A 115,343-nucleotide genomic window follows, 5' to 3' on the forward strand; every position below is an offset into this window, starting at 1 on the left:
ATAATTTCTACTTCCGCTTATTCACAATTTCGGTTTCCTCAAAGAACTTATTTCTCAATTGGAGGTGGGTCTTCCGCCTATTTTGGTGACCTTTCTCCTTATAGAAGTCCTTTGAGAGGAATTGCTAAAACATTAGATAGGAATATCCAGATTGAGTTTGGACAAGATATAGTGGAACGTTGGTCTCACTCTTACAGGCTTTCTTTTATTCAATTAAGAGGGGATGATTTTTCTTATGGTAAAAATCAGCAGAACCTTGTTCGAAACTTACATTTTAAAAATAATATAATTGAGGCTTCATTTTTACAAAATTTAATGCTATCTCCATATTATGATCTCTACAACAGAGAAAGGCCAAATTTCATTCCTTATCTATCAATTGGTGTTGGTTTAATATATCATTCTCCAAAAGCAAAAACACCAGTAAACAATGGGAATGATATAAATCAAGAATGGGTTAGTCTATCTAAATTAGGTGTTGCTGGCAAAAAATATTTTCCTATAATGCCAGTTTTACCTTTAGCAATTGGCTTTAGAAAGAAGCTATCACACAATATTGATTTTAAATTTGATTTAAATTTCCGAATTACTTCAACAGATTATTTAGATGATGTCTCTGACGAGCCATATTTAAGTCGAAATAGTTTTAATTCTGATTTAGCATATCAATTGCATAATCGATCTAATGAGGAAACTGAAGCTCTAAATTTAAATTCAAGAACTGAAATTTTAACTGAAAATAAATCGAGTATTCCAGTCAAAGGTAGCAGAGGGACAAAGGGAGTTGTTTCATTTATGGATAGTTACTTAACCTCTAGTTTTAGTTTTCAATTTTGGCTAGACCGTAGAATACGTTAATTGTAAAAAAACAAGATTGTTTTCGGCTCTGACTCACATACTTTTTTGTTTTTTGCTGCCTTATTTCCTTTTTTCTCAGTTACATATAAGTTTTTTTTATTAAAGCCGTCTAATAAAAAAAAACTAATCTACTTGGATTTTTACAAGGTTAATTACTATATTGTATTAAAATTTAAGCTATGAAAAAAATATTTACCTTCGGATTAGTTTCCATATTGTTTGGGTGTCAAAACCTCCCTACTTTGACATTTGACATGTCTAATGAAGTTATTTTTGATTTAAATAAAACTGGTTTTGTTTATTCAGGTTTTAAGACAATGGATCCTACATCAAATGATGATTTTGAAAAAAATATTAATAAAATTAACAGCATTGAAGTGACTCGACTCACGTATACAATTACGGACTTCGCTGGAAAAGATACTCAAATTGCAAATGCCAATTTTAATGTAACAAATAGCCAAGGTAATAATAGTGTAAATTTTGGGTCATTTTCAAATTTAAATATAAAAGAGAAACAAAATGTTGAAATGGACCTGCCATTTGAAGCCAGTGCCTCACAGCTAATATCGAAAGTTTTAAGTTAGTTGCACCCAATACAGTTATCATAAATTATATTGGTAGTACCAATGAGTCTCCAGTAAACTTTAAAGTTAAACTAAAAGTCTACTTTAAAATCAAAGCGAGAATAATAGGTAAAACTGAAGATATTTAAGATCTCTTTTGGTTAAGTAAAAAGAGTAAATACAGAGATGTATTATTTATGGGGAAAGCAAAAAAAACGGAGACTTTGTCCCCGTTTTTTTTTTGTGAATCAGGCATGACTATAATGGGCCCCAAAATTTAGACAGGTACAATAATTGAAATCACCTTTTAAATTTAGGAATATGAGCAAGCAAAACAAACGAAGAAATTTTGATGGCAACTTTAAAGCGAATGTTGCACTAGAAGCCATCGAGGAGAAAATGACTTTGTCAGACCTGGCCGTAAAGCATGATATTTTTACCACCCAGATTACTGATTGGAAGAAAGAATTTCTTGCTAATGCCGGAAGTAAATTGTTTCCCCCCGACCAACCCCATCTTGTATAGTAACTAAACCTGCCAGAGCTTTGTCTTTAAATCAATATTATGGAAAATTGGAAGCAAATATTAAAGGATTTAAAACGGAGTGGGCAGAGTATTGCGGACTATTGTCGTGAGCACGGACATCGAACACATATAATTCTCTACTGGAAACAAAAACAAGGACAATTTCAGGGAAAGCAATCAGGATTTATTGAAGTCAAAAGTCAGACAGATTCGCCTATTGAAATAGTTTATCCAAACGGCGTTCGAATACGACTTGGAGCTGGTTGTAAAGTTACTGATATCAAAGCTTTACTTGATGTTTAGTCTTGGGTATGAGCATAGGTGTTTTCTATCCAAATGAGCTTGCGACATGCGAAAAGGTTTTGATGGTTTGGCTGGATTTGGTCAGTAATGAACTTGGTCGCAGCCTTACAGTCGGTTCTGTGTTTATTAATCATCCCAAGACTCAGATGAAGCTTCTTTATTAGGAATCTTGCGGACTTATGCTTTACCAGAAACGCCTTGAATCAGGAAAGTTTAATCTACTAAAAAATACGGAAATGGAAGGGCAGTTGAGTTGGCCTATGTTGTTCAAGAGGATGGAAGGATTCCAATATTTCGGTATCAAAAAACACCGAAGATTTCCTTTGAAAAATGCCTAATTAAAGTGTTCTTTTTTATAGTCAAATGGGACCTTTTTTGTTTTTTTATTTACTTAAAAAACAGCAAAAAAAGTGCTTTCTGAAAAGGATTAACAAGCAATTTTAGAAGAGAATATTAAGCAAAAAAAGCTTGTAGAAAAGCAGGAGATGGCCATATCGGAAAACATGGCAATTCTTTCAGAAAAAGATGCAATTCTTATCAAACAAGAAGCAGAGTTTTCCAAGCAAGAAGTAGAGATAACTCAACTAAAATCTTTGATTTAGCGACTACAAAGTATGGTTTAAAGGCAAAAGAAAGAACGCTTTTTGAATGGTGAGAATCAGTTCAATCTTTTCGAACTCATTCATGAATAAAAACGAGAAGAGTATGAAGAAAAGACGGTAGAGCAAATAAAAATTACCAATACGAAGGAGAAAAAGGCACAGCCTGGAAGAACCAAATTGGCTGAAAACTTTGAAGTGGTAAAGATTACTTTGGAGCTAGAAGGAGATTTAAGTGAAATGAAATTCTTCGGTGACAAAGTGTGCGAAGAGTTGGGCTACCAACCAGAAAAGTTTTTCCTTCATCGCATCATCCTCAAAAAATACGCACCGGAATCAAGTGAATGCAGCATCATGATTGCTAAACTTCCGAATCGAATCATTTACTAGGGAATTCCTTCAGATACATTATTGATTCAAATACTAATCAAATACATCGTCCACCTGCCATTATACCGTATCCTTCAGCGTTTTGCAAGAAGTGGCATCTTTACACTGGAAGTTACTCTAGATGTTTACGTGAAAACTTGTATGGAACGATTTTAAATCCTGTTCGATTATCAAGCCTCACTTCTCAAACAGAGCCATTACTTTCATATCGATGAAACCATGCTGAAAATTGAAGATCCCACACTTAAGGGAAAAACACACCTGGGTTATTATTGGGTCTATCATTTGCGGATAGACCACCAAGTCCTCTTTGAATACCAACCAAGCTGAGGAGGTAAATACGTATGGCAAAGCCTAAAAGATTTTTAGGGCTACCTTCAAACCTATGGCTACGCAGGTTATACTGCCATTGCTTCTCGTAAAGATATCATCGTGTGTGTGTTAGGCACATATTCGCCGGAAGTTTATGGAGGCTGAAAGTAATGATTCGAAAAGTGTATAAAAAGCCTTGCTCTATACGCTAGCTTTGTACTTATTAGAAAGACAATTCAAAGAAGAATACCTTTTGGCTGAACGAATCAAGGAAAAACGCTTGGAGAAATCCCTGCCCATTCTCAATGAAATAGGTAAGTGGTTCGCAGAAGAAAATAAAAAGTTGCTGCCCAAAAGTACCAAAGACAAAGCCTTAAATTACGTCATCCAACGATGGGACAAAATGTACAATTACCTACGCGATGGGAATATTCAAATCAACAATAACCTGATCGATAAGGCCATCAGGCCCATCGCCATTGGTCGTAAGAATTATCTCTTTGCTGGGAGTTATGAATCCACTGGCAGATCAGCAATGATTTACACCTTCTTTGCAAATTGCAAAAGGCACAATGTCGACTCAGCACAATGGTTTAAAAAAGTACTACCCAATATCCTAGATATTAAAGTAAGCCGGGTCAAAACACTTCTCCCTTCAAACTTCAATACAAACCAATAGTGCGGTTGCTTGGGGGGATACGATTAATAGGGGGTCAAATCACACAAGTATTGACGATTTTAGACATATATTCAAGATGGCAATTAGGACAACAAATAGTAAATTCAATTAAATCAGAAGGTGTAATTAACCTATTCGTACAAGTCTTTAATACTTATCCTAAGCCTCAAAAATTTGTAATCAGAAATGACGACGTATCGCACGGTGGCGACTTTTCACATTGAAGTAAAAGTTGTACAAGAGTACTTAAGAAAAAAGTGGGTAATTCAGCAGTTTACCAAACCTGCAACACCAGAACAAAATGCTCATATTGAGTCTTATTATTCAATTATGGAAATTGGACCGCTAATGCGTAGCTGTTTGTCAGAGATTTGATTTTGAAAATTTAGGAGATTTTAAACAAGCAATGAGAATACGGAAGAAATATATAATTTCGAAAGAATTCATGGCGGAATAGGCTTAAAAAACAAGTAAATTACCAATCAATTTGAGTCAAAAATTACCCAATACAGGAAAAATAAATTAATTATCGTGTACAAATAATTGTGGTTAAGACAGCTAATCGTTTAACAAATCACATGTACTAAAAGTTTTGTGTCGTGAAAGTTCGACAAAATTAGTCTTAATATAGAAATTGTATAATATTGTATTGAATTCGATTTGTTCTTAACTCGAAATTTCATTTACTATTTACTTGCAGCTATAAAATCCATATACAAACTGGGATTCTTTTCCAAAATATTTCCAACTACGCAAACGTCTGCACCAGCTTCATAAAGATTAAATAATGTTTCTGGTGTACGTATGCCACCACCTACTATAATAGGAATTTCTAAGTGATCTTTAAGTAGCTTTATCATTTCTGGATTTACGTGTTTGGGGGCACCACTTCCACAGTCGAGGTATATATATTTCATGCCCAACATTTGAGCTGCTAAAGCAGTTGCCAAGGCAATATCTGATTTCTGATAAGGAATAGGGTTTGAATTACTTATGTATGATGCAGAAGTTGCCTCACCACCATCTATTAGCATATAGGCGGTTGGAAGTATTTTAAGTTTTGATTTTCTTAACATAGGTGCCGCTATTACGTGTTTTCCTATTAAATATTCAGGGTTCCTACCTGATACCAATGATAAAAATAAAAGAGCATCAGCGTTTTCTGTAAGATGTGATGGATCAGCGGGGAAAAGTACGAGGGGTACAGAACACTGTTTTTTTATTGAGATACAAATTTGGCTTTGACGATGCATACTTACAAAACTACCTCCAATGAAGAAATAATCTGGAAGTGCTTTTTCTAAAAGAAAATTACTTGGCTCCGCTTTATCGGGATCAAGAAGTATGGCTAGGTGGCGTTTATTTTTGACAAACATATTTTTAATAAGCGTTTTCTTCTCCTTTTATGGCATTATAAACTGTTATTATAACTATTTTGATATCTAACCAAAATGTCCAATTTTCAATATACCAAATATCTAAATCTACTCTTTTTTGCATCATGTCATTAGTTTTAGTTTCTCCCCTAAACCCATTCACTTGAGCCCAACCTGTAATTCCTGGTTTGACCCAGTGACGAATCATGTATTTATCTATAACATTAAATGTTCTTAAATTGTGCTCATGTGCATGTGGTCTTGGCCCCACAACTGACATATTATTTAATAATACGTTTATAAATTGCGGAAGTTCGTCTATACTTGATTTTCTTAGAAATGCTCCTAGTTTTGTTATCCTTGGATCATTTTCTTTCGCTTGATTAAATTTTCCATTTTCAGTTACGTCTTTACTTTCCATTTTCATAGATCTGAATTTTATGCACTTAAATTTTCTTCCATTTTGCCCCCACCTATCTTGCTTAAAAAAAACGGGTCCTTTAGAATCAAATTTTATTAATAATGCTATAATAGGAAATAGCCATGAAAAAAGAATTATACACAATATAATGGAAAATGTAATATCAAAAAATCGTTTTAAATACCTCCAATGTAATTCTTGTAAAGGTTCACCCCTTACTGCTATCAATGGGTACCCCGCAAATGTTTGGAGCTCAAATCTATTTTGATATAATTTGTGAAAATTTGGAACAACTTTGGTTCTAATTGCTTTTTGATCTGCATATAATATTATTTCTTTCAACATATCGTGTGAAAGCCTATCAGAGGTAATAATGAAATCGTCGATCCTTCTACGTTTGTATTTATCAAAAAAAACGTCTAATGTTCCTAAATAAGGCATGTCATTTACTTCTGTAAGATCTCGAGTTACTATGCCTTCAAGTTTATATCCGTAGTGTGGGTTGTTTAAAATTTGCTCTACTATTTTTTTTGTAATATCGTTATACCCAATAATTATTACATTTCTTGTATTACCTCCTTTGATCCTATACCAGAGCAGAGCTTTTTTTAGAATGTAACTTTTACATAATATAGAAATTGAGAAAATAGAAATATAATAGGCCAAGAATGTACGTGCAAATTCATGAGAGTTAAATAAAAAATATAATTGGCCGGCTATTATTATTTGCACTAGAACGTTCTCTAGAAGCACTAGCATTTCACCTACAAATGTTTCAGTTCTAAACTCATCGTAAGCATTACTAATTTTTGTTGATAAATACCAACCGATAATAAAGCCAGTAAAAATGAATCTATCTTGGTAGTGTATGCCTCTCTTACTTGCAATTGATGCAACTAGAAATGAAATAGTTAACAGTACTAAATCTGTAAAGAATCGTAAGTAACCAATTTTATTAAAATGCTTGAACATATATGACTTTTATTATTTGCAGTAGCCGTCAGCATTTACATCTAGCGACCAAGTTTGTTCTTTAATTTTATAATTGTTTTGTTTGTACGGCCATGTGTTTCCTCCATCAGTACTTATTCTAAAATCGTAAACATTACCTTTTTGAAGTTTGTAAGTTTTTATTTTTGGATTTTCAAATGTAAAAGTTAATAAATCCCTCCATTGGTTTTTTTCAGGTATACTTATTTGGGTTTTTATTTGGGTTTTTAATAAAGATGGGCTTATGCTTGTTCCATTCGGACATTGTAATTTTAATTCAACTTCAACTGGATTGGGAGCTGGATTTAATTTAATGTTTATTGTTTCTTTGTTTACACTGCATGCATCTTTCTGATTTGATGTAAAAATAGCTTTTTCTAAATTCCCTTGCCTAAAGTCGCTATAGTCAAATATCTGAAGTTTTATATTACCTGTGTCATCTCCGAAATAGTTTAAATTTAGAGTACTGCCATTATTTAAACCTACATATCCTGTCCGTATAATTTTATTTTCAGAATTTAATACTCTATAAAAATATGCAATATCTAAATCTGTGTAAGTTGTGTTAAATGTGAATATGGGTCCTTCATTACATATTTTTCTGGATCCACCAAAAATCCAATAACCGCTTTTATAAATGAATTTATTTACCCACCAACTCCCATCTTTTTTAAAAACAGGTACTTTTTTATTTAAATACCATTGGTTATTAGTTTCATTTAAATTAAAAACCTCTAAGCTGTCGCCTATTTTCCAAGGCAAATTATTTGTATTATTTGAATTTTCTAATAGGGCCATTTCTAATAAAAATGGCTTTACACTTTCTGATTTTATTTCCCAGTTTTGATCAATCACTTGTATATAGACCATACCAGCAAAATCTTTTACTTCTAAACTATTTTCTGTAGAAATATTTTCAGTATTATACGGTTTGATAATTCTCCCCCCTCCAGGCACAAAGCCCCTGCCGTTTCTATTAAACTGTACAACATTTAATTCAAAATTGGTGGATTGACTATTTTTCCATGTTGTTTCTTTTTGAAAAATTAATCGTGTAACAATTTGGTCTTTCTCATTTCTTTTTTCCCATATCAATGGTTTTGAATCTACAAGTAAACTATCGCCAATTGCACCATTTTGAGTTGTTTTTTTTGAAGCTATTCTAAAGGAAAAGACTAAATTATTTTTCCCAATTGCCTCAATGTTAAAGTACTTACTTGTATAAATATCCCCTCCAATTCGGCAATTAAATTTAAATGGTGAACTTTTTGATACATTAATATTTTCAGGTATGGCTAAAGTGAATTTTCCATCTTCAGATTGAATTATTTTTGGATCTCCCAAAATATTAACAATTTTTTGTTTATCTGGTCCAATTACATCAAGGTTAATGTTTGTAGGGATATTACTTAAATAATCATAGGCAAGGAATGAAAATAAACCCTCCGCAATTGGGATTTTAAAAGTTAGCGTAAAGTTTTCTAGGGGATTTTGGCAGGATAGTGTCAATGTTAAAAATATCAAGTATATGTATTGTTTGAATCTCATATTTTTTAAAGATATTTTTCGCATTTAAAATTAAATTATAAATCAATTTGAACCAAAATTAAGTTCAATGCCCACTTGAGGATAAAAACTATAATTTCTCATATTTTTTTCAATAGTTTTTATATCAGTCTTTAAATTTGTCGTTTCTAAAAAACCGGTATAATTTACATGTAAGCTTGGATGACCCATATATGTTAAACCAAGTATTCCTCTTGTATTTATTTTGCGTATTTCTTTAATTTTACCTAAATATACTCTAAAAAAAGGTTGGATGTCACTCCAATTAATTTCTAAATTAATTGGTCCAAAATCCTTTGGTTGAATTTGTAGTCCCTCAGTGATAATTCCAGTTGTACTTTCAATTCTAATCTCATTTTTATTCCAAGCTAAAAACGTAAAACCACATTCTAATTCCAACCATTTTTTCCAATTTTTGTGAGATATGCCAAAGTCTAATCCTGTTCGTTTTATTTTCGGAAAAATACTCACATAGGTATTCTTTTCTAAATCAACTCTTTTGGGTCTATTGTATCCAATATGACTAAACTGTGAATTGAAAGTAAAATTATTTTTTAATTTTATTTTTAAAGATCCAAAAATACCTACTGATGATATACCCAAACCGTATGATTTATTTATTGAGCTCCAAGTTACTTTATCTTGAGCTAAAGTTTTAATTGGTATTAACAGGAGGTAAAATAGTATGATTTTAATATTGAAATTATGCATCATATACCGATAAATAAATTGGCTTTTTTTTTCTTGTCAATGTGAAAAAGTTTAGTAAGATTTGAGTGTTCTAATTATTTACTTATTACTAAAACTTGATACCCATGGAAGATAAATCAAACTATCTGGAAACTTTATTAGTAAGAGTATTTGTAATATTATCGCTATCCATTGTAGCATATTATTCATTTATCTAAACTGTCGGATTAAATTCCACCGAGAGCGAGTATTTAGGTTTGCATGTTGTTCTGCTTCTTTTCCGAGCACTTCTTGCATCATCTCAAATACTCGCTCTTTTAATTTTGATACATCAGCAATAGACATTCCACGGGTAGATAATGCGGGCAGTACAGTAACTTCACACGTATGTCGATAGATATATTTTTGTGGGAATTCTGGCAATATTCTGTGGTTTGTTTCCAATAAAAAAGGTACAATTGGTACTTGTTTTTTTATTGCCAATATAAATGCTCCATCTTCAAATGGTGCCATTAGGGGAGGACTTAAAGATCGAATGCCACCTTCTGGAGCAATAACAATAGACTGCCCATTATCTAAACATTTCATGGCTTCTAAAAGGCCTTTCTGTTTCGAAGTGTTGCTGTTACGATTTATTAAAATATGCATTTTAGTAAATATTCTACCATACAATGGAAGTTTGCCAATTTCTTCTAAACCAATGGTTTTAAATTGGTTTGGTATTATATTGTACATAGAAAAATTATCAAATGATGAAAAATGATTACCACAATATACATACCCTTTGTTTGGTTGTGGTTCAAAATACCAATCTATCCTCATTTTTATTCCAGATGCCTTAAGAAAAATTTTAACCCAAGTTCTGTGTAATTGCAAAAGTCTTTTTTGAGGATTAGTTCTAAAGGTAACAGAAAGCATAACTGGATATAAGCATAAAAAAACTATTACTGCGATACATACACACCAAGCCGTGAAAATTGCATGATTTAGATTTTTCAAAATTGAAATCTGTATTGAAAAAAACGACCTATAATATAGCCAACAAATGCTCCAATTAATGCAACAATTATATCGTAAATATCAAAATGACGTTGTGGTAAAAAAAACTGAACAAATTCTGCAGCAAAAACTAATACCAAAGAAAACCTTAGAAAAGGAAGAATTCCTGCAAAAATATTTGGAAGCAAAGGTGCTATTATCCCTAAAAGTAGGAAAGGAATTGAAGTTCTCCATATGCCGTGTTGATTAGTCCAAACGGATAACCAGTCAGGCAAAAACGCAGCTTGACTTAAATCAGGACTTGGTAGCCAACTAAAATAAAATACAGAGGTGATAAGGAGCAGGAAGACTGCAGTAGTTAAATTTTTCATGTTTAATTATAATTTTCATGTAATTTCCAAAAAGATTTTTTCGGAAATTTTAATCACTCTAGTTTAAGTATTATTCTTTGCAAAGTTTATTGGTTTTAATTTTAACCAATATTTCTAGAATTGATTTAAAGTGAAATTCAAAAAAAAGCACAAAACAGGTCTAATTTTAAAAACATCTAATTTTTACCTGTTTTGTATCTGTTTTTATTATTGTTTTATTTGAAATTATTTGCAATTGGCTACTTTATAAATGGCCTTGTATGTAATAATATCTTTACTTGCATTAAAAGAGGTAGTTGCCTCTATTCCATCAGATCCATATGGTATTGCTACTGATCCATTTCTGTTAAATTTTACATTTCCTCCTAATAGTTTATTGTCATAATACATGTATACTATGTAATTTAGGTCTTCTGTTACTTTAATATTTGCTTTACCTGCACTCATATAAAAGTATTGAGAAGTAGAGCCAGTAGGGTCAAGTAGGTATATCCATGCTGATGGTTTTAAAACTATGCTTTGATTTTGGCAAATTGCAGAAAAGTTTATTTCAGTTTCTACACTTTTTAATGGGGAACTAACAGTAATATCAATTGGTACATTTTTTACAGCACATGGATCGAATACTGCGGTACTTCCAATAGTTTTTCCCGTTTTGTCTTTTACCACCATTTTCATGTTTGTTCTTCTTGGATTTATTATAGTAGATTTACTTTTATTTCTGACATCAAAAAATGTGGATGAGATAAATATACCTTTTGAGTCATACAATTCACCCTTATATCCAGATTGGTATGTGTCTGTGTTAGAATTTGTGATGATATCCACATAATAGTTTGAACATTTTGGACCTAATCTATAAAAAAAATCTAAATTCCAGTAGCTAAGATGGCTGGCATAAAATGTAGCTATTAAATTCCCATTCAAATCCTTTGAAACTACGGCTTCTCCCTCTTGCTTCCATTTGCCTGTTTCAGTTTCATAGCTCCATGTTGGAATTCGTGTTCCTTCTTTTAAGTTTTCTCCGGTTTCGGGGTTAACGATAGAAGGTGATACTGCAACCTTAACCTCCAAAGGTTTTGAGAAGTTTTTTATTTCTTTTCCGTTGGCTTCCATATTCACAGCTACAAAGCCAGCTGTTACAAAATTAACAGCCTGCTCGTTTCCATTTGATAAAGTAACGTTTTCTTGGATAAAACCTCCAGGAAATGCTGCCATTGATTCAGGCTCAGAAGCATTAAAAACGACCACCTCTGCATTCAAATTTTTGGAATCTATAGCTTTGCCCGATGCATCACTTACTATTGTTCCCGTTTCCAATTTTAACTCTGCAACTTTAAGCTTTTCTGACTCTACAGTAATTTGACCACCACTAACCGGTACCACCACCTCTTTACAGGCTACACCTTTAGGTGGTTCAGTCAAATTTACAAGTTTAACTTCAAATTTTTTAGGCTCTGTATCTACAATTGTAAATGTTTGGGCTGTTTCTAAAAAACCAGGAGCACTTACAGATAGTGTAAAAACTACGGGGTTATTTTCAGAAGGGGTGGAACCATTTGTTAGAACTAAAGAAAGAGCATTACCTATAATTTTATAATTTTTTCCGCCAATGTCGTCAAGTAATAAGTCTTTTCCAGGTCCCGATAATTTGAAAATTACATTTGATGGTAGAATAATACTGTTAGCATTGGCATTTGTTAATTCTATTAATATCGGTGATTTGAAAAATTCATTGTTAACTACCAAATTTACGCCTTCAAATGGGTTTAACTTTTTACATGAATTTATTGTGACAATAAAAAGAAGGGATATATATAATAATATTTTATTTTTCATTTGAGTATGTTTATTTAGTTAATACTTTTTATTTTAAGTAAAGGCTAATTAAAGCTTTACCCTAACTTTTAAATTTAAAATAGGCCAATATCTCCAATCTCTAGTATTTTCTTCAATTTTTGTAAGTTCCTCAGACATATCTTTTAGCCTTTTTGAGCCTTCTAAAGTTATTTTAGGTTGAGATAAATAAATTGATCCAATATCAACTCCAAATCCTATACGTTTTTTCGGTATTGACCTTCCGATGCTTAGCATTCCGAAAGGAGCGAATGACTTACTATAGTCCATTTCAAATAGAACATCGCCAATTTCTTCACCTGTAAATGTATTTCCATTTACTTCATACGAACCTTTTGGCCCAAATCTCATAGAAAACTTATTGTCAAGTAAATAAGTAAAGCCACCTACTAAATTAATTAGTCCGTTTTCTTTAGGAGAATACGCTAATGATAAACTTGGTAAAGACATGTTTAATTTGCCTTTTAAACCAAGATCCTCTCCTCCCAGATTAAGTGTTTGATTTAAATTGTAAGCAAAAAACGCATAGGAAATACTTGCAGTCAATTTTGGTTTAAATTGATAAGTAAATCCAATTCCAGGGGTAGAACCGAGATTTAAAACTAGGGCAGATTTTGATTGATTTACTGGATTTTGTGCTTGTGTGAGAAATACACAAAATATTAAGCCAGATAGTAGGTATAATTTCATTTTCATAAGCTTTTTTTTATGAAAGTTATTACTAAATCTTTTTGATTTATTAAAACTTTGGTGACTTTTATTAAGCGGTAAACTTTATGTGAATTTTCTCTGAAAAAAAAATATTTTTTTTAGTAAATCTCTTTTTTAACATTAAAAAATTACTGTCAAACGGGTAAATAAAATAGAAAATAAATCATTAGATCGCCCTGCACTGTTTGAGCACTGTTAAAATTCTTTTGGGAAGTATATTTTTATTAGAACCTTGACAATAAGAATTTTAATTGTGCGAGTTTGCAGGACGATCGGCCGCTGCCGTGCAGTTTTTTTTTGGTGGTTCGCCACTCCGATTCGTTTTTTTTTGAAGGGTCCGGCCTACCGGAAAAATGGAGGCCCCGCTGGCAGGCGACCCAGTTAATGAAAGGGGGTGTTTTTCAAAATGTTAAAAAAATGGCTTCAATGGTAGGTTTAAGCTATGTTTTCTTTAAAAATAAAATTTGCCCGTTTGACAGTATTAAAAAATAAGATTGTTTTAATTAAAAAAAGAAGTTTATTTAACTTTTTAAAGAAATTTTTAGACTCTCTCTCCAATAAGGAATCTCTAAGTTAAATTTTGTTTTGATTTTGCTTTTATCCATGGCACTAAATGCTGGTCTTTTTGCTTTTGTTATGTATTCGGATGTTTTAATAGGATTTAGTTTTATAGATATGTTTGATATTTCAAATATTGCACTTGCGAAATCAAACCATGAGATTGCTCCTTCGTTGCTGTAATGGTAGAGTCCGTATTCGGTTTTGTTTGAAGTTATTATTACAAAAATAGCTCTCGCCAAATCTACACCATAAGTCGGAGTACCAATTTGATCAACTATTACACTTAATTCAGTTCGGTCATTTGCCAAGCGAAGCATGGTTTTCATAAAATTTCCGGCAAATTCAGAATACAGCCAACTCGTACGCAAAATATAATAGTTGTCTAATACTTCAGCTACCCGATGTTCACCTTCTAGTTTTGTGCTTCCATACACACTAATAGGACAGGCTATATTTTCTTCGTCTAAAAGTGCTGGAATATTCCCTTCAAAAACGAAATCAGTGGAAATGTGAATTAAAGTAGCCCCAAACGCTTTACAAACTTCGGCTACATTTTTAGCCCCAGTCTCATTTATTGCTTTGGCAAGTTCTATTTCGTCTTCTGCTTTGTCTACAGCCGTATAAGCGGCACAGTTGATTACGAAGTCAGGCTCTTCATTCGTAAATAGCGTATTTAGTATATTTTGGTCTAATATATTTCCAATGATTTCGTCAGCAAAGAAAACATGGCTTATTGTATATTCTGCCGATACTTTTGCTAAACATTGTCCGAGCTGTCCGTTTCCTCCTAGTACTAATACTCGCATTATTTTATTAAATTTAATAAGTAAGTTCCATAACCAGACTTTACCAGTGGCTTGGCTATTTCAGCCAATTCTGATTTAGATATAAACCCCATTCTATAAGCTACTTCTTCTATACAGCCTATTTTAAGCCCTTGCCTTTCTTCTATCACTTGTACAAATTGCCCTGCCTGCATCAGCGAGTTAAATGTTCCGGTATCTAGCCAAGCGGTGCCTCTGTCCATTACACCCACTTTTAATGTGCCATTTTCTAGATACACTTTGTTTATATCCGTTATTTCTAATTCTCCTCTAGGCGATGGTTTTATGTTTTTGGCTATTTCTACCACGCTATTGTCATAAAAATATAAGCCCGGTACAGCATAATTACTTTTTGGACTTTCTGGTTTTTCTTCGATAGAAATCGCCGTATTTTCAGCGTCGAATTCTACTACGCCATATCGCTCTGGGTCTTGTACGGGATATGCAAAAACTATTCCTCCTACAGGATTAGCACAAGACTGTAGCAATTTGCTTAAACCTGAACCATAAAATATATTATCGCCAAGTACCAATGCCACACTGTCAGAACCAATAAAATCAGCACCTATTATAAAGGCTTGAGCCAGGCCATCTGGGCTTGGCTGCTCTGCATACGAGAGTTTACAACCAATTTGAGAGCCATCGCCCAATAGTTTTTCAAAATGCGGTAAATCATGCGGTGTAGAAATTATCAAAATCTCGTTTATGCCTGATAGCATCAAAATAGACAAAGGATAATAAATCATCGGTTTGTCATAGACTGGCATCAACTGTTTGCTTACAGCAAGTGTTAAGGGGTGCAAGCGTGTTCCTGATCCGCCAGCTAGTATTATTCCTTTCATTTTTTTTTCGTTTTACAATGATTTATTGAGAGAATGCCTGAATGCTTGAATGCTTGAATAAAATAGCCCTCAAAAACATTCAAACCTCTCTAGCTATACATTTTTTCGTAATAAGCTTTGTAATTTCCTGAGGTAATATTTTCAAGCCAATCTTGGTTATTTAAAAACCAATCCACTGTTTTTTCTAAGCCTTCTTCAAACTGTAGCGAAGGTTCCCAGCCCAATTCATTCATGATTTTGTGTGCATCTATGGCGTACCTAAGGTCATGGCCTGCTCTGTCGTTTACATAGGTTATTAGCTGCTCCGATGTTCCTGCTGTTCTCCCTAGTTTGGTATCCATAGTCTTGCAAAGAAGCTTTACGATGTCAATATTTTTCCATTCGTTAAAACCGCCAATATTATAAGTCTCACCTAATGTACCTTTGTGAAAAACGGTATCAATGGCTCGTGCATGATCTTCTACAAATAACCAATCTCTTACGTTTTCACCTTTTCCATATACAGGTAGTGGTTTATTGTGTAAGATATTATTAATCATTAAAGGCAAAAGCTTTTCGGGGAAATGGTTTGGGCCGTAGTTATTTGAACAGTTTGTAATAACCACAGGCATTTTATACGTATTTCCGTAGGCTCTAACAAAATGGTCAGATGACGCCTTTGATGCTGAATATGGTGACCTTGGGTCATAAGGAGTAGTTTCAGTAAAAAAATCTTCGGGATTGTGTAGTTCACCGTAAACTTCATCTGTAGAAACATGATAAAAACGTTTGCCTGCGTAGCCATTCGCTTGCCAAATGCTCTTTGCTGCATTAAGCAAGTTGCAAGTGCCCACCACATTGGTATATACAAATGCCATAGGGTCTGTGATAGAGCGGTCTACATGTGACTCTGCCGCTAAGTGAATGACACCATCAAATTGATGTTCCTCAAAAAGAGCATTGATAAATTCAGCATCTACAATATCACCTTTTATGAATGTGTAGTTACTAGCTTGCTCCACATCCTTTAAGTTATCCAAATTACCCGCATACGTAAGTTTGTCTAAGTTAATTATCTGATAAGTAGGGTAGGAGTTTACAAACAAACGGACTACATGAGAGCCAATAAAACCAGCTCCACCTGTGATTAAAATTTTCATAGTATAAATTTATTTAGAAAGGAAAATCGAAATTATTTTGTAGGCAAAATTCTTTAAAAGAAGGAAGTTCAAGATCTTTTTCAGAAACTAATGGTTCAAAATCTAACGGCCATTGAATGTTTAAACTTGGGTCATTCCAAATTATTCCTCCTTCAGATTCTTTGTGGTAAGGTGCAGTACATTTATAAGCAAAAATACTATCTTCTAATGCTAAAAAACCATGAGCAAATCCTTCTGGAATATAAACCATTTTGTTTGATAAACCATCTAAGTCAAAAAACTCATATTTACCAAAAGTTTCGGATTCAGGCCGTAAATCAACGGCAATGTCTAGGACTCTGCCTGATATCACACGAACAAACTTTCCTTGAGCATAAGCACCGGTCTGAAAATGTAAACCTCTTAATACTCCTTTTTGAGAAAAGGATTGATTGTCTTGAACAAAGGAATTTGGAATGCCTATTTTCTGAAAAGTAGAAGAACTATATGTTTCAAAAAAGTATCCTCTTTCATCTTTGAAAATTTTGGGTTCAAATTTCTTTATATCTCTTAAGTTTATTGTTTCCATTATCTTCCTTTTCTTACACCTTTAGCATAAGCTGTTTTTAAATGTTCTAAATATTGACTATTAATTATTTCCCAATTGTAAAGGTTGGTGATTTTATTATTGTTGTTTTCAATTTTGATGTTCTGACTATTCTTTTCAACAGTATCAATTATTTTTTGAATGTCATCGGCATTTTTGAAATAAAACGCATCCGACCCCAAGATAGATTTATTAAAAATATTATCGTTTGCACATATTAAGCCTTGAGATCCCATCGCTTCTAGTAAAGATGGATTTGTTCCGCCAACCGAATGACCATGGAAATAGAGATTAGAATAATGGCGAATATTGTTTAGTACATTAATGTCAAATATTCCTCCTCTAAATTCTATATTATTATTTGCTTTAAATTTATCAACTAGATAGCTTCCAAATGGCGTATTTGTTCTTCCAATAATAATAAATTTCCTCTTTTGGTTTGACTTTGCATATCCATCTAAAATAGTTTCGATATTATTTTCAGGCTCCATCCTCGCTATTATCAAATCATAAGAATATGGAACTAAATCGTATTGATTTAAAATATCCAAATCTGGATTTTGAAAAAGTAAAGATCCATATGCTATGTAAGTTGACGGTATATTATAGGTTTCAGTTAAATATTGTGTTATGCCAACAGAATCTGATATCCAATGATCGCTGTACCTAACCCCCCATTTTTCCGCATATTTCAAGAAAAATCTTACCTTTTTTGAGTATTTACTTCTTTTCCATTCTAAACCATCCATATTAGTAGTAACTACGGATTTTTTTGGTAAAAGCCATCCCCACACAGTGCTACTAGTGTAACCAAGTTGTAGTACAATATCAAAGTTGTTTTTTCTTATATGTCTTATGCAATTTAAATCATAAATGAACTGTCCAACAGTTCCCCATTTGTCTTCTGGATCCCAACAATGTACTATTTTAACCCCGTTCCATTCTTTTTTTTGATAGGGATGGTTGTGTGAGTTATAAACTGTAACATCAATTTTTTTTTTCACTAAGAATACAGAAAGATATTCTGCTAACTGTTCAAACCCTCCATAATTGTTTGGTATTCCTCGGGTTCCTAAAATTACTAGTTTCATTTTATTTCGCGAATTGCATTATATAAAATTTTAATACCACTATCCCAATTATATTTACTTCTTACAGTTTGTTTTCTTTGGCTAAGAACATGCGATAAATTAGAATTGGCAAGGTTGTTTTTTAGAACATTTCTGAATTCTAAATAATCCAACGGATTAAATAAATTCCCTTCTAAAAAAGAAAAATCTGACATAGCTGTGAGGTTCGAACAAATGGTATTTACACCTAGTGAAACAGCCTCAATGGGAGGAATACCAAAGCCCTCAGCTAAACTGGGGTAGACAAATAGTTCTGCCGCATTGTAAACATGCAGTATCTCCTTATCGTCAATTGTGTCTAACCAATAAAAATGAGAGCGAGCTTCTTCATCTAATTGAGAGATATAATCAGATAAACCTTTAACTTCAATATCATTTTTTCCAACAAAAAGTAGTTGATACCCCTTTTTGCCTAAACCAAGGTCGTAAAAAACTTTCATTAATTCTAAATGATTTTTTCGAGGTTCAATTCGTGAAACATAAAGTATATATTTCGTCAGCCCGTATTTATTTCTTACATAATTCGCAGATTCTATTTTGTTTATTTCTGATAAAAAATCAGAATTTATTGCATTTGGTGTAATAAAAACTTCTTTAATTCCATAGTACTGAATAATTGAATTTAAAGAATAATGAGAAACTGTAAGTTTTATGTCACTTTTTCTAAGAGCTCTTTCAAAAAGGAAATTTCGTGATAATCGGTAAAAAAATGAAAATTTGTCTGGTAAATCTTTAAATAGTAGGTCATGAATTGTTACTATAAAAATACAATTTTTAACAAAAGGAACAATTTGCTGAAAATGTGCGAAATCAATTTTATGCTTCCTTATTACATAAGGTATTTCGAAAACCAACCTTATTGCAGAGGAGCGAAATTTTAATTTTATAAAATATTTTGGGTCAATATCGGGGAAATGAAATGCTAAATTGTCAATATCCATCGCACAGAAGAATACTTCAAATTCACCATCAAATTGCTTACAAAAAGCCGTATAGAATCCTTTAATATAAGTAGTTGTTCCCTGACGCTCTTTATCAAAAATGTGAGCATCTACAATAATTCTTTTCTTTCTCATAAGTGTAATAGAATACGTTCGACAAATTTTTTAGTTGTATACTTATCCTGATAAACATTCTTACATTGAAACTCTAACTTGTACCTAAATTCGGAATTTTCAACATCTAAATTCATCTTATTAACAACATATTCTGTATTAGTTATATTTTCAGTATCCAATTTAATAACTATTTCATCTTCCAAATAATCTTTTATTCCAGGAACATTTGAAACCAAGACAGGAATACCATTTGCCATACATTCCAATAAAACCATATGTCCTGATGAAACTTTTGAATTTGAAAGAGGCAAAATGAAAAACTTTGATTCCTGTATAAACCTTCCAAAATGAGTAGGTGTTACTGCGTAATCAATTTCTACATTAATTGGTATATATTTATTACCAATAATATAAGGCCTAGTCGCAATCTTAAACTTTAGTGAAGGAAAAGAATTAATAAGTCTAAATAAAAAATCATAATCCCTATTGCTTGCTCCACCAGATCCTATATAACCTTTTAAGGGATTTTTCTTCAACATTTCTCTTGTATTATATTGAAGAAAATCCTTGCCAAATAATATGAATGTAAATTTATTTTTTAAGTATGGAAATTCCTCACTGTAGTATAGGATTTCACTACTGCTGTAAACAACTATTTTATCAACATGGCCAAATGAAAAATTGACAAATAATTTCCGAAGCTTATAATAAACTTGATTTGACTTTGGTTCGAATAGAAAACCGCATACTATAATCCTTCTTCTATTTCGATTTAGTTTATTTATCATTCCAAGAAAAATGCCAATAATTGGATTAATACAAATTATTTCTGTTCTATTGTTTCCTTTAAACCAAATTTCAATGGCACTATTTAACGATTTAAGCCATAACCAAACATGTGAAGCTTGATTTCCAAAATATTTCCATTTGTGAAAACGAATAATTAAATTGTCTTCATATCCTTTGTTAAAAAACTGAGTTCTTTCATATTTATCACGAACAGAATTTATAACAAAGTCTTCTAATCTAGAATAACTGTCAGAATCATATATAAATTGTAAATTTTTTAATTTCACTTTAAGATAATTATTAAATTTTCAGTTATTTTTTTTGTATTTCATAGAAATCATAAGTCCATCTTTGAAGCCTCTTATGATAGAAAAAGTAGATTTATAATCCTTAATTCGCAAAAGTTTAAAACTTAGATACAATACCCATCTAGGAATAAAATAAATTATAAAAAAAGGGAAAAGTAAATTATTAAGATGTTTACGTTGTAAATAAATAATGTTTCTAGTACTTAAATAAAAGGCAAAACTTTTCCCCTTATTGGCTCGGAAAGTCTGATGAGATTTATGAAAAACAACTGAATCAGGACAGAAAATAATGTCATGACCACTCTTTATAATTCTTAAAGAGTAATCGGTATCTTCGCAGTTTGCAAAAAAGAACTCATCAAATAAACCAATTCTATTTATTGAATCTCTTGTAATTAGACAAGAACAACCGAACATAAAACCAGTTTGACTAACTATTTTGAATCTTGTTTGATCAACTTTTCCATCCCCAAAATGTTTAGCTATTCCAGAGAAAAAAGAAACATTACCTCCTGCATAATTTAAGATTTCAGGTTGATCGTAATAAAAAACTTTAGAGGTAAATGCATATGCATTAGGAAACAATTCTAATTGATTATAAAATCCATTTAGGAAATCTTCAGAAACTATTGTATCATTATTTAATAGAACAAAATATTGTGGATTATACTTCTCTTTAACATAATCAATAGCAAGATTATTACCTCTTGCAAAACCTTCATTTTTCTCAAATTTCAATAATTCTATTTCATCATTGAATAACAAATAGTCTTCTAATTGATTTATACATTCTAATCCTGAACCATTATCAACTAACAAAATTTTAAAATCTTTATTTTTTAATTTTTTAATAGAGTTAATACACTCGATTGATAAATCTGCACCGTTCCAATTTAGGATAATAATTACCGTTTTATACATAAGTTTTACTTAAATTTCTTTGACCAAACTGTGAACCCAATGTGATTATTGATAGACTAAATGCTGGATTAAAAAATCCTCCGCTCGATATTGTTGCAAAAAGAATGGCTATTGTCATTCCTAGAAAAAATCGATGTGTATTAATATTATTTTTCAATTTCTTATTATTGATTAATTTCTGAATGAATAATATAAAAAGGAATAGTCCTAAAACTCCAAATTTTAATAGAACATAGATAAATCCGTTGTGAAAAGTTGGGATAGATTGATATTCAAACTGGCCTAATTGAATTGATGTATCAAGTCTTAATCTATAACCTAGGCCATGACCTAAAAATTTCTCGATCCAGGATGAATTAGAAAAAAGTTCTAATGCTTTAAATGTTTCATAACTTCTCCATTTAGTATTAATATCGCGAAAATCAAATTGATGAACTTTATAGGAAAATAGTTCGCTGTATATTTTGGTGAATTTTGTTAAAAGTTCATTTTTGAAATTGAAAGAGTTTACTTCCTCGATTATGTTGTAAAAAATCAGCAATAAACTGAAAAATATTAAAACACTTTTAAGATTTATTTTTAAAATTCCGAAAGAGAATAAAGTCATAACTATAATAGAGATATACATTGTTCGAGAAAAATAAAATACAATCGAAATTGTTAAGAAGAAAATAGCAATGTATAAATATATATTCTTAAAATCTTGACCAAAAATAGGCCTACGTAAGATTATAATCAACATCAAACAGAATCCGAAAACTTCTATTAAAGAAGATCTACCTAATTCAAATCTGAAATCATCAATTGATACAAACGAAATTGAGGCATTGAAAATATTATATAAATGGAAGATTACAGAATAGAATGATAACAATAAAATAAGGTGATAATTACTTAGATTACGTTTGTTTAAACTTTGTAAAAGAGAACCAAAAAAAAAGAAAATGGGAACACTACTTAGTAAAAAGATATCTCTCAAGATGTCATTTAATTTTGGAGATTGCGAAATGTTAAATAATGAAAAACTTATATAGATAATCCACACCCCAATGCCAATGCCCATACTGCTATTCAAAACTTTGATAGGCTTTGTTAAGTAGACGAAAATTATATAAAGCAAGGCAACTGCCCAAATAATTTCAGCGGGCAAAAATTTATAGGTGATAAAAAGAAATAGACTAAATAGAATTTCGAATTTTCTAAACTTCATATAGACATGTATAAACGTTCATTTACTATAATTCAATAGTTTTTGGGAAAATGCTGATAAATAAACCCGTTTAAATGGACTACTCTCTCATTTTATAATTACCAATGAGAAAATCTTCTTTATAAACAAGATTTATTATGTTTATCATTTCAGTTGTGTAGATTTTCTCCACCTTTTTACCAGTTTTATTATCAAAAGGAAGAATCTCATTATTAAGAATCCCGAGTTTATTCTTAATGAAATTAAAATCATTTTGAAGGTTTTCATATTTCCCTATAAAATCCAATTCAGATTTTCCATTTAAGCTTTTGAACCAGGAAAACTGAGTTTGAAAATGTTCAAAATCTTGTAAATCATAGTCATTGAAAAAATTTAAAACAAAATCACTGTAGTCTGAATATTTTGTTAAAATATTTTGATATTTAAGGTCATTTTTGGCTTTCCTACCCCCCGTTTTCAAATAGTCATATGCGGATTCTAACCTTGTATAGGGATTACGCATTATGGTGAATTTGAATAATTTTTCCATTCTATCAGAACCTAATTTTGTTTCATATTTGGAATATTTCACATGTCCAAACTCAGTACTTTTAAAAATTCCTTTCTGAAATGATATACCTGCAGCCTTAGGGATGTGAATAAAAATTGCTCCTTTTGGTAAGAACATTTTAAGATTTTTTCTTAGAGCTATATCCTCATTTGAAGACGTCCAAACCCCAAATTTTAATAGATTGTATATATTCTTTAAAAAACTCATATTCTATATTTAATGATTTTTGCTGGAACACCTCCCACTATTGCATAAGGTGGTACGTCCTTAGTTACAACGGCATTAGCTCCGACTATCGCCCCTTTCCCTATATTTACTCCTTTTGTTATAACGGCTCCATAGCCTATCCATACATCCTCTTCTATTGTGATTGGGGAGGTAGTTATGCCCTGCTGTATCATTGGTGTGTTACAGTTTTTGAAAACATGATCGGTATCTCTTATAGACACTGTTTGAGAAATCATTACATTTTTACCTATTGTAATTCTCTCATTAATTCCAAGTACAGTAAAACTGCCTATAAAGCTATTCTCACCAATTTCAAGAGTGCCAGAACCTTGAATTATAACATTTGGAAATATTGAAGTCCTGTCTTTTAAATTTATTAATAGATTACCATACTTCTTGAATAAATTTATCCTGATAAACCCTCTAATTCTAGCATTTGGATGTATATTTAGCGTTTTGAACCAAAATATTTTATAATAATATGTCCAAAAAAAAGTAATTATTTTATTTATCATAAAAATGGAATTGTTGAAAAATTAAGTTTCTTTTTAACAAAGAACCAACTGTAAGTCATGTTTAAAAAAATGGTTATTGTTGTAGCAATTGCCGCTCCTAGAGAACCGTATAATTGTATAAAGAGGTAGTTGAGAATAATATTGAGTACCAATGTTATTAGGGTTATTCTTTGTAAAGTTTTGTCATGGTTTGTCATTATTAGTAAGTTTCCAACAGGCCCGGAGGCAATATTGAAAAATTGACCTACCGAAAGAATAACTAAAGTTGGATATGCTTCAATGAACTCTGCTCCGAATAGTGATAGAATAGACTTTCCCAGTATGATAAAAAGTATTAGACATGCAGCACCAATTATTATTAAAGTTCCAGTGATTTTTTGAATCAAACTTTTTAGTCTTAGCTCTTCCCCTTTTTGATATAATTCAACTATTTTAGGAGAAAGAGCAGAAATTGCGGCTTGCAAGAAAAAAATACTTAGCAAAGTTATTTTAGCTGCGGCATTATATAAACCGACTTCTTTGGAATTCGAAAGAATGCCAAGCATTATGGAATCTATGCTAGAAGAAATTATTAGAGAAACTGAGACAAGAAGCAGAGGGTATGAGGTTTTTGTTAAAAATTTAAGACTACCTAGATCAATTTTAGCGATTTTGAAATAGTTTTTGGATAAATAGGAAATAAAGATAGTGACGACAATTCGTCCAATGGCGTAAAAATAAACGGCGTGTAATGCAGTCATTGAAATTTCAAGAAATTCGAAAGAAATGATTAGAATAGCTACTATTGCCATACTAAGTACTTGATCGACTAAATTACTTTGCCAGATTTTTTCATTCGCAATTAGAATTGCTTGCATTATTCTTGAGACACCTTGAAAGAAAATGGCAACTACCGAAACTGTAATAAGGTTATGAAATGAGCTTTTATGATAGAAGAGATTAGATATTGTTTCTTTAATGGAATAATTAATAATAATAAAAAATGCAACAGACATGCAGACCAAAGCAAAGGATGTCATTATTAATTTATCACTTTCAAATGAATTAGATTTCACTCGAATTTGTGCTATCTGACGTGTTAAGACATTTGGTATTCCTAGAAGAGCAATAATTAAAAGAACATTTGCATATTGGAGAGCTAGGTTTATGTTCCCAAAGCCAATCGGTCCTAATAGTTGGCCCAGCTTCATATTCACAAAAAGACCTATTAGTACACCAACAATCTTCAAAAACAAAGATCTGGATGAGTGCTTGAGTACAAAGAATAAATCTTTGTTAGCCTTAATTGTGAAAACGAGTGATTTGATTTTCTCCATTAAATAAGCTGATATTTGGTGGAAAGGTAGGTATATATATGCATTTTGGATAAACTTTATTGGCCTCTTTTAATTTACTAAAAACCAGTTATTTAGAAGGTTCTCCCTATTGTAAAGTATTAAATCTTTAGTCTGCCAGTCTAAAACTTGTCTACCCGCATATAGGCAAATCCCTTGACCCGCTGCGGTATCCCATTCCATGGTGGGAGCAAATCTTGGGTAGCAGTCTGCCAATCCTTCAGCCACCATACAAAGTTTTAACGAGCTTCCTCTGGAGATAACTTCTATTTCTCCATGTTCCTTTTTCAAGTCAGCTATATAGTCTTCGGTTTCAATAGAAAGATGAGACTTGCTAGCAACCACGGTGTAGTTTTTACGTCCTGCGTCTATGGGTAATTTTTGACCTTTATCTTTAATGTCTAACAGGGAATCTTCGCCGTCAATAATTAGTGTTTTAAAAGAGCCGATACTTTTTTCTGCATAATATAATTCTCCTGTGGCGGGTGCAAAAACCACACTCAATATTGGAATTTGATTTTCAATCAAAGCAATATTAACCGTAAACTCTCCATTTTTTTTAATGAACTCTTTCGTACCATCTATTGGATCAACTATCCATAATTTTTCCCAATTTTTTCTTTCTTCATAAGGAATGTTTTTACCCTCTTCAGAGAGTACAGGAATATTTGTAATCCCTAGCTGTGCCACTATTTCTTTATGAGCGACAAGATCTGCCTTGGTTAAAGGAGAATTATCTCCTTTGGTTTCAATTCCGAAATCATCGGAATTATAAATGGTCATAATGGCGTCTCCTGCATCCATGGATGCTTTAATGGCTATGTCTAAAAGTTCTGTATTAGTCATTAAGTATTAGTTTAAAGGATAAAGCCTAAGCCAGATGTATTGTTTGTCATTGGGTCTATGAGGATAAATGCTCCATTAGCAGGGTTATCTACATATTTGTCTGCGAAAATTTCCCCAGCAAGTTTGATTTTCACTTCCCCTATTTCATTTAGTTGAATGTCGTTTCTTTCTGGAGCCTCTTCTAAAATAGTAATATCTAACACACTTTCTATAGAAAGGATCTTTGCCTTTTGTTTATTAACTCCGTGCTGAAGCAGCATGGTTTTTCCGGCGGTTAAGGAGGTGGTGTCCATCCAGCATATTCTAGCCGTTATCTCTTTCACACTATCGGGGATGTTGGTAATTTTGGCTAGCATGTTACCTCTGCTAATGTCAATATCATCTTCTAATGTAATATTAACCGAAAAACCAGCTTGAGCGGTCTCTAATTTTTCTTCAAAGCGTTCAATAGTCTTTATTTTAGAGGTTTTCCTACTTGGTAAGACAATTATTTCGTCGCCTACTTTGAATTCTCCACTGCTAATTCTACCCGAATACCCTCTAAAATCATGATAAGCTTCTGTTTTTGGTCTTATGACATACTGCACGCCAAGTCTTGCAGGAATGTTTTCCGCACTAAATCTAGCTACTTTAGATTCTATGTTCTCTAAAATTCCAAGTAGAGCATCGCCTTCATACCAGGGTGTTTTATCGGATTTTATCGTCATATTATCACCATATAACGAAGATAAAGGAATAAAGGTAATTTTCTGACCTTCAAATCCTGCCTTTCCTACTGTATTTTCAAATTCCGTTTTAATGGCATTGTACTTTTCTTCGGAGTAATCTACCAAATCCATTTTATTTACCGCCACTATTACATTCTCTATACGTAGCAGCTGGCTGATATAGTAATGTCTTTTGGTTTGTTCAGAAATACCATTTCTAGAATCGATCAAAATAATAGAAACAGACGCATTACTAGCTCCAGTAATCATGTTTCTTGTATACTCCAAATGACCAGGCGTATCCGCAATAATATATTTTCTAGTTGGTGTGTTGAAATAGATATGAGCCACATCTATAGTAATTCCTTGCTCACGCTCAGCTATTAAGCCATCAGTAAGGAGAGAGAGATCAGTAAAATCTAAACCTTTTCTTTTAGAAGCCATTTCTAGTGCTTCTATTTTGTCTTTTGTGATAGACTTGGTTTCATATAGTAACCGTCCTATTAAAGTACTTTTACCATCATCTACCGAACCTGCTGTTGCTATCTTTAAAATATCCATTTGTTTCTTCTTAGTGATCTAAAATATGTTTTAATGTCGAAAGAAGCGTCAACCTTCTTTCTCTTTAAGTCAGTTCAAGATAGTCGAGAACTTTATTTTATTAAGTGCCTTTTGCTACAAATAATACTGTTCTCCTCAGGAACGCCCGTCGCTTCGATTAGACTGATGATATTTCTCTTTTGCACAGACAATAGGTTTTATTAGAAATACCCTTGCTGTTTACGTTTTTCCATGGCTGCTTCAGAACGTTTATCATCAATTCTGGCTCCTCTTTCAGAGATTTCAGCACTTAATATTTCATCAATAATGGTATCAATATTATCCGCTGTAGATTTAACCGCAGCGGTACAAGACATATCTCCTAAAGTTCTAAATCTAACTGTTTCCTCAAAGACCTTTTCATCCTCCATTCTATTGACAAATTCAGATTCAGACCATAACATCCCATCCCTTTCAAACACCTTCCTTTTGTGTGCAAAATATACAGATGGGATTTCTATTTTCTCTTCTTTGATATAATTCCATACATCAAGTTCAGTCCAGTTAGAAATTGGGAATACTCTTACATTCTCCCCTATTTCTATATCTCCGTTTAGCATATCAAACATTTCTGGTCTTTGCTTTTTAGCATCCCACTGTCCAAAGTCATCTCTCACACTAAAAATTCTTTCTTTGGCTCTTGCCTTTTCTTCGTCTCTTCTTGCTCCACCCAAACAGGCATCAAATTTATTAGTTTCCACCGCCTCTAAAAGAGTTACGGTTTGTAAAGCATTTCTACTGGCATATTTCCCAGTCTCCTCTTTTACTTTCCCTTCTTTGATAGATTGTTCTACACTACCTATCAAAAGATCTAAATTTAACTCTTTTACTAATTTATCTCTAAATTCGATAGTTTCTGGAAAGTTATGTCCAGTATCTACATGTAAAAGAGGAAAAGGAATTTTCCCTGGATGAAAAGCTTTTTGTGCTAACCTAACAAGTGTAATTGAATCTTTCCCACATGAAAAAAGTAAAGCTGGTTTTTCAAACTGGGCAGCCACTTCTCGCATGATATATATTGCCTCGTCTTCTAACTGTCTTGGAAAACTTCTATTCGTATCTAGCATATATTTAACCTAGTTATACCACAAATAAATCATACCTGTGGAAATGAATAATGATATTAAATTTAAAGGAATTCCGATTTTTAAATAATCTATAAATCGATAGCTACCTGGACCTTGTACCATCATGTTTGTTTGATAACCTATGGGCGTGGAAAAAGATGATGTAGCTCCAAATAACAAAGCCAAGGCAAAAGCGTGTATGGGATAACCAGTGGAAGCAGCCAAATAGGACACAACTGGAAATAAAACAGCAGCCGCAGCAGCATTGTTAAGAATTTCACTTAAAAACATTGTCATAGCAATTAAAGAAAAAATAACCCCTACAAAACCAAGATTACCCGATATTGCTATTAATGAATTACTTAAAAATAGAGGGATGCCAACCTTATCTACCGCTTTAGATATCCCCAAAGATGCTGATATGACAACCAATACCTTCCAATTAATGGCCTTCAATGATTCAGATATATTGATGATTTTAGATATAAATAAAATCCCTACACCCAAAGCTGCTGATAAGAACATAGGTAATATACCAAATACTGCTAAAAGTATCACTCCTAATAATACCGTTAAAATAATATAAATATCTCTGCTTCCTTTTTGCTCAAAATCTTCCGATTCCGTAACTAATAGAAAATCTTTGGTATGATACCATTTACGAACAAAATCTGGAGGAGAAAGTAATAATAAGGTATCCCCTTCTGTCAATAATACCTCCCCAATTTTCTGATTTAGTCTGTGACCATGTCTATGAATAGCTAAAATTACAGAGCCATAAATTTCTCTAAAATTACTATTTTTAACAAGTTTGTTTATTAGAGGTGAACCATTTGAAATAACAGCTTCAAAACACTTATATCCATTCTTACTAAACACCTCTTGATCTTTAATTAATTCCAACCCCTCATTTTTTTGTAATTCTATTATGGTAGATGGAACTCCCGTAAAGAACAAACGATCTCTTAAGCATATTTTCTCCTGAGGAGTCACTGCATTAATTATTCTACCATTGCGTTCAATTTGAAATAGATATAATCCTGTTAACTTTCTTAAACCTGCTTCTTCAATACTTTTATTTAAATTTTTAAAATTAGAATTTACTTTTAAGGCAACTACAAAATCACGAGTATTATTATCAAGCTCGATTTCCTTATCCTTAGATATTGGTAAAAATCGATACCCTAAAAATGCAATATATAATCCTCCAACTAGAACAATGACGCCTCCAATCTTAAGGGGTTCAAAAAAAGTAAAACCAATATCCCCAATATCTAATAACATACCGTGAACTATTAACACAGTAGAAGTTCCTATCAGTGTACAAGTACCACCAAGAATAGTAAAGTAAGACAAGGGTAAAAGGAATTTTGATACCGGAATATGATGACTTCTGGTCCATGTTTTAATAACTGGTATCAATAAAGCCACTACAGGCGTATTATTGATAAAAGCAGAAATAGTAGTAACAGGAATTCCCATCCTCAAAAGTGCTCTGGTGTAATTACCATTAAAGTTACCTAACAAGTGATATGAAATCTTGTCTAGTACATTTGTCTGCTTAACCGACTGAGCTATTATATACAAAAGAGCTATGGTTAACATACCTTGGTTTGAAAAGCCAAGAAGTCCCTCTTCAATACTAATTACGTGAGCTAACATTAAAATCAATAATGCAGCCACAATAGTAATAGCGGTATCAAACAGATTGAATATTAAAATAGTAATTATTCCGAGAAGGACTAAACAAACCAAAATAAGTGAAAAATCAACCAAGGTATCCATCTTTTTTTAAGAATTCAATAACTCTTTTTATTGAAAATTCAAGTTCTTCCTCATCAGTATTAATAGTTATTTTAGCAGATTTCGGTTCTTCATAAGGTTGAGAAATACCAGTGAAATTTTTGATTTCACCTTTAATTGCTTTTTCATATAGGCCTTTCACATCTCGTTTAATACATACTTCTAATGGAGTAGATACATGAACTTCAATAAAATTATCTTCTCCTATGACATCTTTTGCATTAATTCTATCTTGTCGAAAAGGCGAAATAAAGGCCGTAACTATAATGGCTCCGTGGTCTGTAAATAATTTACATACTTCACTAACTCTTCGAATATTTTCGTTTCTATCCGTCTCCGAAAAGCTTAAATTTTTATTTAATCCATGTCTGATATTATCTCCATCTAAAACCACAGCATACTTTTTCAATTCAAAAAGAGCTTTTTGCATTGCTTTGGCCAAAGTTGATTTACCAGAACCACTTAAACCTGTAAACCATAATACACATCCTTTTTGACCTAAAAGAGTATTAAAATCATTTTTATCTAGGTAATCTTCCTCCCATTTTAAGTTATTTTCGCTCATTTTAACCTATTTTTTATTTTCAATAGATAACTTGTTTTCTGTTCAGTATCCTTATTCCCATATCCATATCCATATCCATATCCATATCCATATCCATATCCATATCCATATCCAGCTGAATTTTTATAGTCTACGGCATTGAAGATTACGTGTATACTTTTGAATATCTTTTTGTTTTTAATATCTTTTACATTATTTAATAAAACTTTCGGTGATTTGTTTTGACGGATTACATAAAAACATACGTCAGCTATAGGAGCCATTATGAGTGCATCAGATACTAAAGAGGTTGGGGGAGTATCTAGTAAGATGTAATCATATTTTTTACTTAGTTCATCTATTAATTGCTTGAATTTTGGTTTATTTAATAGTTCAGAAGGGTTTGGAGGTATATTACCGGAAGTAATCATGCTCAGATTTTGGTATTGAGTGTTTTGTATTACGTCTTCCAGACTTGATTTTCCAATTAAATAATTACTCACGCCTTTATTATTATTTAAGCCTATATAATCATGGATGGTAGGTTTTCGTAGATCCAGTCCCAATAAAATAACTCTTTTATCCAATAATCCCAAAGATGCTGCAAGGTTTGCCGTTACAAAAGATTTTCCTTCGCCTGGGGCCGAGCTTGTTACTAAAATGATTTTTGCTTTTTTTTCATCTTCATTTACATTATCAAATAAGTAAGCCAAATTAGATCTAATCATTCGAAACTGTTCGGAGACAAATGATCGGCTATTTAAATTTAAAATTTCTCCTTCCTCATCTTTAGGTTTAAATGCAATTTCTCCAAAAACAGAAAGTCCAGTTTTTTCTTCAATATCCTTTTTGGTTTGGACGGTATAGGTAAGTAATTCTTTTATGTTTATTGCAGCTGCTGGTATTACTAATCCTAATAACAAACCCAAAATAAGTACTATTTTTTTCTTTGGTTTCACAGGTTCGTCTGAGGTATAAGGCTTATCTACAATACGACTATCTGTAACGGTACTAGCATAAGAAAGTGCTGTTTCTTCGCGTTTTTTTAATAGTAAAAGATATAAGTTTTCTTTAATACTCGCTTGACGTTTAATTTCGACATATTGCCTTTCTTTTTTTGGTATAGTACTGATAGCTCCCTCTAGGCGTGCATTTAAATTTTGTAGGCTATTTTGGGTGACTTGTAGACCAGACTTTTGGTTTCTTAAATTTTCTTTAATGGCCTGCTTTAAATTGCCCATTTGCGTATTAACTGTTTCGAGAAACGGGTTATTGCCCGTAGAGCTTCGGCTCAAGCGTTCTCTTTCAAGTTCCAGGGTTGAGAGCTGACCCAAATAAGCGGTTAGCACTGGGTCATTGACGCTCATGGCTGCTGGTGAAACGTTTCCAAGTTGATTTGAGGAAAGATATCGATCCACTCCGTCTAATACTTTTAGCTGTATATTTACTTCGTTAAGTTTGGTATCGTTGTCTTTTACTTTTTCTAAAAATAAGTTTGCCTCTGTACTTAGGTCAGTTATACCCGCTGAGCGGCGGTATTGCTCCACATCTTGTTCTACATCCCCAAGTTCAGATGTTATCAATTTTAATCGGTCTTCAATAAAACGAAGGGTATTGGTAGCTTCTCGGTTCTTATCTTGCAAAGATGCAAAAGCATATTCCTCTAACAAAACTGACATTACATCTTTTCCTTTTTCAGGTAAGGAATTTTCAGAACTAAGTTTTATTACTGTACTTTTTTGATTCACCAATTCCGTATTTAAAGCCTCTATCATTTCAGATACTAATGCGTCCTTTTGGTGAAAGATAACTTTTACAGGTTCGCCATCTTTTAAAGCAGATGACTCTGGAAGAGAGTCGGAAGCAAATACGCGGAATGATCCATATTTGCTTTTAATTTTATCAGAATACATAAACTCGCCCAGGCTGTTTTTATCTTCATCCAGGAGTCGGTATTTTGATGCCCCTAATAGCTCTATATAAAGTGGATTATTATATGCATAAGAATTTAAGTCAGTTGCATTTATTTTAATAGGAGAGTCTGTAAAAAGCTCAACATCTCTGATGCGACCGTCGTGCCAATAAGTAACTGTTAAGTTCAATTTATCTACTACTTTCTCAATAAGTGTTCTTGATCGTAAAACTTCAATTTCATTTTCTACCAATTTACTGCCACCCATGATGTCTAGCTCTTCTAGCATGTCGTTTCCAGCTGTGAGTCCCTTTTCCTCGTCTTTAACCAACATAGTAGCAGAAACTTCGTATATAGGGGTACTGTATCGTAAATACAAAAATGCTAATGTTATGCAAAGGAATGTAGATGCTAAAAACCAAGGCCACATACGGAGGTATTTAAACAAAAAATTACGCAAGTCGAAGTTATCTTCTTCGTTTTCTTGCCATATATCACGGTCGCTCATAGTTTTTTAAAGTTTTTTGTATTTGTGTTTGAGTAGGCTTTATTGTTAATGCTAAATGTATTGTTAATGCTAGAATGTTTTAATGCTTAAATGCTAGAATGTTTGAATGTTTGAATGCTATATTGTTTGAATGCTATAATGTTTGAATGCTAGAATGTTTTAATGTTATAATATTTGAATGCTTTAATGTTTTATACACAATAACAAAATATATGAATTTTATTTATGTTTTTGGAATGTTTATTAGTGGGTTGTAATTTCACCAATAAACAATTATTTAAATACATTGAATACAACAGTCATTAATACCGTAAGGGCTGATAGTGCACTAAGGTATAATGGAGCTAGTTGTACCTTCTGGTCCGTATATGTTGCCCTAGCTTTTACGGGTTCTACGTAAATCATATCACCGTCTTTCAAATAGTAATAGGGTGATTCAAAGATTTCTTTACTTCTAAGGTTAATTTTGACCATTTCACGTTTTCCGTAAAAATCTCTGACTACCGTTACATTTTGTCTATTCCCGAAAGGGGTTAAGTCGCCTGCCAAGGCTAAGGCTTCTGGTAGGGTAGTTTTATCATCTAATAAATTATATACGGCAGGTCGGTTTACTTCTCCTAATACCGAAAATTTATGGTTCAAGAATCTCACATTAATAGAGGGGTCTCTTAAAAGTTTTGCTACTTGGTTTCTAAGGGTATCTGCAGCATCAGACAGTAATAGGCCTTCTACTTTTACTCTTCCAATCATCGGTAATTCTACTTTTCCCTCTGCATCTACAAGGAATCCTAAAGGTTGTCCACGCTGTCCTGAATTTTGACCGGGGAAACTAGTAGTAAATAAGGGGTTAATGTTGTTAAAATTCAAAATTTCATTACTTTCCTGACTTAAGCTTCCTACGGTTATAGCTAATATATCATTTTTTCGAATGATTGAACTTGGTGCTATGTTTTCTGGCAAGAGTTGAAGTTTGGTAGAGTCTGCACTATCAAAATAAGTAATTACGGGTGTATTTACACAGCTTATTTGCATAGATGCTAAAATTATGAAGCAAATGAAAATTAGAGGCTTTGTCATGGTTTTAATCAAGTTTTTCTAGTCTGTTGGTATCTTGGTCAATTGTAATTTTCAAATCTAACTCTTCTATGTAAAGTATCACGTTTTTTCCAGAAACATTTAACACTTTGCCTTCTTTTTCAATAAAAGCTCCGGAACGAATAACCATTCTGTCTTCTAATTGAATACTTTCAACTCTAAGTTTTTCGTGATCAAAATCGTTCAGCATGGCTTTAATACGCTCTATATCGGTTTCCCTTACATCTGCCATTTCGCCTTTAAAGTTAACGAATTTAACAACTCCAGGATCCTGCAATATGTCAAATTTAAACTTAGGGTCTGTTTTTACAAAAACATAAGATTTAAATAAAGGTTCTACTACATTTTTATAGCGGTCGCTCCATTTTTTTCTTCGAGTTATTTTTGGGCAGTAAGCCTCAAAATTTCGTTCTAAAAGTGTGGCTTCAACTTTTTTTTCGAAGCGTGATCGGGTGTAGACTACATACCATTTCATATGCCGTAAGAGAGGTTAATTATCCAAGATTTACTATTTGCTGAGTATCTATATCTTTGTTGGTTTTGGAAATCTACGCGTGCCCTTAAAAATAAATCATGGGTTATTTCAAAGTCTAGTTTTCCTGAAAATGTATTAAATATATTTTGTGTGCCATATAAAAATTTTGTACCTCGCTCTGATTGTTGTAAATAGCCATCGCCCACATCACCTTTTCTTACAATTGAAAAGTCGCCGCTAATTTTTAGACCGCGTATAATTCTGTACTGCATACTTGATATCCACTGGTCAGCGTTAGGGCCAATCCAGCTTCCTAATAAATAGCCACCTGATGCATAAGTTTGTGCAGGTATAAAGTGTACATAAGCTAATGGGCGAATACGAGTGTAATCAGTTAATAAAGTTAGGTTTCTAATAGGGAAATTATAAATGTTAAATCCTACTTGATAGCCAGTTTGATTTCGCATGAGGTCTTTGTTGAAAAACTTGGAGAAACTCATTTCATCTACAAAAAACTGAAAGAACAGTTGTGTCCTAGGAATAAGATTTCGGCTGTTTAATAATAGGAAAAATTGTGAATTAGAAACAGTATTGGTTTTACCTAACTCACCGTCGTAATGGCTTTGTGCTCTAAAAAAAGACAATGGTAATAAGTACCCTAACTTAAGTCGGTTATTATATATAATTGATTCGCCAAAAGCAAAATTTAATCCACGAGTTACTTTAATATTGAATGAGTGAGTAGATAAATATTTTGGAACAAAGTCTATTTGATTTGTATTTGTGCTTGTTGGTCTAACTTGGCTGGAATCTATGACGAATGAACTAAGCCACATGTTTGTCATGTTAAAACTTATATTCTCATTTATCTTCAAATCAAGTCTCATAAATGGATAATTTGGGGCTTTGTCAGACAGAACTAATTTTCCTCTATATCCATATCCCCACTGTACTTGATCTTGTCCGACTGTAAATTGCCCCCAATTCCAATTATAGGTTGTATTGGTTTTCACCTCCGAATATTGAATTGACTTTGCACTTTTAGTACCTAAAAATCCTGTTTCTGGAGAAAATGCCCTGGTTTTATCTATTGTTTGTCCATTTTCGTTGTTTTCTGTAAAAGAAAATCCAAAACCTACTCGCTTGTGCAAATATCCATACATCGCAAAACCAGTAGTTCTTTTAAAATTCGTGCTCCCCGCAGTGTTTTGAAATCTACCACCAAGAATTGGTTGGATATTTAATGCGTAGTTTTTCTTAATAGATGCAAAAGGTCTTAATCGGTCATCTATTTTCCATTTTAAAAATCGTAGTCCGTATTTTTCTTGTTTTGTAGTGTCAATGAAGTTTCTATCAAAATAAAAATCTTTAAGGTAAAATTGCAGTTCGTTCCATTCTAATGGGGTAAGTTTATCACGTTGAATATACAGCAATGTAAGCTTTTGATAAACTACATATCTAGACAGTGGAAGCACGACATCATCAAGTTCAATTAAGCCCCTTTGACTCATTCGCGTTAAATATTCATATGAGGTTTTGTATGTGGGCTCATAAGCAACTTGTGCAATCGAGTTATTATTACATAAACTCAATGATATTATAAATATCAAGAAAGTATATTTAGAGTTTATTAATTTCAATTTATGTTTAATTATAAGGCTTCGCCCTTTCAGTCACATTCGAATGTGGCTTCCTAAGTTTATGTATCATGACCTTTATTTCAAAAATGAACCAAAATCACTTCTCGAAATAATTATATTTAAAGAAAATAAAATTTTCTAAATATTACCAATACTAAAAGAGTGATTCTTAGAAAAATCAAAACTTTAAGCTTGAAAATTATATATAAAAAATATTTCCTTTTGAATAAGTTTGTATCTATACAATATTATATGTTTACAACTTAGACTTCTTTCAGTCACAAATGTAAGCTATGTGATTGACAGAATCTAAAAAATTTATTATTCGGTAAATTTTAATAACCGTAAAGTTAGAATATGAGTCTTAAGTTTTTAGTAATGAAATAGTTACAAGTAATATTTTTTTTTTGTTAAGTCAAATTTTGTAACTGTATTAATATATTATAGCCATAAATTTATATTTTTTTGGATTAAAATAAGAATATTAAATTCTTTTTTGTGCTTAAAGTATTGATTTTGAACAAGTTGTGTGTTTTTGTCAATTTCGTTTGAAAAGTACAATGTTTCAAATTCTATAAACTGGGTGCTAATTTTTTGGAATGAATGAAAGAAATAATGAATGAATGATTGAATGAATGATTGATTGAATGAATGATTGATTGAATGTTTGAATATTTGAATGTTTTGATGTTTGAAAGCTTTATAGCTTTAATGTTTGAATGCTTTGATGGGTGAATGATTGAATGCTTTAATGTAAGAATGTTTGGATGCTTTGATGTTTGGAGGTTTGATTGATCGCAAGTCAAATCGAGCGTAGTCGCCTTTTCAAATCAAGCGTAATCGCCTTTGTCAAATTTAAAGGCGTAGTCGAGATTCAAAGGCGTTTCAAGTACCGCGGCTCTCGACTACCGCTCAAGCGGATACTTAATTCCTTTCCCCCCAACTTTTTTGCTTGATCCAAAATAGCCATCAAATTTATCCATGACTTTTTTTGTCGGGGTGGCAAGATTCGAACCGGGAGGCGTCCCTGTTGCGGCCTTCTGCTACCAATGTGAATAATGGTCTATAATTTTCTATAAAAAAAAAGTCGCCTTTTTCAAGGCAACTTTTTAAAGTTTAGTCGGGGTGGCAATATTCGAACCGGCATGCGTTCCTGTTGTGGCCTTCTGCTACCAATGTTTAGAATGAAATCAATTTTTTGAACATAAAAAAAGCCACCAAATTTATTGATGACTTTCTGTCGGGGTGGCAATATTCGAACCGGCAGGCGTCCCTGTTGTGACCTTCTGCTATTCAAATATGCCTCAAAATGAAAAATAGCAGACAAGCTGCTTTTTTGTCGGGGTGGCAAGATTCGAACCGGGAGGCGTCCCTGTTGCGGCCTTCTGCTACCAATGTGAATAATGATCTATAATTTGCTATAAAAAAAAAGTCGCCTTTTCCAAGGCAACTTTTTAAAGTTTAGTCGGGGTGGCAATATTCGAACCGGCATGCGTTCCTGTTGTGGCCTTCTGCTACCAATGTTTAGAATGAAATCAATTTTTTGAACATAAAAAAAGCCACCAAATTTATTGATGACTTTCTGTCGGGGTGGCAATATTCGAACCGGCAGGCGTCCCTTTTGCGGCTTTCTGCTACCAATGTGTATAATGCTCTATAATTTGGTATAAAAAAAAAGTTACCTTTTTCAAGGCAACTTTTTAAAGTTTAGTCAGGGTGGCAATATTCGAACCGGCAGGCGTCCCTGTTGCGGCTTTCTGCTACCAAAGTTTATAATGAAATCAATTTTTTGAACATAAAAAAAGCCACCAAATTTATTGATGACTTTCAGTCGGGGTGGCAAGATTCGAACCGGCAGGCGTCCCTTTTGCGGCTTTCTGCTACCAATGTGTATAATGCTCTATAATTTGGTATAAAAAAAAAGTTACCTTTTTCAAGGCAACTTTTTAAAGTTTAGTCAGGGTGGCAATATTCGAACCGGCAGGCGTTCCTTTTGCGGCTTTCTGCTACCAATGTGTATAATGCTCTATAATTTGGAATAAAAAAAAGTTACCTTTTTCAAGGCAACTTTTTAAAGTTTAGTCGGGGTGGCAATATTCGAACCGGAAGGCGTTCCTGTTGCGGCCTTCTGCTACCAATGTTTATAATGAAATCAATTTTTTGAACATAAAAAAAGCCACCAAATTTATTGATGACTTTCTGTCGGGGTGGCAATATTCGAACCGGCAGGCGTCCCTGTTGCGGCTTTCTGCTACCAATGTGTATAATGCTCTATAATTTGGCATAAAAAAAAAGTTACCTTTTTCAAGGCAACTTTTTAAAGTTTAGTCAGGGTGGCAATATTCGAACCGGCAGGCGTCCCTGTTGCGGCTTTCTGCTACCAAAGTTTATAATGAAATCAATTTTTTGAACATAAAAAAAGCCACCAAATTTATTGATGACTTTCAGTCGGGGTGGCAAGATTCGAACCGGCAGGCGTCCCTGTTGTGGCCTTCTGCTACCAAAGTTTATAATGAAATCAATTTTTTGAACATAAAAAAAGCCACCAAATTTATTGATGACTTTCTGTCGGTGTGGCAAGATTCGAACCGGCAGGCGTTCCTGTTGTGGCCTTCTGCAACCAATGTGTATAATGCTCTAAAATTTGGCATAAAAAAAAAGTCGCCTTTTTCAAGGCAACTTTTTAAAGTTCAGTCGGGGTGGCAATATTCGAACCGGCAGGCGTTCCTGTTGCGTCCTTCTGCTACCAATGTGTATAATGCTCTAAAATTTGGTATAAAAAAAAAGTCGCCTTTTTCAAGAGAAATTTTTAAAGTTTAGTCGGGGTAGCAAAATTCGAACCGGCAGCCGTTCCTGTTGCGGCCTTCAGCTACCAATGTGTAAAATGCTCTAAAATTTGGTATAAAAAAAAGTCGCCTTTTTCAAGGAAACTTTTTAAAATTTTGTCGGGGTGGCAAGATTCGAACCGGCAGGCGTTCCTGTTGCGGCCTTCTGCTACTCAAATATACCTTAAAATGAAAAAAAAGCAGACAAGCTGCTTCTTATGTCGGGGTGGCAAGATTCGAACTTGCGACCTTCTGCTCCCAAAGCAGACGCGATGACCGGGCTACGCTACACCCCGTGGTGTATTTTTTTGAGTGTTGTTTGTAAAAAAAAGCTCAGCTTTTCGCTGAGCTCTATTCTTGTGATCGCGATAGGATTCGAATCGGGATGCCGCACCACTATGCACCGCTGATTTTAAATCTTTCTATCTCTTGTGATCGCGATAGGATTCGAACCTATGACCCACAGATTAGAAATCTGTTGCTCTATCCAGCTGAGCTACGCAACCATTCGAAGTATTTTGATCGCTCAAATTCTTCTAATTTAAAAAAGCAGCTAGGCTGCTCTTTAGTCGGGGTGGCAAGATTCGAACTTGCGACCTTCTGCTCCCAAAGCAGACGCGATGACCGGGCTACGCTACACCCCGAGGTGCCTATCAGAATTCAGCGGAGAGAGCGGGATTCGAACCCGCGGTACCGTTACCAGTACGTCAGTTTAGCAAACTGGTGGTTTCAGCCACTCACCCATCTCTCCGTCTCTCCGAAAAGGTTTGCAAATATAGGCCTATCTTTTGAAATAGCAATAGCTTGACTTAAAATAATCTGGAAATAAATGAATGTTTTTTTTCTTTGGAATAATAAAATCTTGAATCTTAGGGTGTTAATCCATTATTGAGTTTAAGAAAAGTTTTCCACAATTTGACTGTTGCTGGTGTTTCTCTAATATTCCTAAAAAGTCTGCTTATTTTAGATGCCGAGTTTTATGAAAAAAAAGAACTTTAACTCTCTTGTGTTAAAGTTATATTGTGAATTTAAAAATAATTCGACCCAAGGTAAACGGTTTGAATTATTAATTTCTTCATGTTAAAAACGAAATGATTGCCTATATCTTGGACAAATATAAATTTTTACTTATTTCTTAAGTCTATCCGGGTTTTCTGATAAAAACGCATCCCAGCCTTTTTTACTCGATCCGCTCCCGGTGAGGGCTTTTGTTCTGGCGTGCATGTGGTGACACACACAAACAGCTAAGGCGTCGGTAGCATCTAAGAACTTTCTCTCAAGTTTTTGTCCAAACATTTGCTCAAGCATGTATGCTACTTGCTCTTTTGAGGCATTTCCGCTGCCGGTTACACTTTGTTTTACTTTTTTTGGTAAATATTCCACCGTGTTTATGTCTCTCGACAGTGCGGCGGCCATGGCAACTCCCTGAGCTCGGCCGAGTTTTAGCATAGATTGCACGTTTTCTCCATAAAAAGGGGCTTCGATGGCCATCTCATCGGGTAAATATTCGCTTATTATTTGGGTGAGTCGTTCGAATATCTTTTTAAGTTTCATTTCGTGCGAAGGTAGTTTTTCCAGGCGAAGCACGCCGTATTGTATGATTTTTAAGGCAGAGCCAGTCACAGAAATCACCGCGTAGCCCATGACTCTTGTGCCTGGGTCTACACCTAAAATGATTTTTTCCTTTAAATTTGTATCCAAAACAAAAACGATTGGTAGTAATAAAAAATAAATTAGTTGCTTTTTTTCAACATCCTAGCCTAAAAAGCTGGGTAAATATACTCTTTTTAATAGCTGCCACGGGCTTTTTGGTTCGACATTTTTATTTGTCACCGCTTCGTCTTTCAGATTTTGAGAGCTTTTTGCCGCTTAGTATCTCTCAGGTTTTCTATGTATTTCTTGTGTTGGTTTTATTGGTAGGCAACTATGTCTTGGAGTCGCTGAAGTGGTGGTGGCTGAGTAATGAAATACAAATTCGGAGTTTTGGTACTGCTTTTTACGATGTCATTCAAGGTGTGGTGATCGGGTTTTTTACACCTTTTATGTTGGGCGATTTTGTTGGGAGAAGCATGAGCTTTTCTACCAAATATAAGCCGAAAGTTATTTTTGTGAATTTATATAACGGATTAGCCCAAATAGTGGTAGCTATTTTCTTTGGTACTATTAGTTTGGGTTTTTGGTATTTTCAAATTGAGATTCCTTATCAAAAAGTAGTAGGAGGGGGCTTTTTGCTTTCTTTAATTTTGTTTGTGCTCGGGTTGCTGGTTTTGTTTTTCTTCGAGAACATACTTTTTAGATTTACCTACCTCCGAAATATGGAGTTGGTCTCTTTGCCTTTCTTACTAAAATTAAAGGTTTTGGTTTGGACAGTTGTTAAGAATATTTTGTACAATTTGCAATATATATTGGTATTCAAAATCGTGGATCAGCAGGTTTCTGTGCTCACCATAGTTATAGGTACAAATTTGCTTTTGCTAATCAAAACTTTTGGCGGCAATTTGAATTTTCTTAGCGATTTAAGTCTAAAACAACTGGTAAGTATTTATTTCTTTAAAAAATACGGTGTTGCTGAGGCGGCTATTGTTACGGCTACTTTTTTTATATGGTTTATAAATATATGTATACCCGTGGTTTTGGGTCTTTTTTTGGTACTATTAAAAAATAGGAAAACATGGTTTTGATATTTGAGGTTTTATTGGGCATATATTCGCTTTTGGTTCTTCTCTTTTTTTTGAAATGGGTCAGAATTGATTTAAATAAATCAAATGCAGCTAATAGTAATTTATTTATTACGGCTATTATTCCGGTAAGAAACGAAGGTGAAAATATTGAAAAGTTGTTATGGAGTTTTGAAAATCAGACTTTAGACAAGGCCAAGTTTGAAGTAATTGTGGTCAATGACCATTCTACTGATCATACAGAAGCTTTGGTTTTAGCATTCGCTCAAAAATCAAAGTTAAATTTAAAACTTATTCATTTAGAAAATGTGGATGGGTCGCCCAAAAAGCGGGCATTGACGCAAGCCATAGCGGAGTCAAAAGGTAACATAATTTTCACTACAGATGGCGATTGTAAGCTTTCAGAAGGTTTGTTGCTGAAATATGTACAGATTTTTGGGGATTCTAAAGTGAAATTCATTTCTGGTCCGGTTACTTTTTTTAGAGAAAAGGTAGGCTTTTGGGCTTTACTTTGGGAGCGAGTTCAGACGGTGGAGTTTGCCTCTTTGTTGGGCTCGGCGGCGGCTTCGCTGGCTTTGGGAAGTCCCAATATGTGCAGTGGAGCTAATTTGGCCTATAGAAAAAAGACTTTTTATGAACTAAACGGATATGAAGGCAACTTAAATATTGCTTCTGGAGACGATGAGTTTTTGATGCATAAGTTTTCGGCTGCTTACCCAACATCGCTGGTTTATGCCAAAGACGCTGCGTGTATAGTGCAAACAAGGGCCTGTGAGACACCAAAGGTATTTTATAAACAACGGAAACGCTGGGCGAGTAAATGGAATCAGTATAACAGCATCCTGCCTACGCTTTTGGCTGTTTTTATATTTTTGAGCAATGTAGGTATGTTAGTTTTGCTCTATGAAAATGCATATCTGTTTGTCGCTGTTCGTGTAGGTATCGAAATCTTATTTTTGGGTTCTGTATTACGTTTTTTAAGGCGAAAAGATGCTATAGTATTCATTCCTTTAGTACAAATTATTTATCCGTTTTATGTGATGTTTTTTGGTTTGGTTTCTATTTTTGCTCCAAAAGCATACGACTGGAAAGGTAGAAAATTGAAATAAATGGACAAGACAATAAAACTCTTTAATTGCTTATATCCAAAGTTTATTTGGGAAATGCCACCTGTCGAAAAGGTGATATATCTGACGTTTGATGATGGACCCATTCCCGAAGTCACACCTTTCGTTTTAGAGATTTTGGAAAAGTATAATGCTGAGGCTACTTTTTTTTGTGTAGGGCAAAATATAGAAAAGCATCCGGATGTTTTTAAACAAGTAATAGAAAAAGGGCACGCGGTTGGCAATCACACACATAGCCACATAAAAGGATGGCGGAGCCCGGTTGAAACGTACATTTCGGATTTTAAAAATTGTGACGAGCAGCTAGGTTTGCTAACTGATTTGAAAAGTAAGAAACTTTTCAGGCCGCCATATGGTAGAATTACCAGAAAGCAGGCAAAGGTTGTACGCAATACCCACGAAATAATAATGTGGTCGGTGCTTACCAAAGACTACGACATAAGGCTATCGCCTGAGCAGTGTTTAGAAAGGGCTATTAAGGCTACTGAGTCAGGTGCTATTGTTCTTTTTCATGACAGCCTGAAGGCTCAAAAAAACATGAGGTATGCTCTGCCCCAATACTTGGCTCATTTTTCAGCTTTGGGCTTTAAGTTTAAAGCCTTACATTTTGACACGTAGGCTTCTTTTGATATAAAATTGTTTCTTTATAATGGCAAATAGAGCTACAAAAATAGAGCAAACCTGCATACTGGCGAAAAAGGTTTGTTTTTGTTCGAAGGTAAAATAAGCCATAAAAACATGGCCAATCAGCATTAAAGTCCAACCGAGGTTCCAGTTTTTGTTTGCCAAAAAATATATGGCCAATATAAATAAGGTAGAGATTAAGAATTCTATCCAGGTGCTATTTTTTAAAATTACAAAAAGCAAGGCCATTAGCCCTATCATTAATATATACAGTGCTTTTTTGTTTGCGTTCGTGCCTGAATGATTCAGTAAACCAAAAATTAGGATGCAAAAGAAACCGAGTTCTAAGCCAAGGAGCAAATAAAGCTTGAGTTGTATAAAGTAGAAGATGGCAAAAATAGAAGCTAAAATTCCGATCTGCCAACCTGCCTTTTTCTCTAAACTAAGAAAAACCTTGTTGGTGAAATAAAGTAAGGCTACTGCGATTTGAAGCATAGATATATCAGTTCAATATTTGGTTTAAATTTACAACTTTTAGCGATTCATTTATCTTTTGTTCCCACCTTAATTGTTCATTTTTTATTAAGCTGTGGTTGGTCTCTCTGTCGTACTGCTCCTGCAAGTCGTGGGTCTTTCTGTAAAACTCCAAATATTCAAACTGTATCCTACTTATGAGGTCGTCGGCGGTGGGTTCTTTCAGTGATTTTATTTTCTTTAAAAATTCTATGGTCATCAAATAGCAAATGTCAAAGTGCGTTTGCTCGTGTTTGAGTGCGTAGGTATTTTTGATTTCTGGCTTTGCCCAAGAGACATTTTTGTCGGTAAAAACGTAGGGACTAATTTCTGCTCGGATAACTTGATTTTCGGTATAAATGCGAGATTGGAAACCGAAGCTCGTGTAAATGGCCGCCCCGTATCCACTGTGGCCTCTGTAGTTACCCCTGAAGTCGTCCCAAGTTACTTTTCTTTGTTGGTAAAAAACGGTATCGGGAGAAGCATGCACTAAGAATGGTTTAATGACTACCCGAGAATCAAGGGCAAATGCTTCGAGTTTCGATTTGTTTTTTTGAATGTAACTTTCTATGAAATTTAGTCCGCCGTCTAATGCCTGTTGCATTTGATTTTGAATTTTCGAATAGTTGGCATGGTCCAAGGTTCGGGTATATTGGGCCGAATTTCGGTTGGTGCATAGTTTCTTTAAACCATTTGATTCGTTTGTGTATGCGGTGAGGTTATACTGAATTTTGCCGCTTACCGTTTGGTTACTAGTCAAAGTTTCGGTGATTGATAATGCAGTAATTTCAATACTTATGTCTTTAGAAATATTGCTATTTTTGGTGTATTTACCAAAATAGGTTAGTAACTGTTTTTCTATACCAAGCTCAAAATAAACTGGAAATTTGATTTTGTTATTTTGATATATTTCTCCTATGGATGCGGTCTTTTCGGGTCTTGCATCCAATATTTTAGAGACTTTGAATTGACTCACTTTAAGATTTGGTGTAACCTGGGTAAAATTAAAGCGGACTTGAGCCATGGACGTTCCCCAAACAACAAGCAATAAAAAACTAAAAACGGTTTTTAACTTCATAGGTTTTACATATCGGATTCTTTCCGAACATTGAGTAAACGCTGAAGCCAGCTTTTCATTATTTCTTTCTCTTCATTTTCTTCATCTTCGCTGGGTTTATATTTCGGATATTCCTTCAGGTCGGGCTGCCCGGCATCTACCCAAGCAGTAAACCAAACGTCCGCTACCATTTTTACAGATGCTTTCATCTGCCGTTCTACCTGATTGTTAAGCATTTTATGATATTCTTTCGAAAAATCAAGGGCATAATTTTTAACTGTAATATTATTTCTCTCGGTTACCGTAAATTTTCGATCCTCGCCCATTTTTTGGGTAAGTTTTTTTTCAAAACTTAAAACAGAATCCAAAGCCGTGTGTGCCGTAAGAACTGCTTTCCAAGAGCGTTTCTGAATATCGTTTTCGTAATCGGCTTGGCCAACAAATAAGTCGAAGTCGCCACTAAAAAGCTCAGGTAAGCGAGACTCCCAAAAACCGTGGATACCCAGTTGATTGGTCATTTGGCCGTTGTAGTTTTCGGTTGTATGCAGCGGCACATTAGAGTCCGCAATGTAATGACCGAGGTCTGATGAAATTCGTAGAATTTGTTTCAGGTCTTTTTTTACAAACGCATTGGTAAGTTGAAATTTCATTCGCTGCACTTGCCAAGGCACAATGCCGTATGCCATCAGGGTATCTTCTGTGTATTTTTCAACGGCCTGATTCCAGTTTAATTTTGGAAAATCTAACTTGACAGAGTCGGGATAAACGTCTAAATCTATGTAGTGTCTCGGGGCTTCGCCCTCTACGGCATACCTACGCTGGTCGGGGTTTACTGCATTGTCAGTTATATATTCTATGTTGTTTTTGTAAAAGCCGATCATCTCTGGCGGTAAGCTAAAAACTGCTAGCCTATTGATAAGTCTGTGGCCATAAAAGCCCCAAAAGTTTGATTTTTTGAAAGAAAAAAAAGCCAAAATCAAAGCAATGCAGATAGATTTTTTGAGCATGAAGAGGGGATTTGTAAGTTTATTTATGTCTTATATTTTATGGTAAACAAATGTAAAAAATTGGATTTAATTTTCATAGATTTGTAATATAACATTCATCAATACAATGAAAGATTTCTTAATAAAACTAGGGATTACGCCCCAAAACAGTGGAGTTTCAACTGGTTTAAACTTTTGGGATGGCCATGGAGTAGCTTTGACTTCCTACAGTCCGGTGGATCAAACTGAGATTGCTAAAACGCAATTGGCAACTGCAGCGGACTTTGAAAAAGTAGTAGAAACTGCTCAAATAGCCTATCAAACTTGGAAAACCATGCCCGCTCCACAACGTGGCGAAATAGTCCGTCAAATGGGAGATGCCTTTAGAGCAAATAAAGATGCTTTGGGCAAGTTGGTAAGCTATGAAATGGGAAAAAGCCTGCAAGAAGGGTTGGGCGAAGTACAAGAAATAATAGATATATGTGATTTTGCGGTGGGCTTGTCAAGGCAACTTTATGGTCTCACGATGCACTCAGAGCGACGGAACCACAGGATGTATGAACAATGGCACCCGTTGGGAGTTGTCGGCGTTATTTCGGCCTTCAATTTCCCTGTTGCGGTGTGGTCATGGAATGCCATGCTGGCGTGGGTGTGTGGCAATGTGTGTATCTGGAAGCCTTCAGAAAAAACACCTATGACGGCAATCGCTTGTCAAAAAATAATAGGAGGCGTCTTAAAAAATAATAATTTACCCGAAGGGCTTTCTGGGATAATAGTAGGAGATAGAGAAATAGGGGAGGCCATGGCCAAAGACCCAAGAATAGCTTTGGTATCTGCCACCGGAAGTACCCGAATGGGAAAATTAGTCGCACAAAATGTAGCGGCACGACTTGGTAAAAGCCTAATGGAGTTAGGAGGAAATAACGCCATAATAGTTACCGAACATGCCGATTTAAAGTTGGCTATTCCTGCAATCGTATTTGGTGCTGTGGGCACTGCTGGACAGCGATGTACCACTACCCGAAGGTTGATTGTGCATGCATCAAAAGTTGAATCTTTGACAGAAAGTTTGGTGAAAGCGTTTGCCCAAATTCGTATCGGGGATCCTTTGGATTCAAATAATCACATGGGGCCTTTGATTGACGCGGATGCTGTTTCTCAGTATCAGAAGTCGATTGCTCAGGCTATTACGGAAGGAGGAGAAGTACTTTACGGTGGGCAGCCGATTCCCGAATTGGGTACTTGCTACGTGCAGCCAACCCTAGTAAAAATGAAGAGGCAGTCGGCGGTAGTCTGTCACGAGACGTTTGCTCCGATTCTCTATATTATGTCATATGAGACTTTGGATGAGGCCATTGCCCTTCAAAATGCGGTTCCTCAGGGCTTGTCATCATCTATTTTTACACTGAACATGCAAGAGTCTGAGCATTTCTTATCTGTAGCAGGTTCAGACTGTGGCATCGCCAATGTTAATATCGGAACTTCTGGGGCTGAAATAGGCGGAGCATTTGGAGGAGAAAAAGAAACGGGTGGCGGCAGAGAAAGTGGTTCAGATGCCTGGAAAGCCTATATGCGTAGACAAACGAACACCATAAATTATGGTAAGACGCTTCCGTTGGCTCAAGGGATTAAATTTGATTTTTAAGGGAGTATAACGTATAACGATTTTTCAAATCGTTTTTTTTGAGTGAGTTTAAGTTTTATTGCTTTTGACAGCGATTTGCAAAATCGCTTTACGTTTGGTTGATTACGTATAACGATTTTTCAAATCGTTTTTTTTGAGTGTGTTTTTGTTTTACTGCTTTTTACAGCGATTTGCAAAATCGCTTTACGTTTGGTTGACTGCGTATCACGTTTTTTCAAATCGTTTTTTTTGAGTGTGTTTATGTTATACTGTTTTTGACAGCGATTTGCAAAATCGCTTTACGTTTGGTTGTCTAGGTATAACGATTTTTCAAATCGTTTTTTTTGAATGTGTTTTTGTTTTGCTTTTTACAGCGATTTTAAAAATCGCTTTACGTTTGGTTGTCTGCGTATAACGATTTATCAAATCGTTTTTTTTGAGTATGTTTTTGTTTTATTGCTTTTTACAGCGATTTGCAAAATCGCTTTACGTTTGGTTGTCAACGTATAACGATTTTTCAAATCGTTGTTTTTGTTTGTTTCTGTTATACTGTTTTTGACAGCGATTTGCAAAATCGCTTTACGTTTGGTTGACTGCGTATCACGATTTTTTAAATCTTTTTTTGAGTGTGTTTTTTTTACTGTTTTTGACAGCGATTTACAAAATCGCTTTACGTTTATTGCAGCGATTTACAAAATCGCTTTACGTTTATTGTTGCGATTCGAAAAATTGCTTTACGTTTTTAGGTACTTTTCAGCTAATTCGTTTGCTAAGATTGGGGCTAATGCTACGCCCATTCCGTTCATCGCTACATTTAGGGCTATTCTAGGGCTATACATTTTTGAAATCGGAATGTGGTCTTCCGTAAATGCCATTATTCCGGTCCATCGGTGTTCAATTTTGAAGGCTTTTTCTGGTAGAATATTATTCGTTAGTATTTTTTCAAGGTGCTGCTGTATAGTTTGATTTAGCTCGAAGTCAAATGAAGTTTCAGTTTCAAAGTCCATATTTCTTGCTCCTCCTATTAAAATCCTGTCATTTACATTTCTGAAATATACGAAGCCTTTATCCATATGGAAGATTCTATTCCAATTAAAGCCATTTATTGGTTCGGTTATGAGTACCTGTCCTCGGCCAGGTTTTATACGTAGTTCGGGTAATAGTTTTTGGGTAAATGCATTGGTACATATATTCAGATAACCTGCAGATAATTCTCCTAATGTATTTGTTTTTACGAGCACTTCATTTGTGTATTCTTCAAAAGACTCTACTTCACAATTTTTGAATATATTTACGCCATTAAAAACTAGAAAATTATAAAGTTCATGAAGGAGCTTTGCTGGATGAATGGCTCCTTCGGTAGTGTTACTAATGGCATATTCTAGCCCTTTAAAACCACAAGTAGTAGATAGGTTCTTATCAATAAAAAAGTTTTCAGACTTACCTGTAATTAGAGCTAAATGCTTGTTTAATTCATTTATTTGGGCATTATAGGTTTCAAATTCGGCTTTTGATCCAAATAATTCTGAAGCTCCAGAAGGCAAGTAGTCTATTTTGTTTCCAAAATGTTTTTTAATAAGTTCTATTCCTTTAAATCTTTTTTCTGTCCAATAAAATGTTTGGTCAAGGCCGATGTTTGCAATATTTTCCACGAGTTCTGATGGACTACCAAAGCACGCGAAGCCCGCATTTTTGGTACTTGCTCCTTGCGATAAATTACCTCGCTCCACTATCGCAATTTTGAGATTGGGAGATTTGGTTTTTAGAAAATAGGCCAACCACAATCCATTAAATCCTGCTCCGATTATCAGGTGGTCATATTTTTGATGATACAAGTCTTTTTCCCAGTAACTTAACATCCGTTTTTTTTATTCAAAAATACAAAAGCATTTTCAGTTTTTATCATTCCGAAAAATACATTTACATTAAAAAAGGAAGCCCAAATGAGCTTCCCTCTTAATCAAAATCTATTATTAATAACTTAGATTAATACATTTCCAGTCATTTCTGCCGGCGGCGTAATACCTAAAATAGTCAAAATAGTTGGAGCCACATCACCAAGTTTACCATCCTTAGGTTGACCTTTGTATTCAGGGTCAACCACGATAAATGGCACCAAGTTTAGGGAGTGAGCTGTATTTACTGATTTATCGTCATTTAGCATATAGTCTGCATTTCCGTGATCAGCGATTACAAGCGAGGTATAACCGTTTTCTAGGCCAGCTTCTACTACTCTTTTTAGGCAGGCGTCCACCGTTTCTACTGCTTTAACTACAGCCTCAAAAACGCCCGTGTGTCCCACCATGTCTGGATTTGCGAAGTTTAAAACCACAAAATCTACTTCGCCTTTTTTAAGTTCCGGTACTAAATTGTCAGCTAAGTCATTTGCTGACATTTCAGGTTTTAGGTCATACGTGGCCACGTCTTTTGGTGACGGCGAAAGTAATCTAGATTCGCCTTCAAAAGCGGCTTCCCTTCCTCCTGAGAAAAAGAACGTAACATGGGGGTATTTTTCTGTTTCAGCTGAGCGAATTTGTTTCTTATGATTTTTCTCTAAAACTTCGCCTAAGGTATTGGTCAAATTGTCTTTGTCGTAAATCACCTTGACGTTTTTATACGTTTCGTCGTAGTTGGTCATTGTGATATAATACAGGTCAAGGGCATGCATGTTTTGCTCATGAAAGTCTTTTTGGGTAAGCACTTCCGTGATTTCTCTTCCTCTATCGGTTCTAAAGTTGAAACACATCACTACGTCACCTGATTCTATATTTCCAATAGCGTGGCCATTTTCGGTTACTACTATAGGCTTCAAAAACTCATCCGTAATGTTTTCGTCGTAGCATTTTTGAATAGTTTCAGCTATTTGGCTTTTTTCTACCAAAAACTCACCCACGCCATTGACCATGGCATCGTAGGCCAATTTTACTCTGTCCCAACGCTTGTCGCGGTCCATAGCAAAATATCTACCTGTTAATGAGGCTATTCTACCGCCAGTTTGGTCGAGTGTATTTTGGAGGTCTGCTATAAACGCCTTTCCAGATTTAGGGTCGCAATCTCTTCCATCCATAAATGCATGGATAAATACATCCTTTACACCTGCTTCGGCGGCTATTTTGGCCAGTCCTTTTACGTGGTCAATGTGAGAATGTACCCCTCCGTCAGAGCAAAGTCCTATAAAATGTACTTTTTTGTTATTTGCTTTTGCATAGCTTAAGGCATCTACCAATACAGGTTCTTTGGCCATTTGGCCTTCTTCAAGGGCTACATTAAGTTTCTCTAGTTCTTGGTAAACTACTCTACCTGCACCTAAGTTTATGTGTCCTACTTCCGAGTTTCCCATTTGGCCGTTTGGCAAACCAACCGCTCTTCCGCAAGCTTCTAATGTACTATGTGGATATGTGGCCATTAAGTGTCTAAAATAGGGTACATTTGCGGCTTCTATTGCCGATCTCCATTCCTCACCTGGCTTTGGTAATCCCCAACCGTCTAATATGATAAGTATCGCTTTTTTGTTCACTGTTTTCTAAGTTTGGTTTAAAATCAAGCAAATTTACTCGATTTTTAAGGGTTAAAAAATGTATTTCGCTTTTTTAAAATATGATATTAATCTTATATAAAATTTTGCAATTAATTCTTTGAAAAATATTTTAATGTGGATGAGTTCGCCTCATTTAATATTTTTTGTGCCACTCGGTGAAGTGATTCAGAGCTAACCGCCTTGATTTTTTCAACATCGAGGTTGGCATAATTTACATCACCTGCATTGGCCGCAAAAGCTAAGTTCATTACTCTGTTTAGTAAGTCAACTTCGCCGAAAGCAATTGTAGAATATGCCTGATTTTTTACTTTTTCAAGTTCTTCTTCTGATAGTCGCTCTTTTGCTACTTCTGCCAATACTTTCGTAATAGCGGTATCTGCTTCGTCCATGTTTACTCCTTTGTTTAGGTTACCGCTAATTACCAACAAGCCGGGGTCAAGTGAGCCTGTTACGTAGGCCGAAATATTATTAAAAAGTTTTTGTTCTTTAACCAATTTTTGGTGTAAACGAGAGGACTTACTTCTGCCTAAAATATCACTCACTAAGTCTGCTTCCGTGTAGTTTTCTTCGTATCTGCCGGGTATATGGAAGGTTTTGTAAATGGCATCTAAAGGCACATCTGCCGTGGTTTCTAAAACTCTTTTTTCTGTTTGGATAGGTTCTTTTGGAAAATTCCTTTCTTTTACTTTTCCTGCCGGAATATCTCCAAACCATTTTTCGGACAATGCTTTGACTTGTTCCAAAGTTACGTTGCCGCCTACTACCAAAGTGGCATTGTTTGGTAAGTAATGATGAAAAAAGAAGTCTTTGACGTCATCCATAGTAGCGTTTTCTATGTGGCTGATGTCTTTGCCTATTGTTGCCCATTTGTAAGGGTGGGTGGTATATGCCAAAGGCCTTAGTTTTAGCCAAACGTCGCCGTAAGGTTGATTTAAATACCGTTGTTTAAATTCCTCAATGACCACACTTCGTTGTACTTCCAAAACTTTTGGATCGAAAGATAAACTCAACATTCTGTCAGACTCTAACCAAAACGCGGTTTCAATATTGTCTTTTGGAAGTGTAATGTAATAATTGGTAATATCAGGCGATGTAAAGGCATTGTTTTCGCCCCCTGCTTTCTGAATTGGGGTGTCAAACGAAGGGATGTTTTTAGAACCGCCAAACATCAGGTGCTCAAACAAATGGGCGAAACCAGTTTTGTCTTCGCTTTCATCTCTCGAGCCAACGTTGTAACAAATGTTAAAAGCCGCGATGCTGCTGTCTGGATCTGGATGAACATATACTTGAAGTCCGTTGTTTAGGCTAAAGTGTTCGAATGCTATCATTGGTTCTATTTAAGTGTAAAAATCAAAGCGTCCCACAAAATTATATTTTATTGTTAACTTTACGAATAAAAACTTTTAAGTATGAAGATAAGAATTGGTCACGGATACGATGTACATCAGTTAGCACCCGGATATGCCTTAAGTTTAGGCGGTATTCAGATTCCACATCACGTGGGTTCAGTTGGTCATTCTGATGCAGATGTGCTGCTACATGCTATCTGTGACGCACTTTTGGGAGCCCTTTCGTTGGGTGATATTGGAAAGCATTTTAAAAACACCGACCCGCAATGGAAAGGTATAGACAGTAAAGTTCTTTTAAAAAAAGTGTGTGAAATGATCCACCAAAAAGGATATTTGGTTGGAAATATTGACTCAACGCTGATTTTGGAAGAACCTAAAATAGGCAAATATGTGGAGCAGATGAAAGAAGCCATAGCTGCTTGTTTAGATATTGAAGCTTCTGATGTATCTATAAAAGCCACTACAGCAGAAACAATGGGGTTTGTAGGAAACAAAGAAGGCTTAGAAGCTCACGCTGTTTGTTTGCTTTTTCCGAAAGAATAATCATTTTAAATACCTAATTTGTGGTTGTTAAATCTGGAAGTTACGTTTTGGTTTAATATACTTTCTTAAATATTATTTATTATTTGTCGAATAGACACTTATTATTTTTTAACTTTGTGCACATGAAAAAAACAAATCTGTTTTCATCGATTTTTTTGCTTAGTTCAAGCTTGGTTTTTGGTCAACAAATTACCATTGGCGAAAACAAAGGTGAGCTTACTTTTGAGGCCTACGACCCTAAATCTACGCTTGTAGTGAAGGAAACGACCGTTACCAAAGCTAAGTTTCCTTTTATTGATGTCCATAATCATCAGTATGCGATGGGCGAAAAACGTGAAAACACCGATAAGCTAATACCAGAAATGGATTTGCTAAATATGCGTACCATGGTGAACCTCAGCGGAAGAGGCTGGACACGTGATACAGATAAAGCAACCCAAACGTTGATTGATAATGTTAAAAATGCGGGGCTATATCCAGGTAGATTTATCATATTTACCAACGTTGATTTTGATAGTATAAACGAACCCGGTTGGTCAGAAAAAGCGGCAAAGACTTTAGAAGAAGATGTAAAAGTAAGAGGGGCAAAAGGACTTAAAATTTATAAAAACTTAGGGTTTAGTGTTAAAAATACAGACGGTTCGCTTGTGGCGGTTAATGACCCACGCATAGACGCTGTATGGGCTAAAGCTGGCGAATTAGGTATTCCAGTATTGATTCACTCTGCTGATCCTGCTTCATTTTGGCAGCCGCTTAACCAGTTTAATGAGCGTTGGTTAGAGCTAAAAACACACCCAGGAAGAAAACGTGATGCAGACAAGGGCGATTTTTCTTTTGAAGAAATAATTGATCAACAGCATAAAATTATCAATAAGCACAAAAAGACTACGTTTATCAGTGCACACATGGGTTGGTATCCAAACAACCTGCCTAAGTTAGATAGTTTGCTTTCGGCCATGCCCAATATGTATGTAGAGATAGGTGCTGTCATAGCCGAGCTGGGCAGACAGCCACGTACTGCCAATAAGTTTTTCACGAAATGGCAAGACCGAATTTTGTTTGGGAAGGATTCGTGGGTACCGTCTGAATACAGCACGTATTTTAGAGTGTTAGAAACAGAAGATGAGTATTTTCAATATCATAAAAAATATCATGCGTTTTGGCCCATGTACGGTATCGGCCTTTCGGATGAGGTCTTGAAAAAAGTGTATTACAAAAATGCCATCAAGATAATTCCGGGAATAGACAAAACCGGTTTTCCAGATTGATTTTAACTGAATTAAGCATTATAACAAATTAATATTAACATAAGCACATGTTTTTACTCGGAATAGACCTTGGTACCTCTTCAATAAAGGCATCTATTGTAGATGCAGTTACGAAAAAAGAAATAGCGTCAGCTCAATATCCTGATATTGAAGTTGAGATCAGTTCACCACAAGCCGGATGGGCCGAACAAAGTCCTGAGCTTTGGTGGCATAACACCCAAGAGGCCATAAAAAGAGTGGTAGCCAAAGGTGGTTTTGATGCTAAAAAAGTTGGAGCCATAGGTATTTCGTACCAAATGCATGGCTTGGTAATGTTAGACAAGCAAGGCCAAGTACTTAGACCGTCTATTATCTGGTGCGACAGTAGAGCGGTAGAATATGGCGAGACTGCTTTCCAAAAAATAGGAGAAGAAAAAGCGTTAAATCATTTATTGAATTCACCGGGTAATTTTACTGCAGCTAAATTAGCCTGGGTAAAAGCTAACGAGCCTGAGATTTTTGAGAAATGTGATAAAATAATGCTTCCCGGAGACTACATCGGTTTCATGATGTCCGGTAATTTGACGACCTCAAATTCAGGTTTGTCAGAAGGTGTTTTTTGGGATTTTAAAACCAATACACTTTCTGAAGATATATTAGCAGCTTTCGGTTTTGATGCAAGCATTATTCCAAATATCCAACCGGTTTTCTCTAATCACGGTGAATTAAGTTCGGATGTTGCCGAGACTTTAGGTTTGGCTGCTGGAACTCCAATTGCGTACAAGGCTGGTGATCAACCCAATAATGCACTTTCATTAAATGTGGTTAATCCGGGTGAAATAGCTGCTACGGCAGGTACATCGGGTGTGGTTTATGCAGTAAGTGACCAAGTGGCATGTGACCCTCAGTCACGTATCAACTCATTTGCCCACGTAAATCACCAAATGGATGAGCTAAACCGTATCGGTATTTTGCTTTGTATCAATGGTACAGGCATATTGAACCGTTGGGTTAAAGAGAACTTTGCTCATGGGGTTTCGTATCAAGAAATGAACCAACGTGCTGCTAAAATTAACGTTGGGGCAGACGGGCTTTCTATTTTGCCTTTTGGAAATGGTGCTGAGCGTATGTTAGGCAACAAAATAATGGGTGCTCAAATTCAAGATTTAGATTTTAACAAACATACCCAATATCACGTATTTAGAGCGGCACAAGAAGGTATCGCGTTCTCTCTAAAATATGGTTTTGATATGATGCTAGGGCTTGGAGTGGTACCAAATGTTATTCGTGCGGGTCATGCCAATATGTTTTTGAGTGAAGTATTTACCAACGCAGTGGTGAATGCCACACAGTTGCCAGTAGAAATGTACGATACGCATGGAGCCAAGGGAGCTGCATTGGGCGGTGGAGTAGGAGCGGGAATTTTTAAGTCTATCAAAGAAGCAATGGATGGCCTTACGCTATTAAAAGTTGTGGAGCCTGATATCAAACAAAAAGACCAATATGCAAATGCCTATGCCAATTGGGAAACTAAATTAAATTCGTTTTTGTAATCTACTGTGTAGGTAGACTATTAAGTTTTGCCTAATTTTGATTTAAAATAAAAACCGAAGGTATGATTTCTCAGTTTGGGTTTATGTTGTTGTTTTTTCTGGGGGCTATCGGCATGGTGCTTACTGTGTTGGGTATTTCTCGTTTGTTACGACCCAACAGACCCAATGAAGAAAAAAACGCATCCTACGAGTCTGGTGAAGAAGCAGAAGGCACAGCCCATGTTTCTTTCAACTTGAGGTTTTATATTTTGGCCTTGGTATTTATTTTGTTCGATGTAGAATTGGCGGTGCTTTTTCCGTGGGCTACAGTATTTGGTGACAAGGACTTAGTGGCTGATTCGGGTGGTACTTGGGCGGTGTATGCTGGAGTAGAAATGTTTGTTTTTGTGTTTATATTGGCTTTGGGATTGGTTTATGCATGGGCACAGGGGCATTTAGAATGGATAGCTCCAAAACAAAAGCCAACTGACTTTAAAGGTGAAGTGCCTCAAAGCTTGTATGATAATATCAATAAAAAGTACGAGAAGAAATGAATTTCGAGAGTTTAGATGCGGCAGAAAGAGTAAAAGACGGGGGTGGAGAGGTAATCTTAACTTCGCTCGATGAGCTAACCAACTGGGCAAGAGCCAACTCACTCTGGCCTTTGGGCTTTGGTTTGGCTTGCTGTGCTATCGAAATGATGACTACTTATGCATCTAATTACGATTTAGAACGCTTTGGTATTTTTCCACGAAATTCGCCACGTCAATCTGATCTTATTATAATTTCGGGTACCGTTACTTTTAAAATGGCTGACAGAATCAAACGTTTGTATGAGCAAATGGCCGACCCGAAATATGTGATTTCAATGGGGAGCTGCTCAAACTGCGGCGGCCCTTATTGGGAACATGGTTATCACGTGGTAAAAGGTGTAGATCGGATAATTCCGGTTGATGTATATGTGCCGGGCTGCCCACCAAGGCCAGAGGCTCTTCTTGGTGGAATAATTAAACTTCAAGAAAAAATAAAAGGCGAGAAGTTTTCAGATGTAAAAGCAGATTCTTAATTCGGCTTAAAATTTAGAATGCCTCAAAAATATAAACCCGCTAACTCAATATTGACTTAGCGGGTTCTTTTATTAAAGGAGTATTAAAACTTATCCTTTCATGGTATCTTCTACTTCCGCTATTGTTTTCGGTATTGGACTACCCAAAATCTGAGGGCCGTTTTCAGTGACATGGATATTATCTTCTATTCTAATTCCTCCAAAGTTTAGGTATTCTTCCAGTTTTGAATAATTAAGAAATTCCTTAAAAATGCCCTCCGTTTTGTATTTAGCGATCAATTCTGGAATGAAATAACAACCAGGTTCTACGGTCAGCACGTTTCCTGCTTCTAATTTTTTGGCAAGACGCAATGACTTCAAACCGAGCTGGGTACTTCTTTGTACATCCGCATTATACCCAACGAAATTTTCGCCGAGGCCTTCCATGTCATGTACATCAAGGCCAATCATGTGTCCAAGGCCGTGTGGCATAAACAAGCCGCCCACCCCTTCAGTTAGCATATCATCTACGTTTCCTCGTACCAAGCCAAGCGTTTTAAAGTTTTCTAATAAAATTCTATTTGAACTTAAATGAATGTCTTTGTAATAAACCCCAGGAGCCAAACGGGCAATAGAGTCCGTTTCCATTTGAAGTACGGTTTCGTAAATTTCTTTTTGTTTAGGGGTAAAAGTGCCAGAAACAGGAAATGTACGGGTGATGTCGCCTGCGTAGCCCATTTCGGTTTCACAACCTGAGTCGTTAAGGGCAAGTTGGCCGGCATTCATGATATTGCCGTGGTAATGATTGTGAAGCGTTTGTCCGTTTACACTAAAAATAACCGGATATGCCAACTCAGCATTGAAATTATGTACGGTTTCCATTATTTTGGCTACTACTTCATATTCCATTTTGCCGGGTTTACAAGCCTTCATAGCTGCAACGTGCATAGCTCCAGTGGCATTAACAGCTTTTGTCATTTCTACCAATTCTTCCTCAGTTTTGTAAGATCTTTGGGCTATAACCGCATGTATTAGTTTTTCAGACGCTTTTAATTCTTTCGGAGAAATACCGAATATTTCTGACAATATAATTTGATTGTCGTGTCTATATTGAGGGAGGTAATGGAGGTTCTCTTTTCTAAGGTTTTGGGCTAATTCATTCGTTGGTTTTAGTATTGAAATACCCACTTTATTGGCTAAGCTTTTTAGCGTTTCTTGTTGGCCAATCCATATTATGTCGTCGATAGAATATTCATTTCCAAAAATAATTTCTTCGCCTGACTCGAGGTCTATTAGGGCTGAAAGACCGGGTAAGTTTAATCCAAAATAATATAAAAATGAGCTATCTTGACGAAACCTAAAGGTATTGTCTGTGTAGTTCATAGGCGAGTCTTGATTTCCTGAAAACAAGATTTGGCCACTGCCCATAGCTTGTTTTAACTGAGTTCTTCTTTTAATGTACGTGTCGGCTGAGAATAGTTTCATTGATGATTTTTTTTTCTTCAAAAATAAATAAAATAGTTTGTGTGAAGAATTTTATCTGAATTCTTTACTAAAAACCTTGGCTGATTCGTGTTGGATTATAGGCTGCAAATATGCCCAAACCATTTTTTATATTGGAATACACCGGCACAGGCTCTGCAAAGGGGTTGTTTGAGGTATTGTTAAATGCCCGCAGTGAATTTTGGTAATCGTAAAGCTCTTTCGAGATTTGAGAAACCTCTAAAGTGAAACTTTGCACCGAGTTTTCTATGGTTTTGTAAGGGAGACAATCGTTATTAAAATTTGACCCAAAACAAATATATATTTTTCTGAATAACAACTTGGCATTCAGTATGGTATATTTGCCTCCGTCTTTATTTTTATCCGAAAAATACCGCCCTTCTGAACTAAAGTCATTGTTAAGTTCTAGGTATCCATACGTCGGTCTTCTGTAGTAAACCACGCTGTCTTTGCTGCCCGAAGGCACATCCGAAAAGTATTTCATTTCACCCCAAACTTTATAATAATTTACTTCGTTTGGGAAGTCTGTCCAGTCAAAATTTAAAGCAAAGCCTTGGGCGGTGTCTTTACCAAAAAAAGAACTGCTGACCTCAAAATATTTTCCAATAATTAGGTTGTTGATTGTCGGTCTTTTTGATGGAACTGTGGTTTGGGCTTCCAAAACTTGGTTGTCCACTTTAACAGTAAGTGTGTAGGTTCTGCCTGATCTGATTCTGAAATCACGGGATGAAATTCCATAATAAAGTAATTCTTTGTTATAAAAAAGTTTGGCAGATGTGGTACCGTCTGAGATTGTGATAATGGCATCTTCTATTTGTTTTTCGTCTTTGGCAATCAAAACCGAATCCCCTATATTTTTATTATAAACCTTAATAAACTCTTTTTTAACAGAACCTAATAGCGGAATAGAGCGACTGACCCTAACCGTAACGGAGTCGTTAAGCGGATTAATGAAAGACGTTACCACGATTTTTTCTTGTAGTTCGGGAAATTTACTAAGGTCCACGTCACTCACGATGGTTTCACACGAAAGCGATGCCATTAAAACAAAAAGTGACAATATATAAGTAATGAATTTCATATTATTAAAATTTAAAACTATAGGTTAACGAAGGTATTATTGGAAACAGTGAGTAGCGTTTCAGTACTATTTTTGAGTCTTGGGTATTTATGCCTTGAAATCCACCAAAGAAGGCGGTCTCATTAGCACTCCCGATCGTATAAAAAAATGGGTTCTTTCGAGAATAGGCATTGTAGATGCTCAAGTCCCAAGTGCGTTCGTGTCTTTTAAGTTTTTTATGAAACTGAATTCCCAAGTCTAACCGGTTGTAAGGCTCTGCTCGGAAGCTATTTTTTTGCCCATATTCGTTTACATCAAAGCCTCTGAGTCCATCTGGGTTAGCTGAGTTTTTGTTGATGTTAGAAGAGTAGGCCGTGTATTGTGTAAGCGGAATAGTGAGGGCATTGCCGGTGCCATACACCCATGTGCCCGAAAACGTGATGCGAGGGTTGAGTTCATAAATTGCTACCACGGAGGCGTCGTGCCTTCGGTCATATTTGGGATAAAATTTCCTTCCAAAATTAAGCTCCGCAAATAGCCATTCTGTTTTAGAAAGTGTGTAACCAATCCAGCCCGAAAGTCGCCCAGTTTTTTTCTGTATCATAAATTCTATGCCATTCGAAACGCCGCTTCCCGAGGTGACTTTGTCTTCCCAATTGTTTTCTTGGGTGAAATTTGTCTGTCCACCTATGCCCAAAAAGCTAGCACCTTCTTTATAATTTATGATTTGGTCCATTTTTTTGTGATAGGCCTCTATTGTTACCGAAATTCCTGGAAAACGAGCGATGTCTTTCGCTACACCAATGGCCACCTGCTGCGATCTTTGGGGGGCAATACTGTCTGTGGTAGGTACCCAAAGGTCTGTGGGCAAGCCCAGTCCAGTATTTGATAGCAAATGCAAATATTGGTTCATTTGTGCAAATGAGGCCTTAATCGCTAAAGTAGGGCTAAGTTTTTGAGCTACCGCAATTCGAGTTTCTGGCCGTATATAATGCTTAGACTTTGTATTGAAATTACTGACTCTTAGCCCAAGATTTACTTTTAGCTTAGGATTTGGCACGTAAGTGTCTTCTACATAAATGCCTGACTCTATACTCTTTATCTTAGAAACATTATTCACGTTTAGGTTTTGGGTAGCCTCTTGTAGTACCGTTGCTGATGGCGTAAATGTATGTGAGGTAATTTGAAAGCCAGTTTTGAATGTATGAAATTGATTCATAAAAAAATCAAGGTCATATTTAAGACCGAGGTCTTTTATGCCCGAAGTGTATTGTAGAAAATACGAGTAAGCTTCAGTGGTTTGGGTTTTTAGGGTATTTTGAGAGCCTGTAATGTTAAAGTCATAGTTGCTTCTGATTAAAGAGGTATTGGCAAATAAACGTGGACTAAATTGGTGATTCCATCGGAGAGTAGCGGTAGCGTTTCCCCAGTTTATGCCATTTGAAGCTTCAGTTTCTTCGCTTTTAGAGTTTATCGCGAATTTGTCTTGTCCAAAATAAGCACTCAGGTACACTTTGTCTTTACTCGAAAACTCGTAATTAAACTTGGCATTTAAGTCATAGAAATAATAGCCTGCGGTTTCTTTACTTTCTGAGTTTTTGTTTTGTGCGGCTATGATTGGTTTTGCCACCTGGTCGAGGTAGGTTCTTCTGCCCGAAATTATGAAGGACGATTTTGCAGGTTTGTTTTTATTTAGTCGCAAAGGGCCTTCCAACACTAAGCGAGAAGAAATAAGGCCGATACCGCCTTCGCCTGAGAGTTTTTCTTTGTTTCCGTCTTTCATGTTGAGTTCTATTACCGACGAAAGCCTGCCGCCGTATCTGGCCGGAAAACCACCTTTGATGAGCTCTACACTTTTGAGTGCGTCGCCATTAAACGTAGAGAAAAAACCGAATAAATGGCTGGCGTTATAGACCACGGCGTCGTCAAGTATAATCAGGTTTTGGTCTGGTCCACCGCCACGCACATATATGCCAGATTGCCCCTCGGAGCCCTTTTGTACGCCGGGCATTAGTTGCAAAACCCGTAGCACGTCTTTTTCTCCTAACAAAGTCGGTAGTTTTTTTATTTGAGAAATAGGCACATCTATTTTGCTCATCTGTACACTTTCGCTCACTTTTGATTCCTCAGCTTTGGCCGAAACCACCACTTCGTTTAGTATATTTTGACTTTCTAGTTCTAAGTCTATTTCGTAGTTTTTATTTAGAAGGATGGTTTTTATTTGCTTTTCATAACCCACAAAAGAATATATCAGCGTTATGCTATCGGAATAGTTTAGGGTTAGGGAGTAAAAACCATATGTATTTGTGGAAGTGCCCGCTGAGCCATCGGCCAAGAGCACGTTTACTCCTATGAGCAATTCCTTAGAGCCTTTTTCTCTAACATACCCGCTTATAGTTCGTGTGGTTTGGGCAAAAGCCAAAACGCTACTCAATAGCAGAAATCCTACTAAAAGAAAAGTAGATTTTAAATTCAATATATTTTCAGGTTTATAGTCACTCTACAACGTCCAATTAGCTCGAATGTTTTAACTTCAAAGCTAATATAACACAAAATAGGAGCCCGACATGCAGATTCCTATTTTGTTGAGCTTTAAAGTTTTACAGAAAGAAAACCTTTTCGCTTTTCTTGACTTCTACTGGGGATACATTAAAAGCTAATATTTCGGTGATGTACACTTTCTTATTCTCCTTGTTAATGTAGTTTCGGGTTTGCAATTTGCCCTCGATACTTACCAATTTACCTTTTTCTATTAACTCTTCGCATTTCTCTGCAAGGTTTCCCCATGCCACTATGTTGTGCCATTGGGTGTTGGTTACTGACTCGGAGTTTTTGTTTTCAAAAGTTTCGTTTGTGGCAATGCTAAAACTCGCCAATTTGCTTTTTTCAAACTCTCTGATATTTACGTTATTGCCTACGTTTCCTATTAATTTTACTTGATTCATGATATTCTATGTTTTGAGGTTGAAATTATTATTTGTTTGATTGCATTTCTTCTATTTTAAATGCCTGAATTTCGGTGATATATACCTTTTGGTTTTGGCTATTGGTATAGTTTCTATATACTATTTTGCCTTCTACCTGTATACGTTTTCCTTTAGTTATTAGGCTTTCGCAAAGCTCGGCTGTTTTACCCCAAGCTATTACATTGTGCCATGCGGTGGTCTTTACTTCTTGTTTGTTTTTGTCTGTGTAAGCGTCTGTTGTAGCCAAGCTAAAACTCGCTTTTTTGCTTTTGTCAAAATTCATGATGTTTACTTCTGCACCTACATTCCCGATTAATTTTACTGTGTTCATATTACTTGTGTTTTTTGTGAAAGAATGATTTTTATTTTCTGTTCAGCCGATGTTGTTTCGAACTGATGATGCAAAGTTGGGGGATTGCGTTTGCTGGAGTCGGTTATTAGTCGTTTGTATACGGATGTAAGCGTTTGTAAGCGTTTGTTGTCGGATATATAGCTAGTAATGAGTTGGTTAGTAAGAGATATTTTCGTTAGGTAAAAATAAGAAAATTTCTATTTTTTAAAATTAAATGTTTCTTTTATCTAGGAATCTTAAAAAAAAAGAAATGATATGACATTGTAATTCCAACCCAATAACTGTTTTTTATTAAGAAGAAAAAGAAATCCAAACTTGATTTAAAAAGTGAATTTTAAAATTATGTCTATCTTTACAAAAGCATAAAATTTAAGAATGAAAAACAACGATATACTACGTAGATTAAGATTTACCTTCGATTTTGGTGACGACAAAATGATGAAGCTTTTTGAGAAAGGCGGAGAGACTGTAACCCGTGCCCAAATAAGCGATTGGTTAAAAAAAGAAGAAGACGAAGCCCACAAGCCATTAAACGATAGATTATTTGCCACTTTTCTAAATGGCCTAATAGAAGACAAACGCGGAGCCAAAGAAGGAGCAAAGCCGGAGCCTGAGAAGCAATTGAACAATAATATTATTTTAAGAAAACTTAAGATTGCCCTTAACTTCAAAGAAGAAGACATGCTCGAGGTTTTTGAATTAGCCGAATTTAGAATCGGAAAATCGGAGCTTAGTGCTTTTTTTAGAAACCCTAATCAGAGTCAATATCGAGAATGTAAAGATCAGTTTTTGAGAAATTTCTTAATTGGGCTACAGTTAAAATACAAGCCCAAGGATTAACTCGTATTACATTTTGTCTTCCATGAAAACATTAAAAATTCTCCTTTTTATATTTATTTCAATACATGTTTTTGCCCAAAAAGCACGTCCGCGTGAACTGGGAATAAAAATAGGTGTGTTGCCAACCGGCCTATTAAATGCCATCACAGATGTGCCAGGCGTGCAGGTAGGGCATTTTACCATTCACAATGGAACGGACGACCACACCGGAGCCACGGCAATATTGCCTATTTCGGGAAACATTTTTCAAGACAAACTTCCTGCGGCTATTTTTGTTGGTAATGGCTATGGAAAACTGGCCGGTTACACCCAAGTAGAAGAACTCGGAAGTTTAGAAACGCCAATCTTATTGACCAATACCCTGTCGGTTTCAAAAGGCATGGATGCACTTGTGGATTATACGTTCGGTTTTGCAGAAAACAAAGACGTAATGAGCGTAAATGGCGTAGTGGGAGAGACCAACGATGGCGGCCTTAATGACATCAGAAAAAGATTGCTCACTGCCGAAAATATGAAGCAAGCCATAGCTAATGCCAAAGCAGGAAAAGTGGCAGAAGGAAACGTAGGGGCGGGGGCAGGAACGGTTTGTTTGGGTTTCAAGGGCGGAATCGGAACATCTTCGAGAATATTGCCCAAAACTTTGGGTGGATACACGGTAGGGGTTTTGGTTCAGAGTAACTTTGGCGGGGTGTTACAAGTAGCTGGAGTGCCAGTTGGAGAAGAACTAGGGGTGCACAAGTTTAAAAAGTTACTCAAAGACTACGGCGAAGACGGCTCCTGTATGATGGTAGTCATTACCGATGCTCCACTGACTGCTAAAAATCTAAAACGCTTAGCGGCTAGGGCGATGCTTGGCTTGGCCCGAACGGGTGGAATTGCCTCAAACGGCAGCGGTGACTATGTGATTTCGGTTTCTACTGCCACAAGTGTGCGAATGAATGATGCCAATAATGAAATGCTTAGGGAGTCAAAAGAACTGAAAAGTGGAAATTTGGATGTGATTTTTGAGGCCGTGATAGAAGCTACCGAAGAAGCCATTATCAATTCGCTTTTTGCAGCGGAAACCGTAACGGGCTACAAGGGATATAAAGTAGAAGCTCTTCCAGTTGCCGAAACCTTACAGATATTAAAGAAATATGGCCGTTTGAATTAATTCTAAAATATGAAAAAGCTAAGCCTTCTCAGTGTCGTATTATTCTTCTTGTTTAGTTTTACTGAGCCTTCCAAAAAATGGGTAGCCATAGGCGATTCTATTACTTACCTAAATGATCATTTGGACCAAACCGAAAACCGTGTAACGAAGGGTTATTTAACCCAAGTAAAGGAAAAGTTGCCTCAAGTTGAGTTTGTAAACAAAGGATATAACGGCTGGACGGTAATAAAAATCGCAGATAATATTGAGAAGTTGGGGATTGAAAAAGCGGATATTTATTCGGTGTTTTTAGGTACCAACGACTGGTGGGGAGGCAATGCCTTGGGTACTTTTGAAGACTACAAAAATAGCACGGGTACAAAGACCGTTTTTGGAGCATATCGTCAGATTATGGATAAAATTAAAAGCCTAAATCCTGATGCTAAAGTGGTGCTGCTTACGCCAATGAAACGTATGGATTTCGTTTATTTATCTAATTTCAAAAACAAAGCTTACGGTTCGTATAAAGAAAAGAATAATCAAAGTTTGGAACAGTTTAGCGATGCTGTGGTGCAGATAGGTAGATATGAAAACGTGGAAGTAGTGGACTTATTTCACCATAAAAAACTGGATTATAGGTACCTTGTCAAGTTTAATTACAGCTTTGATAAAGAATCAGGTAAATACCTAAAACTAAAATATCCTCATAATAAGAACCTTACTTTTGATCCAGAGAAAGACAAGTACCCGTATCCTGTTGATGCAGTAGATATGACTTTTGACGGATTGCATCCATCAGACGGTGGAAACAAAGTTATTGCTAAAGAATTGGTTAAAAAGTTTAAGCTTTGGCTTTAGTTTTCTTAATGGGTTTTTCGAGGTTTTTTAACACGTTAAACTTTACCATGGCCGCTATTAAATCATACGGAATGTCGGCCGCATACGGAAATTGGATAGAGCCTTTTCCTGTTTTGTATTTTGAAAGTTCCTCTTTAAACTCCTTGTTTCCGTTTGGGGTAGCATAAAAGCCCAAGTGCTTTTTTTGTCCTGCAAAATAGCCAATAATACCATTCTGTTTGTAAGCGGGCATCATGTAGCTGATGCATTCCTCGGCATCAGGTGCAGCACTTTTAATTGTAGCTCTTACTTTGTTTAAAATCATTTTTATATCTTCCGGAAAATCCGAAATGTATTCGTCTACAGTTTGAGGAACAGGCTTGTTAGAGTTCATATTTTTTTGCATTTTAAAGTAATCAAAAATATAAAATCAGGATGGGAAAATAAATAATTGGATTATTTTTATTTCGAAAAAAAACAATCCATTTCGCTACTTCTCTAAAGTAAGCAATGCTGCACCAATAACCCCTGCACTGTCGCCAATGGCGTGTTTCAGTATTGGAGTTTTTAGCTCTTTGTTAAAAAGATACGGAATAACACTCGCAGAAATGTTTTGGTAGAGATAATCGATGTTGCTAACGCCTCCACCAAGTATAATTACATCGGGGTCTAGTACATTTATTATTTGGGAAATGGCCTTGCCAAAATAGTTTTTAAGTCGCTCTATGGTTTCTATAGCTCTGAGGTCAGTTTTGGCCAAAAAGCCTTCGTGTATTTCTTGTAAAGTTTTCCTTTGACTTGATTTTTCACTGTAAAACCGCTCAAGAGCTCCTCCTGAAATAAAAGACTCTAGGCAACCACTTTTGCCACAATGGCAGCGGTGAGTTGTAGTTTCTATAAAGTTATGCCCCCATTCGCCGGCAATGCCATGAAGGCCTTCAAAAACTTGGTTTTTTATTACGATACCTCCGCCCACACCCGTGCCCAATATTACGCCAAAAGCCAGTTGTGGTGTTTGGGGCAATGTTTTAGCTGCACCCATCAGAGTTTCTGCCAAGATAAAGCAGTTGGCGTCGTTGGCATGAAAAACTGGAAGGTTTAGCGTTTTAGACAGGTCAGCTGTAAGATTGCGGTTGTTGAGGCAAACCACATTTGCGTTTTTTAAAACTTTAGTTTCACGGTCTATTATGCCTGGTGTGCATATACCGACTGAATTTGGATTTAGTCCTGTTGATGCTTGTGCATTTGCGACAAGTAGCTTAATTTTTAATAAGATAGAATCGTATCCTTTTGTTGAGTCTGTTGGAAGTCGTTCTTTGTATAAAACTTCGTATTGGTTTTTATCTGTGAGTTTTATGATCGAACATTCTATTTTTGTTCCACCTAAATCTATTCCCCAAAGTATCATTTTACATTATTTTTGAGGTAATGCCCCAAAAGCATTCCGTGTTCAATCAATAATTTTTTAGTATCTGCCAAGGCTTGTGCCAATGACATGGGTTTGTGTATGATAGACGATACATGCACGATGCCCATATCTGTAGGAATCTGTTCTATGTCTGCAAGTGTGCCACACATAATCACAGATTTTGTTTGATTTTTATGTGCCAAATGAAGTAGTCTTGCTATTAGTTTTCCGTCCCAAGTTTGGCTATCTACTTTACCTTCGCCGGTTATTAATACATCTGTGTTTTTTAAAATTTTGTCAATGGAATTAAGTTCTAAAACCCAGTCTGCGGCAGAAAATATTTCGGCACCAAACATGGCATATAAGCCACCAGAAACGCCACCGCCTGCACCGCTGCCTTTTACAAGTGCAGGTGAGGGCAAGCCTTGTTTTTCAAAAATGCTGCAGATGTTTTTCAAACCCGCATCCAAGTGTTCTATTTCCTTGTCACCGGCACCTTTTTGTGCTGCAAATACAAAAGCCGCACCTTTTGGTCCATAAAATGGATTTTCTACATCCGTGGCTATTTTAAACTTACAGGTACTTTTATTAAAAATTGAATTAGAAAAATCAATGGAGTAAACCTTTACGAGGTTTTCGCCAGTGGGGCAAAGGCTCTTGCCGTCCATGTCTAAAAACTGCACGCCCAATGCGAAAGCGATACCCAAGGCGGCATCGTTTGTAGCAGTACCTCCGACTGTCAGAACCACTTCTTTTGCTCCTTTTTTTATGGCGTCTACTATCTGTAAACCCGTGCCCAAACTTGAGGTAAACATGCAGTTCCTTTCATGTGCCTCTAGAAGTTCAAAACCTGAGGCTCGAGACATTTCTATAATAGCTCTACTTTCTGCCTCTTGGTACAGATAAGTGGCATTTATTTTCCTAAAAAGGGGGTCTTTTGTTTCTGTTTCTATCCACGTTGCATTAAGCGATGTGGCGAGGGCCTCAAGAGTGCCTTCGCCTCCATCTGCTAGTGGAAGTACCGTAATGTTTGCTTCCGGAAAGGTTTTTTTAATACCCGTTTGAAGCGATTGTCCTACCTGTTCGGCAGAACAAGCATCTTTAAATTTGTCGGAAGCAATTAGAATGTTCATTTTTTTTTAAATAAAAGATGGTAAATTTATACAGAATAAAAGAATAGCTACAAATACTATTGCCAATATAATATTGTATTTAGTTAAGATGAGTTCTATTTTTCGGTCAAAAAACAAAGATTGGTCGTCTGTATTTTTAATAAAATAGGAAGCTGCATAAGCTACCCCAAAGCTAACAAGACAACCGATGAAGTTCCACCAAAACCAAAATACATTTGGCACAAATATCCACAAGAACATATTAACCGCCACACCTGTTAGCAAGCCGATGTTCATGGCTTTTCCGTTTACTCGGGTAGCTAAAACTGCCACTAAGAAAGTGGCCAACATAGGTCCATAAAAGACAGAGCCAATTTTATTTATCGCTTCTATCACCGTTTTGGCAATATCTCCCACATACAGACTAAAAATCAAGGTAGCCATGCCCCAAACCAATGTACTGGCTTTGCTCAAAAATATGTATTTGTCAGCGTTGAAATTTTTTCTTTTAGAAATAATCTCTTCCATAGTAACGGCACTTAGCGAGTTTAGGATTGAGCTGTAAGCTGACATAGCGGCCGCAATTATAGCTACAACTAAAATTCCGATGATGCCATTTGGCAAATAGTGTTCGATAAACAAAGGAATCATCAAGTCAGTTTTTCCTTCTGGAATCAAGTTCATGAAGGCTTGGTTTTGTAATGCAAAAGTTCCTAAAATCAATCCTCCGATACAGTAGCTTAGTGTTATAGGGAATCTCAAAAGACCATTGGCTAGTAAAATGGTTTTTAGCGTAGGCACGTCTTTCGAAGAAAGGATTCGCTGAGCCTGCATTTGGTCTGTGCCATAGTACGAAGTGTATAAAAATATACCTCCAAATAACATCGGGAAGAAACCGTATTCGCTGCCATCAAAACCCAAGTTTGAGAAATCGATCACTGTTAATCGACTTCTATCTACATGTGTGGTGAGTTGTTCCCAGCCCCCAAGGTTTTTAAGGCCATAGTAGATTATGATGAAAATACCTGTTACTTTGATTATCATCTGTAAAACTTCGCTGTATACGATGGCTTTCATGCCGCCCTCAAACGAATACACAATGGTGGAGATTCCGACAATCAGAAGGGTAGTGGTAAAAGATAGGTGAAGCAATGACGACAAAATTAACGAAACGGCGTAAACCGTAACTGCACCCGCAAATGATCTACTAAATAAAAAAACTGACGATAAAATTAGACGGGTAGAGGCTCCGAAACGTTTTTCTAAAAATGAATAAATACTGACTACACCACTTCTGTATAATATTGGGCCAATAAAAGTCATGACTAGCACCATAGCAAGCGGCACGCCTAGCTCAAATGTCAGCCATTTCATGCCGCCGCCTTGGCGGAGACCTACAAAAGCAGGAGCAGATACAAAACTGATAACTGACAGTTGTGAGGCCATAGCAGACATAGTCAGTGAAAACCATCCGAAGCTTTTGCCTCCTAAAAAATAGTCTTTGGAGCTTTCTTGTTTTTTTAGGAAATAACCTAAAACTAGCATTCCAATTATATAAACAGCGATAATACTGTAATCTAGTGCCTTCATATTATTATTCGTTTATAAAATCCAGAATGACGGCTGCGGTCCATGAAAAATCATTTCCACCGTAGCCGCCTTTTTCATCTGAATAGTTTTTGGGGTTAAAATACTCATAAAAGCCGTCCTTTTGTACCAAACTCAAAGAGTCTTGTTTCAGGCGGTCGGCCACTTCATTAAAACCGTATTGTCTAAAGCCACGCTCTAAAATCCAGTTTACTTGAAGCCAAACGGGGCCTCTCCAGTAGCGGTTATGCTCAAAACTTGGGCTAGTAACTGCTAAACTTGGACAAAGAAAACCATCAAGGCGAGGTCCTGTGAAGTCTTCTCCCATTATCTTTTTGGCCATCTCTGCAGCTTGCTCTTTGGTTGGGCTGCCTGCCATTATTGGGGTGAAACCCATAGCAGTTGGCATTGAGATATAGCACTCGTTTTTTAAATCATAATATCTATATAGCGACTGTGATGCGTCATATAGTTTGTCATTTAAACCTGCGGTGGTTTTAGCATGCCAAAACTCACATTGTGTTTTTTCATCATTCATTCCGAATAGCTCACATAGCTTAATTAAACTTTGGTTTGAAGCCGCCAAAATACCATTAAACATTGGGTCTTGAATCAGAAATGGTAGTTTCTCAAACATTTCCGCCTCGTCGTAATTGCATTGCTTTGAGATATCAATGAGGTTCAAATAGTAGTCGTAGTCTCTCTTGGTTGGCCTCTGCGACTGGTCTACGTGTGTAGTGTCTTTTCGCTCTACGTTGTACACGGGCGGTTGGTACATTTTCCAAACGTCGTCCCACACGGCAGAGTTGTCAGAACCCGACTCCCAGTTATGTCTGATATACACCAATCCTTCGTTATATGGGTCGCGGTCTGTATACAAATATCTATGAAATGAAATTATAGAAGTAATGGCACTTTTATAAAATTCTAAGTTTTCGCTTTTGTCTTTTTCTTTTTCGTATAAATACTCCAGTACAAAACCCAATACAGGCGGCTGCGTCATGCCCGTGGTTTTTACGTGGTCTGGCGAGTTTGGGCTATGGTAGGCACCATGAAACTCCGCTCCCGGGAAATACATTTTATCTGCTGAGTCATTGTGAAATGTAATGTGCGGTATTAGGCCGTTTTTCCACTGAGCAGAAAGTAAGGTTTTAATTTCGGTTCGAGCTCTTTCTAAGTCAATATTTGCCCAACCCATGGCGTTAAAACCAGAATCCCAAAGCCACTGAAAAGGATATAAACTTGAAGACGGCACAGTGAAGCTTTCTCTCCAGTTTTTGTTTAAAATTCTGCTGGCTTCAGCACTTAGGTTTAATTCTTTTTGTGTTTCCAATGTTCTAAAGATTAAATATGTGGGCGGTCTAAACAGGACCGCCCAATGTTTCTAAATATTATGAATTAAAACTCGTATTTAAGTCTTAGGAAGAAACGTCTTGGTAGTTCAGGACGACCTACAAAGTAGTTAGATCCTGCCACGTTTGCACCTCTTGGTGATCCTTCGGTAATACCTGCGGTGTTAAATAAGTTATAAACCGAAGCACCGATTCTCATTTTTTGGTTTGGAGCACCTACACTAAACGTTTTACCCAAATCTAAACGGCTGATTGTATATGAATCAAGCAAGTAAAGGTTGTCAGCAGCTGTATATTTCTTTCCTAAATAGTTAGTAGAGAAGTTAGCATCTACTTTAGAGTTGTCATATGTAAGGCCAATCATTCCCATAGTTCTTGGTTGACGTTGTAACCAGTTACCTACTAAAGCGGCATTGCTTTCGTATTTGGTATACTTGTGTTTTTGGTATGTAAAGTTTCCGTTTGCCGAGAAGTTTTTAGCGATGATATAGTTACCCGAAACCTCAAGACCATACGAAGATGTAGAAACTTTTTGAACATCGTCTATTAAACCACCTTTTCCGTCGTTTATGAAGTTGATTTCGTTTCTGTCTTTAAGGTTTATGCTGTAAACAGCTGCAGTACCCGAAAACTTAGGAGAACCAAACTTCACCCCCGCTTCAGTTGAAAGAATTTTTTCAGGATTGTAAGACGAAGTTTCGTATGCTGTCTTAAACTTAACCGATCGCAATTCTGGGAAGAAATATCCTTGAGATACGTTTGCATAAACGTTTACTTTTGGCGATATTTTGTAAAGACCAGCAAGAGCTATGGCAGTTCCAGTAGTAGATACTTTGCCGTTTTTAGTCAATTGGCCATTGCCCCAAGTTACAGAAGCTAAATTTGGAGCTAAAGTAGGGTCATTTAATACATTGTAAGTTTTGCTTCCGTATGAGGTAATAAAACCTTGAGCACGCTCTACTCTGAAACCAGCGTCAAAGTTAAACTTCTCACCTTTAAATTCGTCAGTTAGGTAAAACGCCGCCTTGTTACTGTTAATGTTTTGATCAGAATATCCAACGTTAGTACCCGAAAGTCCGTTTAAGGTATATTTTTTAGCTACACCAGCAGCGTCAGTATAGGTTAGGTTTACCAATCTTGGGTTTTCAGCAAACTCACTTAGGTATCTGTAAGTGATGTTTTTGTCACCTGCCTCTGATCTTGCCAAATATGTACCTGCTGTTACCGTATGGTTGTTTAATTGTTTTGTTAAGTTAAACTCTCCTACGTATTCAGTCAATGGTCTTTGACGATCCAATATTCTGTTTTCGAACAATAGAGCATTTGCTGGTAGAGCCTGGCCGTTGTCTACATACGTGTATTTGTAGTTAGATCCACCTGTTAAACCTCTTCCAGAGGTAGCTAGGAAAGTAGCTTGTGTTTCTACTGGGTTACCAAAACCTGCTCCGTCGAGGAATAAGTTAAAATCATGGGCATATTTTGCATATTTTATTTTTGAGCTAAATACCCAACCGTCACCAAAGTTTTGGTTCATTTTCATCATTAAGTATCCACCTTTTGTGCTTGCACCGTTTTCAATAGGCGATTGGTAAAGGCCATCTGGTGTAAGGAATGACATGTTTGCAGCATTAGAGGTCTGCATAGTTCTGATTGTTTGGCCGTTTACTTCTGGTCTAGTTTTGTCTGCAGCCGATAATGGGAAAGGAAGGTAAAACTGAGCTTTGTCGTCAATGAACTGCCCATAAAGTGTAATACTTCCATTGTCTGTTACTTTTTTGATGTTTCCTCTAAACTGAACACCTTCGGTGGGCAGACCAGTTTTTATTGGGCCTTCGTCGTATCTATAAAAACCAGAAAATGCATAATACATTTTAGAATCGCTTCCGCCTAGTTTACCGCTACTCAAGAAATCTGCCTTAATACGGCCAAGGTTTGCTGTTTCTAATTGTATCGCGTTTTTACTTACGTCAGAACCCGTTATACTGTTGTAGTTGATAATACCTGCAACTGATCCAGCTCCAAACAAAGTTGAGATACCACCTCTAACAAATTCAAGGCTTTGGATGCCGATATCGTTTCTAAAGTATACGTCATGAGCAGATGAATTCAAACCAAAAGTACTCAAAGTAGGCAATCCGTCTACTTGAAGTGGGTTAAACTGATATTGACCACCTGAAGGTAAACCTCTGATAAAGATATTGGCTGCAACTTCACCTCCACCACCTTCAGCAGTTATACCCGGAATACTTCTTAAGATATCCGCCTGACTGTTGGCAGAAAGTGTGGCAAGTTGTTTAGCACCCAAATAAGACATTGAGATCGGAGAGTCTTTTTGTGACTTTGTTCCAAAAGTAGCCGTTACCACCACTTGGTCCAATGCAAGCACGTCGTCTTCCATAAGGATATCTAATGTTTGCTGTCCGCTGCTTAGGCTAATTTCTTTTTTAAGGGTTTTGTAACCGATTCCAGTAATTACTAGATTGGCAGATGAACCCGAAAGTTCTAGTTTGTATTGACCCTCTATATCAGTAGAAGCTCCTGTTTTTGTGTTGGCTACTACTATGGTAATACCCGGTAATTTCTCTCCAGACTTGTCAGTGACAGTCCCGCTTAATGTTGTTTGGGAATAAGCCGCTTGACTCATTAGTCCCACGAATAATAATAAGGCAAATAGTTTTGTTTTCATTATTTAATGATATTAAATGAATATTTAATTGTACTTTCGCAACAAAGGTAAAGGCAATTTATATAAAAAAAAGATAAATTTGTGTTTCTAAAGTGCTGTATATAAGCATTTTGTAATGCAAACGATAACGTAAACGTTTACGTAAATGGATAAAAATAAGAAAAGAGTTAAACAATCTGATATTGCAGAGAAGCTAGGTGTGTCAGTTGCTACGGTTTCGCGGGCATTAAAAAACCGAATGGAAATAAGCGATGAGATGAAAGAGCGAGTAAAACTAGCCGCTCGAGAACTCTCTTATCAGCCAAATTTTATGGCGGCAAACTTGCGGTCGCAGAAAAACTTTTCTATTGGAGTTATCATTCCTCGAATAGTACACGAATACATGGCTTCTATTATTAAAGGTATTAGCCAAGAAGCCAGTACTTATAATTATCAGATAATGGTAAATGTTAGCGATCATTCGTATGCCAAAGAGGTAAAGGCGGTGGAGCTTTTCGCTTCTGGAATAGTGGATGGTGTGCTCGTTTGTGCCAGTAATGAAACCACGGATGTGTCGCATTTTGAAAATCTAAGAAACAATAATATTCCTTTTGTGATGTTTGACAAAGACATTCAAAAAATGGAGGCACCCAAAGTGGTGGTCGATGATTTTTCGGGAGCATATCGGGCTGTGGAGCATCTTATACAGCAAGGATACAAAAATATAGCTCACATGCAGGACAATATGATAAGCCATGGTTCTCAAAAAAGGATGAAAGGGTATTATTCGGCATTGAAAAAATATGGAATCTCTAAAAATCAAGATTATCTGGTAAGCCTACAGACCATATCTATAGAAGAAAGTAAGCGACTGACAGAGGAACTGCTTAGGACATATCCAGAAATAGATGCAATTTTTGCAATAACAGACGAAATAGCCATAGGAGCGATGCAGGCTGCACAAAAGCTAGGTAAGCGTATCCCCGAAGATATTGGTATTGTAGGTTTCAGTAATTGGCAAATATCGCAAGTGGTGAGTCCCACACTTAGTACAGTGGCTCAACCCGGTATAGAGGTAGGCAGGACGGCCCTTAAACTCTTAATGCAAAACATAGAAAATCCAAGATACTTCCAAGACAACTTCCCGATCAAAATCCTAAAGACCAAGTTATTGGTAAGAGAATCTTCGTTTCGGGGTTAAAGGGATAGTGAGTATTTAGTTTAGCGTTATGAGTGCCAAATATTCAGCATCGAGTGCGACAGCATTTTGAATTTATTCATGTATTCGTGGCAATTGATAGGGGTGGTGAGTCCCCAATATTCTGTATTGAGTGCAGCAATATTTTGAATTTATTCGTGTATTCGTTGCAATTAATAGGAGTAGTGAGTTTCGAGTATTCTATATCGAGAGCAGCAACATTTTGAATTCATTCATGTATTCGTGGCAATTGATAAGGGTGGTGAAAGTTTAATCTTTAGTATCATAGCCCCGAAGCATACGAAAGTCTCAGAAAAATGATAGACGTGCCCTTCGCCATCGGTGAGGAGTTTGCCAGTAAATGGCAGTTTTTACCTTATATAGAGCGGGGTATAACGCAGTATGCCCGCATAGACGTTTGTAACGTGGGTGGCCTCACCGAAGCTATGAAAGTAGCCGCTATGGCGGAGGCTCACTACATAGACCTCATGCCGCACAATCCGCTCGGACCCATTTGCACGGCGGCGTCTATACACTTGGCGGCGGCAAGTCCAAACTTCGCTTTTTTAGAGGAGATGCATACGCCAGTGGCCAACGCTGGCTTCGACGACCCCGCATTTTATCCTGTACAGCCGAAGCTCCAAGGCCACCGATATTCCGTTCCAACTACTCCCGGTTTAGGTGTGGAGTTTAACGAAGAACTTGTCATGCAAACGGGTTTCGAGATGTTTGATATGCCACGTCTAAAAAAACGCGATGGCTCATACACCAACTGGTAAAATGCTAAATTGATTATGTTTTATTTGGGCAGCCGGGCGGGCTATCCGTACTCGCTCTTTTTGTGCGGTCTAATTGGCCCGCACAAAAAGGAGCTCAAACAATACTCCTATCCCTGCTGCAAGAAACCCGAAGAAAAGGGAATAGGCTTAATTGTTTAGGATAGGATTGATTTCGTTACTGGTTCTTAATTTCCACAAAAGCTTATGGATAAACTTCAGTTTGTCTATTATGGCCGGCGTAAGCACAAACGGATATACTTCCAAATGTCCCATGGCTCTACTTATGCTATTTACTGCAAATGATAAGGGAACCGAAGTCTGTACTATTTTATCAAAACTCTTAACCGTGTAAGGGTCTACACTCACTTTGGTTTTTATTTCTTTGTCTAGCACCACTTTGAGTTTAAAAAAGAAGGCAGTCTCTACCATATCCATTATGTGGAGGTAATGAGCCCAAGTTTCGGCCCAGTCTTCCCAAGAGTGGGCGGTGGCGTAGCGGCTGATAAAGTTCGCTTGCCATTCTTTAGTATCAGGCTTTTTGTAATATTCGGTCAAAGAATCCGCATAGCTAATACGTTCGTCACCAAAAATACTTCTATTCTCATCCAAAACTTTTTGATCAGTATATATTATTCTTTCCCAAAAATAATGCCCCACCTCATGCCTAAGGTGACCTATTAATGTTCTATATGGTTCAGACAGGTCTTTCCTTCTTCTTTCTCTTTCTACCGAATTTGCCTCACTAATCAATATCGTAATCACGCCATTTGCGTGTCCGGTCATTAGTTTTTTGTTTGTTATGCGAGACACAAAATCAAAACACAAGCCTTCTTTTTTGTTTTTCAACTTACTAGGAAGCGGTAAACCTAACTTCTGCAATTGATAAATCAAACTGTGTTTGGCAACTTCTAGGTGCTGCCATTTTTCATTGTTTTTGGCATTGCCAAGGTTGGGAATCGTTCGGTTTAGTTTACATGCCGAACAAAACTTGTCAGCAGATTCAATCGGAATCACTCAGTTGCAGACCTCATGCTCGTGATTTTGGCAAAACTTGTATGCGATACTTTCTCTTTCAGATAATAAGGTTTGGTTTGCAGGATCAAAAGTTAACATCATTCTATCTTTTGCTCTGTAACCACAAATGTGCCCACATTTTTCGCAGCTAGTGTTTTCAAAATAGAGTGGGTGCGAACAATTTCCGCATTGAAATACCTTCATAGTTTTGTTGTATCGTATATGTTTGACAGTTTCTAAACTGCCCTGTTTTTTAAATAAAATATAAGTTAGAGATATTAATATAAAATATCGTTCCTTTCCTGATTACCTGTTTGTTCGAAATGCATTTGGACTTACGCCTTTCCACTTTTTAAATGTTCGGTTAAAATATGGAATATCCTCAAATCCACTTTCAAAAGCTACTTGGCTAATTCTAGTGTTTGTTCGTAAAAGTAGTTGAGCAGCAGCTTCTAATCTATATTCTAAAATAATCTCAAAGAGGGTTTTACCCGTTATTTTTTTGAAATATCTACAAAATGACGTCGGGCTCAACATCGCTATTTCTGCAACTTTCTCTAAGCTAATGTTTTCCCTAAAGTGTGTAATTATATACCCAAATACCTCTTGAAATCTATGTTGATCTTTGTTTTCGGTATATGTCTTATGTAAAATACTCGTTTTTTGACTTGAACTTAACTCTAAAAAAATCTCCAATAGTTTAAGGAATTGTCCCGCGGGTTTTAGTTTGTTAAGTAGTGGTATATACTTATCAAAATCATGATTTGTGAAAATCACCCCATCTTTTGAGCTCTCTAGAAGCTGTTTTACCGAATCAAACTCAGGCAAATTTAAAAGCGACTTCTCTAAAATGTCTGGATGAAACTGAATCACAAAAGCCTTTACATGCTCACCTTCGGCGAGCTCACGATTTATCCAGCAATGGGGGAGGTTGGGGCCAAGCAAAACTAATTCACCCTCTATAAATTCCTCAATTTGGCTGCCCACATAGCGTAAGCCATCTCCTTTTATTATAAACGTAAGTTCATATTCTGGGTGATAATGAAACGGTGACTCAAACGCAGGTAGGTCAAAGTGGCGGTAGGCGATTGACTGGCTAGCCCCCGGATTTATATGTTCGTAAACTGCCTTCATTTAACTATAATTTGTTCTTATTTTTTTATTAAAGATAATATAAGACAATTAAATGAAAAAAAGTAACAAGCTAAAGTTGTAGATATTTTAGAATTTTGTGTATTGTTTTTATTTAAGGTATACCTGTAAAGTTACACCAAGTAAAAACTAACGCATTGTGAATTCAAAATTTCAACCACTCTTTATAAAAAATGAAAATTTCAAAAGCCGCAGTTGCCAAAGGCGATGGCTCATATAGCATAGAAGAAATACAAATAGCTTCACCAATTGGTGACGAAATTCGTGTAAAAATGAAGGCAGCTGGCATTTGCCACACCGACTGGGATTCGCTCAATTGGGGTAAACCCATCGTAATGGGCCATGAAGGTTCAGGTATAGTGGAGGCCATTGGTCCCGAAGTAAAAGATTTAAAAGTTGGAGATGCTGTTATTTTAAATTGGGCCATTCCGTGCTATTCATGTTTTCAGTGTCAAGAAGGCAACCAACATATTTGTGAAAAGAACTCAGCCGTAACTGCCGGAAATTCGGTTTCAGGAGGTCACGCATGTTTAGAAAGTACCATGTATAACTCACTGCCTATAGAGCACGCTTTTGGATTAGGCACCATGAGCGAATACACACTAGTAAGAGAAGCTGCATGTGTAAAAATTGCCCACGATGTGCCTTTTCCGAGTGCAGCCATAGTTAGCTGTGGCGTTATGACGGGCTTTGGCTCAGTTACCAATGCCGCTAAAGTAAAAGCAGGTAGCAGCGTAGTAGTAATAGGTACGGGTGGAGTGGGTTTAAATGTAATTCAAGGAGCAAAAATAAGCGGAGCAGCAAAAATAATCGCAATTGATATTAATGCCGAAAGGTTAAAGCTAGCCGTACAGTTTGGGGCTACACATACTATTTTAGCATCAAAAGAAGATACTTTACTGAGCCAAGCAGCCGAACAAGTTAAAACCATGTGCAATGGACGGGGGGCGGATTATGCATTTGAATGTACGGCAATTCCAAGACTAGGAGCGGCACCTTTGGCTATGGTCCGAAACGCTGGAACTGCCGTGCAAGTGAGCGGCATAGAAGAAGAAATAACAATAGACATGAGTCTTTTTGAATGGGATAAAATTTATATTAACCCATTATACGGCAAAGCCCGCCCTCAAATTGATTTTCCACAAATAATCGAGCTGTACCAATCAGGTAAATTGATGTTAGACGAGATGGTTACCAGAACCTATCCGTTAGAGAAACTTCCAGAGGCATTTGCCGATATGTTGGCTGGTAAAAACGCTAAAGGTGTAATTGTTTTTGAATGAAAAGATGAAGAAGTTTTTTACTACAGAAAGAGGTAAGATTGGAGCACTAGATGTTTTTACCGTAAAAAGTAATGCACTTGGCAATCGTGCAGACCTTAGTGTCTTTAAACCTACAGGTGATTTTACTAATATGCCCATTGTAATACTGCTACATGGCGTGTATGGTAGCCATTGGGCTTGGTCCTTAAAAGCGAATGTACACCAAACACTTAAATCCATGATTGCGAATCAGCAAGTTGAACCTATGCTTCTTGTAATGCCATCTGACGGGCTTTTTCACGATGGAAGCGGCTATTTGAAACATCACAATGCGGATTATGAAAAATGGATAGTTGAAGATGTAATATCCATAGTAAAAGATAACTACAAGGAAGTGAGCGACGCTTCTCCCGTATTTTTGGCGGGGCTTTCAATGGGTGGCTATGGAGCTTTACGGCTTGGGGCTAAATATCCCAATGTTTTCAAAGCGTTCAGCGGTTTAAGTTCCATTATACGATTCGATCAGATGGGCCAGTTTGTTGAGAATTTTGACTTGCTAAAACAAGCCATAGAATCGGAGGAAAACGTAATCGATATAATGTTGGCCCATAAGGCAAGCCTGAAGCCATTTAGGTTTGACTGCGGAAAAGAAGATACACTTTTCGAAGCAAACCAGATATTAGACAAACAGCTGAACGAGCACAATATTCCCCATGAATTTTTAATCAAAGAGGGTGCTCATAGTTGGGAGTATTGGCGTGATAACATTGGGGAAACACTTCTTTTTTTTAATGAACAAATTTGAAACTGTTAAATATGAATAATAAAAACCCAAGCATATTTCCAGACCCTTTTGAGGAAGCCAGAAAAACACAGGGTTTTGGGAAAGTGGCTGATCAAGACGATGACGTAATGATACTTTTGAGGCATAAAGATGTCAGAAAAACTGCTCATAATGCCAAAACCTTTCAATCTGGTGCTACTCCTGGAAGAATAGTGGTGCCTTCGGAAGTAAAAATCAGAGATACCCGTCAGATTCCTTTTGAGGTAGATCCTCCTTTACATGGCGAATATAGAGCCATAGTGGAGGCGTGGTTTAAAAGGCCACTTCAAGCGAAATATCAGGAGAAACTAAAAGCCCAGATTGAAAAAGCGGTGGATGAAGTCTTGAACAAAGGCAATATTGAAATTATCAGTGATTTTGCTTTGCCTTTGCAGTCACGAGCCCTCACTTTATTGCTCAATACGCCTTTTGAAGAATCTGATATATGGATTTCGTGGGGAACGCATGTGTTTAGAAGCGAAGGTGAATCATTGGATGCCGATAAAGCTAATGTGTTATACGATTATATAGACGCCGAAATAGACAGGGCGATCTTAAATCCGGGTGAAGACCTGTACTCAGTTTTATTAAATTCTGATTTTCAGGGAAGAAAATTAAATAAGGAAGAGGTTAAAGGTGTGTTGATTCTGACTTTTGCGGGAGGAAGAGACACTGTTATAAATGCTGTTACAAATTCACTCTCTTATTTTGCTGAAAACCCAAAGGCTCTTTTGATGCTAAAGCAAAATCCTGAAATGATCGGCAAGGCCGTGGAAGAATTGGTGCGGTATTTTGCTCCATTGACACACATGGGCAGAGTAGTGACCGAAGACACGGTGGTGTGCGAACACGCTGCTAAGGCAGATACGCGAGTTTCATTGTGTTGGGCATCTGCTAACCGAGACGAGAACGTTTTTGAAAATCCAAATGAAGTAATGTTAGATAGAAAAATCAATCCGCATGTAGGTTTTGGTTTTAGCCATCACAATTGCCTCGGTGCTACCCATGCACGCCAAATCTTGAAAACACTTATCACCGTTTTAACAGAAAAAGTTACCCAAATGGAAGTGGTTGATTTTGAAGAAAACATAGAAGACTGGGGAGAATTTAAACGTAAAGTAGGCTTTCATAAATTGATTTTAAATATTAAATAATATCTTAACTATGGCAAAAATAACTTTTTTAACTTCTGATAATGAATCTATTACGGTAGAGGCAAGCTCTGGAAATGTAATGGAACTGGCAGTTGCAAATAATATAAAAGGCATTGATGGCGATTGCGGCGGTGTTTGTTCGTGTGCCACTTGCCATGTGCATGTTTTACCCGAGTTTTTGGAAATTGTAGGTAGGGCTAGTGAGATAGAAACCGATATGTTAGAACTCGACGACAATGCCGATGAATATAGTCGTCTTGGCTGTCAAATTAATATCACGGAAGCTTTGGATGGCGTGGTGCTAAAAGTTGCAAAATAAATGATTGAATCTAAAGAGCAAACATGCGTAGTGATAGGTGCAAGTCATGCAGGTGTAAACTTTGCGTTTTCGCTAAGAAAAGAAGGTTGGCAGGGTAAGATTATCCTTTTTGATGCTGACCCACATTTACCCTATCATCGGCCACCTTTGTCAAAAGCTTTTTTGACCTCCGAAGCGGGCATAGCAAATTATCTTTTAAAACCTGAACAAAGCTATCAAAACGAAAGTATAGAACTGCAATTGGGTAAATCGGTAACTTCAATTAATAGGGATTTAAAAGTAATTAGTCTTTCAGATGGGCATATTCAATCTTATGATAAATTGGTATTTGCCACTGGTGCTCGTGCTTTGGTACCCAATATTGTGGGTTTATCTGCTGGGGCTCATGTTTGCTATTTGAGAACAGCCGCCGACGTATTGAAAATCAAGGAAGCCTATGGTTTGTCTAAAAGCAAAAAAGTGCTAATCATAGGTGGTGGTTATATTGGTTTGGAAATAGCCGCTTCGCTTAAAAAGTTGGGGGCTTCTGTGGTTATTTTAGAAAGAGAGCGTCGCATATTGTCGCGGGTTACTTCGCCTGAAATGTCAGCGTATTTTTATAATCTACATACACAAAATGGTGTTGAGGTTTATGCCAATAAACAAGTTGTTTCTGTTGAAACTTTAGAAGAAACTAAGCAAGTTACCTGTCAAGATGGAAGTGAATATTTGGCAGATTTAATTATCGTTGGAGTGGGAGTAAGGGTTAATTTCGAATTAGCTGAAAGCATAGGCTTAGAGATAGAAAACGGTATAAAAGTAAATGAGTTTGCACAAACTTCTGATTCGGATATTTATGCCACAGGTGATTGTACCAACCATTTTAATCCTCATTATGGCCGATATGTACGATTAGAGTCTGTTCAAAATGCCGTTGATCAAGGTAAAGTGGCTGCCGCAGCTATTTCGGGTAAGTGGCAAGCCTATGACTCTATTCCCTGGTTTTGGTCTGACCAATATGACACCAAGTTACAGATCGTTGGCCTTGCAGACGGATATGATGATTTGATTATGAGAGAAGACGATAATCAAAAACGCTCGGTTTGGTATTTTAAAGCTGAAAAATTACTGTCTGTTGATGCCATCAATAATGCAAAAGCTTATGTGATAGGCACAAAAGTTATTAAGGAAAATAAACACATAAATAAAAATGTTCTTTCGGATATTTCCATCCCGCTAAACTATGATTTGCTAACGAGTTAAGGCTTAGTCTTTTTCTAGTTTTGGATTTTATCGTTTGGCGATATACCTTTTCCAAATCCAAATTCCAAGATTTTTGGAACCTATCATCCTCCCATTTTTTTGATTGTATTTTTTTACTTCTCAACTAAATAAACAATGAATATCACAGCCGGCAATAGGGCAAAATATAGTAAGCCGGAAATGTATACATAATTGTGATATTTTGAGACTAAACGATTGTTTCTATGCAGGTAAGCTAGGATTGCCATTAAAAAAGGTGCGAATAAAAATAAATAAAATGCACCTATTGATGCCATTCCGGACCACTGCATAAAAAATGAACTAACTAATAACACTAATAATCCCCCATAAGTGAAAAAAATTAGGAAAAATTCAATCACTGGAGGGTTTAGAATTTCGTTTTTATACATTTTTCTTATAAGAATAATATATTTTGTCAAACGGTTAATTTTTATTTTTTAAAAAACATAGCTTAAACCTATTATTGAAGCCATTTTTTAATCATTTTGAAAAACACCCCCTTTCATTTACTGTGTCGCCTGCCAGCGGGGCCTCCATTTTTTTTCGAAAAAAAACGGAGCAAAAAAAACTGCACCCTGCAAACTCGCACAATTAAAATTCTTATTACCAATGTTCTAATAAAAATATACTTCCCAAAAGAATTTTAACAGTGCTCAGACAGTGCAGGGCGATGTAAAGATTTATTTTCTATTTTTTTTACCCGTTTGACAGTAATTTTTTATCTAAATTTTCGAGTACTAATTTTCTGTTTTTTTCAATCAATTCTTCCGCGGCATGGGATTGTAGTGGAGCTCTTTTGTCTGGCCCTCTGGCCGACAAAAAGCGGGAACGGAAAGCCCGGTGCCTGGCTTTGCCGGCAGCCGCCCTATATATTATAATAAATAGTATTTTTTCGTGAAAAAGTTTTGTTATTAACTTTTGTTTTTTAGTTTTGTATACAAAATACAGTATACATGATAGAGCACGCAGATTTGAGCCAATTGGCCTACCAGCAAATAAAAAGTCAGATTTTGAGTGGTGAACTCGAACGGGGGCAAAAGCTCGTGCAAGAGAAAATTGCCGAAAACTTGGGCATAAGTCGTATGCCGCTACATAAAGCCTTGCAGATGCTTGAAAGTGAGTTTTTGGTGGAGTCGGTGCCTAGGAAAGGGTATTTGGTGAAAAAATTTGACCAAAAAGAGCTTATAGACGCATTTGAGTGTAGAGAGGTTTTGGAAGGTTTAGCCGCTAGAAAATTGGCTCAAAGCCCTGACCATGTGGAACTAGCTCTAAAACTAAATGCGATTTTTGAACCATTTGTGGGGCAAACTGACATTGTGATTAGCGATTACCGTATTGCCGATCAGGAGTTTCACAATGCCATTAGGCAGCTGTCTGACAATGTAGTACTCAAAAAACTGGATGCCCTCGGCAATTATTTAAAGATGACATTTAGCCTTGGTTTGGTGCGTTCGCCTCAAGAGACACTGGCCGAGCACTACGATATCATCAATGCCATTAAAGCTGGCGACGCCGAAAAAGCAGAGTATTTTATTCGTAAACATGCAAGTAATTCAATAGATATTTTAATAAATAAGCAAAATGAAAAATTATAAGATTGCCGTAGTTAATGGCGATGGTATTGGTCATGAAATAGTGCCAATGGGTGTTGAAGTTTTAGAGGCGGCATCTGCCAAATTTGGTTTTAAATTAGCTATCACCAGTTTTCCGTTTGGAGCAGGATATTATCAGGAGCACGGCGATTTTATGGCCGAAGGTGCTATGGAAGAGTTAAAATCGTTTGATGCTATTTTGTTTGGTGCGGTTGGTTTGCCAGCTGTAGACGACACGCTTCCGTTTAAGCTTTTTACTAATAAAGTAAGAACTGCATTTAAGCAGTATGTTAACTACCGACCTGTGAAATTGCTTGACGGAATTCAGAGTCCCTTGGGTACAAAAACTCAGGCGGATATAGACTTTGTGGTTATCCGTGAAAATAACGAAGGGGAGTTTGTTCAAAATGGTAGAGTCATGTACGGCGACGAACCGCACGGGTTTGCTACAGATACTAGTTTATTTACCCGTGTAGGTATCGAGCGAATCGCTCATTATTCGTTTAAGTTGGCTCGTAAAAGAAGAAGCAAAGTTACCAACGTGACGAAGTCAAATACGATGATTAATACCTTGGCCTATTGGGATAGGGTGATTGGTGAAGTGGCGGCACAATATCCAGATGTGGAATACCGCAAAATGTACATAGATGCTGCTACGGCAAATTTTGTGTTACATCCTGAGTATTTTGACGTGGTGTTGACTACCAATATGTTAGGCGATATATTGTCTGATTTGGGCGGTGCTATAATGGGAAGTTTAGGATTCGGTCCAAGTGGAAACTTGAACCCAGAAAGAACGTTTCCATCTATGTTTGAGCCTATCCACGGTTCGGCTCCAGACATCGCGGGTAAAGGTATTGCGAACCCGATCGGTCAAATTTGGTCTGCGGCTATTATGTTGGAGCACCTTGGCGAGCAAGCTGCTGCAGATGCAATAGTGGCGGCTATCAATCAAACTACTGCCGCGGGTGTGTTGACTACCGATGCAGGTGGCACTAATTCTACCAAAGAGGTTGCTCAATCTATTTTGAAGTTTTTATGAGATATATTGACCTCACCTTGGACTATTCGGCTGCTGTGGCTGGATTTAATATTTCGCCCGCCAGAGACCTCGAAACTGACGGATGGAATGCCAGCACACTACAGATATATTCGCACGCAGGCACGCATATGGACGCTCCAGTGCACTTTGGCGTAAGCAACAAAACGATAGACCAATTTGAAGTCTCAGAATTTGTTTGTGACAGAACTTGGGTGATAAACCTAAGTTTTGTTACAGATTCTTACTTGATTAATATCAGTGATTTAGGTGATTTTGTGAATAGAATTAACCTAGGTGATGCCGTACTTTTTAGAACCGATTGGTATAAAAAACTGGGTACTGATGCATACCGAAACAAATTGCCACGCATCAGCGAAGACTTGGCCCGTTGGTTGGTGCAAAAAGGGGTAAAGTTGGTAGGCGTAGAGCCGCAATCGGTGGCCGATGTAAACAACCTGCCTGAGGTAACTTTAATCCATGAGATTTTATTAGACAAAATAATAATAGTAGAAGGTCTCTGCAATTTGGATCAGTTGCAAACTGATTTGGTGACGTTTATAGCTTTGCCTTTAAAAATAAAAGGAGGAGACGGTGCACCTTGTAGGGCCATAGCCATTGAAAAATAAAATGAAGGAAGTGAAAACCATAATAGTTCTCGACGACGACCCCACTGGCACGCAAACTGTGCATGGCGTGCCTGTGATTACAAATTGGGAGAAAACCACTATTGAGACTGAATACGAAAACAAAACGCCCTTATTTTATATACTGACAAATTCGCGTGCTTTAGTTACTGCCGAGGCCGAAAAAATGGCTTTTCAGATTGGAAGTACCATAAAAGAAATAGGTAAACCAACTTTTGTGATCAGCAGAGGAGACTCTACTCTTCGTGGGCATTTTCCGGAAGAGGTTACGGCTTTGGCTACAGGTTTGGGTTGGGAAAATGATTATCTGATTGTTTTGGCACCTGCTTTTTTTGAAGGAAATAGATTTACAAAAGACGACATTCATTATGTGAAAGAAGGCGAAGAATGGATTCCCGCTGCCGAAACGCCTTATGCCAAAGACAAAACTTTTGGCTACACAAACTCTAACATTAGAGAATGGGTGGTAGAAAAAAGTAAAGGTAAAATTTCTCTTTCAGAAATAGATTCGGTTTCCATTTCAGAGCTTGAAAGTTTTGATAACGACCTAATTCTAAATAAAATAGAAATAACACCAAAGGTATTGATAGTAAATGCTCTAAGTCCTGAGCATTTGGAGGGATTTGTAAAAGTTTTAGGTAAAACCAAACGCCATATAGTTTTTAGAACTGCGGCATCTTTTGTGCCTGCCATTGGCGAAATAGCCAAGAAGCCTTTATTAGAAAGAGAAGATTTTTTGCAAGGAAACTCAAATAGTGGTGGCTTGATAGTGGTAGGTTCGCACGTGCCCAAAACCACGCAGCAGCTCAATGCACTTTTTAAGTCAGATATAGAGCCGCTAGAATTTGAAGTTGAAAAATTCTTAATAGAAGGAAAAGTTTATTTTAATGAATTGTCGCGAAAATTAAATGAGATTTTAGGAAATAAAAAAGACGTAGTGCTCTACACAAGTAGACAGTTAGTGAGTAAAAGAACCGAAAATGAAAGTCTGATATTAAGTGTAAGAGTATCGCTAGGGTTAATTTTTTTAGTTCAAAATTTAGCCCAAAGACCTGCATTTTTGATAGCAAAAGGAGGTATAACCTCAAGCGATGTAGCCACTAAAGGATTGGGCATACAGCGTGCCCTCGTATTGGGGCAAATATTACCCGGCGTGCCAGTTTGGCAAGCAGACCAAAGTTCTCGTTTCCCTGACCTGACCTATGTGGTTTTTCCGGGGAATGTAGGTGACGAGTTTGGGCTGCTAGACGCTTATAATAAACTCAACCTAAAGCCATGAAAAAAACATTTCCAACGCGTTACAAATTGGTGTTTTACACCTTTTCGTTAACGATACTTTTGTACATAGACAGGGTGTGTATTTCTGCCGCCAAATCTCCCATCACAGATGCCCTTGACCTCAGCGACAAGCAGTTTGGCTGGGTGCTTTCTGCTTTTGCTTTGGGTTATGCCCTTTTGCAGACGCCTTCAGGTGTGTTGTTAGATAAAAAAGGACCTCGTACTGTGTTAACACTTATCGTATCGTTGTGGTCACTTTTTACGGCTTTTACGGGTTTGGCCTGGAACTTCGTCTCGTTGTTGGTAGTTCGTTTTTTGTTTGGGGCGGGCGAAGCTGGAGCATTTCCGGGAATTTCAAAATCAAGCATCGCCTGGTTTCCAGTAAAAGAAAGAGGCTTAGTGACGGGTATAAATTTCTCTGGAAGCAGACTTGGGGCTGCTTTTTCTATGCCTTTGGTTATTTTTCTAATAAACACATTAGGCTGGAGAAATTCATTTTTTGTTTTAGGATTTATAGGCATCGCATGGTCTATTTTGTGGTATAAATGGTACAGGGATTTGCCTGAAGATCACGCCTCGGTAAGTCACGACGAATTGGATTATATTTTGGAATACCGCCAAAAAATAAACACGGTAAATAAAAAAGAAATATCGTGGAATACAGTTCTAAAAAACAGGGAAGTATGGTACACAATGATGCAATATTTTGCTAGTAATTATATCTTTTTCTTTTGTTTAACATGGCTTTTCCCTTTTCTCAAAAACAAATATCAGATAGATGACGTAACGCTGAGTTACTGGGTCAGTATGCCGTTTTTTGCAGGAGCCTTGGGCAATTATTTCTCGGGTTATTTGGTAGATTATTTATACAAAAACAAAGGAATAGTTATTTCCCGCAGATACCCGGCTATGATCGGTTTTTCACTTATAGCTATCGGCTTAATAGCCAATTTACAAGCTGACAGTATTTATTCGTCCATTACATTTTTATCTATCGCTATTTTCGGTGCTGATATGACTTTAAGTCCGTCTTGGTCATATTGTATGGATGTTGGAAAACAGTATGCAGGGGTGTTGTCAGGTACCATGAATATGGCCGGAAACCTCGGGTCGTTTCTTACAGCACTGGCTTTTCCGTATCTGATGGCATGGACAGGCGACGAAAATACTTTTTTTTATATCGGCATAGCTTTGGCCTTTTTGGCGATGTTTTGTTGGTCAAAAATGAACCCTGTAAAATCAAGTTTTCAAGAATGAAAAAACTAAAAGGAGTAGTAGTAGGGGCAGGGTATTTTAGTGATTTTCATTATGATGCCTGGTCAAGGATATCGGAAGTGGAAATAGTGGCTTTGTCTGACTTAGATGGAACAAAAGCCAGCGAAATGCAAGAAAAGTACAATATAGCGAAGGTTTATACAGACTTTGAAGAAATGATTAGGACTGAAAAGCCTGATTTTGTGGACATTGTAACACCTCCTGCCACACATTTCGAAATAATTAAATCAATCAGTGGCTACGGTATTCCGATGATTTGTCAGAAACCTTTGGCACCTACTTTTGCTGAGTCTGAGCAGATTTTAGATTTACTAAATGCCAATAATGTGCCTTTTATGGTGCACGAAAACTTTAGGTTTCAGCCGTGGCACCGCGAAATCAAAAAGCTTTTAGATGCAAATGCAATAGGTAAACCACATAATTTTTATTTCCAAACTCGCATGGGCGATGGACACGGCGAAGAGGCTTATTTGTCACGTCAGCCTTATTTTAGAGAATATCACCGCCTGTTGATCTATGAAACTGGCATTCATTTTATAGATACTTTTCGATATTTGGGAGGTGAGATAAGTGAGGTTTTTGCTCGGCTAAAAAGATTAAATCCGGTTATAAATGGAGAGGATACCGCACAAGTTCAGTTTACTTTTGAAAACGGAGCGTGGGGCACATGGGATGCCAACCGCTACAACGAAGACGTGGTGCCTAATAAACGCTACACTTTCGGTACTTTTTTGATAGAAGGAAGCGAAGGAAGCATTCGATTAGATTTAGAAGGAAAAATTAAGATTCAAAAGCTCGGGCAAGAGCAGATGGAGCATATTTATACCCCAAGCACCGCGGGTTTTGCGGGTGATTGCTGTTTCTCTACGCATGAGCATTTCATAAAAGGGCTTCTTGAAAAAAGTGATTTTGAAACCCGTGCGAGCGACTATATAAAAAGCCTGAAAATACAGGAATTGGTATATAAATCTGCTACAGAAAATAGACCAATATTGGTCAATAACTAAGTATTTATCAACCGTAAATATTAACACTTAAAATTTGAAAATGATGTTTAAAAAAACACTGGGAATTATTGCTCTATTTGGTTGCTTAAGCCATTGGGCTTCGGCACAAATCACCGGCCAAAAGTGGGACAAAACAACGCTTGATTTTAACGGCCCTCTTACTTCCGAATTGACTCAGCCAAATCCATTTACTTATTATAAATTAGACGTCACTTTTACGCATGAGAGTGGTGCCCCTATTATGGTAGTGCCTGGTTTTTATGCGGCTGATGGCAATGCAGACAACAGCTCAGCTACAGCTGGGAATGTCTGGAGAGTGAATTTTAGTGCTCCCAAAACTGGCAAATGGAAATACAGCGTAAGTTTTAAAGCAGGCGAAATGATTGCCGTAAAAGAAGGCGGAGTTTCGGCTGGTTTTATGGATGGTCAAAAAGGCGAACTGACGATTACCGAAAATACCAAAAAACTTCCTGACAACAGTGCCAACGGAAGGTTGCAATACGTAGGAAAACGTTATTTGGAATGGGCAGAGACTCGTAAGCCTTTCTTAAAAGTAGGAGCAGATTCGCCCGAAAATATGCTACATTATGCAGATTTTGACGGTACATTAGACTGCTACGGAAAACTTGGAAAAGACTATTTTAAATTAATAAAAACGTGGGAACCTCACGCCAAAGACTTTGATCCTGCAGCACAACCATATACATGGCAAAATGGCAAAGGTAAAAACATATTAGGAACTGTAAATTACCTTTCAAGTATCGGAGTTAATGCATTTTCGTTTTTAACTTTTTCGGTAGATGGCGACGACGGCGGTGTGTATCCGTATATCACTAAAAATGATTCGGTTTTTATAGCGGCATCAAACGAGTCAAAGTCATGGGAAAAGGGCCTGCATCACGATCGTTTCGATTGTTCAAAACTGGATCAGTGGGAACGCGTATTTGCATATGCTGAAACTAAAGGAATGTATTTGCACTTCAAAACCTTTGAAAGTGAAGGCGTAAATTTGATGGGCAAAGACGAACTTACAGACGAACGCAAGTTGTATTACCGTGAGCTAATCGCTCGTTTTGGCCACCATTTGGCACTAAACTGGAACTTGAGCGAAGAAACTCGCGTAACAGTTGATCTTATCAGAAAAATAAGTAGTTATATCAGGAATTTGGATCCGTACAAAAACCACGTGGTGCAGCACACGTATCCTCCTGGTTACCCTGTTAAGAAAAGTGTTGCGTATCCAAACTACAGCTATTATTACCCAAACTTGGTTGGTTTTCAGTCGGAGTTGACGGGTGCTTCGCTTCAGTTAGATGTGCATGATGTACACGGGGAAGTGAAACATTGGGTTACCGAATCAGAAAAAAGTGGCAAGCCGTGGGTGGTAGCCAATGACGAGCAAGGTTCTGCCGACAAAGGTGTTACCGTAGATGCTAGTCACGCACTTTATACAGGTAAAATGAATACCGACAATATTGAAGATGTACGTCAGAAGGTGCTTTGGGGTACATTTATGGCAGGAGGAGCAGGTGTAGAATATTACTATGGCTACAAAACCGAGCAAAATGACCTCAATGCCGAAGACCACCGTACGCGTGAGGTAAAATATAAAGAAGCGGCTATTGCACAGCAGTTTTTTACGGCCTTGGCAGTAGAAAGTATGAAAGCAAACGATGAGCTTACGGCAAGCGAAGAAGATTATGTATTTGGAAATGAGAACCAATTAATTGTTTACCTTCCAAAAGGCGTTTCTACAGCTATCAACCTACCAAAAGGCAGTTGGTCGGCAAAAGTTTTTGATCCAATAAAAGGCGGATTCAAATCGACAAATGTAAAAATCTGTAAAACGATTTCAGGACCAGACAAATCGCAAGATTGGGTTTTGGTTTTGAATAAAAATTAAGCTGTGTTTAAACTAAATGGCAAAGCCAAAAACTTTGCAAAGCTCAAAAGGCCACCTATCGATTTAGGTGGTCTTTTTATTGTGTTTTCAAAATTATTTTTAATTTAATATTTCTTTTGGAGTGTATGGTTTTAGGGCTTGTTCTAGTCTACACAAATCGCCTTTATCTTAGCCTCAAAATGCTCTCCGTTTTCAACTTTAAAACCGGCAAGAAACTCAATGCTGTTTTCAGCCCAATAATCTATCTTACTGTTTTTAATCTTTGAACTTGATTGAATTTTTTTAGCTGAAAATGATTGATCAGAACCATAACCATGAATGCTGTTGAGTATAGCTAAATTAGGTTTAACATTTATAAAAACAGTGTCACTGGTTATAGAATGGAGAACGGGTACGTATCTAAAACATTCAAAATAAAATTTATTGCTTTGTGTTAAAGTATCTAAAGTTAAAATATTGCCAGTATAGCCTGTGTTCCATTTTATGCTGTCACAAGTACCAATAGCTTTGATAGAATATGATTCTAATGCACATATAGCCAGGCTAGACTCTTGGGTGTTGTTGACATTTGTACCTTTATAAACCAATGATGAGATATTTTGAGAAGGATTGGCGTAAAAGCTTTCATTGCCATCAAAAATATCATCAATGCCATCATAATCATTATCATAAGCAGTAACCGAAAACTCAGTACCTGGAGTTGTACCCAAAGGAATAGCATAGTTATTGGTTAAGCCTACATCAACACTGTTAGAATATTCAAAATCGGATACTTTATTGAAATATACTCTATAACCTTTTAAGTCTCCCTCTGGGTTTTGTTTCCATCTAATAACTTTTTGAGCTGCACTAGAGTCAATATAAAAACTAACAGGACTAATAGGTGCCTTGGTGTTTGGAGTACTAGAAGCGAACTGCTCATACACAAAACCATAGAACCCATAAAACCCATCGAAGTTAGGTTTGGGGATGTTTTTATAGTTATGTTTCAGAAAAATATCAAAAGTCTGTAGATTGTTTTTTATGAGGTAAGTTGACTTATTATCCATAAAAAAATTATTGGAATCAATTTTAATAGCAGATTGAGATTGAGGTCCACTATTGTTATTAACAACTTTAAAAAAAACTCATGTCAAATGACTTTTCTGGGACATTTCCAGAGAACAAATTATTTTTCACCTCCAGACTATCATTACCACTATTAATTTGCATTAAATTAAATATATCATTCCCAATAATCGTGTTACCTGTTAAATTTAAGCTTGAATTTAGGTTAAGAATATGTGGTTCGAATGTTATATTTCCACCATCAATTCCTCTTCCATTACTTGAGTTTTTATAAATAATATTTTTATTGATAATTAATTTATTTCCAGAATAAGTAGAAAAATTCTGTAAAAATATTGCCCCTTTATTTAAAGCAATAATATTTTTTGATACTTCAGAGTTAGAGCTGATCGGATAACTATAATATGTGTTTAGTCCTATTCCATAATTGGAGTTACTTATAAATTTATTACTAATTATTTCTGTTGAGAAATTCCCAAAAAGTGAAATGCCATTTTGATTATTATCTATCAGATTATTATAAAATAATAATTTCGTAATGTAATAACTAGAGGTATTAATTGGACCAAAAATTAAGCCTGAAAGATCGTTTTTTTTCAACATACTATTTTCTATTTTTGACAATGAAGCTTGATATTCAAGTCTTATAATAGGGTTAGTATCTGTGACTTTTATTCCATTTCCTTGATTATAAGAAAAGCTACTACTGTCAGCAACAATTTCTCCCTTTTCTAAAAACACACCATCGCCAAGGCAAAATTCTATTTTGGAGTTTTTAATTTTAACTCTTCTATCTAATCCATATATACCTACGTTTTTACTTTTTATTCTACAAAAATTGAATTCCATGTAAGTTTCTATGATATCGGCAGTACCTTTTATTAACCTTATGCCAGGACCATTTATGTTATTACAGTTAAAGTAAATGCTGTCTGAGCTGCTTCCGTTGGCCAAAATTTTACCTCTAATATTGAGTACTCCATCCATATTTATCACAACGCCTGCCTCTATGGTCAATATTATATTATCAGACACAAGTGTGCTCGTTTGAATATAATATGGGCTATTAGCTTTCAAAAGCGTGGTGTGTGCTGAAATAATATTTGGAAGTACTGTTTGTGAGTATCCGAAGTGAATTGAAATTATGCAGAAAAGTAAAGTTTTTGTAAAGATTGTTTTCATAGCTATGGACTTATTTAATTTGGTCTCAAATATAAGGAATACAATTTGAAAAGCTTTATTTGAAATTGTCTAAATTGAAAAGTGTGACTATAGCAAATATTAAGTTTCTAAATAGGTAAAAATTAACGTATTTTATAAGGGGTCTATATATTCGCTCTCATATTTTACTTTAATTATTAAGTGATTGTAGCGTAGTCATTTTCTTATTAAAACCAAAAAAATCTTATTATTGCTTAAAAAAAGATTTCGATATTATATTTTACAGAAGATTGCCTAACTAGTTTATGAATAAAATTTCTAAAATAAATTGTAATCTTCTTTAAGTTATGGTAGTCCAATAATTCTATGAAATTTTAGTTTTTCTCTTTATAAAAATACCTTCAATTTTTTAAAAAAATAGGACTTTTCGTCTACAGAATATCCATACATATCGCTAACAAAGTCTTTGTTGTGTTTTTAGATTAAACCTTCCAGTTTTTTAGCGGTCAAACCAAGAAAAATATACCAATTTGAAAAATTTTATATTTACGTTCTGCCTCCTTCTGCCAATTGTAGCCTTTGGTCAGTTTAATCTAAAAATTAAAATTGTAGACGATGCTGAAAAAACCGGAATTCCATCCGTGTCTTATAAGTTATTTTCTGTCGAAACCTCAAAGTCTGTAAATGCTGGTTTTTCTAGTATTGATGGTGATATAAGTGTTTCGAATTTGTCAGCAGGAGCATATACACTTTCTTTTACTTCTGTCGGGTACGATTCACTTAGTTTAAAGATAAAAATTGACCAAGCAAGTTTAGACCTTGGAACAGTAAGCATGAAGCCTTCTTTGAGACTTATGCGAGAGGTAGAGGTGCGAGCAAATGCAGACCGAGTAACCATGAAAGGCGATACTACACAGTTTAACGCGGATGCATACAAAGTAAATCCAGATGCCACTGCGGATGATTTAATTCGTAAAATGCCAACCTTAACCGTAGAAAATGGAGTAGTAAAAGCTCAAGGTGAAAACGTAAAACGTGTATTAATAGACGGAAAGGAGTTTTTTGGAACAGATCCAAGTTTGGCACTTAAAAATTTACCAGCCGAAATCATTCAAAAAATCGAAGTATTTGACAGGCTTTCTGATCAAGCTCAACTTTCGGGTTTTGACGATGGCAATTCGGAGAAAACCATCAATATTGTAACCAAGTCAGGAAAAACCAACGGTGAATTTGGCAAACTATACGCCGGAATGGGCACAAACGATAGATATGCGGCTGGGGGCAATGTCAACAATTTTAAAGGAGAAAGAAAAATTTCATTGATTGGAATTTCGAATAATATAAATCAACAGAACTTTGGTTCGGAAGATCTTTTGGGGGCACTCGGCTCTGGAAGTTCACAGCGAGGTGGCGGAGGTGGCCGTTCAGGCGGTGGTGGTAGACCTCAAGGAGGTGGAAATTCTACCGACCCAAGTAACTTTATGGTTTCTAGTCAAGGTGGAATCACTAAAACCAGTGCATTAGGTTTTAACTATATAGATAAGTGGTCAGAAAAACTGCAAGTGTCGGTATCTTATTTTTTCAATAAAATGAATAACTACTCGCAAGACTCTTCAATGAGAACCACATTTACGGGTGTAAATTCAGAGCAATATTATGGCGAAAATAGTTTCCAAAGCAATACCAACTACAATCACAGAATAAATTCGCGGTTTACATACGAAATTGACAAAAACAACAGCATCATTTTTAGTCCAAATATAAGTTTACAAGGAAATACCAAAGCCACAAATTTGGCAGGTATAACTAGCCTAGATACTTCGGATACATTAAATACAATAGACTCTGACCAAGCTTCTAAAAAAAATGGTTACAACCTTTCGGGTAACCTAAGTTTTAGACATAGATTTGAGAAAAGAGGACGTTCGTTTTCAATAGGAGTGGGCGTTAACAATCTATCTAACTTAGGTAGTGGTAGTTTGGTCTCTAAAAATCAGACTTTCTTGCCAACGCTTAGAAGTAGTTTAGTAGACCAAATAAGTGCTGATACAACTATTAATACTGGTTATAATGTAAAAGTGGATTACAACGAGCCCATTAGCGAAAACAGTGTTTTGAACTTTAGTTATACAGGGAATTTTAGTTTTAATAAAGCCGAAAAACAAACTTTGGCTTATGATAAAGTCACCGCTGATTATGATATTTTAAATACGGTTCTAAGTAATTCATTTTTAAATAACTACAACACAAATGCTGCGGGTATTGGGTATAGGTTTTCTAAAGACAGAAAGTACTTTATTACAGCAAATTTGAACTTTCAAAATGCTGAATTAGACTCTAAGCAGACTTTTCCAATAGAAAATATTATAAATAGGTCATTCTTTAATGTGCTACCATTCGTAAGTTTTAACTATAGGCCCTCTAGAAACAAGAGTCTTAGGTTAATTTATAGGTCTTCTTCGCGAGCTCCTTCTATTAATCAACTACAAAACGTAGTGAATAATACCAATCCGATTCAATTGTCAACTGGAAATCCTGATTTGGATCAATCAGTTTCAAACTTAATTACGGTAAGGTTTAATAATACCAATACCGAAAAAGGAAGTAGCTTCTTTACTTTTTTTAGTTCTGAATTGGTTCAAAACAATATCTCTACTTCGATTTTTACAGCAAGTAAAGATTCTATTTTTAGAGGAATATTATTGGCCAAGGGATCTCAATTAAGCCTTCCTAATAACTACGGAAACACGCTTTCGTTAAGAACACTCAGTACGTATGGTTTTCCAGCTAAAATCATTAAATCTAATATTAACTTAAGTGGCGGTTATACTTATACACAAACGCCGACTTTAATAAACGGCATTGAAAATTTATCAAGAAACAATAGTCTTACCTCAGGTATAGTTTTAGGAAGTAATATTTCAAAAAACGTAGACTTTACAGTCTCATATACTGGATCTTATAATATTGTAAAAAATACTGTTAATCAGAACTTAAACAATAATTACTACAGCCAATTGGTAAGTTTAAAATTGAACTTGCTTACTCCCAAAGGTCTGTTATTAAACACAGAGGGAGTCAACACTGTATTTAATAGTATCGGCAGTGATTTTGATCAGGTGTATACGTTAGTAAACTTGAGTTTGGGACAAAAATTTATGAAGAATCAGCGTGCTGAAATTAAGGTTACAGCGTTTGATATCTTTAAACAAAATAAGAGCATTAGCAGGGTCATAAATGCGAGTTATATAGAAGATACCAGGTCGCTTGTGTTGACGAGGTATTTCCTTGCTACGTTTACCTATAATATTAGAAATTTCAGATAAAAGAGATAATCTCTTTTTAAAATAGAGATTCATGAAAAATTAAATGAGTTGACAGTGGTGACCATGTTGCCACTGTTTTTTTATGTGGGATTGGGCAATATGTTATTCTTTAAACTTTGTGAAGTTATGTACTTTTCAAAAATATAAGGCATAAAAAAAGGAATCACATTTCTGCAACTCCTTTGTTTTTTGTGACCGTGTAGGGATTCAAACCCCAAACCTTCTCATCCGTAGTGAGACGCTCTATTCAGTTGAGCTACACAGCCATTCCGTATTGGAATGCAAAGGTAATGCCCTGTTTTTTAATTTCAAAACATTAAGCAATTAATTTTTTAAACTTGTTAACTCGTCTGGATTTACACTTTGGTAATGCTCCCTGATTTTCAATATGATAGCTAACGCAACGGCTATTTCAGCAGCTGCAATTAACATAATAAAAATAGAAAAAACTTGCCCTTGCTCCGGTACTGAGTCAAATTTACTAAATGCCACAAAGTTAATATTTACTGCATTTAGCATTAGTTCGGCTCCCATGAGCATCAAAACCAAGTTTTTTTTGGTAACTACCACCGCAAAGCCAATTGAAAACAAGCACGCGGCTAAAACGATATATGATTGTAAATTATTCATCTTTTTTAGCAATATAAGTGGCACCTATTAAAGCCATTAATAATAAAACACCCACTAACTCTAAAGCCAATACGGAGTCCGTCATGAGGTTGAAGCCCATATTTTTTATATGTTGCTCAGGTTTGAGATTGTGCGTGTCAAATATCAAAGGACTTACTAGAAATATCACTAAAAAACTGAGTAAAAACACGAGCAATATAGTAAGCCAAATATCTGAGTTCTCTATTTTGAGATGATCCTTATCCTTTGTTTTTTGGCTACTTAACATTATTCCAAAAATTAGCAACACCAAAATTCCACCAATGTAAATCATGATTTGAGCTGCTGCTACAAACTCAGCACCACCGAATACAAATATGCCCGCTACACCCAAAAGGCTCACCAAGAGACCATAGGCGGCAAATAATACATTTTTAGAAAATAAAACATACAAAGCACCACCGAGAGTAACTGCGAAAAATAAGCCAAATACTATATTCTGAATATCGATATTCTTTATTGTTTCTAGCATTAAGACTTAGGTTTTAGTTTAGGTACAAACTTGGCTTTTGGAGCACTTTCGGCTTCATTCATATTAGACCCTTCAGTTTTCTGTTCCTCTACTTTTGGTTTAAGTTTTGGCACAAAAGCTTTTGGTTTTGCTTGAGCTACATCTTCTGTAGTTTCAATCTCATGTTTAGGTTTTAATTTTGGAACAAATGCCTTAACCGGCTCGTTGATTTTTTCAGTTACAGCCTCATTATTTTCTGTATCTACTTTAGCTTCAGTAATTTCAGAATCCTTTTTAGGTTTTAATTTTGGAACAAATGCCTTAACCGGCTCGTTGATTTTTTCAGTTACAGCCTCATTATTTTCTGTATCTACTTTAGCTTCAGTAATTTCAGAATCCTTTTTAGGTTTTAGTTTTGGCACAAATGCTTTAACTGGTTCTCTTATATTTTCAGCAGAAACCTCTGTAGTTTTAGGTTTTATTTTTGGAACAAACGCTGGAGCTTTTGCTACTTCAGGTTCACTGTTTTCAGTGACCATTTTTGGCTTTAAAGTAGGCTGAAATGCAGGTTTCGAAGCCGATTCCGTAGATATTCCTGCTTCGGTATTATTTGTAGCGTTACTCGGCTTTATTTTCGGCATAAATGCCTTTTTCGTTTCAATGGTATCTTCTGAAGGTGCTTCAGTCTTTGGTTTAATAGTAGGCTTAAATACAGGTTTAGCCTCTGACTGTATTTCCGCAATGACTGGTTTTATTTTTGGACTAAAACTAGGTTTAACCTCAGGGCTTGATTTTATAAGTTGTGGCTTGCTTTTTGGGACAAATGCTGGCTTGGCTGTTTCAATCTTTTCTGTTTCAACTGCGGCATTTTCGCTTGGAGGCGTAGCAGGAGCCATTTTAGGTTTAAAACTAGGTTTGAAGCCTACTTTTGGACTAACTTCTGTTTCTGGTTTGGGTGTGCTCGCTTTCAATTGCTTTGCTGCTTCCTTTTCTGCCACAAACTGTTCGTATAATTCCTTTTTCTCAGTAATTTCTTCTTCGCTCAGGTTTGAGAACGCAAAGTTTAACTGTGTAATATCCAAAACTGCGTAGTCGTAATTTGAATCCATGGTAAGGCATTCTGTCGGACAAACCGTTGTACAGAGCCCACAGAAGCAACATTTGGCCATGTCAATGTCAAACTTTGCTGCATAAAGTCTAACTGGCGAACCGTCTGATGTGGTCCTAATTAACTCCGACGACTTCACGGCTTCTATTTCAATACAGTCTACAGGGCAAATTTTCGCACATTTATCACAAACAATGCAATCGTCTATTTCGCAGTCTAATTGATACCTGCCGTGGTCGGGAACTGTAATTTCCTGATGGGGATATTGTAAGGTGACATTTCCTGTACTGAGCTCAAAATAAGCATCTTCCGAAAGGTTTAAGTGACCTTTTGAAACTCTGGCTTGCCACAAATGCTTGAGTGTTAAACTCATGCCTTTTATGGTAGTTTTAATGCCTTTGCCTATATTTGAAAAATATGTCATACTGCAAATATAATTGTCAATTAAATCAATTTCATTAGTTTTGCCCAAAATTAAAGGATAAAAACCTTTCTAAGTTTTATGATAAAAAATATCACCCTTTCATTAGGTCCCGAAATAGCACTAAACTCTATAGATTTAGTAGCTTATGTTAGAAAAGAACTTAAGGTATCACCTGAAAGTTCAATCGAAATATTTAAAAAAAAACAATCTATTGATGCTCGGAAACCTAGCATAAAGGTAAACATGGAACTCGATGTTTATATAGACGAGCCCATTCCTGACAATAAAATAGAAGTTTACATTTATCCTAACGTTGCCAAAAGCAAACAAGCAATAGTGGTAGGAGCAGGGCCAGCAGGGCTTTTTGCTGCTTTGCGATTAATAGAACTAGGCGTAAAACCCATAGTGATAGAACGTGGAAAAGACGTAAGAAGTCGCCGAAGAGACATAGCGGCTATCAATAAAGCCCAAATTGTTAATCCAGAATCTAACTATTGTTTTGGCGAAGGTGGAGCAGGAACCTATTCCGACGGTAAATTATATACGCGGTCAAAAAAACGAGGGGATATTCGTAGAATTCTAGAGATATTGGTTGCACATGGGGCCACGGAAGAGATTTTAGTGGATGCCCATCCGCACATCGGAACTAATAAATTGCCAACTGTAGTAGCAGAACTTAGAGAACGAATATTAGCATCAGGAGGGGAGATTCTTTTTGATACCAAAGTTGTTGACTTTGTTCTAAAAGAAGAAGAAATTATCGGTGTAAGAACTGCTGATGAAAAAGAGATTTTAGGTGAAGGTGTTATTCTGGCAACTGGGCATTCTGCAAGAGATGTTTTTGAACTTTTACACAAAAGAAATATTAAAATAGAGCCCAAGCCTTTCGCTATGGGAGTTCGTATTGAGCATTCTCAAGCCTTCGTAGATGCCTGTCAATATCACAAAGCCGACCGTGGATTACTGCCAGCTGCATCCTATGCATTGGTGGCTCAAACTTATTTTAAGGGCATTCAGCGAGGAGTGTTTAGTTTTTGTATGTGCCCTGGTGGGTTTATTGTGCCCTCGTCAACCGAACAAAAAGAATTGGTAGTAAATGGTATGTCGCCATCGCGTCGAGATTCTAAATTTGCTAATTCGGGTGTGGTGGTCGCCATTAATCCAGTAGACTGGAAAGATTTCGAGCACTTTGGAGATTTGGCGGCACTTGAATATCAAAAACATATAGAACAAACCGCATACAACAAAGTGATGGAAAAACTCGCTTTGGATACCGAAAAAGAGTTTACCCAAGTTATGCCTGCTCAGCGAGTTTCTGATTTTTTAAAACATCGAGTTTCCAAAAGCTTAAACGAAACTTCCTATCAGCCAGGCTTAGTTTCAATGGATTTCTTTGATGTACTGCCTCCTAATATTGCAAATCCTTTGGCTGAGGCACTTCAGGTTTTTGGAAAAAAAATGAGAAAATATGACAGTGATGGTGGCCAAATGATTGGTATTGAAAGCAGGACTTCCTCACCTGTAAGAATTCCAAGAGAAAAAGAGACCTTTGAACATGTTAGTACCAAAAGGCTATACCCATGTGGTGAAGGAGCGGGCTATGCTGGAGGAATAGTTTCCGCCGCTATGGATGGCGAAAGGTGTGCTGAAGCTTTGGTGGCAAAATACTTAAACTAGGTATTTTTAGTAAGGTATTGTTTTTTTAAGTATCTCATTATCAGGTATTTTGTGGTTTAGTTTGGTTTAGTAGTATATTATTATTTCCTTTAAAAATGTTAGTTTTTATTTTGATTTTCAAAAAAATTAAAGTAAAACAATTAACTAAAAATGAAGTTTTAATCATATATTTATTAAAAAATAGCAAACTAAAACGTGGTATTCGATTCATTCATCTCAAAAGCTAGGCAAAAGCTAACACTTCCTTTGCCGGGCCACGAGGCTCACAAAAAATTAATTCACAAAGAGCGTTTTTTGTTTAAAAACTCTCCTGATAGTTCCACGCGTGAGAGTGCCGTTCTTTTACTGTTATATCCCTCTAGTGATATTGTTCAAATCCCACTAATATTAAGGCCGATGTATGATGGGCAGCATGGAGGCCAAATGGCTCTACCTGGAGGAAAAAAAGAGTATACAGATGAGAACTTGGAACGAACGGCCCTCAGAGAAACCCAAGAAGAAATTGGAATAAAAGCTCTGGACATTAAAGTTATTGGTGAGCTTACGGAGGTTTTTATACCGGTGAGTAATTTTATTGTCAAGCCCTATGTAGGATTTATCGACTACAAACCTCAATTTTTTCCCGATCAAAAAGAAGTGGATAGGATTTATGAACTTGAAATTCTTGATTTTTTTAATGATAACAACCTCGGATACAAAACCGTAACCGCAGGAGGAAAACAAATAGAAGTTCCGGGTTTCGAAATCGCCAACAGCTATATTTGGGGTGCCACAGCATTAATCATGAACGAATTTAAAGAAGCTATTCTCCAAGCTTAATTTTTTGTATAAAATTCAGTGTAAATCATTTTTGATATTTCACTTAGTATATCTACTCCTTTTTCTACATCCTTCAAGTTTTTTGACAATACTATCAATACGTAACTTCGCCCGTCAGGCAAAAAAACAATGCCAGAATCATGCTGCACGCCGGTTATAGAGCCAGTTTTATGTGCAATTTTCAGGTTTTTAGGTAGTTTTGCTGGAATAATCTCATTAAATTTTTGGTCTGCTAAAATCCCTATCATTTTATCATAATCTAAATCACCGATTTCTTTATTTGCCAAAGCTTTAAATATCAGCATTAAATCATGTGCTGTGGTGGTGTTGTTTAAACCCAGATCAAATGCTTTTGTATCTTCTACGCCTCTTCTTACTTGTATATCCATTGCTCCTAAATCTCTCATGCTTTGGGTTACTTTTTTAGGGTCTACGATGTCTATTAAAATATTTGTGGCGAGGTTACTACTTACCGTTATCATTTGATAAACTAAGTCATAAACACTCATTTTTATTCCGATTTTCTTATAAATCACATCATCGCTATCACTGCCTATGTCCATTTTGTATGGGCTTTTGTCTACTATGCTTCTAAACTCGTTTTTAATAAGAATAGAATCTTCTAATTTTAGATTTCCTTCTTTTATTTGCTTGAAAACCTCAATCATTACGGGAGTTTTCATAGTACTAGCTGCATGGAATTCGTTTTTGTCATGTATGCCAAAAGTGGTTTTGGTATTTAAATCATAAAACGAAAAGGCAAAATCCCCTTCTTGAGCATTTATTAAATTTGAAATTTTGTTTTTTAGATTGTCATTTTTTGGCATAGTTTGTCCGTTTAAAAATAGTGTTGAAGTTAAAAAAAATATGAATATTGTTAACTTGTATTGTGTCATTTTGACAGTTTTTAATTTTTTTTATAAATATTTAATAAAGCTTGTTATTTCAAAAATAATCAATGTAAATTTAAGAATAGTTATAAATACTATTGCCCTTTATACGCCATGTTAAAATTAGTTGCATTATGTTTTATTTGCATTTTGTTATTGAACTCTACTCAAAACTTTGAACCATATGTACAAAAAATACCCAATACCTCTGAAGAAATTTCTCTTGTCCCAATAAAAGGAGGAGCATTTAAAGTAGGTAGCCCAGAAACTGAAAAGTATAGGAAGTCTAACGAAGGTCCTCAGAAGACCATTCAAATAAGCGATTTTTGGATGTCAAAATTCGAGATTACTTGGGATACATATTTGGTTTTTCAGAATAAAGAACTTGAAACCGAAAAGACACTTGGTGTAGATGCCATAGCAAGACCTACAAAACCTTATGTAGAGATGTCTTTTGGGCAGGGTAAAAATGGCGGTTTCCCAGTTTGTAATGTCACACAATATGCAGCACGTGCCTACTGCAAGTGGCTTTATGAAAAAACTGGAGTTTTTTATAGGTTACCTACAGAATTAGAGTGGGAGTATGCCGCAAAGGCAGGGTCTCAATCAGCTTATTTTTTTGGAGAAAACTTAGATGATTTAAAAGACTACGCGTGGTATTTTGTAAACTCAGATGGAACTTACAAAAAAGTTGGTCAAAAAAAACCAAACAGTTGGGGGCTTTATGATATGTATGGCAATGTGGCTGAATGGACTTCGGATCAGTACGTTGCTGATTATTACTCAGGGTTAGTTGAAAACCAAAAGGACCCGAATGTTCCATCAAAAACACTTTATCCGCATACTATAAAAGGTGGGCATTGGGACGATGATGCCGATATGCTAAGGAGTGCTTCGCGTGTAGCTTCTACTCCAAAGTTAAAACAGCGAGATCCCCAAATTCCCAGGTCAAAGTGGTGGTTAACAGATGCTCCTTTTTTAGGATTTAGAATAGTGAGGCCGGTTATAATTCCGAGTAAATCAGAGATTGACCAATACTATGCAGCTCCTCCAATAGATAATTAGATACATATATAATCACTTGAAATTCATTTGTTTGTTAATATAAGTTTTTTAAAATATTTGTTTTGGGAGAATTTATGGTATGTTTTATTTAAATATTGTTTATTTTTATTTTGTAATAGGAATTTAGTGTAGTTTTCCGATTTGGTATTTAATGTTTTTGAATATTTTCGATATGATACCAATGCCGTTTAAAAACAAAAATAATAGATATGATTTCCGAAATTAAAAAATGTCTAAATTGTGTTTATTAGATGTTTTTGAAAATGTCAAATGTTTGTTTTTAAATAATCAAACAACCTTATTTAAACCAACCTTATAATTATGAAGAGAAGAAGTTTTATTCAAAAGACCGCGTTGATTTCTGGAAGTGCTTTGGCTGTAGCACCTAATATTTCTTCTGCATTTTATGCAGGTTCTGATAAAATCAAAATAGCCCTCATTGGCTGTGGTGGTAGAGGCACGGGAGCGGCATTTCAAGCATTGTCTGTAAAAGAGAATGTTGAACTAGTAGCTATGGCCGATGCTTTTTCTGATAGGATAGATTCCTGCTATTCTTCTCTAACAAATGATAAAAATCCAGCTATTAAGGCTAGAGTGAAAGTGCCAAAAGAAAATATGTTTGTGGGTTTTGATGGATATAAAAAAGCCATCGCCTTTGCAGATGTAGTTTTACTTACTACTCCGCCTGGCTTTAGACCCATTCACTTTGAAGAGGCCGTTAGGCAAAGTAAGCATGTATTTATGGAAAAGCCTGTGGCTACAGACGCTCCAGGTATACGAAGAGTGCTAGATGCTGCCGAAGAATCAAAAAAGAAAAACCTTAAAGTGGTGGTGGGTTTACAACGACATTACCAAAAATCGTATCTAGAAACCTACGACAGAGTTGTGACTCAAAAACAAATTGGCGATATAGTTTCGGCAAGGTGCTATTGGAATAACGACGGTGTTTGGGTAAAGAAACGTGAAAGTCAAATGACCGAAATGGAATATCAGATGAGAAACTGGTATTATTTTGTTTGGCTCTGTGGCGACCATATTTGTGAGCAACACATTCACAACATAGATGTTATTAACTGGTTTAAAGGTAGCCATCCTGTGGAAGCTATCGGAATGGGTGGAAGAGAAATAAGGAAAGGGAAAGAATTTGGGGAGATATTTGACCATCATTATGTGGAGTTTCAATACGGTGACGGTATGATTCTCAATAGCCAATGTAGGCATCAGCCGGGTACGGTGTCTAATGTTTCCGAGCATTTAGTCGGTACAAAAGGTAGAGCAACTGAAGGCAAAATATTTGACTTGTCAGGAAATCAGATTTGGAGATATAGAGACAAAGACGATAAAAACCCGTATCAAGTTGAGCACGATGTGTTATTTGATTGTATAAATAATAATAAACCTGTAAATGATGCAGAACTGGGAGCCACAGCAACTATGACTGCTATAATGGGAAGAATGGCGACTTATTCAGGGCAAAAAATAACATGGGAGCAAGCTATGGCTTCGAATGTAAATTTGGCACCGGATTCATTTACATGGGACACACTACCTAAAAATTTGCCAGATAGCAATGGCGAATACTATATTCCTAAACCTGGCAAAGACAAAGGCATATAATATTTTTTTTACCACTATTGATGAAACACCCTTTATAAAATGAATTATTTACTGGCAAAAAAAATAAATGAAAAGAATATTTTTATTCTTAATAGTAGTATTCGGACTTTTGGGCATTAGCCACGCGTATACAAACGATACCCAATTTCCGAAGTTCTACTTAGTGCTTTTTATACCAATGCTTACACTTTATTATTTTTTAAATGTAAAGTCAGAGTTGAAAATTAGTAAGCATAAGTGGGTATTTATAGCATTGGGTTTACTTTACATCTCGGATTTGTTAAGTTTAAACAAGCTCCTTGAATTTCAAGAATTAAAAAACGGAATACAAGTAGTCATAAATTTCGCGGTGGTCGTTATTTATATTTACATATTTAGGCTAGAAGGTGCACGTATGATTCAAGAAAATGTTAGAGATTCATTGAAAATATTTATTCCTTTCGTGTTAATCTTTATTCTTTGCGGATTTATATTAGTCGATGAAAGTAGCCTTGCATTTTATTTATTATTCACTATTTCGTCTATTAGCTCATTGTTGTTAATCATATTGGTGTTATTTAGGCCAGTTCAAAGCTATTCCTATTTTTCCGGGATATTGGGTGTAATTTTCATGTTTTTAGGGAATTTATTCTATATTTTCTATTACTTTAAGCTTAATAAGCCATTTTATTTTGTTTTGGCTCTATCTTTATATTTGTTTTCGCAAATTTTTATCTTTGAAAGTTTTGCTTCAAGCAAAATGAAATCACTAAATAATGAATAAAAAGAGTATAGTCTTCATATCCATTTTAATGCTACTAGAGATAGTGGTATATTATGTGTTTGGAGCCTCTTGGAATCTTTATTTAAAATTGCTTCCTTCTATATTCTTGTTTTTCTTTTATTTTCAACATGTCAAAGGAAATCTACAATTAATAGATAAATTTTTATTGTGTGCATTGGTTGCTAATATTTTGGGAGAGATAGCCTATGTGTTTAAAGGTAATGAGCTTGTCTTTCTTTTTATTTTGCTCTTTTATCTTGTTGAGCATCAGTTGTATATAATAATATTAAGAAAACAAAATGGCATAAATCAGTCATTGATAAATGAATCTTTTGTAAAAAAGGGTTGGCCTTATTTAGCGATTTCTTTTTTGTTTTTCGGGTTAATATTGATGAACAATGTTCCCGATATATACTTCGCATTAATAATATTATATGTAGTTCAATTTGCTGTTTTGGGAGCAATTTCCTTGCAATTGCGAAATCAACTCCCGGGCAAATTGTTCATCATAATTGGTGTGGCTATAAACGCACTTTCTGATGGCCTGACATCATGGGAGATGTTTGTTTTTCCTTTTACTGGCGACTATGTTCTAATAAGAATCACCTACGTGTCAGCCAAATATTTAATAGCCTACGGAATTTACCAAAATAGAAATCTTTTAGTGGCAACTGTTGAAGAAGAAGATTAATCTATAGGGAAAGGTAAAAAAACAAATCCTGCAAACCCTCCATCTATTACAAAAAGACAGCAGTATTCATCTGCATTTCTATAGTTTTCTTTGAATAATTCGATTGATTCTTCGCCTATCATGGTTCTTGTTACAAATTCTTCCAGATAAGAGGCGTTGTAGTTATATATTGAATTTAAATCGCCTTGTTGAAAAAGCGGTGCACCTATCTCTATCTTTTGGGTAGATACTACAAAAATTGGGCACTCAGAAAACTCTCTTTTTCTGATCTGATAAGAGGCCTCTTTGAGGTGGTCGCTTACTTTTACAAAATCTGAAGATACTTTTCCCATTAAGGCTTTGTCTATCTCTGGCGAGTTAGCATCATCCATTATGGTATTTTCGTTACTATGATTTATCATTTTTTATATAAGTTTAAAATCTGGCCGACAAAATTAAGCCTAAATCCTTGTATTTTAAATTGTATTTCTTTGCAAGATTCAAATTTGTCATCGAACCTTTGTGACAGATAACCCCTTTCATAAACCATTTGTTGTGGTACATCATTTCGGTTACACCCCCTAATCCTTCAGTTTTGATTAAAAAAGGAGCAAAAATGTTACTTAAGGCAATACTCGCTGTGTGGGCAAAGCGAGACGCAATATTCGGTACACAATAATGAATTATATCATGTTTTAAAAATATCGGTTCTTTGTGGCTCGTCATCCTTGAGGTTTCAAAACACCCACCTTGATCTATCGAGACATCAATTATTACAGAGTTTGGTTTCATTAAAGATACCATTTCTTCGGTGACCACCATCGGAGCTAAGCCTATGTCACTTCTCAAAGCTCCAATTACGACATCTGCATCTTCCAGAGCTTTTTTTAGGTTTTCCGAATCTATTATTGAAGTCGAGATTCTACTGCCAACCATATATTGGAGGCGTTGAAGTCTATATAATTGCCTATCAAAAACCTTCACTTCTGCTCCTTGTCCTATGGCTGTTCTTACCGCAAATTCGCCAACTGTGCCCGCACCCAAAACCACCACTTTGGTAGGTGGCACACCTGTAATACCTCCTAGTAGCATGCCCTTCCCTAAATGGTAACTGCTCAAATATTCGGCTGCAATAAGCAAAACGGCACTTCCTGCAATCTCACTCATAGCCCTTATGATGGGCATTTGACCTACTTTGTCTTCAATATATTCAAAAGCCAAGGCTGTAATGTTTTTAGAAAGCAGCTTTCTGAAGTAATCAACATTAAGACTCGTAATATTTAAGGTAGAAATGAGTGTAGAATTTGGGGATAAAATATCAAACTCTTCTTCTATCAAAGGCTCGATTTTTAAAACAATATCGTTTTCAAAAACTTCTTTGTGAGAATACACAATTTTGGCTCCCGCTTCTGCATAAGCCTTATCACTAAAATTTGATTTATCGCCCGCTCCAGATTCAATACTCACTTGCAAGCCATTTTTGGTTAGCAAAGAAACCGCTTCCGGCGTTAATGCTATTCTATTTTCTTGAAGAGAAAGTTCTTTTGGAAGTCCTATCGAAATTGATTTCTCGTCTTTTCTAATTGCAAAAGGGGACTCTTTCGGAGCTATAGCTGTATTTTTGGTGAGTTCTTTTATAGTTTCAGATGCCATTTTAAGATAGGTTAATAGCTATATTTCGCGTATTGTTTTCTGTATGTTCGATCTTGATTTTTAGTATTTCATTTGGCAGCAAAGGTTCTATTATTTCGGGCCATTCTATGAAACAGTATTTGCCAGAATCTAAATATTCTTCAATTCCAAAATCCATGGCTTCGTATACTGATTTTAATCTATAACAGTCAAAATGATACACTGAGTCGCCATATTCGTTTACAATTGAAAAAGTAGGGCTTTGCACCTCGTCTGTATACCCAAGTGCCTTAAGCGTAGCTTTAATAAAGGTGGTTTTACCTGCTCCGAGATTACCCTCAAAAGTCCAGATTTTCACATCTGCATATTTTTCCAATAGTGCTTTTACTATTTCTGGATATTTACTTTCGCTAATATTATTAAATTCCAAAAGCTTTTTTTCTTACAAATTTAGATATTTTTTATCTTAAAAACCTTAATTTTAAGTTATTCAAACGTACTTTTCTTTTAGACATTATTCTTTTGGGTTAGAAATATATTTGAATTTTATAAGTAAAAAAAATCAGTTTTACGAAAAAGTGCAAAGCCATGTTTGTCAATGCAGTAGCTTCGCTAAATTCAATTTTTTAAGCTATAAGTTCAATTAATATTTTTTATCGATAAACCCATAAATAGTAGAATAATATTTCGGAAATTTGTATTGTTTTTTACTCCCAAACGAAAAAATGCAAGAAAACCGTAAACAAGCTATTTTATTCTTTTTTTATATAATAGGGGCTATCTATTTATTAAGGTTATTTTACCTGCAAGTATTAGATCCCAAATATCATTCTATAGGTGCTTTAAACTCTATTCGAAGAGAAGTTAAAGTGCCGCTTAGGGGTCAAATCTATGACAGATTTGATAATTTGATAGTGGCAAATGAAGAGGTTTACGATGTTTATGTAATTCCAAAAAACGTAAGAAATATAGATACATTAGGTTTTTGTAAGCTATTTAACATTACAAGGGGTTATTTTGATAGCACTATGCAAGTTGCCACGCAATATTCTAAAAATAGAGCCTCCTTGTTTTTAAGACAACTTACTAAAGAAGAGTATGCATCTGTGGCTGATGCCATGATTCAATACCCAGGTTTTTTATTCGAACAGTCATTTTTTAGAACATATCCTGGTAACACCATGGCCAATTCGCTTGGTTATATTGGCGAGATTCCATCCAAACAGTTTGAAGAACAAGAAGAGGAATATTACAGAAAAGGAGACTACATCGGTTTGTCTGGTTTGGAGAAATTTTATGAAAATGAACTAAGGGGAATCAGAGGAGTTAAGTTTACTTTGATGAACGTAAAAATGGAAGACAAAGGCTCCTACAACGAAGGTAAATATGATACTTTATCAGTTATTGGGAAAAACCTTTACACTACAATTGATCTTAAGCTTCAACAATTAGCCGATACCTTATTTACAGGAAAAGTAGGTTCTGTTGTGGCCATAGAGCCTTCAACGGGAGAAATACTCGCTATAGGCTCTTATCCAACCTACGATCCTGCGATGTTGTCAGGCAAGGAGTTTTCAGTTAACTACAGACAATTAAGCAGAAACCCGGATAGGCCATTAAACAATAGAGCAATTTCTTCATTTTACAGACCGGGTTCTACTTTTAAATTGGTGCAAGCGGCCATTGGCCTAGACATGGGAGTTATTAACCCCAAAACCTCATTTGTGGGTGCACCTACTATGTTTAAATACCATAGTGGAGTTTTCGAAGCCTCAAATTTATATACCGCAATTCAGCTTTCGAGTAACCCTTATTTTTATAATGTTTTCAGGAAAATAATTGGAAACAATAATGAGACAAATCCATATATGTCTGCACGTGTAGGTTTAGAAAAATGGCACGACGAGGCGTTTAAGTTTGGTTTTGGCAGAAGACTCGGGATAGACCTTCCGAGTGAAACTAAAGGAGTGTTGCCCGACGTAGAACGTTATGATAAGGTTTATGGTAAAATGCAGTGGAAGTTTTCGAATATTTACTCTTTAAGTATTGGCGAAGGTGAGTATGGAGTTAATGTACTAAAATTAGCAAATTTGGCAGCAGTAATTGCAAATCGAGGTTATTGGCGAACCCCGCATTTAGTCAAGTATTTGGGAATTCAAAAAGAGACCAATAAGTATTTAAAAGTAGAAACCGTAAAAACAGGTATAGCTGCAAAGCATTTTGAGGAAATTATTCAAGGGATGTCAAATGTAGTAAAAGCGGGTACAGGTAGGTTAGCACAAGTAGAAGGTATTGAGGTTTGTGGTAAAACGGGCACCTCTCAAAACAAAAAGGGAAAAGATCACTCCATATTTATAGCTTTAGCTCCAAGATATAATCCTAAAATAGCGATAGCCGTTGTGGTTGAAAATGGAGGTTTTGGTGGAGTGGCTTCTGGCCCAATTGCAGGCCTTTTGATTGAGCAATACCTTAAAAAGACAGTTACTCGAAGAGCTATGATAGAGTCCGTGAAAAATACACGACATGCTTCGGTAGCGACAATTAATTATAAAAAATCAGCAGAAAATAAAGACTAATGGCAAGAGATATAGATATTAAGGAAGGGATTGATTGGCCTACTATTTGGATTTACATTGCCCTATTGGGTATGGGCTTAGCTAATGTTTATGCCGCCGTATATAATGTAGATAACCCAAAGTCAATATTTTCATTGGATCATAATGCCGGTAGACAAATATTGTTTATGGCCGTAGCTTTTTTGTTAATCATGGTCATTTTGTTTGTTGATTTTAAGGTTTACGATACTTTTGCCTATATTTTTTATGGGTTATGGATAGTAGTTCTAATTGCTACAATATTTTTAGGAAGTGACATCAAAGGCTCAAAGTCTTGGATAAAGTTTGGTTCCTTTTCGCTTCAGCCCGCTGAGTTTGCTAAGACATTTACAGTAATGGCCTTGGCCAAATTTTTGAGTACGCAAGGTGTTAATGTTTCAAAACTTAAATATGCCCTGCAAGCTGCGGCTCTTATTTTTGTGCCACCTATTATCATTATTCTACAAAAAGAAACCGGGTCTGCTTTGACTTTTGCTGCCCTTATAATTGTTCTTTATAGAGAAGGTCTTCCGGGAATTTATCCCGCTTTAATGATCACGTTTATTATTCTTTTGATACTGGCCCTGGTTTTCCCTAACTGGGCAGTGGTAATGGGTTTGGCTTTAGCTGCTGTTTTATTTTGGTATTTGATATTAAAAAGATATGAACGAACCACGCAAAACCTGCAACGGATGATCGGCTTCTTTCTGGTTTTTGCAAGTTTTGTGTTGACGGTAGATTTCATTATCAATAACGTATTGCAACCCCACCAACAAAAACGTATTAAGGTGTTAGTGAATCCTGAAATTGACCCTAGGGGTGCCGCATGGAATGTTACCCAGTCTAAGATTGCAATTGGTTCTGGAGGTTTTTCAGGAAAAGGCTATTTAAACGGGACTCAAACTAAGTTTGATTTTGTACCTGAGCAAAGTACCGATTTTATTTTCTGTACAGTAGGCGAGGAGTGGGGTTTTATAGGCAGTTTGGTTGTGATAGGCATGTTCTTGATTTTACTCACGCGAATACTGAGTTTGGCAGAAAAACAAAAATCCAAATTTGCTCGAATTTACGGCTATGGCGTTGCCTCTATAATCTTTTTCCACTTATTGGTTAATATCGGAATGACCATAGGCTTAATGCCTGTTATCGGTATTCCTTTGCCCTTTATAAGCTCAGGTGGCTCTTCTCTTATTTCGTTTACAATGTTACTATTTGTATTTTTAAAACTTGATGCTCACAGAAGTTACAAGGTTTAAATACTCGCTAAGTAATTATTAATGAATTCGGCACAAACCTGTGGACTTTCATACATACCTGCGTGCGAAACATTAGGCAGTGCCAAAATATGAGGATGTTGAAGCAGCAAACTTTGGTTTAAAGCGTCTTTGTAGTTTACGAAAGTATCTAAGGTCCCAATTATTTGGAAAACAGGGTATGGTAACTGTTTTAAAGTTTCTTCATGGCTTTTACGACTTTTCATTGCCAAAGTCGCGGCTAAAAGTGCCTCATTCGGTATTTTTGAGAAAAGTTGAATATTAGCCTCAATCAACTCCGTATTTTTCTTTTGAAAATCCTCATTAAACATGTTTGGGTAAAAGTGCTTAATGAACAGGTTGGTATCATGTTTTATTAAAAATTGAATGGTTTTATCTCTGTTCTCTTTTTTTTCATCACTATCTGCTGATGCGGTAGAATGAAACAAACCAAGGCCAACGGCCATTTCTGGATATTTTGCACAAAACTCTAGGGCTATATAGCCACCCATGGAGTGCCCAATTAATACTACATTTGACAGTTTTTCCTTTTCGCAATATTTGTGAAGCCACTCTGCATATTCTTCGATACTAAAGCAAGCCTTAGAAGTAGAAAAATCGGGGCAAAAGTAGCGGTGTTTTGGATCTAATAGCGGAATGAAGTGACTCCAGACTATTTTTGATTCACCAAAGCCATGTATAAGTAAAATATCCATAATTATTTAAAAATGTTTTTTAGGCGGTTTCGTCTCATGTATTTTTTTAAACCTAAATATAGGAATATAACAGAAGCTAATCCGAATAAAATCACCAATTGTGTAATGTGCAAAAATGAAAGCAAAATTGCGATGACAAGGAATACAATACCAATTTTTACTCCGTCATTAAATACCGAATTTCTCTTTTTTCTCTTTTTCTTTTTTTTAGAGGGCTTTTCCTTCTGAAAATTTGACTTTTTTTCTAAAATAGTCGCTTTATTTTCTTCTATATTCTTAATGTTTTTGAAATCGATAATTCCTGTTTTCTTATTGGATTCATTAAAATTAGATGATCCTTCTTCTGTAGAAGCAGAAAGTTGGGTTGTCTCTATTTCATCGAAAAAGAGCTCACTTTTTTGCTCTGTTACATTTAAATCATCAAAGGCATTAATTGAAGGAATGGGCTTTTTAGTTTGCGTAAAGTTTTTACGTGAGCTAGCCTGAAAGCCTCCCATTTTTTTATGGCAAGAGCTAAATATTAGGAACGATAAAAATAGGATTAGAATACGGTTGGGCATGTTTTGATACTTTTTTTGAATGGTATAAGTACGCTTATTCTTTGGTTCTATTGTCTTTGACTATTAAAAAAAAGTCATTGTCGAGCTCCAAATAGCCAAAATCATAAACAAACCTGTAGGTGCTACCTTTTTGAGTGGTTCTGATATGGGTGATTTGGTTAAAGTCAAAGTTTTTATCCATCAATGTTTTTCTTACGGTTTTGGCTTTTTCTTCTTTGCAAAGTTCATTTAGAATCCTCCTATTCCTTTTCAATATATTATTGATATTACGAATCAGGTTATTGCTTTGTGCTTTAAGTTTATTGTTGTGGTTATTTCTGCAAAGGTCTGAGCAATACTTTTTATCTTGCCTTCCTAAGATTATATTTCCACATTCGGGGCAGTTTTTCATTGTGGTTTAGGGGTTTTGGTTTTTGTCTTAAAGTTGCAAAAAAATATAAGCATTTCAAATTTTAACAATTTAAAACCTAAAAATGAATTTGGTAGTAATATTTAATTTCGTAAAAGGTAATGGTTTTGTAGTAGTAATATTCTAATTTTATAACTTTGTTTTACCTCTTAATTTCTTTCAATTAAGTAAGCGGACATATTTTCCATAATATTTATTTCATGCTCGATAGTTTAATAAACGGACTTTTTCAAAAAATATACGGCAAGAAAAGTTTTCAGCCCTTATTTCGTAAATTATATAGTTTTTCGTTGAAAGGACTAAATTATGGAATAGTTGGAAGTGGCGAAACTCAGACGATGGCGTACGTCAAGTCAAAGCTACAAGGAATCACCAATCCTGTACTTTTTGATGTAGGTGCTAACATAGGTGAATATACTCAAAACTTAGTAAACGTTTTTGGTCCAAATTGCCAAGTATTTGCTTTTGAACCCGCAAAGCTGACCTTTGAGATTTTGGTAAAAAATATAAAAAATCAGAATGTAAGCTTAGAAAACATTGGTCTGGGCTCAAAAAATGAGCAGATAAAATTCTTTTCGGACCCAAATGGAAATACACTAGGATCTGCAGTAAATAGAGATATAAAAGGAATAGAGAACAAGGTAGAGGTAGTTGAAATTCAGACTTTAGATTCTTTTTGTGAAAATAATCAAATATCGAAAATTGATTTTCTAAAAATAGATGTAGAAGGATTTGAAACCGAAGTTTTATTAGGGGCAAAGGAGATGCTCAAAAATAACAAAATGAACTTTATTCAATTTGAATTCGGCGGTACACAAATACCCGTTCGCATATTCGTGAAAGATTTCTTTGAATTACT

At 35.9% G+C, this 115,343-nt stretch carries 106 protein-coding genes, 5 tRNA genes and 1 pseudogene (2 of these 112 cut by a window edge); 44 read left to right on the forward strand and 68 right to left on the reverse strand.

The annotated features are described in order from the left end of the window. The 4 genes from ACFOOI_RS02130 to tnpA form a co-directional block, all read left to right on the forward strand. A protein-coding gene (locus ACFOOI_RS02130) for a hypothetical protein (RefSeq protein ID WP_379834502.1) crosses the window boundary here: on the forward strand, nucleotides 1-858 show its 3' portion. The gene continues 33 nt to the left of window position 1, outside the view; the window shows 858 of its 891 coding nt (coding positions 34-891); its start codon lies off the left edge, out of view; its stop codon occupies nucleotides 856-858. Nucleotides 859-1,037: 179 nt separating this feature from the next. Then, the gene (locus ACFOOI_RS02135) at nucleotides 1,038-1,445 is read left to right on the forward strand and encodes a hypothetical protein (protein ID WP_379834505.1); all 408 of its coding nucleotides are present in this window, start codon (nucleotides 1,038-1,040) and stop codon (nucleotides 1,443-1,445) included. Nucleotides 1,446-1,745: 300 nt separating this feature from the next. Continuing rightward, on the forward strand, nucleotides 1,746-1,949 hold the full coding sequence (locus tag ACFOOI_RS02140) for a transposase (RefSeq protein WP_379834508.1): 204 nt from the start codon (nucleotides 1,746-1,748) through the stop codon (nucleotides 1,947-1,949). Between the two features lie 39 nt (nucleotides 1,950-1,988). Next, nucleotides 1,989-2,252 carry an IS66 family insertion sequence element accessory protein TnpA gene (gene tnpA, locus ACFOOI_RS02145; RefSeq protein WP_379834511.1) on the forward strand — a complete coding sequence of 88 codons (264 nt, stop codon included), beginning with the start codon at nucleotides 1,989-1,991 and terminating at the stop codon, nucleotides 2,250-2,252. Here tnpA and ACFOOI_RS02150 read toward each other — a convergent pair. Then, nucleotides 2,249-2,386 (reverse strand): hypothetical protein, encoded by a 138-nt coding sequence (locus ACFOOI_RS02150; protein WP_379834514.1) that lies wholly within the window; start codon nucleotides 2,384-2,386, stop codon nucleotides 2,249-2,251. The genes tnpA and ACFOOI_RS02150 overlap by 4 nt on opposite strands. A gap of 645 nt (nucleotides 2,387-3,031) precedes the next feature. On the opposite strand from ACFOOI_RS02150, the gene ACFOOI_RS02155 reads away from it, so the two are divergent. From ACFOOI_RS02155 to ACFOOI_RS02170, 4 genes are all read left to right on the forward strand, one after another. Continuing rightward, nucleotides 3,032-3,241, forward strand: coding sequence for a hypothetical protein (locus ACFOOI_RS02155; protein ID WP_379834517.1), 210 nt, complete (start codon nucleotides 3,032-3,034; stop codon nucleotides 3,239-3,241). Nucleotides 3,242-3,400: 159 nt separating this feature from the next. Further along, a complete protein-coding gene (locus ACFOOI_RS02160; RefSeq protein ID WP_379840167.1) occupies nucleotides 3,401-3,571 on the forward strand; it encodes an IS66 family transposase in 171 nt (56 codons plus the stop codon). A 178-nt stretch (nucleotides 3,572-3,749) separates the two neighbouring features. Continuing rightward, nucleotides 3,750-4,232: an IS66 family transposase gene (locus ACFOOI_RS02165; RefSeq protein WP_379834520.1), complete on the forward strand. Its 483-nt coding sequence runs from the start codon at nucleotides 3,750-3,752 to the stop codon at nucleotides 4,230-4,232. A 186-nt stretch (nucleotides 4,233-4,418) separates the two neighbouring features. Then, nucleotides 4,419-4,607 carry a hypothetical protein gene (locus tag ACFOOI_RS02170; RefSeq protein WP_379834522.1) on the forward strand — a complete coding sequence of 63 codons (189 nt, stop codon included), beginning with the start codon at nucleotides 4,419-4,421 and terminating at the stop codon, nucleotides 4,605-4,607. 311 nt (nucleotides 4,608-4,918) lie between these two features. On the opposite strand, the gene ACFOOI_RS02175 is transcribed toward ACFOOI_RS02170, so the two are convergent. The 34 genes from ACFOOI_RS02175 to ruvC all read right to left on the reverse strand — a co-directional run bounded on the left by ACFOOI_RS02175 (nucleotide 4,919) and on the right by ruvC (nucleotide 40,931). After that, a complete protein-coding gene (locus ACFOOI_RS02175) occupies nucleotides 4,919-5,608 on the reverse strand; it encodes a geranylgeranylglyceryl/heptaprenylglyceryl phosphate synthase (RefSeq protein ID WP_379834525.1) in 690 nt (229 codons plus the stop codon). 4 nt (nucleotides 5,609-5,612) lie between these two features. Next, nucleotides 5,613-7,001 carry an undecaprenyl-phosphate glucose phosphotransferase gene (locus ACFOOI_RS02180; protein ID WP_379834527.1) on the reverse strand — a complete coding sequence of 463 codons (1,389 nt, stop codon included), beginning with the start codon at nucleotides 6,999-7,001 and terminating at the stop codon, nucleotides 5,613-5,615. A 12-nt stretch (nucleotides 7,002-7,013) separates the two neighbouring features. Then, nucleotides 7,014-8,591: a hypothetical protein gene (locus tag ACFOOI_RS02185; protein WP_379834529.1), complete on the reverse strand. Its 1,578-nt coding sequence runs from the start codon at nucleotides 8,589-8,591 to the stop codon at nucleotides 7,014-7,016. A gap of 18 nt (nucleotides 8,592-8,609) precedes the next feature. Continuing rightward, the gene (locus tag ACFOOI_RS02190; protein ID WP_379834532.1) at nucleotides 8,610-9,299 is read right to left on the reverse strand and encodes a hypothetical protein; all 690 of its coding nucleotides are present in this window, start codon (nucleotides 9,297-9,299) and stop codon (nucleotides 8,610-8,612) included. A gap of 186 nt (nucleotides 9,300-9,485) precedes the next feature. Beyond that, nucleotides 9,486-10,274 carry a lysophospholipid acyltransferase family protein gene (locus ACFOOI_RS02195; RefSeq protein WP_379834535.1) on the reverse strand — a complete coding sequence of 263 codons (789 nt, stop codon included), beginning with the start codon at nucleotides 10,272-10,274 and terminating at the stop codon, nucleotides 9,486-9,488. Then, nucleotides 10,271-10,645 (reverse strand): VanZ family protein, encoded by a 375-nt coding sequence (locus tag ACFOOI_RS02200; RefSeq protein WP_379834538.1) that lies wholly within the window; start codon nucleotides 10,643-10,645, stop codon nucleotides 10,271-10,273. Before ACFOOI_RS02200 ends, ACFOOI_RS02195 begins: the two co-directional genes overlap by 4 nt. A 225-nt stretch (nucleotides 10,646-10,870) precedes the next feature. Next, nucleotides 10,871-12,484, reverse strand: a complete 1,614-nt coding sequence (locus ACFOOI_RS02205) for an astroprincin family protein (RefSeq protein WP_379834540.1) — start codon at nucleotides 12,482-12,484, stop codon at nucleotides 10,871-10,873. Between the two features lie 48 nt (nucleotides 12,485-12,532). Beyond that, nucleotides 12,533-13,192, reverse strand: a complete 660-nt coding sequence (locus tag ACFOOI_RS02210; RefSeq protein ID WP_379834542.1) for a hypothetical protein — start codon at nucleotides 13,190-13,192, stop codon at nucleotides 12,533-12,535. A gap of 542 nt (nucleotides 13,193-13,734) precedes the next feature. After that, nucleotides 13,735-14,580, reverse strand: coding sequence for a dTDP-4-dehydrorhamnose reductase (rfbD, locus tag ACFOOI_RS02215; RefSeq protein WP_379834544.1), 846 nt, complete (start codon nucleotides 14,578-14,580; stop codon nucleotides 13,735-13,737). Then, complete coding sequence (rfbA, locus tag ACFOOI_RS02220; RefSeq protein WP_379834546.1) at nucleotides 14,580-15,440, reverse strand: glucose-1-phosphate thymidylyltransferase RfbA; 861 nt, start codon at nucleotides 15,438-15,440, stop codon at nucleotides 14,580-14,582. The genes rfbD and rfbA overlap by 1 nt, the downstream gene beginning before the upstream one ends. A gap of 89 nt (nucleotides 15,441-15,529) precedes the next feature. Further along, nucleotides 15,530-16,579, reverse strand: coding sequence for a dTDP-glucose 4,6-dehydratase (gene rfbB / locus ACFOOI_RS02225; protein WP_379834549.1), 1,050 nt, complete (start codon nucleotides 16,577-16,579; stop codon nucleotides 15,530-15,532). Nucleotides 16,580-16,592: 13 nt separating this feature from the next. Further along, a complete protein-coding gene (gene rfbC, locus ACFOOI_RS02230) occupies nucleotides 16,593-17,147 on the reverse strand; it encodes a dTDP-4-dehydrorhamnose 3,5-epimerase (RefSeq protein WP_379834552.1) in 555 nt (184 codons plus the stop codon). Then, nucleotides 17,147-18,256 carry a DUF1972 domain-containing protein gene (locus ACFOOI_RS02235; RefSeq protein WP_379834554.1) on the reverse strand — a complete coding sequence of 370 codons (1,110 nt, stop codon included), beginning with the start codon at nucleotides 18,254-18,256 and terminating at the stop codon, nucleotides 17,147-17,149. The genes rfbC and ACFOOI_RS02235 overlap by 1 nt, the downstream gene beginning before the upstream one ends. Next, nucleotides 18,253-19,371 carry a glycosyltransferase family 4 protein gene (locus tag ACFOOI_RS02240; RefSeq protein ID WP_379834557.1) on the reverse strand — a complete coding sequence of 373 codons (1,119 nt, stop codon included), beginning with the start codon at nucleotides 19,369-19,371 and terminating at the stop codon, nucleotides 18,253-18,255. The genes ACFOOI_RS02235 and ACFOOI_RS02240 overlap by 4 nt, the downstream gene beginning before the upstream one ends. Next, a complete protein-coding gene (locus tag ACFOOI_RS02245) occupies nucleotides 19,368-20,429 on the reverse strand; it encodes a glycosyltransferase (protein WP_379834560.1) in 1,062 nt (353 codons plus the stop codon). Before ACFOOI_RS02245 ends, ACFOOI_RS02240 begins: the two co-directional genes overlap by 4 nt. Nucleotides 20,430-20,450: 21 nt before the next feature. Further along, the gene (locus tag ACFOOI_RS02250; RefSeq protein ID WP_379834562.1) at nucleotides 20,451-21,371 is read right to left on the reverse strand and encodes a glycosyltransferase family 2 protein; all 921 of its coding nucleotides are present in this window, start codon (nucleotides 21,369-21,371) and stop codon (nucleotides 20,451-20,453) included. Next, nucleotides 21,364-22,581, reverse strand: a complete 1,218-nt coding sequence (locus ACFOOI_RS02255; RefSeq protein WP_379834565.1) for an O-antigen ligase family protein — start codon at nucleotides 22,579-22,581, stop codon at nucleotides 21,364-21,366. Before ACFOOI_RS02255 ends, ACFOOI_RS02250 begins: the two co-directional genes overlap by 8 nt. Before the next feature lie 79 nt (nucleotides 22,582-22,660). Further along, nucleotides 22,661-23,338 (reverse strand): sulfotransferase family 2 domain-containing protein, encoded by a 678-nt coding sequence (locus ACFOOI_RS02260; protein ID WP_379834568.1) that lies wholly within the window; start codon nucleotides 23,336-23,338, stop codon nucleotides 22,661-22,663. Beyond that, nucleotides 23,335-23,874, reverse strand: a complete 540-nt coding sequence (locus ACFOOI_RS02265) for an acyltransferase (RefSeq protein ID WP_379834571.1) — start codon at nucleotides 23,872-23,874, stop codon at nucleotides 23,335-23,337. The genes ACFOOI_RS02260 and ACFOOI_RS02265 overlap by 4 nt, the downstream gene beginning before the upstream one ends. Beyond that, nucleotides 23,871-25,190 carry a flippase gene (locus ACFOOI_RS02270; RefSeq protein WP_379834574.1) on the reverse strand — a complete coding sequence of 440 codons (1,320 nt, stop codon included), beginning with the start codon at nucleotides 25,188-25,190 and terminating at the stop codon, nucleotides 23,871-23,873. Before ACFOOI_RS02270 ends, ACFOOI_RS02265 begins: the two co-directional genes overlap by 4 nt. Before the next feature lie 69 nt (nucleotides 25,191-25,259). Then, complete coding sequence (cysQ, locus tag ACFOOI_RS02275; RefSeq protein ID WP_379834576.1) at nucleotides 25,260-26,054, reverse strand: 3'(2'),5'-bisphosphate nucleotidase CysQ; 795 nt, start codon at nucleotides 26,052-26,054, stop codon at nucleotides 25,260-25,262. An 11-nt stretch (nucleotides 26,055-26,065) separates the two neighbouring features. Then, nucleotides 26,066-27,322 carry a sulfate adenylyltransferase subunit 1 gene (locus ACFOOI_RS02280; RefSeq protein WP_379834579.1) on the reverse strand — a complete coding sequence of 419 codons (1,257 nt, stop codon included), beginning with the start codon at nucleotides 27,320-27,322 and terminating at the stop codon, nucleotides 26,066-26,068. Nucleotides 27,323-27,522: 200 nt separating this feature from the next. Further along, entirely contained in the window at nucleotides 27,523-28,428 is a 906-nt protein-coding gene (gene cysD / locus ACFOOI_RS02285) for a sulfate adenylyltransferase subunit CysD (RefSeq protein ID WP_379834582.1), read from the reverse strand. 9 nt (nucleotides 28,429-28,437) lie between these two features. Then, entirely contained in the window at nucleotides 28,438-30,213 is a 1,776-nt protein-coding gene (locus ACFOOI_RS02290) for an SLC13 family permease (protein ID WP_379834584.1), read from the reverse strand. Continuing rightward, nucleotides 30,197-30,796 carry an adenylyl-sulfate kinase gene (gene cysC / locus ACFOOI_RS02295; RefSeq protein WP_379834587.1) on the reverse strand — a complete coding sequence of 200 codons (600 nt, stop codon included), beginning with the start codon at nucleotides 30,794-30,796 and terminating at the stop codon, nucleotides 30,197-30,199. The genes ACFOOI_RS02290 and cysC overlap by 17 nt, the downstream gene beginning before the upstream one ends. Then, nucleotides 30,793-33,195 carry a GumC family protein gene (locus tag ACFOOI_RS02300; RefSeq protein ID WP_379834590.1) on the reverse strand — a complete coding sequence of 801 codons (2,403 nt, stop codon included), beginning with the start codon at nucleotides 33,193-33,195 and terminating at the stop codon, nucleotides 30,793-30,795. The genes cysC and ACFOOI_RS02300 overlap by 4 nt, the downstream gene beginning before the upstream one ends. 273 nt (nucleotides 33,196-33,468) lie before the next feature. Beyond that, the gene (locus tag ACFOOI_RS02305) at nucleotides 33,469-34,272 is read right to left on the reverse strand and encodes a polysaccharide biosynthesis/export family protein (RefSeq protein ID WP_379834593.1); all 804 of its coding nucleotides are present in this window, start codon (nucleotides 34,270-34,272) and stop codon (nucleotides 33,469-33,471) included. Between the two features lie 4 nt (nucleotides 34,273-34,276). Continuing rightward, nucleotides 34,277-34,765: a UpxY family transcription antiterminator gene (locus tag ACFOOI_RS02310; protein WP_379834596.1), complete on the reverse strand. Its 489-nt coding sequence runs from the start codon at nucleotides 34,763-34,765 to the stop codon at nucleotides 34,277-34,279. Then, nucleotides 34,762-36,405, reverse strand: a complete 1,644-nt coding sequence (locus ACFOOI_RS02315; protein WP_379834598.1) for a capsule assembly Wzi family protein — start codon at nucleotides 36,403-36,405, stop codon at nucleotides 34,762-34,764. Before ACFOOI_RS02315 ends, ACFOOI_RS02310 begins: the two co-directional genes overlap by 4 nt. Before the next feature lie 3,046 nt (nucleotides 36,406-39,451). Next, nucleotides 39,452-39,526, reverse strand: a tRNA-Pro gene (locus ACFOOI_RS02320). A 136-nt stretch (nucleotides 39,527-39,662) separates the two neighbouring features. Further along, nucleotides 39,663-39,736: transfer RNA gene (locus ACFOOI_RS02325), tRNA-Arg, on the reverse strand. Nucleotides 39,737-39,799: 63 nt separating this feature from the next. Further along, nucleotides 39,800-39,874 (reverse strand) — tRNA-Pro (locus ACFOOI_RS02330). A gap of 20 nt (nucleotides 39,875-39,894) precedes the next feature. Beyond that, nucleotides 39,895-39,981 (reverse strand) — tRNA-Ser (locus tag ACFOOI_RS02335). 377 nt (nucleotides 39,982-40,358) lie between these two features. Beyond that, complete coding sequence (gene ruvC, locus ACFOOI_RS02340; RefSeq protein ID WP_379834600.1) at nucleotides 40,359-40,931, reverse strand: crossover junction endodeoxyribonuclease RuvC; 573 nt, start codon at nucleotides 40,929-40,931, stop codon at nucleotides 40,359-40,361. 11 nt (nucleotides 40,932-40,942) lie between these two features. On the opposite strand from ruvC, the gene ACFOOI_RS02345 reads away from it, so the two are divergent. Genes ACFOOI_RS02345 through ACFOOI_RS02355 form a run of 3 tightly spaced genes read left to right on the forward strand, consistent with a single transcriptional unit; the run spans nucleotide 40,943 to nucleotide 43,653 of the window. Continuing rightward, entirely contained in the window at nucleotides 40,943-41,911 is a 969-nt protein-coding gene (locus tag ACFOOI_RS02345) for a hypothetical protein (protein ID WP_379834603.1), read from the forward strand. After that, on the forward strand, nucleotides 41,902-43,017 hold the full coding sequence (locus ACFOOI_RS02350) for a glycosyltransferase (RefSeq protein ID WP_379834605.1): 1,116 nt from the start codon (nucleotides 41,902-41,904) through the stop codon (nucleotides 43,015-43,017). Before ACFOOI_RS02345 ends, ACFOOI_RS02350 begins: the two co-directional genes overlap by 10 nt. Then, entirely contained in the window at nucleotides 43,018-43,653 is a 636-nt protein-coding gene (locus tag ACFOOI_RS02355; protein WP_379834608.1) for a polysaccharide deacetylase family protein, read from the forward strand. Here the strand turns inward: ACFOOI_RS02355 and ACFOOI_RS02360 are convergent. Genes ACFOOI_RS02360 through ACFOOI_RS02370 form a run of 3 tightly spaced genes read right to left on the reverse strand, consistent with a single transcriptional unit; the run spans nucleotide 43,636 to nucleotide 46,236 of the window. Continuing rightward, the gene (locus ACFOOI_RS02360) at nucleotides 43,636-44,154 is read right to left on the reverse strand and encodes a nicotinamide mononucleotide transporter (protein WP_379834611.1); all 519 of its coding nucleotides are present in this window, start codon (nucleotides 44,152-44,154) and stop codon (nucleotides 43,636-43,638) included. The two genes, ACFOOI_RS02355 and ACFOOI_RS02360, sit on opposite strands and share 18 nt — an antisense overlap. Before the next feature lie 7 nt (nucleotides 44,155-44,161). Beyond that, nucleotides 44,162-45,250 (reverse strand): DUF922 domain-containing protein, encoded by a 1,089-nt coding sequence (locus ACFOOI_RS02365; RefSeq protein WP_379834613.1) that lies wholly within the window; start codon nucleotides 45,248-45,250, stop codon nucleotides 44,162-44,164. Nucleotides 45,251-45,255: 5 nt separating this feature from the next. After that, entirely contained in the window at nucleotides 45,256-46,236 is a 981-nt protein-coding gene (locus tag ACFOOI_RS02370) for a zinc dependent phospholipase C family protein (protein ID WP_379834616.1), read from the reverse strand. Between the two features lie 106 nt (nucleotides 46,237-46,342). Between ACFOOI_RS02370 and amaB the strand changes: the two genes are divergently transcribed. Then, the gene (amaB, locus tag ACFOOI_RS02375; RefSeq protein ID WP_379834618.1) at nucleotides 46,343-47,860 is read left to right on the forward strand and encodes an L-piperidine-6-carboxylate dehydrogenase; all 1,518 of its coding nucleotides are present in this window, start codon (nucleotides 46,343-46,345) and stop codon (nucleotides 47,858-47,860) included. A 713-nt stretch (nucleotides 47,861-48,573) separates the two neighbouring features. On the opposite strand, the gene ACFOOI_RS02380 is transcribed toward amaB, so the two are convergent. The 3 genes from ACFOOI_RS02380 to ACFOOI_RS02390 all read right to left on the reverse strand — a co-directional run bounded on the left by ACFOOI_RS02380 (nucleotide 48,574) and on the right by ACFOOI_RS02390 (nucleotide 52,705). Continuing rightward, on the reverse strand, nucleotides 48,574-49,698 hold the full coding sequence (locus ACFOOI_RS02380) for an NAD(P)/FAD-dependent oxidoreductase (protein ID WP_379834620.1): 1,125 nt from the start codon (nucleotides 49,696-49,698) through the stop codon (nucleotides 48,574-48,576). Between the two features lie 122 nt (nucleotides 49,699-49,820). Beyond that, nucleotides 49,821-51,356 (reverse strand): 2,3-bisphosphoglycerate-independent phosphoglycerate mutase, encoded by a 1,536-nt coding sequence (gene gpmI, locus ACFOOI_RS02385; protein ID WP_379834622.1) that lies wholly within the window; start codon nucleotides 51,354-51,356, stop codon nucleotides 49,821-49,823. A 110-nt stretch (nucleotides 51,357-51,466) separates the two neighbouring features. After that, complete coding sequence (locus ACFOOI_RS02390; protein ID WP_379834625.1) at nucleotides 51,467-52,705, reverse strand: M16 family metallopeptidase; 1,239 nt, start codon at nucleotides 52,703-52,705, stop codon at nucleotides 51,467-51,469. Nucleotides 52,706-52,786: 81 nt separating this feature from the next. Here ACFOOI_RS02390 and ispF point away from each other — a divergent pair, with 81 nt between their 5' ends. The 5 genes from ispF to ACFOOI_RS02415 all read left to right on the forward strand — a co-directional run bounded on the left by ispF (nucleotide 52,787) and on the right by ACFOOI_RS02415 (nucleotide 57,114). Then, nucleotides 52,787-53,269, forward strand: a complete 483-nt coding sequence (gene ispF / locus ACFOOI_RS02395) for a 2-C-methyl-D-erythritol 2,4-cyclodiphosphate synthase (protein WP_379834627.1) — start codon at nucleotides 52,787-52,789, stop codon at nucleotides 53,267-53,269. Nucleotides 53,270-53,391: 122 nt separating this feature from the next. Then, nucleotides 53,392-54,537: an amidohydrolase family protein gene (locus tag ACFOOI_RS02400; RefSeq protein ID WP_379834630.1), complete on the forward strand. Its 1,146-nt coding sequence runs from the start codon at nucleotides 53,392-53,394 to the stop codon at nucleotides 54,535-54,537. Nucleotides 54,538-54,584: 47 nt separating this feature from the next. After that, entirely contained in the window at nucleotides 54,585-56,069 is a 1,485-nt protein-coding gene (locus ACFOOI_RS02405) for a xylulokinase (protein ID WP_379834632.1), read from the forward strand. Nucleotides 56,070-56,131: 62 nt separating this feature from the next. Next, the gene (locus ACFOOI_RS02410) at nucleotides 56,132-56,602 is read left to right on the forward strand and encodes an NADH-quinone oxidoreductase subunit A (RefSeq protein ID WP_379834634.1); all 471 of its coding nucleotides are present in this window, start codon (nucleotides 56,132-56,134) and stop codon (nucleotides 56,600-56,602) included. Continuing rightward, nucleotides 56,599-57,114 (forward strand): NADH-quinone oxidoreductase subunit B, encoded by a 516-nt coding sequence (locus ACFOOI_RS02415; protein ID WP_379834636.1) that lies wholly within the window; start codon nucleotides 56,599-56,601, stop codon nucleotides 57,112-57,114. Before ACFOOI_RS02410 ends, ACFOOI_RS02415 begins: the two co-directional genes overlap by 4 nt. Before the next feature lie 90 nt (nucleotides 57,115-57,204). Here the strand turns inward: ACFOOI_RS02415 and ACFOOI_RS02420 are convergent, their stop codons facing one another. The 5 genes from ACFOOI_RS02420 to ACFOOI_RS02440 form a co-directional block, all read right to left on the reverse strand. Further along, entirely contained in the window at nucleotides 57,205-58,578 is a 1,374-nt protein-coding gene (locus ACFOOI_RS02420) for an aminopeptidase P family protein (protein ID WP_379834639.1), read from the reverse strand. 67 nt (nucleotides 58,579-58,645) lie between these two features. Further along, nucleotides 58,646-59,677: a DUF4249 domain-containing protein gene (locus ACFOOI_RS02425; protein WP_379834641.1), complete on the reverse strand. Its 1,032-nt coding sequence runs from the start codon at nucleotides 59,675-59,677 to the stop codon at nucleotides 58,646-58,648. Between the two features lie 4 nt (nucleotides 59,678-59,681). Continuing rightward, nucleotides 59,682-62,132, reverse strand: a complete 2,451-nt coding sequence (locus tag ACFOOI_RS02430) for a TonB-dependent receptor (protein ID WP_379834643.1) — start codon at nucleotides 62,130-62,132, stop codon at nucleotides 59,682-59,684. Nucleotides 62,133-62,256: 124 nt separating this feature from the next. Then, entirely contained in the window at nucleotides 62,257-62,601 is a 345-nt protein-coding gene (locus tag ACFOOI_RS02435; RefSeq protein ID WP_379834645.1) for a single-stranded DNA-binding protein, read from the reverse strand. A 28-nt stretch (nucleotides 62,602-62,629) separates the two neighbouring features. Then, a complete protein-coding gene (locus tag ACFOOI_RS02440) occupies nucleotides 62,630-62,953 on the reverse strand; it encodes a single-stranded DNA-binding protein (RefSeq protein WP_379834648.1) in 324 nt (107 codons plus the stop codon). Between the two features lie 396 nt (nucleotides 62,954-63,349). On the opposite strand from ACFOOI_RS02440, the gene ACFOOI_RS02445 reads away from it, so the two are divergent. The 3 genes from ACFOOI_RS02445 to ACFOOI_RS02455 are packed head-to-tail and all read left to right on the forward strand — an operon-like array spanning nucleotide 63,350 to nucleotide 65,804. Then, nucleotides 63,350-63,814 carry a YehS family protein gene (locus ACFOOI_RS02445; protein WP_379834650.1) on the forward strand — a complete coding sequence of 155 codons (465 nt, stop codon included), beginning with the start codon at nucleotides 63,350-63,352 and terminating at the stop codon, nucleotides 63,812-63,814. A gap of 22 nt (nucleotides 63,815-63,836) precedes the next feature. Continuing rightward, the gene (locus tag ACFOOI_RS02450; RefSeq protein ID WP_379834651.1) at nucleotides 63,837-64,967 is read left to right on the forward strand and encodes a DmpA family aminopeptidase; all 1,131 of its coding nucleotides are present in this window, start codon (nucleotides 63,837-63,839) and stop codon (nucleotides 64,965-64,967) included. Nucleotides 64,968-64,976: 9 nt separating this feature from the next. Further along, on the forward strand, nucleotides 64,977-65,804 hold the full coding sequence (locus tag ACFOOI_RS02455; protein WP_379834653.1) for an SGNH/GDSL hydrolase family protein: 828 nt from the start codon (nucleotides 64,977-64,979) through the stop codon (nucleotides 65,802-65,804). Here ACFOOI_RS02455 and ACFOOI_RS02460 read toward each other — a convergent pair. The 6 genes from ACFOOI_RS02460 to ACFOOI_RS02485 all read right to left on the reverse strand — a co-directional run bounded on the left by ACFOOI_RS02460 (nucleotide 65,788) and on the right by ACFOOI_RS02485 (nucleotide 73,928). After that, on the reverse strand, nucleotides 65,788-66,177 hold the full coding sequence (locus ACFOOI_RS02460; RefSeq protein WP_379834655.1) for an iron chaperone: 390 nt from the start codon (nucleotides 66,175-66,177) through the stop codon (nucleotides 65,788-65,790). The two genes, ACFOOI_RS02455 and ACFOOI_RS02460, sit on opposite strands and share 17 nt — an antisense overlap. A gap of 96 nt (nucleotides 66,178-66,273) precedes the next feature. Then, on the reverse strand, nucleotides 66,274-67,191 hold the full coding sequence (locus ACFOOI_RS02465; RefSeq protein WP_379834657.1) for an ROK family protein: 918 nt from the start codon (nucleotides 67,189-67,191) through the stop codon (nucleotides 66,274-66,276). Beyond that, nucleotides 67,188-68,324 (reverse strand): glycerate kinase, encoded by a 1,137-nt coding sequence (locus ACFOOI_RS02470; protein ID WP_379834660.1) that lies wholly within the window; start codon nucleotides 68,322-68,324, stop codon nucleotides 67,188-67,190. The genes ACFOOI_RS02465 and ACFOOI_RS02470 overlap by 4 nt, the downstream gene beginning before the upstream one ends. 6 nt (nucleotides 68,325-68,330) lie before the next feature. Next, the gene (locus ACFOOI_RS02475) at nucleotides 68,331-69,893 is read right to left on the reverse strand and encodes a sodium:solute symporter family transporter (RefSeq protein WP_379834662.1); all 1,563 of its coding nucleotides are present in this window, start codon (nucleotides 69,891-69,893) and stop codon (nucleotides 68,331-68,333) included. 4 nt (nucleotides 69,894-69,897) lie between these two features. Further along, nucleotides 69,898-71,223 carry an MGH1-like glycoside hydrolase domain-containing protein gene (locus ACFOOI_RS02480; RefSeq protein WP_379834664.1) on the reverse strand — a complete coding sequence of 442 codons (1,326 nt, stop codon included), beginning with the start codon at nucleotides 71,221-71,223 and terminating at the stop codon, nucleotides 69,898-69,900. A gap of 65 nt (nucleotides 71,224-71,288) precedes the next feature. Further along, a complete protein-coding gene (locus ACFOOI_RS02485) occupies nucleotides 71,289-73,928 on the reverse strand; it encodes a TonB-dependent receptor (protein ID WP_379834666.1) in 2,640 nt (879 codons plus the stop codon). A gap of 145 nt (nucleotides 73,929-74,073) precedes the next feature. On the opposite strand from ACFOOI_RS02485, the gene ACFOOI_RS02490 reads away from it, so the two are divergent. Further along, nucleotides 74,074-75,108 carry a LacI family DNA-binding transcriptional regulator gene (locus ACFOOI_RS02490; RefSeq protein ID WP_379834668.1) on the forward strand — a complete coding sequence of 345 codons (1,035 nt, stop codon included), beginning with the start codon at nucleotides 74,074-74,076 and terminating at the stop codon, nucleotides 75,106-75,108. 296 nt (nucleotides 75,109-75,404) lie between these two features. Continuing rightward, a pseudogene (locus ACFOOI_RS02495) lies at nucleotides 75,405-75,884 on the forward strand (enolase C-terminal domain-like protein); the annotation flags it as partial. 147 nt (nucleotides 75,885-76,031) lie between these two features. Here ACFOOI_RS02495 and ACFOOI_RS02500 read toward each other — a convergent pair. From ACFOOI_RS02500 to ACFOOI_RS02510, 3 genes are all read right to left on the reverse strand, one after another. Further along, nucleotides 76,032-76,898, reverse strand: a complete 867-nt coding sequence (locus ACFOOI_RS02500; protein ID WP_379834670.1) for a zinc-binding metallopeptidase family protein — start codon at nucleotides 76,896-76,898, stop codon at nucleotides 76,032-76,034. Next, nucleotides 76,899-77,102: a zinc-ribbon domain-containing protein gene (locus ACFOOI_RS02505; protein ID WP_379834672.1), complete on the reverse strand. Its 204-nt coding sequence runs from the start codon at nucleotides 77,100-77,102 to the stop codon at nucleotides 76,899-76,901. Between the two features lie 102 nt (nucleotides 77,103-77,204). After that, nucleotides 77,205-78,032, reverse strand: coding sequence for an AraC family transcriptional regulator (locus ACFOOI_RS02510; protein ID WP_379834674.1), 828 nt, complete (start codon nucleotides 78,030-78,032; stop codon nucleotides 77,205-77,207). A 191-nt stretch (nucleotides 78,033-78,223) separates the two neighbouring features. Between ACFOOI_RS02510 and ACFOOI_RS02515 the strand changes: the two genes are divergently transcribed. The 12 genes from ACFOOI_RS02515 to ACFOOI_RS02570 all read left to right on the forward strand — a co-directional run bounded on the left by ACFOOI_RS02515 (nucleotide 78,224) and on the right by ACFOOI_RS02570 (nucleotide 91,612). Further along, entirely contained in the window at nucleotides 78,224-79,333 is a 1,110-nt protein-coding gene (locus tag ACFOOI_RS02515; protein ID WP_379834676.1) for a Zn-dependent alcohol dehydrogenase, read from the forward strand. Between the two features lie 4 nt (nucleotides 79,334-79,337). Next, entirely contained in the window at nucleotides 79,338-80,117 is a 780-nt protein-coding gene (locus ACFOOI_RS02520; RefSeq protein ID WP_379834679.1) for an alpha/beta hydrolase, read from the forward strand. Nucleotides 80,118-80,128: 11 nt separating this feature from the next. Further along, nucleotides 80,129-81,289: a cytochrome P450 gene (locus ACFOOI_RS02525; protein ID WP_379834682.1), complete on the forward strand. Its 1,161-nt coding sequence runs from the start codon at nucleotides 80,129-80,131 to the stop codon at nucleotides 81,287-81,289. Nucleotides 81,290-81,299: 10 nt separating this feature from the next. Then, nucleotides 81,300-81,608 (forward strand): 2Fe-2S iron-sulfur cluster-binding protein, encoded by a 309-nt coding sequence (locus ACFOOI_RS02530; RefSeq protein ID WP_379834685.1) that lies wholly within the window; start codon nucleotides 81,300-81,302, stop codon nucleotides 81,606-81,608. Continuing rightward, nucleotides 81,609-82,850, forward strand: coding sequence for an NAD(P)/FAD-dependent oxidoreductase (locus tag ACFOOI_RS02535; protein ID WP_379834688.1), 1,242 nt, complete (start codon nucleotides 81,609-81,611; stop codon nucleotides 82,848-82,850). A 974-nt stretch (nucleotides 82,851-83,824) separates the two neighbouring features. Continuing rightward, nucleotides 83,825-84,466: a GntR family transcriptional regulator gene (locus ACFOOI_RS02540; RefSeq protein WP_379834690.1), complete on the forward strand. Its 642-nt coding sequence runs from the start codon at nucleotides 83,825-83,827 to the stop codon at nucleotides 84,464-84,466. After that, nucleotides 84,453-85,505, forward strand: a complete 1,053-nt coding sequence (locus ACFOOI_RS02545; RefSeq protein ID WP_379834692.1) for an isocitrate/isopropylmalate dehydrogenase family protein — start codon at nucleotides 84,453-84,455, stop codon at nucleotides 85,503-85,505. Before ACFOOI_RS02540 ends, ACFOOI_RS02545 begins: the two co-directional genes overlap by 14 nt. Next, nucleotides 85,502-86,131 carry a cyclase family protein gene (locus ACFOOI_RS02550; protein ID WP_379834694.1) on the forward strand — a complete coding sequence of 210 codons (630 nt, stop codon included), beginning with the start codon at nucleotides 85,502-85,504 and terminating at the stop codon, nucleotides 86,129-86,131. Before ACFOOI_RS02545 ends, ACFOOI_RS02550 begins: the two co-directional genes overlap by 4 nt. 1 nt (nucleotide 86,132) lies before the next feature. Further along, nucleotides 86,133-87,428 carry a four-carbon acid sugar kinase family protein gene (locus tag ACFOOI_RS02555; RefSeq protein ID WP_379834697.1) on the forward strand — a complete coding sequence of 432 codons (1,296 nt, stop codon included), beginning with the start codon at nucleotides 86,133-86,135 and terminating at the stop codon, nucleotides 87,426-87,428. Beyond that, nucleotides 87,425-88,684: an MFS transporter gene (locus ACFOOI_RS02560; RefSeq protein ID WP_379834700.1), complete on the forward strand. Its 1,260-nt coding sequence runs from the start codon at nucleotides 87,425-87,427 to the stop codon at nucleotides 88,682-88,684. The genes ACFOOI_RS02555 and ACFOOI_RS02560 overlap by 4 nt, the downstream gene beginning before the upstream one ends. Further along, on the forward strand, nucleotides 88,681-89,709 hold the full coding sequence (locus ACFOOI_RS02565; protein ID WP_379834702.1) for a Gfo/Idh/MocA family protein: 1,029 nt from the start codon (nucleotides 88,681-88,683) through the stop codon (nucleotides 89,707-89,709). Before ACFOOI_RS02560 ends, ACFOOI_RS02565 begins: the two co-directional genes overlap by 4 nt. 40 nt (nucleotides 89,710-89,749) lie before the next feature. Beyond that, nucleotides 89,750-91,612, forward strand: a complete 1,863-nt coding sequence (locus tag ACFOOI_RS02570) for a DUF5060 domain-containing protein (RefSeq protein WP_379834704.1) — start codon at nucleotides 89,750-89,752, stop codon at nucleotides 91,610-91,612. 143 nt (nucleotides 91,613-91,755) lie between these two features. On the opposite strand, the gene ACFOOI_RS02575 is transcribed toward ACFOOI_RS02570, so the two are convergent. Together ACFOOI_RS02575 and ACFOOI_RS02580 are read right to left on the reverse strand one after the other, a co-directional pair. Next, nucleotides 91,756-92,661 carry a 3-coathanger stack domain-containing protein gene (locus tag ACFOOI_RS02575; RefSeq protein WP_379834706.1) on the reverse strand — a complete coding sequence of 302 codons (906 nt, stop codon included), beginning with the start codon at nucleotides 92,659-92,661 and terminating at the stop codon, nucleotides 91,756-91,758. Nucleotides 92,662-92,728: 67 nt separating this feature from the next. Further along, nucleotides 92,729-93,862 carry a right-handed parallel beta-helix repeat-containing protein gene (locus ACFOOI_RS02580; protein WP_379834708.1) on the reverse strand — a complete coding sequence of 378 codons (1,134 nt, stop codon included), beginning with the start codon at nucleotides 93,860-93,862 and terminating at the stop codon, nucleotides 92,729-92,731. Nucleotides 93,863-94,371: 509 nt separating this feature from the next. Here ACFOOI_RS02580 and ACFOOI_RS02585 point away from each other — a divergent pair. Beyond that, nucleotides 94,372-97,167, forward strand: coding sequence for an outer membrane beta-barrel protein (locus tag ACFOOI_RS02585; RefSeq protein ID WP_379834710.1), 2,796 nt, complete (start codon nucleotides 94,372-94,374; stop codon nucleotides 97,165-97,167). Between the two features lie 192 nt (nucleotides 97,168-97,359). On the opposite strand, the gene ACFOOI_RS02590 is transcribed toward ACFOOI_RS02585, so the two are convergent. The 4 genes from ACFOOI_RS02590 to ACFOOI_RS02605 all read right to left on the reverse strand — a co-directional run bounded on the left by ACFOOI_RS02590 (nucleotide 97,360) and on the right by ACFOOI_RS02605 (nucleotide 99,819). Beyond that, a tRNA-Arg gene (locus ACFOOI_RS02590) sits at nucleotides 97,360-97,433 on the reverse strand. Between the two features lie 58 nt (nucleotides 97,434-97,491). Beyond that, the gene (nuoK, locus tag ACFOOI_RS02595) at nucleotides 97,492-97,797 is read right to left on the reverse strand and encodes an NADH-quinone oxidoreductase subunit NuoK (protein ID WP_379834712.1); all 306 of its coding nucleotides are present in this window, start codon (nucleotides 97,795-97,797) and stop codon (nucleotides 97,492-97,494) included. Then, a complete protein-coding gene (locus ACFOOI_RS02600) occupies nucleotides 97,790-98,308 on the reverse strand; it encodes an NADH-quinone oxidoreductase subunit J family protein (RefSeq protein WP_379834714.1) in 519 nt (172 codons plus the stop codon). The genes nuoK and ACFOOI_RS02600 overlap by 8 nt, the downstream gene beginning before the upstream one ends. Then, on the reverse strand, nucleotides 98,308-99,819 hold the full coding sequence (locus tag ACFOOI_RS02605) for a 4Fe-4S dicluster domain-containing protein (protein WP_379834716.1): 1,512 nt from the start codon (nucleotides 99,817-99,819) through the stop codon (nucleotides 98,308-98,310). The genes ACFOOI_RS02600 and ACFOOI_RS02605 overlap by 1 nt, the downstream gene beginning before the upstream one ends. 78 nt (nucleotides 99,820-99,897) lie before the next feature. On the opposite strand from ACFOOI_RS02605, the gene ACFOOI_RS02610 reads away from it, so the two are divergent. Both ACFOOI_RS02610 and ACFOOI_RS02615 read left to right on the forward strand, forming a co-directional pair. Beyond that, a complete protein-coding gene (locus tag ACFOOI_RS02610) occupies nucleotides 99,898-101,496 on the forward strand; it encodes an NAD(P)/FAD-dependent oxidoreductase (protein WP_379834718.1) in 1,599 nt (532 codons plus the stop codon). 195 nt (nucleotides 101,497-101,691) lie between these two features. Beyond that, a complete protein-coding gene (locus tag ACFOOI_RS02615; protein ID WP_379834720.1) occupies nucleotides 101,692-102,315 on the forward strand; it encodes an NUDIX hydrolase in 624 nt (207 codons plus the stop codon). Here ACFOOI_RS02615 and ACFOOI_RS02620 read toward each other — a convergent pair. Beyond that, nucleotides 102,312-103,142 (reverse strand): serine hydrolase, encoded by an 831-nt coding sequence (locus tag ACFOOI_RS02620; RefSeq protein WP_379834722.1) that lies wholly within the window; start codon nucleotides 103,140-103,142, stop codon nucleotides 102,312-102,314. The two genes, ACFOOI_RS02615 and ACFOOI_RS02620, sit on opposite strands and share 4 nt — an antisense overlap. Nucleotides 103,143-103,319: 177 nt before the next feature. Between ACFOOI_RS02620 and ACFOOI_RS02625 the strand changes: the two genes are divergently transcribed. From ACFOOI_RS02625 to ACFOOI_RS02640, 4 genes are all read left to right on the forward strand, one after another. Then, complete coding sequence (locus tag ACFOOI_RS02625; RefSeq protein ID WP_379834724.1) at nucleotides 103,320-104,270, forward strand: formylglycine-generating enzyme family protein; 951 nt, start codon at nucleotides 103,320-103,322, stop codon at nucleotides 104,268-104,270. Nucleotides 104,271-104,591: 321 nt separating this feature from the next. Continuing rightward, nucleotides 104,592-105,887 carry a Gfo/Idh/MocA family protein gene (locus ACFOOI_RS02630; protein WP_379834726.1) on the forward strand — a complete coding sequence of 432 codons (1,296 nt, stop codon included), beginning with the start codon at nucleotides 104,592-104,594 and terminating at the stop codon, nucleotides 105,885-105,887. 67 nt (nucleotides 105,888-105,954) lie between these two features. After that, nucleotides 105,955-106,650: a hypothetical protein gene (locus ACFOOI_RS02635; RefSeq protein ID WP_379834728.1), complete on the forward strand. Its 696-nt coding sequence runs from the start codon at nucleotides 105,955-105,957 to the stop codon at nucleotides 106,648-106,650. Continuing rightward, nucleotides 106,643-107,341 carry a lysoplasmalogenase family protein gene (locus tag ACFOOI_RS02640; RefSeq protein WP_379834730.1) on the forward strand — a complete coding sequence of 233 codons (699 nt, stop codon included), beginning with the start codon at nucleotides 106,643-106,645 and terminating at the stop codon, nucleotides 107,339-107,341. Before ACFOOI_RS02635 ends, ACFOOI_RS02640 begins: the two co-directional genes overlap by 8 nt. Here ACFOOI_RS02640 and ACFOOI_RS02645 read toward each other — a convergent pair. From ACFOOI_RS02645 to tsaE, 3 genes are read right to left on the reverse strand one after another with little or no spacing between them, the layout of a single operon-like run. Next, on the reverse strand, nucleotides 107,338-107,742 hold the full coding sequence (locus ACFOOI_RS02645; protein ID WP_379834732.1) for a hypothetical protein: 405 nt from the start codon (nucleotides 107,740-107,742) through the stop codon (nucleotides 107,338-107,340). The two genes, ACFOOI_RS02640 and ACFOOI_RS02645, sit on opposite strands and share 4 nt — an antisense overlap. Before the next feature lie 13 nt (nucleotides 107,743-107,755). After that, nucleotides 107,756-108,973: an alanine dehydrogenase gene (locus ACFOOI_RS02650; protein ID WP_379834734.1), complete on the reverse strand. Its 1,218-nt coding sequence runs from the start codon at nucleotides 108,971-108,973 to the stop codon at nucleotides 107,756-107,758. A gap of 1 nt (nucleotide 108,974) precedes the next feature. Continuing rightward, nucleotides 108,975-109,382, reverse strand: a complete 408-nt coding sequence (tsaE, locus tag ACFOOI_RS02655) for a tRNA (adenosine(37)-N6)-threonylcarbamoyltransferase complex ATPase subunit type 1 TsaE (RefSeq protein ID WP_379834736.1) — start codon at nucleotides 109,380-109,382, stop codon at nucleotides 108,975-108,977. Nucleotides 109,383-109,677: 295 nt separating this feature from the next. On the opposite strand from tsaE, the gene ACFOOI_RS02660 reads away from it, so the two are divergent. Next, nucleotides 109,678-111,528 (forward strand): peptidoglycan D,D-transpeptidase FtsI family protein, encoded by a 1,851-nt coding sequence (locus tag ACFOOI_RS02660; protein ID WP_379834738.1) that lies wholly within the window; start codon nucleotides 109,678-109,680, stop codon nucleotides 111,526-111,528. Further along, nucleotides 111,528-112,802 (forward strand): rod shape-determining protein RodA, encoded by a 1,275-nt coding sequence (rodA, locus tag ACFOOI_RS02665; RefSeq protein ID WP_379834740.1) that lies wholly within the window; start codon nucleotides 111,528-111,530, stop codon nucleotides 112,800-112,802. Before ACFOOI_RS02660 ends, rodA begins: the two co-directional genes overlap by 1 nt. Here rodA and ACFOOI_RS02670 read toward each other — a convergent pair. The 3 genes from ACFOOI_RS02670 to ACFOOI_RS02680 all read right to left on the reverse strand — a co-directional run bounded on the left by ACFOOI_RS02670 (nucleotide 112,799) and on the right by ACFOOI_RS02680 (nucleotide 114,466). After that, entirely contained in the window at nucleotides 112,799-113,515 is a 717-nt protein-coding gene (locus tag ACFOOI_RS02670; RefSeq protein ID WP_379834742.1) for an alpha/beta fold hydrolase, read from the reverse strand. The two genes, rodA and ACFOOI_RS02670, sit on opposite strands and share 4 nt — an antisense overlap. 2 nt (nucleotides 113,516-113,517) lie before the next feature. Next, nucleotides 113,518-114,012 carry a hypothetical protein gene (locus ACFOOI_RS02675; protein ID WP_379834744.1) on the reverse strand — a complete coding sequence of 165 codons (495 nt, stop codon included), beginning with the start codon at nucleotides 114,010-114,012 and terminating at the stop codon, nucleotides 113,518-113,520. A gap of 97 nt (nucleotides 114,013-114,109) precedes the next feature. Beyond that, the gene (locus tag ACFOOI_RS02680) at nucleotides 114,110-114,466 is read right to left on the reverse strand and encodes a hypothetical protein (RefSeq protein WP_379834746.1); all 357 of its coding nucleotides are present in this window, start codon (nucleotides 114,464-114,466) and stop codon (nucleotides 114,110-114,112) included. A 218-nt stretch (nucleotides 114,467-114,684) separates the two neighbouring features. On the opposite strand from ACFOOI_RS02680, the gene ACFOOI_RS02685 reads away from it, so the two are divergent. Beyond that, nucleotides 114,685-115,343, forward strand: the 5' portion of a protein-coding gene (locus tag ACFOOI_RS02685; RefSeq protein WP_379834748.1) for an FkbM family methyltransferase. Its footprint extends 115 nt past the window's final position; the window shows 659 of its 774 coding nt (coding positions 1-659); the start codon lies at nucleotides 114,685-114,687; its stop codon lies beyond the right edge, outside the window.

Origin of the sequence: Lacihabitans lacunae, assembly GCF_042649125.1 — a bacterium.
Taxonomy (GTDB): Bacteria; Bacteroidota; Bacteroidia; order Cytophagales; family Spirosomataceae; genus Leadbetterella; species Leadbetterella lacunae.

Excerpts from the sequence above, each read along its gene's own strand:
- ACFOOI_RS02140 (WP_379834508.1), top strand. The coding sequence starts at position 1,746 with ATGAGCAAGCAAAACAAACGAAGAAATTTTGATGGCAACTTTAAAGCG.
- ACFOOI_RS02645 (WP_379834732.1), bottom strand. The coding sequence starts at position 107,742 with ATGATAAATCATAGTAACGAAAATACCATAATGGATGATGCTAACTCG.
- ACFOOI_RS02365 (WP_379834613.1), bottom strand. The coding sequence starts at position 45,250 with ATGAAGTTAAAAACCGTTTTTAGTTTTTTATTGCTTGTTGTTTGGGGA.
- ACFOOI_RS02650 (WP_379834734.1), bottom strand. The coding sequence starts at position 108,973 with ATGGCATCTGAAACTATAAAAGAACTCACCAAAAATACAGCTATAGCT.
- ACFOOI_RS02440 (WP_379834648.1), bottom strand. The coding sequence starts at position 62,953 with ATGAACACAGTAAAATTAATCGGGAATGTAGGTGCAGAAGTAAACATC.
- ACFOOI_RS02515 (WP_379834676.1), top strand. The coding sequence starts at position 78,224 with ATGAAAATTTCAAAAGCCGCAGTTGCCAAAGGCGATGGCTCATATAGC.
- nuoK (WP_379834712.1), bottom strand. The coding sequence starts at position 97,797 with ATGAATAATTTACAATCATATATCGTTTTAGCCGCGTGCTTGTTTTCA.
- ACFOOI_RS02380 (WP_379834620.1), bottom strand. The coding sequence starts at position 49,698 with ATGTTAAGTTACTGGGAAAAAGACTTGTATCATCAAAAATATGACCAC.
- ACFOOI_RS02525 (WP_379834682.1), top strand. The coding sequence starts at position 80,129 with ATGAATAATAAAAACCCAAGCATATTTCCAGACCCTTTTGAGGAAGCC.
- ACFOOI_RS02570 (WP_379834704.1), top strand. The coding sequence starts at position 89,750 with ATGATGTTTAAAAAAACACTGGGAATTATTGCTCTATTTGGTTGCTTA.
- ACFOOI_RS02305 (WP_379834593.1), bottom strand. The coding sequence starts at position 34,272 with ATGACAAAGCCTCTAATTTTCATTTGCTTCATAATTTTAGCATCTATG.
- tnpA (WP_379834511.1), top strand. The coding sequence starts at position 1,989 with ATGGAAAATTGGAAGCAAATATTAAAGGATTTAAAACGGAGTGGGCAG.
- ACFOOI_RS02210 (WP_379834542.1), bottom strand. The coding sequence starts at position 13,192 with ATGAAATTATACCTACTATCTGGCTTAATATTTTGTGTATTTCTCACA.
- ACFOOI_RS02420 (WP_379834639.1), bottom strand. The coding sequence starts at position 58,578 with ATGAAACTATTCTCAGCCGACACGTACATTAAAAGAAGAACTCAGTTA.
- ACFOOI_RS02630 (WP_379834726.1), top strand. The coding sequence starts at position 104,592 with ATGAAGAGAAGAAGTTTTATTCAAAAGACCGCGTTGATTTCTGGAAGT.
- ACFOOI_RS02560 (WP_379834700.1), top strand. The coding sequence starts at position 87,425 with ATGAAAAAAACATTTCCAACGCGTTACAAATTGGTGTTTTACACCTTT.
- ACFOOI_RS02445 (WP_379834650.1), top strand. The coding sequence starts at position 63,350 with ATGAAAAACAACGATATACTACGTAGATTAAGATTTACCTTCGATTTT.
- ACFOOI_RS02540 (WP_379834690.1), top strand. The coding sequence starts at position 83,825 with ATGATAGAGCACGCAGATTTGAGCCAATTGGCCTACCAGCAAATAAAA.
- ACFOOI_RS02510 (WP_379834674.1), bottom strand. The coding sequence starts at position 78,032 with ATGAAGGCAGTTTACGAACATATAAATCCGGGGGCTAGCCAGTCAATC.
- ACFOOI_RS02545 (WP_379834692.1), top strand. The coding sequence starts at position 84,453 with ATGAAAAATTATAAGATTGCCGTAGTTAATGGCGATGGTATTGGTCAT.
- ACFOOI_RS02425 (WP_379834641.1), bottom strand. The coding sequence starts at position 59,677 with ATGAAATTCATTACTTATATATTGTCACTTTTTGTTTTAATGGCATCG.
- rfbD (WP_379834544.1), bottom strand. The coding sequence starts at position 14,580 with ATGCGAGTATTAGTACTAGGAGGAAACGGACAGCTCGGACAATGTTTA.
- ACFOOI_RS02290 (WP_379834584.1), bottom strand. The coding sequence starts at position 30,213 with ATGGATACCTTGGTTGATTTTTCACTTATTTTGGTTTGTTTAGTCCTT.
- ACFOOI_RS02535 (WP_379834688.1), top strand. The coding sequence starts at position 81,609 with ATGATTGAATCTAAAGAGCAAACATGCGTAGTGATAGGTGCAAGTCAT.
- ACFOOI_RS02355 (WP_379834608.1), top strand. The coding sequence starts at position 43,018 with ATGGACAAGACAATAAAACTCTTTAATTGCTTATATCCAAAGTTTATT.
- ACFOOI_RS02270 (WP_379834574.1), bottom strand. The coding sequence starts at position 25,190 with ATGGAGAAAATCAAATCACTCGTTTTCACAATTAAGGCTAACAAAGAT.
- ACFOOI_RS02640 (WP_379834730.1), top strand. The coding sequence starts at position 106,643 with ATGAATAAAAAGAGTATAGTCTTCATATCCATTTTAATGCTACTAGAG.
- ACFOOI_RS02180 (WP_379834527.1), bottom strand. The coding sequence starts at position 7,001 with ATGTTCAAGCATTTTAATAAAATTGGTTACTTACGATTCTTTACAGAT.
- ACFOOI_RS02405 (WP_379834632.1), top strand. The coding sequence starts at position 54,585 with ATGTTTTTACTCGGAATAGACCTTGGTACCTCTTCAATAAAGGCATCT.
- ACFOOI_RS02280 (WP_379834579.1), bottom strand. The coding sequence starts at position 27,322 with ATGGATATTTTAAAGATAGCAACAGCAGGTTCGGTAGATGATGGTAAA.
- ACFOOI_RS02300 (WP_379834590.1), bottom strand. The coding sequence starts at position 33,195 with ATGAGCGACCGTGATATATGGCAAGAAAACGAAGAAGATAACTTCGAC.
- ACFOOI_RS02265 (WP_379834571.1), bottom strand. The coding sequence starts at position 23,874 with ATGATAAATAAAATAATTACTTTTTTTTGGACATATTATTATAAAATA.
- ACFOOI_RS02260 (WP_379834568.1), bottom strand. The coding sequence starts at position 23,338 with ATGAGTTTTTTAAAGAATATATACAATCTATTAAAATTTGGGGTTTGG.
- ACFOOI_RS02360 (WP_379834611.1), bottom strand. The coding sequence starts at position 44,154 with ATGCTTCAAATCGCAGTAGCCTTACTTTATTTCACCAACAAGGTTTTT.
- ACFOOI_RS02475 (WP_379834662.1), bottom strand. The coding sequence starts at position 69,893 with ATGAAGGCACTAGATTACAGTATTATCGCTGTTTATATAATTGGAATG.
- ACFOOI_RS02150 (WP_379834514.1), bottom strand. The coding sequence starts at position 2,386 with ATGATTAATAAACACAGAACCGACTGTAAGGCTGCGACCAAGTTCATT.
- ACFOOI_RS02555 (WP_379834697.1), top strand. The coding sequence starts at position 86,133 with ATGAAGGAAGTGAAAACCATAATAGTTCTCGACGACGACCCCACTGGC.
- rfbB (WP_379834549.1), bottom strand. The coding sequence starts at position 16,579 with ATGAAAATTTTAATCACAGGTGGAGCTGGTTTTATTGGCTCTCATGTA.
- ACFOOI_RS02530 (WP_379834685.1), top strand. The coding sequence starts at position 81,300 with ATGGCAAAAATAACTTTTTTAACTTCTGATAATGAATCTATTACGGTA.
- ACFOOI_RS02415 (WP_379834636.1), top strand. The coding sequence starts at position 56,599 with ATGAATTTCGAGAGTTTAGATGCGGCAGAAAGAGTAAAAGACGGGGGT.
- ACFOOI_RS02520 (WP_379834679.1), top strand. The coding sequence starts at position 79,338 with ATGAAGAAGTTTTTTACTACAGAAAGAGGTAAGATTGGAGCACTAGAT.
- ACFOOI_RS02460 (WP_379834655.1), bottom strand. The coding sequence starts at position 66,177 with ATGAACTCTAACAAGCCTGTTCCTCAAACTGTAGACGAATACATTTCG.
- ACFOOI_RS02565 (WP_379834702.1), top strand. The coding sequence starts at position 88,681 with ATGAAAAAACTAAAAGGAGTAGTAGTAGGGGCAGGGTATTTTAGTGAT.
- ACFOOI_RS02235 (WP_379834554.1), bottom strand. The coding sequence starts at position 18,256 with ATGAAACTAGTAATTTTAGGAACCCGAGGAATACCAAACAATTATGGA.
- ACFOOI_RS02250 (WP_379834562.1), bottom strand. The coding sequence starts at position 21,371 with ATGTATAAAACGGTAATTATTATCCTAAATTGGAACGGTGCAGATTTA.
- ACFOOI_RS02620 (WP_379834722.1), bottom strand. The coding sequence starts at position 103,142 with ATGCCAAAAAATGACAATCTAAAAAACAAAATTTCAAATTTAATAAAT.
- ACFOOI_RS02255 (WP_379834565.1), bottom strand. The coding sequence starts at position 22,581 with ATGAAGTTTAGAAAATTCGAAATTCTATTTAGTCTATTTCTTTTTATC.
- ACFOOI_RS02550 (WP_379834694.1), top strand. The coding sequence starts at position 85,502 with ATGAGATATATTGACCTCACCTTGGACTATTCGGCTGCTGTGGCTGGA.
- ACFOOI_RS02390 (WP_379834625.1), bottom strand. The coding sequence starts at position 52,705 with ATGATAGCATTCGAACACTTTAGCCTAAACAACGGACTTCAAGTATAT.
- cysQ (WP_379834576.1), bottom strand. The coding sequence starts at position 26,054 with ATGACTAATACAGAACTTTTAGACATAGCCATTAAAGCATCCATGGAT.
- ACFOOI_RS02350 (WP_379834605.1), top strand. The coding sequence starts at position 41,902 with ATGGTTTTGATATTTGAGGTTTTATTGGGCATATATTCGCTTTTGGTT.
- ACFOOI_RS02455 (WP_379834653.1), top strand. The coding sequence starts at position 64,977 with ATGAAAAAGCTAAGCCTTCTCAGTGTCGTATTATTCTTCTTGTTTAGT.
- ACFOOI_RS02600 (WP_379834714.1), bottom strand. The coding sequence starts at position 98,308 with ATGCTAGAAACAATAAAGAATATCGATATTCAGAATATAGTATTTGGC.
- ACFOOI_RS02240 (WP_379834557.1), bottom strand. The coding sequence starts at position 19,371 with ATGAGAAAGAAAAGAATTATTGTAGATGCTCACATTTTTGATAAAGAG.
- ispF (WP_379834627.1), top strand. The coding sequence starts at position 52,787 with ATGAAGATAAGAATTGGTCACGGATACGATGTACATCAGTTAGCACCC.
- ACFOOI_RS02485 (WP_379834666.1), bottom strand. The coding sequence starts at position 73,928 with ATGAAAACAAAACTATTTGCCTTATTATTATTCGTGGGACTAATGAGT.
- ACFOOI_RS02370 (WP_379834616.1), bottom strand. The coding sequence starts at position 46,236 with ATGCTCAAAAAATCTATCTGCATTGCTTTGATTTTGGCTTTTTTTTCT.
- ACFOOI_RS02505 (WP_379834672.1), bottom strand. The coding sequence starts at position 77,102 with ATGAAGGTATTTCAATGCGGAAATTGTTCGCACCCACTCTATTTTGAA.
- ACFOOI_RS02135 (WP_379834505.1), top strand. The coding sequence starts at position 1,038 with ATGAAAAAAATATTTACCTTCGGATTAGTTTCCATATTGTTTGGGTGT.
- ACFOOI_RS02200 (WP_379834538.1), bottom strand. The coding sequence starts at position 10,645 with ATGAAAAATTTAACTACTGCAGTCTTCCTGCTCCTTATCACCTCTGTA.
- ACFOOI_RS02185 (WP_379834529.1), bottom strand. The coding sequence starts at position 8,591 with ATGCGAAAAATATCTTTAAAAAATATGAGATTCAAACAATACATATAC.
- cysD (WP_379834582.1), bottom strand. The coding sequence starts at position 28,428 with ATGCTAGATACGAATAGAAGTTTTCCAAGACAGTTAGAAGACGAGGCA.
- ACFOOI_RS02205 (WP_379834540.1), bottom strand. The coding sequence starts at position 12,484 with ATGAAAAATAAAATATTATTATATATATCCCTTCTTTTTATTGTCACA.
- ACFOOI_RS02310 (WP_379834596.1), bottom strand. The coding sequence starts at position 34,765 with ATGAAATGGTATGTAGTCTACACCCGATCACGCTTCGAAAAAAAAGTT.
- ACFOOI_RS02660 (WP_379834738.1), top strand. The coding sequence starts at position 109,678 with ATGCAAGAAAACCGTAAACAAGCTATTTTATTCTTTTTTTATATAATA.
- ACFOOI_RS02190 (WP_379834532.1), bottom strand. The coding sequence starts at position 9,299 with ATGATGCATAATTTCAATATTAAAATCATACTATTTTACCTCCTGTTA.
- ACFOOI_RS02605 (WP_379834716.1), bottom strand. The coding sequence starts at position 99,819 with ATGACATATTTTTCAAATATAGGCAAAGGCATTAAAACTACCATAAAA.
- ACFOOI_RS02680 (WP_379834746.1), bottom strand. The coding sequence starts at position 114,466 with ATGAAAAACTGCCCCGAATGTGGAAATATAATCTTAGGAAGGCAAGAT.
- ACFOOI_RS02410 (WP_379834634.1), top strand. The coding sequence starts at position 56,132 with ATGATTTCTCAGTTTGGGTTTATGTTGTTGTTTTTTCTGGGGGCTATC.
- ACFOOI_RS02435 (WP_379834645.1), bottom strand. The coding sequence starts at position 62,601 with ATGAATCAAGTAAAATTAATAGGAAACGTAGGCAATAACGTAAATATC.
- ACFOOI_RS02175 (WP_379834525.1), bottom strand. The coding sequence starts at position 5,608 with ATGTTTGTCAAAAATAAACGCCACCTAGCCATACTTCTTGATCCCGAT.
- ACFOOI_RS02670 (WP_379834742.1), bottom strand. The coding sequence starts at position 113,515 with ATGGATATTTTACTTATACATGGCTTTGGTGAATCAAAAATAGTCTGG.
- rodA (WP_379834740.1), top strand. The coding sequence starts at position 111,528 with ATGGCAAGAGATATAGATATTAAGGAAGGGATTGATTGGCCTACTATT.
- ACFOOI_RS02580 (WP_379834708.1), bottom strand. The coding sequence starts at position 93,862 with ATGAAAACAATCTTTACAAAAACTTTACTTTTCTGCATAATTTCAATT.
- ACFOOI_RS02610 (WP_379834718.1), top strand. The coding sequence starts at position 99,898 with ATGATAAAAAATATCACCCTTTCATTAGGTCCCGAAATAGCACTAAAC.
- rfbC (WP_379834552.1), bottom strand. The coding sequence starts at position 17,147 with ATGGAAACAATAAACTTAAGAGATATAAAGAAATTTGAACCCAAAATT.
- ACFOOI_RS02470 (WP_379834660.1), bottom strand. The coding sequence starts at position 68,324 with ATGAACATTCTAATTGCTTCCGACAAATTTAAAGATGCTTGTTCTGCC.
- ACFOOI_RS02450 (WP_379834651.1), top strand. The coding sequence starts at position 63,837 with ATGAAAACATTAAAAATTCTCCTTTTTATATTTATTTCAATACATGTT.
- cysC (WP_379834587.1), bottom strand. The coding sequence starts at position 30,796 with ATGAGCGAAAATAACTTAAAATGGGAGGAAGATTACCTAGATAAAAAT.
- ACFOOI_RS02465 (WP_379834657.1), bottom strand. The coding sequence starts at position 67,191 with ATGATACTTTGGGGAATAGATTTAGGTGGAACAAAAATAGAATGTTCG.
- ACFOOI_RS02625 (WP_379834724.1), top strand. The coding sequence starts at position 103,320 with ATGTTAAAATTAGTTGCATTATGTTTTATTTGCATTTTGTTATTGAAC.
- ACFOOI_RS02170 (WP_379834522.1), top strand. The coding sequence starts at position 4,419 with ATGACGACGTATCGCACGGTGGCGACTTTTCACATTGAAGTAAAAGTT.
- ACFOOI_RS02635 (WP_379834728.1), top strand. The coding sequence starts at position 105,955 with ATGAAAAGAATATTTTTATTCTTAATAGTAGTATTCGGACTTTTGGGC.
- amaB (WP_379834618.1), top strand. The coding sequence starts at position 46,343 with ATGAAAGATTTCTTAATAAAACTAGGGATTACGCCCCAAAACAGTGGA.
- ACFOOI_RS02490 (WP_379834668.1), top strand. The coding sequence starts at position 74,074 with ATGGATAAAAATAAGAAAAGAGTTAAACAATCTGATATTGCAGAGAAG.
- rfbA (WP_379834546.1), bottom strand. The coding sequence starts at position 15,440 with ATGAAAGGAATAATACTAGCTGGCGGATCAGGAACACGCTTGCACCCC.
- ACFOOI_RS02400 (WP_379834630.1), top strand. The coding sequence starts at position 53,392 with ATGAAAAAAACAAATCTGTTTTCATCGATTTTTTTGCTTAGTTCAAGC.
- ACFOOI_RS02575 (WP_379834706.1), bottom strand. The coding sequence starts at position 92,661 with ATGGATAATAAGTCAACTTACCTCATAAAAAACAATCTACAGACTTTT.
- ACFOOI_RS02675 (WP_379834744.1), bottom strand. The coding sequence starts at position 114,012 with ATGGGAGGCTTTCAGGCTAGCTCACGTAAAAACTTTACGCAAACTAAA.